The 115,343-nt window shown below is 40.8% G+C and carries 127 protein-coding genes (1 of these 127 running past the window's edge); 76 read left to right on the top strand and 51 right to left on the bottom strand.

The window, feature by feature from the left end; all coding sequences use genetic code 11:
• Positions 1 to 562 precede the first annotated feature (562 nt).
• The 17 genes from OQE68_RS29115 to ssb all read left to right on the top strand — a co-directional run bounded on the left by OQE68_RS29115 (position 563) and on the right by ssb (position 19,809).
• Complete coding sequence (locus OQE68_RS29115) at positions 563 to 730, top strand: hypothetical protein (RefSeq protein WP_180571386.1); 168 nt, start codon at positions 563 to 565, stop codon at positions 728 to 730.
• 82 nt (positions 731 to 812) lie between these two features.
• Complete coding sequence (locus OQE68_RS29120; RefSeq protein WP_180571385.1) at positions 813 to 1,055, top strand: hypothetical protein; 243 nt, start codon at positions 813 to 815, stop codon at positions 1,053 to 1,055.
• Positions 1,056 to 1,240: 185 nt separating this feature from the next.
• Positions 1,241 to 1,585: a hypothetical protein gene (locus OQE68_RS29125; protein WP_266195960.1), complete on the top strand. Its 345-nt coding sequence runs from the start codon at positions 1,241 to 1,243 to the stop codon at positions 1,583 to 1,585.
• A 35-nt stretch (positions 1,586 to 1,620) separates the two neighbouring features.
• The gene (locus tag OQE68_RS29130) at positions 1,621 to 3,381 is read left to right on the top strand and encodes a hypothetical protein (RefSeq protein ID WP_266195961.1); all 1,761 of its coding nucleotides are present in this window, start codon (positions 1,621 to 1,623) and stop codon (positions 3,379 to 3,381) included.
• A 50-nt stretch (positions 3,382 to 3,431) separates the two neighbouring features.
• Positions 3,432 to 10,724, top strand: a complete 7,293-nt coding sequence (locus OQE68_RS29135) for an RHS repeat-associated core domain-containing protein (protein WP_266195962.1) — start codon at positions 3,432 to 3,434, stop codon at positions 10,722 to 10,724.
• The gene (locus tag OQE68_RS29140) at positions 10,714 to 11,163 is read left to right on the top strand and encodes an ankyrin repeat domain-containing protein (RefSeq protein WP_180571826.1); all 450 of its coding nucleotides are present in this window, start codon (positions 10,714 to 10,716) and stop codon (positions 11,161 to 11,163) included. Before OQE68_RS29135 ends, OQE68_RS29140 begins: the two co-directional genes overlap by 11 nt.
• 325 nt (positions 11,164 to 11,488) lie before the next feature.
• Positions 11,489 to 12,091, top strand: coding sequence for a polymorphic toxin-type HINT domain-containing protein (locus OQE68_RS29145; RefSeq protein WP_266195963.1), 603 nt, complete (start codon positions 11,489 to 11,491; stop codon positions 12,089 to 12,091).
• The gene (locus tag OQE68_RS29150) at positions 12,088 to 12,462 is read left to right on the top strand and encodes a hypothetical protein (protein WP_180571984.1); all 375 of its coding nucleotides are present in this window, start codon (positions 12,088 to 12,090) and stop codon (positions 12,460 to 12,462) included. Before OQE68_RS29145 ends, OQE68_RS29150 begins: the two co-directional genes overlap by 4 nt.
• 106 nt (positions 12,463 to 12,568) lie before the next feature.
• Positions 12,569 to 12,886 (top strand): hypothetical protein, encoded by a 318-nt coding sequence (locus tag OQE68_RS29155; protein WP_180571983.1) that lies wholly within the window; start codon positions 12,569 to 12,571, stop codon positions 12,884 to 12,886.
• Between the two features lie 82 nt (positions 12,887 to 12,968).
• Positions 12,969 to 13,280: a DUF416 family protein gene (locus OQE68_RS31090; protein ID WP_353620500.1), complete on the top strand. Its 312-nt coding sequence runs from the start codon at positions 12,969 to 12,971 to the stop codon at positions 13,278 to 13,280.
• A complete protein-coding gene (locus tag OQE68_RS29160; RefSeq protein ID WP_266195964.1) occupies positions 13,196 to 13,537 on the top strand; it encodes a hypothetical protein in 342 nt (113 codons plus the stop codon). The genes OQE68_RS31090 and OQE68_RS29160 overlap by 85 nt, the downstream gene beginning before the upstream one ends.
• A gap of 196 nt (positions 13,538 to 13,733) precedes the next feature.
• On the top strand, positions 13,734 to 15,152 hold the full coding sequence (locus OQE68_RS29165) for a hypothetical protein (protein WP_266195965.1): 1,419 nt from the start codon (positions 13,734 to 13,736) through the stop codon (positions 15,150 to 15,152).
• Positions 15,153 to 16,572: 1,420 nt separating this feature from the next.
• The gene (locus OQE68_RS29170) at positions 16,573 to 17,712 is read left to right on the top strand and encodes a hypothetical protein (RefSeq protein ID WP_180571417.1); all 1,140 of its coding nucleotides are present in this window, start codon (positions 16,573 to 16,575) and stop codon (positions 17,710 to 17,712) included.
• Entirely contained in the window at positions 17,678 to 18,130 is a 453-nt protein-coding gene (locus OQE68_RS29175; RefSeq protein ID WP_266195966.1) for a hypothetical protein, read from the top strand. The genes OQE68_RS29170 and OQE68_RS29175 overlap by 35 nt, the downstream gene beginning before the upstream one ends.
• 57 nt (positions 18,131 to 18,187) lie before the next feature.
• The gene (locus tag OQE68_RS29180) at positions 18,188 to 18,868 is read left to right on the top strand and encodes a hypothetical protein (RefSeq protein ID WP_180571419.1); all 681 of its coding nucleotides are present in this window, start codon (positions 18,188 to 18,190) and stop codon (positions 18,866 to 18,868) included.
• A gap of 84 nt (positions 18,869 to 18,952) precedes the next feature.
• On the top strand, positions 18,953 to 19,351 hold the full coding sequence (locus tag OQE68_RS29185) for a putative endonuclease domain-containing protein (RefSeq protein ID WP_219340231.1): 399 nt from the start codon (positions 18,953 to 18,955) through the stop codon (positions 19,349 to 19,351).
• Positions 19,336 to 19,809 carry a single-stranded DNA-binding protein gene (ssb, locus tag OQE68_RS29190; RefSeq protein WP_180571420.1) on the top strand — a complete coding sequence of 158 codons (474 nt, stop codon included), beginning with the start codon at positions 19,336 to 19,338 and terminating at the stop codon, positions 19,807 to 19,809. Before OQE68_RS29185 ends, ssb begins: the two co-directional genes overlap by 16 nt.
• A gap of 697 nt (positions 19,810 to 20,506) precedes the next feature.
• Here ssb and OQE68_RS29195 read toward each other — a convergent pair.
• The 3 genes from OQE68_RS29195 to OQE68_RS29205 form a co-directional block, all read right to left on the bottom strand.
• Positions 20,507 to 20,632, bottom strand: coding sequence for a hypothetical protein (locus OQE68_RS29195; RefSeq protein ID WP_255491078.1), 126 nt, complete (start codon positions 20,630 to 20,632; stop codon positions 20,507 to 20,509).
• A 137-nt stretch (positions 20,633 to 20,769) separates the two neighbouring features.
• Positions 20,770 to 20,946 (bottom strand): hypothetical protein, encoded by a 177-nt coding sequence (locus tag OQE68_RS29200; RefSeq protein WP_180571421.1) that lies wholly within the window; start codon positions 20,944 to 20,946, stop codon positions 20,770 to 20,772.
• A gap of 83 nt (positions 20,947 to 21,029) precedes the next feature.
• A complete protein-coding gene (locus tag OQE68_RS29205) occupies positions 21,030 to 21,296 on the bottom strand; it encodes a hypothetical protein (RefSeq protein ID WP_180571422.1) in 267 nt (88 codons plus the stop codon).
• A 196-nt stretch (positions 21,297 to 21,492) separates the two neighbouring features.
• Between OQE68_RS29205 and OQE68_RS29210 the strand changes: the two genes are divergently transcribed.
• The 7 genes from OQE68_RS29210 to OQE68_RS29240 are packed head-to-tail and all read left to right on the top strand — an operon-like array spanning position 21,493 to position 25,805.
• The gene (locus tag OQE68_RS29210) at positions 21,493 to 21,741 is read left to right on the top strand and encodes a hypothetical protein (RefSeq protein WP_180571423.1); all 249 of its coding nucleotides are present in this window, start codon (positions 21,493 to 21,495) and stop codon (positions 21,739 to 21,741) included.
• Positions 21,704 to 22,225, top strand: coding sequence for a transglycosylase SLT domain-containing protein (locus OQE68_RS29215; RefSeq protein ID WP_255491079.1), 522 nt, complete (start codon positions 21,704 to 21,706; stop codon positions 22,223 to 22,225). Before OQE68_RS29210 ends, OQE68_RS29215 begins: the two co-directional genes overlap by 38 nt.
• Positions 22,225 to 22,563 (top strand): hypothetical protein, encoded by a 339-nt coding sequence (locus OQE68_RS29220; RefSeq protein ID WP_180571424.1) that lies wholly within the window; start codon positions 22,225 to 22,227, stop codon positions 22,561 to 22,563. Before OQE68_RS29215 ends, OQE68_RS29220 begins: the two co-directional genes overlap by 1 nt.
• On the top strand, positions 22,532 to 22,762 hold the full coding sequence (gene lysC, locus OQE68_RS29225; protein WP_180571425.1) for an Rz1-like lysis system protein LysC: 231 nt from the start codon (positions 22,532 to 22,534) through the stop codon (positions 22,760 to 22,762). Before OQE68_RS29220 ends, lysC begins: the two co-directional genes overlap by 32 nt.
• Positions 22,755 to 23,204 carry a hypothetical protein gene (locus OQE68_RS29230; RefSeq protein WP_180571426.1) on the top strand — a complete coding sequence of 150 codons (450 nt, stop codon included), beginning with the start codon at positions 22,755 to 22,757 and terminating at the stop codon, positions 23,202 to 23,204. Before lysC ends, OQE68_RS29230 begins: the two co-directional genes overlap by 8 nt.
• Positions 23,201 to 24,316, top strand: coding sequence for a hypothetical protein (locus OQE68_RS29235; RefSeq protein ID WP_266195968.1), 1,116 nt, complete (start codon positions 23,201 to 23,203; stop codon positions 24,314 to 24,316). Before OQE68_RS29230 ends, OQE68_RS29235 begins: the two co-directional genes overlap by 4 nt.
• Entirely contained in the window at positions 24,309 to 25,805 is a 1,497-nt protein-coding gene (locus OQE68_RS29240; protein ID WP_266195970.1) for a terminase, read from the top strand. Before OQE68_RS29235 ends, OQE68_RS29240 begins: the two co-directional genes overlap by 8 nt.
• Here the strand turns inward: OQE68_RS29240 and OQE68_RS29245 are convergent.
• Positions 25,802 to 27,388: an SNIPE associated domain-containing protein gene (locus OQE68_RS29245; protein WP_180571835.1), complete on the bottom strand. Its 1,587-nt coding sequence runs from the start codon at positions 27,386 to 27,388 to the stop codon at positions 25,802 to 25,804. The two genes, OQE68_RS29240 and OQE68_RS29245, sit on opposite strands and share 4 nt — an antisense overlap.
• A gap of 100 nt (positions 27,389 to 27,488) precedes the next feature.
• Entirely contained in the window at positions 27,489 to 27,761 is a 273-nt protein-coding gene (locus OQE68_RS29250) for a hypothetical protein (RefSeq protein WP_180571834.1), read from the bottom strand.
• A gap of 235 nt (positions 27,762 to 27,996) precedes the next feature.
• On the opposite strand from OQE68_RS29250, the gene OQE68_RS29255 reads away from it, so the two are divergent.
• A complete protein-coding gene (locus tag OQE68_RS29255) occupies positions 27,997 to 28,611 on the top strand; it encodes a recombinase family protein (RefSeq protein ID WP_266195972.1) in 615 nt (204 codons plus the stop codon).
• Between the two features lie 205 nt (positions 28,612 to 28,816).
• Here OQE68_RS29255 and OQE68_RS29260 read toward each other — a convergent pair whose 3' ends face one another.
• On the bottom strand, positions 28,817 to 29,092 hold the full coding sequence (locus OQE68_RS29260) for a hypothetical protein (RefSeq protein ID WP_180571862.1): 276 nt from the start codon (positions 29,090 to 29,092) through the stop codon (positions 28,817 to 28,819).
• 98 nt (positions 29,093 to 29,190) lie between these two features.
• The gene (locus OQE68_RS29265; protein ID WP_180571863.1) at positions 29,191 to 30,144 is read right to left on the bottom strand and encodes an Rpn family recombination-promoting nuclease/putative transposase; all 954 of its coding nucleotides are present in this window, start codon (positions 30,142 to 30,144) and stop codon (positions 29,191 to 29,193) included.
• Between the two features lie 229 nt (positions 30,145 to 30,373).
• On the opposite strand from OQE68_RS29265, the gene OQE68_RS29270 reads away from it, so the two are divergent.
• A complete protein-coding gene (locus OQE68_RS29270; protein WP_266195975.1) occupies positions 30,374 to 30,664 on the top strand; it encodes a MarR family winged helix-turn-helix transcriptional regulator in 291 nt (96 codons plus the stop codon).
• A gap of 7 nt (positions 30,665 to 30,671) precedes the next feature.
• Here the strand turns inward: OQE68_RS29270 and recD2 are convergent, their stop codons facing one another.
• Positions 30,672 to 32,825 carry an SF1B family DNA helicase RecD2 gene (gene recD2, locus OQE68_RS29275; protein WP_266195977.1) on the bottom strand — a complete coding sequence of 718 codons (2,154 nt, stop codon included), beginning with the start codon at positions 32,823 to 32,825 and terminating at the stop codon, positions 30,672 to 30,674.
• A gap of 191 nt (positions 32,826 to 33,016) precedes the next feature.
• Positions 33,017 to 33,280, bottom strand: coding sequence for a hypothetical protein (locus OQE68_RS29280; RefSeq protein WP_180572013.1), 264 nt, complete (start codon positions 33,278 to 33,280; stop codon positions 33,017 to 33,019).
• Positions 33,281 to 33,503: 223 nt separating this feature from the next.
• Between OQE68_RS29280 and OQE68_RS29285 the strand changes: the two genes are divergently transcribed.
• Positions 33,504 to 33,839, top strand: coding sequence for an HU family DNA-binding protein (locus OQE68_RS29285; RefSeq protein ID WP_266195980.1), 336 nt, complete (start codon positions 33,504 to 33,506; stop codon positions 33,837 to 33,839).
• A 58-nt stretch (positions 33,840 to 33,897) separates the two neighbouring features.
• On the opposite strand, the gene OQE68_RS29290 is transcribed toward OQE68_RS29285, so the two are convergent.
• Both OQE68_RS29290 and OQE68_RS29295 read right to left on the bottom strand, forming a co-directional pair.
• On the bottom strand, positions 33,898 to 34,602 hold the full coding sequence (locus OQE68_RS29290) for a phospholipase D family protein (RefSeq protein WP_180571626.1): 705 nt from the start codon (positions 34,600 to 34,602) through the stop codon (positions 33,898 to 33,900).
• Positions 34,603 to 34,697: 95 nt separating this feature from the next.
• On the bottom strand, positions 34,698 to 35,075 hold the full coding sequence (locus OQE68_RS29295) for a hypothetical protein (RefSeq protein WP_180571625.1): 378 nt from the start codon (positions 35,073 to 35,075) through the stop codon (positions 34,698 to 34,700).
• A gap of 296 nt (positions 35,076 to 35,371) precedes the next feature.
• Here OQE68_RS29295 and OQE68_RS29300 point away from each other — a divergent pair, with 296 nt between their 5' ends.
• A complete protein-coding gene (locus tag OQE68_RS29300; RefSeq protein ID WP_180571624.1) occupies positions 35,372 to 35,869 on the top strand; it encodes a hypothetical protein in 498 nt (165 codons plus the stop codon).
• Positions 35,870 to 36,050: 181 nt separating this feature from the next.
• Positions 36,051 to 36,296: a hypothetical protein gene (locus OQE68_RS29305; RefSeq protein ID WP_180571623.1), complete on the top strand. Its 246-nt coding sequence runs from the start codon at positions 36,051 to 36,053 to the stop codon at positions 36,294 to 36,296.
• 312 nt (positions 36,297 to 36,608) lie between these two features.
• Here OQE68_RS29305 and OQE68_RS29310 read toward each other — a convergent pair whose 3' ends face one another.
• The 5 genes from OQE68_RS29310 to OQE68_RS29330 form a co-directional block, all read right to left on the bottom strand.
• Positions 36,609 to 37,730 carry an RtcB family protein gene (locus OQE68_RS29310; RefSeq protein WP_180571622.1) on the bottom strand — a complete coding sequence of 374 codons (1,122 nt, stop codon included), beginning with the start codon at positions 37,728 to 37,730 and terminating at the stop codon, positions 36,609 to 36,611.
• On the bottom strand, positions 37,723 to 38,115 hold the full coding sequence (locus OQE68_RS29315) for a hypothetical protein (protein WP_180571621.1): 393 nt from the start codon (positions 38,113 to 38,115) through the stop codon (positions 37,723 to 37,725). The genes OQE68_RS29310 and OQE68_RS29315 overlap by 8 nt, the downstream gene beginning before the upstream one ends.
• Before the next feature lie 299 nt (positions 38,116 to 38,414).
• Positions 38,415 to 38,687 (bottom strand): hypothetical protein, encoded by a 273-nt coding sequence (locus OQE68_RS29320; RefSeq protein ID WP_180571620.1) that lies wholly within the window; start codon positions 38,685 to 38,687, stop codon positions 38,415 to 38,417.
• A 38-nt stretch (positions 38,688 to 38,725) separates the two neighbouring features.
• On the bottom strand, positions 38,726 to 38,932 hold the full coding sequence (locus tag OQE68_RS29325) for a hypothetical protein (protein ID WP_266195983.1): 207 nt from the start codon (positions 38,930 to 38,932) through the stop codon (positions 38,726 to 38,728).
• Positions 38,933 to 38,952: 20 nt separating this feature from the next.
• Positions 38,953 to 39,936 (bottom strand): DNA-binding protein, encoded by a 984-nt coding sequence (locus tag OQE68_RS29330; protein WP_180571999.1) that lies wholly within the window; start codon positions 39,934 to 39,936, stop codon positions 38,953 to 38,955.
• A 905-nt stretch (positions 39,937 to 40,841) separates the two neighbouring features.
• Here OQE68_RS29330 and OQE68_RS29335 point away from each other — a divergent pair.
• Together OQE68_RS29335 and OQE68_RS29340 are read left to right on the top strand one after the other, a co-directional pair.
• Positions 40,842 to 42,077, top strand: coding sequence for a glycosyltransferase family 4 protein (locus OQE68_RS29335; RefSeq protein ID WP_180571594.1), 1,236 nt, complete (start codon positions 40,842 to 40,844; stop codon positions 42,075 to 42,077).
• A complete protein-coding gene (locus tag OQE68_RS29340) occupies positions 42,074 to 42,940 on the top strand; it encodes a DMT family transporter (RefSeq protein WP_180571593.1) in 867 nt (288 codons plus the stop codon). Before OQE68_RS29335 ends, OQE68_RS29340 begins: the two co-directional genes overlap by 4 nt.
• A gap of 552 nt (positions 42,941 to 43,492) precedes the next feature.
• Here the strand turns inward: OQE68_RS29340 and OQE68_RS29345 are convergent.
• Positions 43,493 to 44,086, bottom strand: coding sequence for a tyrosine-type recombinase/integrase (locus OQE68_RS29345; protein ID WP_266195985.1), 594 nt, complete (start codon positions 44,084 to 44,086; stop codon positions 43,493 to 43,495).
• Between the two features lie 390 nt (positions 44,087 to 44,476).
• Between OQE68_RS29345 and OQE68_RS29350 the strand changes: the two genes are divergently transcribed.
• Entirely contained in the window at positions 44,477 to 44,926 is a 450-nt protein-coding gene (locus OQE68_RS29350) for a tail fiber domain-containing protein (RefSeq protein ID WP_180571591.1), read from the top strand.
• Between the two features lie 354 nt (positions 44,927 to 45,280).
• Complete coding sequence (locus OQE68_RS29355; RefSeq protein ID WP_180571590.1) at positions 45,281 to 45,508, top strand: WGR domain-containing protein; 228 nt, start codon at positions 45,281 to 45,283, stop codon at positions 45,506 to 45,508.
• A 6-nt stretch (positions 45,509 to 45,514) separates the two neighbouring features.
• On the opposite strand, the gene OQE68_RS29360 is transcribed toward OQE68_RS29355, so the two are convergent.
• The 6 genes from OQE68_RS29360 to OQE68_RS29385 all read right to left on the bottom strand — a co-directional run bounded on the left by OQE68_RS29360 (position 45,515) and on the right by OQE68_RS29385 (position 48,138).
• On the bottom strand, positions 45,515 to 45,889 hold the full coding sequence (locus tag OQE68_RS29360) for a hypothetical protein (protein ID WP_180571589.1): 375 nt from the start codon (positions 45,887 to 45,889) through the stop codon (positions 45,515 to 45,517).
• Between the two features lie 54 nt (positions 45,890 to 45,943).
• Positions 45,944 to 46,210, bottom strand: coding sequence for an imm11 family protein (locus tag OQE68_RS29365; protein ID WP_266195988.1), 267 nt, complete (start codon positions 46,208 to 46,210; stop codon positions 45,944 to 45,946).
• Positions 46,211 to 46,306: 96 nt separating this feature from the next.
• Entirely contained in the window at positions 46,307 to 46,501 is a 195-nt protein-coding gene (locus tag OQE68_RS29370; protein WP_266195989.1) for a hypothetical protein, read from the bottom strand.
• Between the two features lie 11 nt (positions 46,502 to 46,512).
• Positions 46,513 to 47,082, bottom strand: coding sequence for a hypothetical protein (locus tag OQE68_RS29375; protein WP_266195990.1), 570 nt, complete (start codon positions 47,080 to 47,082; stop codon positions 46,513 to 46,515).
• A gap of 86 nt (positions 47,083 to 47,168) precedes the next feature.
• Complete coding sequence (locus tag OQE68_RS29380) at positions 47,169 to 47,522, bottom strand: hypothetical protein (protein ID WP_180571263.1); 354 nt, start codon at positions 47,520 to 47,522, stop codon at positions 47,169 to 47,171.
• A complete protein-coding gene (locus tag OQE68_RS29385; protein WP_180571264.1) occupies positions 47,512 to 48,138 on the bottom strand; it encodes a hypothetical protein in 627 nt (208 codons plus the stop codon). The genes OQE68_RS29380 and OQE68_RS29385 overlap by 11 nt, the downstream gene beginning before the upstream one ends.
• A 392-nt stretch (positions 48,139 to 48,530) precedes the next feature.
• On the opposite strand from OQE68_RS29385, the gene OQE68_RS29390 reads away from it, so the two are divergent.
• On the top strand, positions 48,531 to 49,214 hold the full coding sequence (locus OQE68_RS29390; protein WP_180571265.1) for a hypothetical protein: 684 nt from the start codon (positions 48,531 to 48,533) through the stop codon (positions 49,212 to 49,214).
• Between the two features lie 441 nt (positions 49,215 to 49,655).
• Positions 49,656 to 49,982 (top strand): helix-turn-helix domain-containing protein, encoded by a 327-nt coding sequence (locus tag OQE68_RS29395; protein ID WP_180571266.1) that lies wholly within the window; start codon positions 49,656 to 49,658, stop codon positions 49,980 to 49,982.
• Positions 49,983 to 50,199: 217 nt separating this feature from the next.
• Here OQE68_RS29395 and OQE68_RS29400 read toward each other — a convergent pair whose 3' ends face one another.
• The 11 genes from OQE68_RS29400 to OQE68_RS31095 all read right to left on the bottom strand — a co-directional run bounded on the left by OQE68_RS29400 (position 50,200) and on the right by OQE68_RS31095 (position 62,447).
• Positions 50,200 to 51,246: a hypothetical protein gene (locus tag OQE68_RS29400; RefSeq protein WP_180571267.1), complete on the bottom strand. Its 1,047-nt coding sequence runs from the start codon at positions 51,244 to 51,246 to the stop codon at positions 50,200 to 50,202.
• Between the two features lie 6 nt (positions 51,247 to 51,252).
• Positions 51,253 to 54,798: a hypothetical protein gene (locus OQE68_RS29405; RefSeq protein ID WP_180571268.1), complete on the bottom strand. Its 3,546-nt coding sequence runs from the start codon at positions 54,796 to 54,798 to the stop codon at positions 51,253 to 51,255.
• A 17-nt stretch (positions 54,799 to 54,815) separates the two neighbouring features.
• Positions 54,816 to 55,700, bottom strand: coding sequence for a DUF4123 domain-containing protein (locus OQE68_RS29410; protein WP_180571269.1), 885 nt, complete (start codon positions 55,698 to 55,700; stop codon positions 54,816 to 54,818).
• Complete coding sequence (locus tag OQE68_RS29415; protein WP_180571270.1) at positions 55,697 to 57,820, bottom strand: type VI secretion system Vgr family protein; 2,124 nt, start codon at positions 57,818 to 57,820, stop codon at positions 55,697 to 55,699. The genes OQE68_RS29410 and OQE68_RS29415 overlap by 4 nt, the downstream gene beginning before the upstream one ends.
• Before the next feature lie 176 nt (positions 57,821 to 57,996).
• Entirely contained in the window at positions 57,997 to 58,290 is a 294-nt protein-coding gene (locus tag OQE68_RS29420) for a hypothetical protein (RefSeq protein ID WP_180571271.1), read from the bottom strand.
• A 21-nt stretch (positions 58,291 to 58,311) separates the two neighbouring features.
• A complete protein-coding gene (locus tag OQE68_RS29425; protein WP_180571272.1) occupies positions 58,312 to 58,677 on the bottom strand; it encodes a hypothetical protein in 366 nt (121 codons plus the stop codon).
• Between the two features lie 210 nt (positions 58,678 to 58,887).
• Positions 58,888 to 59,088: a hypothetical protein gene (locus tag OQE68_RS29430; RefSeq protein ID WP_180571273.1), complete on the bottom strand. Its 201-nt coding sequence runs from the start codon at positions 59,086 to 59,088 to the stop codon at positions 58,888 to 58,890.
• A gap of 100 nt (positions 59,089 to 59,188) precedes the next feature.
• The gene (locus OQE68_RS29435) at positions 59,189 to 60,325 is read right to left on the bottom strand and encodes a hypothetical protein (protein WP_180571274.1); all 1,137 of its coding nucleotides are present in this window, start codon (positions 60,323 to 60,325) and stop codon (positions 59,189 to 59,191) included.
• 108 nt (positions 60,326 to 60,433) lie between these two features.
• A complete protein-coding gene (locus OQE68_RS29440) occupies positions 60,434 to 61,138 on the bottom strand; it encodes an SOS response-associated peptidase family protein (protein WP_180571275.1) in 705 nt (234 codons plus the stop codon).
• 47 nt (positions 61,139 to 61,185) lie between these two features.
• On the bottom strand, positions 61,186 to 62,244 hold the full coding sequence (locus tag OQE68_RS29445; protein WP_353618588.1) for a DinB/UmuC family translesion DNA polymerase: 1,059 nt from the start codon (positions 62,242 to 62,244) through the stop codon (positions 61,186 to 61,188).
• Positions 62,196 to 62,447, bottom strand: a complete 252-nt coding sequence (locus tag OQE68_RS31095) for a Y-family DNA polymerase (protein ID WP_353618589.1) — start codon at positions 62,445 to 62,447, stop codon at positions 62,196 to 62,198. Before OQE68_RS31095 ends, OQE68_RS29445 begins: the two co-directional genes overlap by 49 nt.
• Positions 62,448 to 62,615: 168 nt before the next feature.
• On the opposite strand from OQE68_RS31095, the gene OQE68_RS29450 reads away from it, so the two are divergent.
• Together OQE68_RS29450 and OQE68_RS29455 are read left to right on the top strand one after the other, a co-directional pair.
• Positions 62,616 to 63,344: a hypothetical protein gene (locus OQE68_RS29450; protein ID WP_180571276.1), complete on the top strand. Its 729-nt coding sequence runs from the start codon at positions 62,616 to 62,618 to the stop codon at positions 63,342 to 63,344.
• A gap of 135 nt (positions 63,345 to 63,479) precedes the next feature.
• Positions 63,480 to 63,980 (top strand): hypothetical protein, encoded by a 501-nt coding sequence (locus OQE68_RS29455; protein ID WP_219340214.1) that lies wholly within the window; start codon positions 63,480 to 63,482, stop codon positions 63,978 to 63,980.
• Between the two features lie 505 nt (positions 63,981 to 64,485).
• On the opposite strand, the gene OQE68_RS29460 is transcribed toward OQE68_RS29455, so the two are convergent.
• The 5 genes from OQE68_RS29460 to OQE68_RS29480 all read right to left on the bottom strand — a co-directional run bounded on the left by OQE68_RS29460 (position 64,486) and on the right by OQE68_RS29480 (position 70,753).
• Positions 64,486 to 65,676, bottom strand: a complete 1,191-nt coding sequence (locus OQE68_RS29460; protein ID WP_266195991.1) for a transposase — start codon at positions 65,674 to 65,676, stop codon at positions 64,486 to 64,488.
• Positions 65,677 to 65,768: 92 nt separating this feature from the next.
• Positions 65,769 to 66,356: a substrate-binding periplasmic protein gene (locus tag OQE68_RS29465; RefSeq protein ID WP_266195992.1), complete on the bottom strand. Its 588-nt coding sequence runs from the start codon at positions 66,354 to 66,356 to the stop codon at positions 65,769 to 65,771.
• A gap of 913 nt (positions 66,357 to 67,269) precedes the next feature.
• Positions 67,270 to 68,409, bottom strand: a complete 1,140-nt coding sequence (locus OQE68_RS29470) for an HNH endonuclease (RefSeq protein ID WP_180571520.1) — start codon at positions 68,407 to 68,409, stop codon at positions 67,270 to 67,272.
• On the bottom strand, positions 68,406 to 69,113 hold the full coding sequence (locus OQE68_RS29475) for an OmpA/MotB family protein (RefSeq protein WP_180571519.1): 708 nt from the start codon (positions 69,111 to 69,113) through the stop codon (positions 68,406 to 68,408). The genes OQE68_RS29470 and OQE68_RS29475 overlap by 4 nt, the downstream gene beginning before the upstream one ends.
• A complete protein-coding gene (locus tag OQE68_RS29480; RefSeq protein WP_180571518.1) occupies positions 69,110 to 70,753 on the bottom strand; it encodes a MotA/TolQ/ExbB proton channel family protein in 1,644 nt (547 codons plus the stop codon). The genes OQE68_RS29475 and OQE68_RS29480 overlap by 4 nt, the downstream gene beginning before the upstream one ends.
• Before the next feature lie 741 nt (positions 70,754 to 71,494).
• On the opposite strand from OQE68_RS29480, the gene OQE68_RS29485 reads away from it, so the two are divergent.
• Together OQE68_RS29485 and OQE68_RS29490 are read left to right on the top strand one after the other, a co-directional pair.
• The gene (locus OQE68_RS29485) at positions 71,495 to 72,103 is read left to right on the top strand and encodes a type IV toxin-antitoxin system AbiEi family antitoxin domain-containing protein (protein WP_219340239.1); all 609 of its coding nucleotides are present in this window, start codon (positions 71,495 to 71,497) and stop codon (positions 72,101 to 72,103) included.
• A 23-nt stretch (positions 72,104 to 72,126) separates the two neighbouring features.
• The gene (locus OQE68_RS29490; RefSeq protein WP_266195993.1) at positions 72,127 to 72,990 is read left to right on the top strand and encodes a nucleotidyl transferase AbiEii/AbiGii toxin family protein; all 864 of its coding nucleotides are present in this window, start codon (positions 72,127 to 72,129) and stop codon (positions 72,988 to 72,990) included.
• 171 nt (positions 72,991 to 73,161) lie between these two features.
• Here OQE68_RS29490 and OQE68_RS29495 read toward each other — a convergent pair whose 3' ends face one another.
• The 8 genes from OQE68_RS29495 to OQE68_RS29530 all read right to left on the bottom strand — a co-directional run bounded on the left by OQE68_RS29495 (position 73,162) and on the right by OQE68_RS29530 (position 79,481).
• Positions 73,162 to 74,214 carry a M12 family metallopeptidase gene (locus OQE68_RS29495; protein WP_180571948.1) on the bottom strand — a complete coding sequence of 351 codons (1,053 nt, stop codon included), beginning with the start codon at positions 74,212 to 74,214 and terminating at the stop codon, positions 73,162 to 73,164.
• Positions 74,215 to 74,668: 454 nt separating this feature from the next.
• Entirely contained in the window at positions 74,669 to 75,625 is a 957-nt protein-coding gene (locus OQE68_RS29500) for a hypothetical protein (RefSeq protein ID WP_180571535.1), read from the bottom strand.
• Positions 75,626 to 76,253: 628 nt separating this feature from the next.
• The gene (locus OQE68_RS29505; RefSeq protein WP_180571534.1) at positions 76,254 to 76,658 is read right to left on the bottom strand and encodes a GFA family protein; all 405 of its coding nucleotides are present in this window, start codon (positions 76,656 to 76,658) and stop codon (positions 76,254 to 76,256) included.
• Between the two features lie 192 nt (positions 76,659 to 76,850).
• Positions 76,851 to 77,147: a DUF2310 family Zn-ribbon-containing protein gene (locus OQE68_RS29510; RefSeq protein WP_180571533.1), complete on the bottom strand. Its 297-nt coding sequence runs from the start codon at positions 77,145 to 77,147 to the stop codon at positions 76,851 to 76,853.
• A gap of 251 nt (positions 77,148 to 77,398) precedes the next feature.
• Complete coding sequence (locus tag OQE68_RS29515) at positions 77,399 to 77,695, bottom strand: DUF3658 domain-containing protein (protein ID WP_180571532.1); 297 nt, start codon at positions 77,693 to 77,695, stop codon at positions 77,399 to 77,401.
• Between the two features lie 374 nt (positions 77,696 to 78,069).
• A complete protein-coding gene (locus OQE68_RS29520) occupies positions 78,070 to 78,486 on the bottom strand; it encodes a hypothetical protein (protein WP_180571531.1) in 417 nt (138 codons plus the stop codon).
• 75 nt (positions 78,487 to 78,561) lie between these two features.
• Positions 78,562 to 79,038, bottom strand: a complete 477-nt coding sequence (locus OQE68_RS29525) for a hypothetical protein (protein ID WP_266195994.1) — start codon at positions 79,036 to 79,038, stop codon at positions 78,562 to 78,564.
• 62 nt (positions 79,039 to 79,100) lie between these two features.
• The gene (locus OQE68_RS29530; RefSeq protein ID WP_180571529.1) at positions 79,101 to 79,481 is read right to left on the bottom strand and encodes a hypothetical protein; all 381 of its coding nucleotides are present in this window, start codon (positions 79,479 to 79,481) and stop codon (positions 79,101 to 79,103) included.
• 414 nt (positions 79,482 to 79,895) lie between these two features.
• Here OQE68_RS29530 and OQE68_RS29535 point away from each other — a divergent pair, with 414 nt between their 5' ends.
• The 3 genes from OQE68_RS29535 (at position 79,896) to OQE68_RS29545 (ending at position 81,166) form a co-directional block, all read left to right on the top strand.
• Positions 79,896 to 80,153, top strand: a complete 258-nt coding sequence (locus OQE68_RS29535) for a WGR domain-containing protein (RefSeq protein WP_180571528.1) — start codon at positions 79,896 to 79,898, stop codon at positions 80,151 to 80,153.
• Between the two features lie 99 nt (positions 80,154 to 80,252).
• Positions 80,253 to 80,684, top strand: a complete 432-nt coding sequence (locus tag OQE68_RS29540; protein ID WP_180571527.1) for a LexA family protein — start codon at positions 80,253 to 80,255, stop codon at positions 80,682 to 80,684.
• A 38-nt stretch (positions 80,685 to 80,722) separates the two neighbouring features.
• A complete protein-coding gene (locus OQE68_RS29545) occupies positions 80,723 to 81,166 on the top strand; it encodes a hypothetical protein (protein WP_180571526.1) in 444 nt (147 codons plus the stop codon).
• Between the two features lie 32 nt (positions 81,167 to 81,198).
• Here the strand turns inward: OQE68_RS29545 and OQE68_RS29550 are convergent, their stop codons facing one another.
• Positions 81,199 to 81,399 carry a hypothetical protein gene (locus OQE68_RS29550; RefSeq protein WP_266195995.1) on the bottom strand — a complete coding sequence of 67 codons (201 nt, stop codon included), beginning with the start codon at positions 81,397 to 81,399 and terminating at the stop codon, positions 81,199 to 81,201.
• A 359-nt stretch (positions 81,400 to 81,758) separates the two neighbouring features.
• Between OQE68_RS29550 and OQE68_RS29555 the strand changes: the two genes are divergently transcribed.
• The 25 genes from OQE68_RS29555 (at position 81,759) to OQE68_RS29675 (ending at position 102,773) form a co-directional block, all read left to right on the top strand.
• Entirely contained in the window at positions 81,759 to 82,358 is a 600-nt protein-coding gene (locus tag OQE68_RS29555; RefSeq protein ID WP_180571568.1) for a hypothetical protein, read from the top strand.
• Position 82,359: 1 nt separating this feature from the next.
• Positions 82,360 to 82,668, top strand: a complete 309-nt coding sequence (locus OQE68_RS29560) for a hypothetical protein (RefSeq protein WP_180571569.1) — start codon at positions 82,360 to 82,362, stop codon at positions 82,666 to 82,668.
• Positions 82,665 to 83,735, top strand: a complete 1,071-nt coding sequence (locus tag OQE68_RS29565) for a hypothetical protein (RefSeq protein ID WP_180571570.1) — start codon at positions 82,665 to 82,667, stop codon at positions 83,733 to 83,735. The genes OQE68_RS29560 and OQE68_RS29565 overlap by 4 nt, the downstream gene beginning before the upstream one ends.
• Positions 83,732 to 84,232 carry a hypothetical protein gene (locus tag OQE68_RS29570; RefSeq protein WP_180571571.1) on the top strand — a complete coding sequence of 167 codons (501 nt, stop codon included), beginning with the start codon at positions 83,732 to 83,734 and terminating at the stop codon, positions 84,230 to 84,232. The genes OQE68_RS29565 and OQE68_RS29570 overlap by 4 nt, the downstream gene beginning before the upstream one ends.
• A complete protein-coding gene (locus tag OQE68_RS29575) occupies positions 84,225 to 85,754 on the top strand; it encodes a tail fiber domain-containing protein (protein WP_266195996.1) in 1,530 nt (509 codons plus the stop codon). Before OQE68_RS29570 ends, OQE68_RS29575 begins: the two co-directional genes overlap by 8 nt.
• Positions 85,744 to 86,610 carry a hypothetical protein gene (locus tag OQE68_RS29580; RefSeq protein WP_180571573.1) on the top strand — a complete coding sequence of 289 codons (867 nt, stop codon included), beginning with the start codon at positions 85,744 to 85,746 and terminating at the stop codon, positions 86,608 to 86,610. The genes OQE68_RS29575 and OQE68_RS29580 overlap by 11 nt, the downstream gene beginning before the upstream one ends.
• Positions 86,601 to 87,320: a hypothetical protein gene (locus OQE68_RS29585; RefSeq protein WP_266195997.1), complete on the top strand. Its 720-nt coding sequence runs from the start codon at positions 86,601 to 86,603 to the stop codon at positions 87,318 to 87,320. Before OQE68_RS29580 ends, OQE68_RS29585 begins: the two co-directional genes overlap by 10 nt.
• The gene (locus OQE68_RS29590) at positions 87,298 to 88,323 is read left to right on the top strand and encodes a hypothetical protein (protein ID WP_266195998.1); all 1,026 of its coding nucleotides are present in this window, start codon (positions 87,298 to 87,300) and stop codon (positions 88,321 to 88,323) included. Before OQE68_RS29585 ends, OQE68_RS29590 begins: the two co-directional genes overlap by 23 nt.
• The gene (locus OQE68_RS29595) at positions 88,307 to 89,041 is read left to right on the top strand and encodes a phage baseplate assembly protein V (protein WP_266195999.1); all 735 of its coding nucleotides are present in this window, start codon (positions 88,307 to 88,309) and stop codon (positions 89,039 to 89,041) included. The genes OQE68_RS29590 and OQE68_RS29595 overlap by 17 nt, the downstream gene beginning before the upstream one ends.
• On the top strand, positions 89,041 to 89,334 hold the full coding sequence (locus tag OQE68_RS29600; protein ID WP_266196000.1) for a PAAR domain-containing protein: 294 nt from the start codon (positions 89,041 to 89,043) through the stop codon (positions 89,332 to 89,334). The genes OQE68_RS29595 and OQE68_RS29600 overlap by 1 nt, the downstream gene beginning before the upstream one ends.
• A gap of 244 nt (positions 89,335 to 89,578) precedes the next feature.
• Complete coding sequence (locus tag OQE68_RS29605; RefSeq protein ID WP_180571894.1) at positions 89,579 to 90,193, top strand: DUF6915 family protein; 615 nt, start codon at positions 89,579 to 89,581, stop codon at positions 90,191 to 90,193.
• Positions 90,194 to 90,237: 44 nt separating this feature from the next.
• Entirely contained in the window at positions 90,238 to 91,017 is a 780-nt protein-coding gene (locus tag OQE68_RS29610) for a hypothetical protein (protein WP_180571893.1), read from the top strand.
• 246 nt (positions 91,018 to 91,263) lie between these two features.
• A complete protein-coding gene (locus OQE68_RS29615) occupies positions 91,264 to 92,823 on the top strand; it encodes a DUF8615 domain-containing protein (protein WP_266196001.1) in 1,560 nt (519 codons plus the stop codon).
• Between the two features lie 76 nt (positions 92,824 to 92,899).
• On the top strand, positions 92,900 to 93,157 hold the full coding sequence (locus OQE68_RS29620; RefSeq protein WP_180571909.1) for a hypothetical protein: 258 nt from the start codon (positions 92,900 to 92,902) through the stop codon (positions 93,155 to 93,157).
• Complete coding sequence (locus OQE68_RS29625; protein ID WP_266196002.1) at positions 93,154 to 94,974, top strand: hypothetical protein; 1,821 nt, start codon at positions 93,154 to 93,156, stop codon at positions 94,972 to 94,974. Before OQE68_RS29620 ends, OQE68_RS29625 begins: the two co-directional genes overlap by 4 nt.
• A gap of 19 nt (positions 94,975 to 94,993) precedes the next feature.
• Positions 94,994 to 95,635, top strand: coding sequence for a hypothetical protein (locus tag OQE68_RS29630; protein WP_180571415.1), 642 nt, complete (start codon positions 94,994 to 94,996; stop codon positions 95,633 to 95,635).
• A 4-nt stretch (positions 95,636 to 95,639) separates the two neighbouring features.
• Positions 95,640 to 96,242 (top strand): hypothetical protein, encoded by a 603-nt coding sequence (locus OQE68_RS29635; protein WP_180571414.1) that lies wholly within the window; start codon positions 95,640 to 95,642, stop codon positions 96,240 to 96,242.
• Positions 96,243 to 96,271: 29 nt separating this feature from the next.
• Positions 96,272 to 96,760 carry a hypothetical protein gene (locus OQE68_RS29640; RefSeq protein ID WP_180571413.1) on the top strand — a complete coding sequence of 163 codons (489 nt, stop codon included), beginning with the start codon at positions 96,272 to 96,274 and terminating at the stop codon, positions 96,758 to 96,760.
• The gene (locus OQE68_RS29645) at positions 96,757 to 97,317 is read left to right on the top strand and encodes a hypothetical protein (RefSeq protein ID WP_180571412.1); all 561 of its coding nucleotides are present in this window, start codon (positions 96,757 to 96,759) and stop codon (positions 97,315 to 97,317) included. Before OQE68_RS29640 ends, OQE68_RS29645 begins: the two co-directional genes overlap by 4 nt.
• A gap of 4 nt (positions 97,318 to 97,321) precedes the next feature.
• Positions 97,322 to 97,819, top strand: coding sequence for a hypothetical protein (locus OQE68_RS29650; protein ID WP_266196003.1), 498 nt, complete (start codon positions 97,322 to 97,324; stop codon positions 97,817 to 97,819).
• 1 nt (position 97,820) lies between these two features.
• A complete protein-coding gene (locus OQE68_RS29655; protein ID WP_180571410.1) occupies positions 97,821 to 98,600 on the top strand; it encodes a hypothetical protein in 780 nt (259 codons plus the stop codon).
• Positions 98,601 to 98,701: 101 nt separating this feature from the next.
• Positions 98,702 to 100,708: a hypothetical protein gene (locus OQE68_RS29660; protein WP_266196004.1), complete on the top strand. Its 2,007-nt coding sequence runs from the start codon at positions 98,702 to 98,704 to the stop codon at positions 100,706 to 100,708.
• Between the two features lie 2 nt (positions 100,709 to 100,710).
• Positions 100,711 to 101,058: a hypothetical protein gene (locus OQE68_RS29665; RefSeq protein ID WP_180571409.1), complete on the top strand. Its 348-nt coding sequence runs from the start codon at positions 100,711 to 100,713 to the stop codon at positions 101,056 to 101,058.
• A complete protein-coding gene (locus OQE68_RS29670; RefSeq protein ID WP_266196005.1) occupies positions 101,055 to 102,455 on the top strand; it encodes a baseplate J/gp47 family protein in 1,401 nt (466 codons plus the stop codon). The genes OQE68_RS29665 and OQE68_RS29670 overlap by 4 nt, the downstream gene beginning before the upstream one ends.
• A gap of 48 nt (positions 102,456 to 102,503) precedes the next feature.
• On the top strand, positions 102,504 to 102,773 hold the full coding sequence (locus OQE68_RS29675) for a hypothetical protein (protein ID WP_180571407.1): 270 nt from the start codon (positions 102,504 to 102,506) through the stop codon (positions 102,771 to 102,773).
• Between the two features lie 72 nt (positions 102,774 to 102,845).
• Here OQE68_RS29675 and OQE68_RS29680 read toward each other — a convergent pair whose 3' ends face one another.
• The 3 genes from OQE68_RS29680 to OQE68_RS29690 all read right to left on the bottom strand — a co-directional run bounded on the left by OQE68_RS29680 (position 102,846) and on the right by OQE68_RS29690 (position 105,177).
• Positions 102,846 to 103,439, bottom strand: coding sequence for a hypothetical protein (locus OQE68_RS29680; protein WP_266196006.1), 594 nt, complete (start codon positions 103,437 to 103,439; stop codon positions 102,846 to 102,848).
• A gap of 167 nt (positions 103,440 to 103,606) precedes the next feature.
• Positions 103,607 to 104,452, bottom strand: a complete 846-nt coding sequence (locus OQE68_RS29685; protein WP_180571763.1) for a DUF2207 domain-containing protein — start codon at positions 104,450 to 104,452, stop codon at positions 103,607 to 103,609.
• A gap of 173 nt (positions 104,453 to 104,625) precedes the next feature.
• Entirely contained in the window at positions 104,626 to 105,177 is a 552-nt protein-coding gene (locus OQE68_RS29690; protein ID WP_180571762.1) for a glycine-rich domain-containing protein, read from the bottom strand.
• Between the two features lie 493 nt (positions 105,178 to 105,670).
• Between OQE68_RS29690 and OQE68_RS29695 the strand changes: the two genes are divergently transcribed.
• From OQE68_RS29695 to OQE68_RS29735, 9 genes are all read left to right on the top strand, one after another.
• Positions 105,671 to 106,489, top strand: a complete 819-nt coding sequence (locus OQE68_RS29695) for a hypothetical protein (protein WP_180571761.1) — start codon at positions 105,671 to 105,673, stop codon at positions 106,487 to 106,489.
• Complete coding sequence (locus OQE68_RS29700) at positions 106,486 to 106,917, top strand: hypothetical protein (protein WP_266196007.1); 432 nt, start codon at positions 106,486 to 106,488, stop codon at positions 106,915 to 106,917. The genes OQE68_RS29695 and OQE68_RS29700 overlap by 4 nt, the downstream gene beginning before the upstream one ends.
• Before the next feature lie 18 nt (positions 106,918 to 106,935).
• Positions 106,936 to 107,559: a defense against restriction DarA-related protein gene (locus OQE68_RS29705; protein ID WP_266196008.1), complete on the top strand. Its 624-nt coding sequence runs from the start codon at positions 106,936 to 106,938 to the stop codon at positions 107,557 to 107,559.
• A gap of 3 nt (positions 107,560 to 107,562) precedes the next feature.
• Positions 107,563 to 108,669: a defense against restriction DarA-related protein gene (locus tag OQE68_RS29710; protein WP_266196009.1), complete on the top strand. Its 1,107-nt coding sequence runs from the start codon at positions 107,563 to 107,565 to the stop codon at positions 108,667 to 108,669.
• A gap of 16 nt (positions 108,670 to 108,685) precedes the next feature.
• Positions 108,686 to 109,009, top strand: coding sequence for a hypothetical protein (locus OQE68_RS29715; protein ID WP_180571447.1), 324 nt, complete (start codon positions 108,686 to 108,688; stop codon positions 109,007 to 109,009).
• Between the two features lie 2 nt (positions 109,010 to 109,011).
• Positions 109,012 to 110,763 carry a hypothetical protein gene (locus tag OQE68_RS29720; protein ID WP_180571448.1) on the top strand — a complete coding sequence of 584 codons (1,752 nt, stop codon included), beginning with the start codon at positions 109,012 to 109,014 and terminating at the stop codon, positions 110,761 to 110,763.
• Positions 110,764 to 110,795: 32 nt separating this feature from the next.
• Positions 110,796 to 111,512, top strand: a complete 717-nt coding sequence (locus tag OQE68_RS29725; RefSeq protein WP_180571449.1) for a hypothetical protein — start codon at positions 110,796 to 110,798, stop codon at positions 111,510 to 111,512.
• A gap of 185 nt (positions 111,513 to 111,697) precedes the next feature.
• On the top strand, positions 111,698 to 112,180 hold the full coding sequence (locus tag OQE68_RS29730) for a DNA N-6-adenine-methyltransferase (protein ID WP_180571450.1): 483 nt from the start codon (positions 111,698 to 111,700) through the stop codon (positions 112,178 to 112,180).
• 38 nt (positions 112,181 to 112,218) lie between these two features.
• On the top strand, positions 112,219 to 115,343 hold the 5' portion of the coding sequence (locus tag OQE68_RS29735) for an SNF2-related protein (RefSeq protein WP_266196010.1). It continues 3,001 nt past the right edge of the window; 3,125 of the gene's 6,126 nt are visible here — the first part of the coding sequence; it begins with the start codon at positions 112,219 to 112,221; the stop codon falls past the right edge of the window.

The raw sequence follows: 115,343 nt of genomic DNA on the forward strand, positions 1-115,343 counted from the left end.
AAAATTGGTATCTGTTTTGGTTCATCACAAAGTTGGATGATATCGAAAGACGAGTTAAGTAATAGTTTGACGGAAGTAAGTATTTCTTTATCGTCATCAACGATAAGAATACTGGATAAATTGTCTTTATTCATTGGTACTTTCAAAATCCTGTTACTCCATGTACTGGCTTTTCCAGGCTAAAGTATTCGGTATCGGACACTAACTGTTCATTTTCGAACACTAAGTATTTTTAGATTTTCTGCTACTAAGTAATTCCAAACCGCTAAATTACTGGACTCTAGCAATATTTATAAATTGGCACATTGTTTGCCTTATATATTTCTGCAGGAATAATAAGCTGTGCCTGCTTGCTGAGTCAATAATGAAGAAAGTAAAAATAGCAGTTAAACGCAGCCGTAGCAATACAACGAGTGTGGTGTGGTAGAGCTTATTAACTCTTGAAGTCACTGTTGTACTGTTCAGGTTAAAAAATAATAAAAGTAGAAACAAAAAACTATCGACTGTCTAGTCGTTGATAACTACTTAACTGTGTACCTATTAATGTAGAAGATTTAGAAAAATGAAATGGATGTTTGATGTGATAAGCGCTATTGGTGGCGTGCTGGCTATTTATTTAGCACTTAGCTTGATTAATGAGGGAAGCCTATGGAATCTAGTAATTACTGTCGTTTTCGTGCTGGTGGTGTCTATAAAAGGGTGGAAAGATGGAGGAAATTATCAACTATGAATGTGACAAATGAGTGTAAATTGAATTTAAAAATTTTATTTAAAGTGTATACAGGGTGTAGTAAATTGAGGGATAATAGCCAGTGGAATATGTAAGAACCAATAACAACGCTGAAAGTTGTTCTGCCACTTTATTAAAGTGGATCTTAGACGAATTAAAAGCAGAAGAGCAAAAACAACCGATCAAGCAAGGTAATAGCCTGACATTAGGTCTATTGTCATATCATGCAACCTGCAATAAACGGCATGAAGCATTAATGCATGCTTACTTTGCTTTAAAAAGAGAAAAAAATTTATCGAAAGCAGAAGCTATTCTTGATTTATAAAGAGTACTCTGTTTTCACTTAAACCTATAATAAAGTCAGGCAAGGAACCACTATATAAGTGATAATTGTCTTACATTTATGAAGGATTTCACCTGATATTGTCAGCTGCAGGTGAACTATAATAACCAGGTCTTTAAGTAGTAGACATTGGATCGTTTATTCAAGAATTAATTACTAGGTGTATTATGAAACGGAATTATATTTTAACTGCAGTTTTCCTGCTATCTACTCAGTTATCATCCACTACCTTAGCAGGGGAGTGTACCAACTATTCATGTCAAAAAGCTGCTATCCAATCAATTAATATTAGTCGCAGCGGTAATATTGATGTTGTTTTATCTGATTCATTATCCGCTTTAAAATGTAGTACTTCGGAGCAACAGGTACAACTTACCAAACAAGATAACCCTAATTTCAGGGAGCAATTTACTGCACTTTTATCTTCTCAAAAAACCAAACAGCCAGTGGATCTGATCTTCAATCAAACAGCAACAACATGTGTGATTGACCAGATTGCCGTCAAAAACTGATTTACATTTAATTCATTAAAAAATTAGGTAATGACATGAAGCCAATGTTTCGTTTGAAGCCGTTGGCGGCGCTCTGCTGTGCCTGTTTTTTTGCCAGTACTGGCTCACTGCAAGCAGAAGAACCCAATAACGAAGTGACAAGCCCTTATCAAACTCAAATTGAGCAGGGTTTGGGGTATTTATTATCTCAACAAAAACGTGATGGTAGTTGGGGAGAAGGAGCTGAAGCGATTCATTTGACAACAGCTGCTGTTGATGCGCTCTATCACCACCACATTAGAAGTATTGAGTATCAACGGGCGGTGACTTGGTTGGCCAATCACCCAGGAGAAGATGCAGCCACATTGGCTCGACAAATAGTCGTACTGAAAAAAACGGCTGCAATACCCTATTCCCTTATTAATAAGCTAAAAACATTAAAGCGAACTGTGTCCTTTCAAGTAGGAGATAAATGGCAGGATGCTTATACCTGGTCGGTTAAGCCTCGTTTTCAAACCACGTTAATTGATACAGCACTGAGTGGCTTAGCCATGATGGCTTCTGGTAATTATAATGATATGGCTATTTCCCGTTATTATGCGTATCCATTCCAGGCGCTTCAACACACTGACACCCCAGGTCATTTTACTGATCCTAAGGGTCATGGTTGGGGATATGCCGATATTTTTCATGGTAAAAAAACGCCAGAAAAAGTCTTACCAACGGCTTATGCTGCTCGTTTTATGCACTCGGTGATTGTGCGCTATAAAACAGCTGAAGAACGGGAAAAAGGTTATCTACCCAATTACGGTAATTACGCAAAAGCGGGTGCTTTGTGGCTAGCAAGCCATCAGCAAGCATCCGGGGCGATTACGGATACACCTAACCTGGCTATTTATGAAACCGCTGAAGCGTTATTAACACTGCAAATATTTAAGGTGTTTCACCCAGAGCCTTTGCTATTTACCGATACCTTGAAAAAAGGGCGGGATTATTTAATACAACAAATGCAGTCAAATGGTAGCTGGAAAAATGATGTATTAATCACTGCACTGGTGGTTAACGCATTGGATACAGACGGTATCATTCTAAAAAATACGGATGACGACTGGTTACCGGATAGTCTTGAAGCGGCAGTGGGCCGTGATGCTAATAAATATGATCCACCCGCTATTTATCAGCCAGAGAGTAATGGCGTGGTTCAAACCCGATTAAAAATGGTGAGTGTGTTAGCTGGCAGTAATTTACCAGCGCTTGACCCATTAGGTGGGAAGGTGGTTCAAGTCATTACTGAACTACCCACAACAAATGGGTTATTGTCACAACCAGGCTTATACATGCGGATCTACATTATTGAGCTGACGGACGGTTCACAACAGGTGGTGTCTGTTCCTGTGTATGTGTCTTCGCCAGAGGCAGACAATGATAATGATTATATGCTGGCACGCTTTGAAGCCAACCATCACTTAAATGATTTTAATCCCGCTGATGCATTGGATGATACTGATACAGATGGCTTAACCCATGTAGAGGAATACTGGTCAGCAACCCAGCCCTTTGTCAATGACAGTGATCATGATCAGATGCCAGATGGTTTTGAGGTGCGTTACCGGCTGAATCCCAATAACCCGGCAGATGCTAAACAAGACCCTGATCAAGATCAGCTGAATAACCTGCAGGAATATCAATGGCAGTCAAATCCCAGGTTAGCCGATACGGATAATGATGGTATTCAGGATGGAGAAGAAGTAAAACAAAAACGCCATCCAGCCGTACATGAACCTGCTTTACAGATTGTGTTGGATTACCTGTTGTAGCAAACCAAACACAAATAAAAAAATTAAAATTTAACACATGAGATATTGCAATGAAGCGCAGTAGCCGCACATTACTTCATAGCATGGCTTTCTCATTAAGCCTGCTTACGCTTAATTTATCAGCCATTGAAAATACAGTCCCCATTCCCAGTGAAGCGTATTTACCGGTATTAAACAGTTTTACTCGGGAAGATAATTTAGCTGAATTACAAGCCGCCATTGACCAACAGTTGGAAGCAACTACCAAAACGTTAGTGGAAACCAAAAATAATCTGGAAAATAACGGTGGTTTAACAGGCCGTATTCGTCGTTTATTTGATAGCTCACCCACTTCATCATTGGATAGTGAATTAACGCAGTGGCAATCATTACAGACTACTTGGCAGCAGCAATTTCAGCCAACAGTATCAGGAGCCCGGGGCAGTCATGCAGTGGCTGCAGACAATGAAGAACAAGTGACTTTTAATCAACAGGTGTCTGAGCGTTATCAACAATTAATAAAACAATTACAACAGATTCAATCGGCTGATAACCGAGAAGATCAACTTATTGCAATTAATGAAACTCATGCGTTAATTGCCAAGTGGCAGCAAGTACGCCAACAGCCGTTTGTTTATGATGTGACTGCAAATGGCTTTACCCATTCACCAGCCTATAGGGCAGAGGCAACGGCACCTGAACCGGTATCTGCTCGTGAAGAATTATTGGCTCAGTGTTATGCCGGTAATGACTCCCAACAGGCTCAGGATTTGGCTGCGACTAATGAGGTAGTGATAGATGAGCGTATCAAAGCCCTCGCAAAACAACTAAATCACTCACCTAAACAAATACTGGAATATGTCACTAACCAGGTTGAGTTTGAGCCACGCCCCGGCATCACCAAAGATGCACCCACCACCTTATTAGCAGAGAAGGGTAATGCAATGGAGCATGCTACTTTGCTCATTGCCTTATTGCGTGCATCGGGTTATCCCGCCCGCTATGTCAAAGGGGAAATCTTTTTAGAAGCCTCTAAAGCCCATACTGGCTGGTTGAAAATGGCGACCTTGCAGGGTGCTAAACAGCTATTGAATACCATGACCTTGTATACAGATGAAGGCGAAACATTTTATCTAACTCGCAGTATAGCCATGAGCCATGTGTGGGTTGAAACCTGCCTTCCTTATGGTAAAGACCGTGGCCAATCAGAAACAGCCGACAGTTACCGCTGGTTAGCGCTGGATAGTAGCTTTAAATACCGCAAGTATATTCCAGCGACTAAAAAACATGAGGTGAAGTTTGATTTTGAGCAATATGTCTCTAAACGCACTATAAAAACCCCGCTGGAATATTATCAAGAGGCGGTATTAACCCAGGTACGGGCAGAAGAGCCTAATATTACGCTGGATCAGGTGATGGATCGTTGGGAATTAATGCCTTTAAAACTGGAAGCGTTACCAACCACCTTGCCTTATAAAGTGAAACGTTTTACTCAATGGCAAGGCACTAACCAGTCAGCCATTGCAGCAATACCGGATGCCTATCGACTAAAGCTAAAAGTGTCGTTAAACGATACCCACCTTGCAACGGTTAATTTAATTGATATGGCTCGTAGCCGGCTTACCTTGAACTTTGCAGGTGTAGGTGCAGCAACACAACAACGGTTGGATAACTGGCGGGCGGGTAAAAGTGAGGCATTAGCATGCCCCACCCAGTTAACTGTCAAACCGGTGTTGAATGTATATGGCAAGCCCATCACCCTGATTAATCAGCCACAACTCAATTTATGTGAGGGTGACAATTTTACCTACGCCAAAATAACCCTGGAAAATCTATCGAAAGACGGGGTGTTTGCGTCGGATGAATTTGATGGTATTACCTTACTTGATGTGTATGCCCTGCAGGGATATGCCCGGCAAGCGTCTGATAAAATGCTGCAAGTGCGGGTTAAAAACCTGTTAAGCAATATTTTTCAATACCAGTCGGCACCTTGGAAACATACCGATGCGGTATTAGGTGACTTTTTGGATGTCGTGCTATTGAAGTACATGCACTATGTAGAAAAGGAAGGCGAAGCTATCGCTGCCCTGGCCAACGGCTTAAATAACGGCCAGTACCATATGGCACTGACTCGAACCAGAGCCGATATTAAGTACCTATTTGATCTGCCTTACGCCATTAATTCAGATAATTTTATTATTGACGCGCCAGGTATGGTATCAAGCCCCATTGATAACCAATTTGGCCAGTTCGATAAAAATATTTTTTATACAGTGGGTGCAGCCAGCTCATTTTATGAGAGTTATATCTGGCAGGAAACCATTTTAAGGGAAACCTTAAGTACGGTGAGTGCGTTGCAGTATTCAACTGATACAGGTAATCCAGTTGCTGTTGTGAGCAAAACTGAAGAGTTAGATAAACTTATTTTTTGTGAATATTGTGGGGTACAAAGTATTACATGTGACCCTTACCCTAATTGCCCAATTGTTATATGGTGGGATCCAAGTTCATGTAGGAATGTTATCAATAGTTCTAAAGTAGAGTGTAATGCTTGTGTAACAAAAACTAGTAAACCGTGTTATAAATACTATCATCAAAATTATTTTAAAGATCAATTAAATCGAGCAGGTAACACCTTTTATGCAACTGCAAAACCAGTTGATTACAAAGGTTTTTATGGTGCTGCATTTGCTAGGTTAAGTTCAAAAGAGGCTCAATTTGCCATTGGCCCATACGACGGGGGCTATACCCTAAGACCACCTTCACCACCACCGCGTCCACCCAGCTGGAATGTCAATGTTAACTGGAATATTAATCGTTATAACCCGGACTCTGGCTTTGGTTTAAATGCAGTCACGATTTTAGCCTCCAGTTTGAGTGTCAATAATAATTATGGGGTTGAGTCTGCGCTTAATACGTTTAATAAAGCCCTGGATATTTTGCATACAGTTAATTCTGTTGTGTCGCTAGGGGGTAATGTGTTATCCACCTGGGCGGGCGACCCAGTGAATATGGTGACAGGGAATATGTATCACCATGAAACTGATCTGAACTTACCTGCCCGTGGTATGCCGGTGGTGTTCAAGCGTTCTTATAATAGCCTGGCACGGGAAGATGGTCCCTTGGGCTATGGCTGGACCCACAGTTTTAATCACTATTTATTATTTTTAGATGATGATGCCAATGGCAAAGTTGATACCATTGTTTGGTCTGATGGTATGGACGGTAAGAAATTTATTAAAGTACCAACAACAGCGTTTAGGTCTGATGGAACCATTGAATTAGCATCCGGTGTAGCTGGTATACCTGATGGGTTTTATTTTACCTTCACTCGCCAGAAAAATAGGGAAAATGAGTATTTTGTTTTAACCGAGAAAAGCGGCCTGGCTTACCACTTTAGCAATGTACCGGGTAAAGCAGGTGAGGTAGCCCAACTGGTAGCGATTGTTGACCGTCATGGCAACAAACTCTCCTTACAATACAAGGATAATCGTTTAAGTACGGTGACTGACCCTGATGGACGACAGCTCACGTTTACTTATAACAATCAAAAACGTTTATCGGTATTGAAGGATTGGACAGGTAATGAATATCGCTACCAATACAATGATGAAACCGGGGAGTTAACCGCTTATTACAACCCGTTAAGTGGAGATGAGCCAGCCACAACTTATACCTATTATGGCAAAGAAGACGGCCCTTATTTGCACCATGCCATGAAGTCATTTGCTTATGCCAATGGCTATCAAATGACGTTTGAATATTATGCCAATGGTAAGGTTTCTCGCCATTATAATGCAGTAGGTAATACTGCCCATTTTGCCTATAACCCTTTCCGTCGTGAATCGGTATTTACCAATGAACGAGGGCACACAGAACATTATTTTTTCAATAAAGAGGGGATGCGAATAAAAACCATTGATCACAATGGTGGGGTGCATGAGTATAAATACGAAAACCCGAATAACCCGTATTTAATGACGCATTATTATAATCCAATGGGGTATTTAACGCGGTATGAATACGACGGGCAAGGCAATAACGCCAAAACGATATTGCCTTCTGAGGCTATTGTCGAAAACTTTGATCATAATGAGTTTGGTCAGCCAGGCTTAGTGAAAAACGCGGCAGGGCATTACCAACGGCATGTTTATGATCAACACGGTAATTTAACGGATTTAGTCACCTTTAAATCCTCCGCAGCCAGTTTAGTCCATAACACCCCATTTAGCCCAGAATCCCCAGGTGCCTATAGCAGTCATATTTTGAGTTGGAGCCGTAATGTTTATTATCCCAATGGCACCTTAAAAATCAGCCGACAGGTGCGTGATTTTACCCATCCTGATAGTGGTCCATACAGCGTGTACCAGTATGAAGACAAGGTAAATAAAGTCACAGGGGCTTACCCAGTCACTGTTCAGCACTTTGGGGACAAAAATGGTGATGGTGTCATTGCTGATGATGAATTTGATGGCCCCTTTACCCTGGAATACGACAAACGCGGCAAATTAATTAAAGGCTACGATGAGTCTTACTATCCGCTGCACAGTGAATACAACCAAATTGGCCAATTAGCCCGCAGTAAAGATCGTTTTGGTAACTGGTGGTATTACAGCTATGACAAAAGTGGCTTGCCACTGGGTAATAGCTTAATGCTGTTGGATGGGCAAAGTAGTCAGCCAAATGTTGCTGATCAAACGGTACACCAATACAACAAAGCTAACCGTTTATTAGCAACTTATAACCATGCCGGTGCCACAGTACACTATGAACATGATGCCACTGGCAACATTGTCAAAAGCACTAACCCAGACGGCTACAGTGTGCATTATGAATATGATGCCAGTAACCGCTTAATTAAAACCATAGACCCTAGTGGCCGTGTATCAGAAAGTCGTTATGATCTGCTTAACCGAGTGTTGTGGGAAAAACAAGCAGATGGAGTAACAACCCATTATGCCTATTACGGCGCTGAACAAAATGGTCTGTTAAAAACCATTACTCGCCCTAACTACGCACTAAAAGACAAGAGTAATAATGTACTACCTTTACGGGATACTCACTTTGAATACGACACATTAGGCCAGGTCATTAAAGTCACGGATAGTGCCGGGCGCACTACCCTGACCGATTATGATGAGCTGGGTAGGGTAGTCAGGGTTGTTCAACCAGTCTATGAAGATGATCTATTAAAACAGGTCAGACCAGTGACTCATCATCATTACGATAGTTTAGGCCGTTTGATTGCCGTTTATGCGGGGCATACGAACGCTGCTGCTGATCGTTCACAGGATAACGTCAAATTACAAATGACGTATACCTATGATGACTTTGGACGAATGTTGTCAAAAACCGATGCATTAAATAATACCTGGCGCTATAGCTACAACGAGCGAGGACAAATACAAACCAGTACTGATGCGAAAGGACAGCAAAGCACTTATAGCTATTATCCATCGGGCTTGCTCAAGTCAGAAGAACATCAGTCAGTGGAAGACGACAGTTTATCAACCGTTGCTAATTATCAATACGATAAGCAAGGGCAACTGCAATCTGTCTCTTCAAATAATGAGTCTTATGCTTTTGCATACGATGAGCAGCACCGTTTGAAGGTGAAGGTCAATAACCAAAGTGCGAAAAAAGGGATTCAGTACTTTTACTCCCCTGGCGGCAAGCTGTTAAAACACATCAATGTTGATAATGTGGCTGTTCACTACGCTTATGATGATGCGGGGCGTTTAACGGGTATTCAAGGCACACGGGCTGACTCCATCCAGTATGTTTATGAAACCTCAGGCCGCTTGAAATACGCGCTTTATCCCAATGGGATAAAAACACAATATGCCTATAACCGTGATGGCTCAATCAACCGTATTTACTTCAAGCGACAGCAGGCAGATAAACCTGAAAAAATAATAAGCCAGCTGATTTATGAATATGATGAACACGGTCAGTTAACCAGAAAAACCCATCAAATACCGAATAACAAAACTATTACTGACTTTTACAGTTATGACGGTTTGGGGCGTTTAGTTAAGGTAGAAGGCACTGATAATAAACTTAAAAATCAGTTGAGCTATGACCCGTTTGGTAATCGACGGTATTTTGCAACTGCGAAAGAAAAGCACGTCTATACCCATAATGTGTTACATCAAGTACTCAAGATGCATAAGGGCAGTACTGATGGAGAGCTTATACGGCAGTTTGCCTATGATAAAAATGGCAACCTCATCGAGAAAAAATACGGTGAAAAGCGCTTAACCTTTACTTACAACACATTGGATCAGCTGGTTAAGGCTTCATTTGAAGGACAGTGGCTTGCGCATTATTTATATGATTATGCAGGGCAACGGGTAACCCGAGTCGTCCCCACGACAAGTGAAAGAGGTTACGATGTCGACCGCTATTTTTATAGCGGTGGTCAAATCCATGGGGTTTATAATCAAGCCTGGCAGCCCAAAGGCTTTTATGCCTACGCCGGGCTGGATCAACCAGAAATGAGGATTTCAGCCAATAATACTCACTTCTTACATCAAGACGCTTTGGGATCAGTTGTTGCCTATACAGATGTAAAAGGGGAGTTAGACTCCTGGGCCGCGTATGAACCATGGGGAGATATACATAAGGAGTCTGACCCTGTTAACTCGATATTTGGATTTGCTGGCAGAGAACCTGAAAATACCGGGCTGATTTATTTTAGAAACCGTTATTACGACCCAGAAATAGGCCGCTTTACCCAAGCCGACCCTATGGGCTTTGTGGATGGTGCTAACCGTTATGCCTATGTAATGAATAATCCTGTCATGAATGTTGACCCTTGGGGGACATGGACCAAAGGGGCGGCAACGAATATGACGGGCTGGGATTACTACGGCTCTTCTGCAAAACTGATTAATCAAGCAAGAGCAAACATTTCGAAAAATGCGAGTACATACTTTTGGAGTGAGGAGTGGGCATACTCAAAAAGCAAAGGCCCATATCCAGAAAATACAAATAAGTGTAATTTATTTGTACATGATGTACTGAAGGAGTCTGGTGTGAATATGTCTAATGTAAATGGTGGTGTATTGTTCAACTGGTTTGGCATAGGTAGGCCGAAATACCCAATTTTAGCTGGTCAATGGGCTGATGAAAATTATAAGATAAAGAAATGGAAGGTTGTAACAAATGCTCAACCAGGAGATGTTGTGGCAATTGCAAAAGATTATTGGGATGCAACAGGGCATGTTGGAATTGTTTATAGAACTAAGGATGGTAAACTTGAAACTATGAGTGCTACAGCCAATAAAATTATTAGTTCTGAGTTTGGGTTTCGTAAAAAAGAGAATGCTGTTTTTAGGCGGTATATAGGTAATGAAAATTAAAAAATTAGCTATTATTTTATCACTTGTTTTTCTTGTGTCTGGTTGTAGTAAAGTGAGTTTAGAGAAAGCAGTAGTTGATGGACAATTTGATGAGTTGGTAAACTTATTGAAGAAAGGGGGAGACCCAAATACATTAGATGCTGATGGTATTCCTTTATTATCCTTAGCCTTTTATGAAGGAAGTATTGGAGGTGCTCAAGCAGCCAAGATACTTTTGAATTATGGAGCTGATGTAAATAAAGTAACTAATATAGGTAAGTTAACACCTTTAATGTACGCTATTTCTGTATATGATGTAGAAGGTGTTTCCGTGCTTATAAAACATGGTGCAGACCCTTTTATAAAAGACAGTGATGGTAAGGACTCTTTTAATTATTTAAAAAGGCTGAGGCATGATGAGACAAAGAATAAAATCAAAGAAATTATAAATGAAGGGTAAATAATGTTTTTGCTTCTTTAATTGGAAATGTTAATGCCGGCAGCTTGCTTCCAGAAATGAAAGTGAAGTAAGTAGGGTAAAAAGTCTATTCCAAAAAATTCAGAAACAGGAGAGGTTGCATTAAAGCCTGTTACTGATCGGATAATAACCCAAATATTCCATCAGACCACAGTAGTTATGTGGGTAGTTAAAGTTTCACTCATGTCTGTTTATCAAATTTCAGAACCTTCTGGCGTTACATTTTGATCCATTTTCCTCTAGCCTTGGAGCCACCAAGGCTTGTCGGTAAATAAAGCAAACTGTTTAGCCAGAATGCCCTGACTCTTTGATTTCTGATGAAATATTCGGGTTAACAGAAGGAAAACCACTTTATGCATTAGTGGTAAAAAATGCGAAAGGAATAGAAGAAACCATAGAAGTAACCGATAACCATCCATTTTGGGTGAAAGGCAAAGGCTGGGTAGACTCAGCCAAGCTTGAACCAGGCATGGTAGTAGAGGCTTATCAAAATAAGACACTGGAAGTTATCAGCCTAACACCGTTACATCGTATAGAAGACACTTACAACCTTACAGTTGCAGACTTCAATACCTATTTTGCTGGCGAACAGCAAGCTTTTGTGCACAATATGAAGTGTGATTGTGGTGTTGGAAATTTAAAAGGTATTCCTCTAACAGAAGCCAAGCAGTTGATGTCCAAGTGGGATAAAGCTACTTACCATACCCTTTCAGATAGTATACGAGACCATGCTAAAAGACATGGCTTTGGTAATGATATTGTAAAATATCTACGGAAAGCTGCTAACTTCAATAAAAAAGGTGCTAAACAAAAAGCTCTAGAAGATGGAGCTATACGTTGGAATAGAAAGAGTGGTGAATTTTTAATAGAACGTAATGGAAAAATTGTAACTTATGGTATAAATAAATGATCAATATGTATTGCAGGGTTTTAGAAATTCTCCTTATCTCATTAGAAGAAAGTTTTTCCAATAGTTCTTCAGATAGGAAACGTTTGCATGACCTTGAGTGGGGAGCAGAGGAAGATGTTCCTTCTATTCTAGGAGAGGTTGAAGTCAGGGCTGACTTAGTTATTGGTATTGTCAGAACTTTCTTGAAAAAGAAGCCTGATAATACTGTAGAACTTATAAAAATACTGCAGGAGAATTCTATTTATAATTCTGACTCAATCGTTAATTGGATAGCCGTAGATGGAAATAAGTTTCGAAAATTTCTGTGCTATGTGGAAACAGTAGAGAGTCTTAGGATGAGTATTATATCTTTCCTTAAAAAATGTAATTGAGATTATCAGTATAGGATATATAAAGCAAGTAGGGTTACCCATTAAACTTATTGTAGATAAGCTTATAGGAAATTTAAGTGAAGATATTGAGTATGAAAATTGTGATATGGAGAAAGCAGTTAGTTTGCTTAATACTCTTGATGGTCAAATGCATACTTTATTATGTGTAGAGAGAAACGATAACTGGCAATTACAAATAGGTGGTGGTCCAGATAGTTTTGTAGTAACGGCAATAGATCCAACAGAAAAAAACTTAACACTACTAAATTTTGATGGTGATGATGATGAATTTGTCGAGCTGTGTACAGGTGGACAATATGCAGAATTTACTACCTCTATAGTAGTTGATAAAAATACAGCAATCTTAGCAATCGAAAAATACTATAATGGAGATGAAGAGAACTTGGATTGGGAGTATGAGTAAAAATTAAGCATAAAATGGAATTTGATAGTATAGAGCATGTATCTCTTAGAAAATAAAATTGAACAAACTGCAAAGCTACTAGATCGGTTGGAAAACCCATCTAGTAGCTGTATATTTCTTATGTTGTTCAGAAAGGCTGTTTCCAATGTATAAAGCTTTTTTAAGAAAAAATAATTGGGGTAATGCACAGCATCTTCGTAAGGTCATGAACTTGTTATGGGAGAATGTTAATTCCGAGGCTATTTTATCATATGAGGAATTTGTAAATGATATAAATAAACAAATCCCGCATGTAGATGATTTGACGCTTTGGAGGCAACTATTGCACAAGATGTGTGTATTTGTGTTGATGCTGCTTTACAAGCCTTATGTAATAAGCCTAAAACAAGCTTGATAGAATATGCCTTTGAACCATTTCGTTTGTCTATTTGCTACCAAAAAACAGGGTATCTCGATGTTGGTTCTGATGGAGAAGAGGAGTTTGAACAACTATTAATAAAAGACCATCGCATTTTGTCTGAGTTTAAATATCAAGATGAAGATCTTTTATTTATACAGAAAAGTGATGGTGTGAGTTTGGATGATATAAAAAAACTGAAGTATAGAGCTGAACATAATAGTTGGTCATTAGAGCGTTTGTCAGTTAGTTAGTAAGCTAAACTGTATAATTTAATCTAAATGGAAATCAATAAGCAGATTATGCTGTTTATTGATTGTGCTTTTTTTGTATGGGCTTATTAGTTGAATTCATTTCTTAATGGCCCTATTTACAAATCACTGATATTTTTTATCAGCGGTTGATTTTTCCATTCTGTTGTAAGGTATGTCTTCTGTTTATTCCTAGCTAGTGTGTTGTTATCTAGGGGGCTTTATCGAAGACATAACCTACAAGACCACCTATCCATCAGCGTTTTTTAAGCTGTTAGGTGTTGGTCAAGAAAAATACTGTCGTGCGTTATGGGCACAAAATAACACTGCAAAAAAAGCACGTTGGGGCTTTATAGGCAATCGCCAAAATGGTCGGCCTGTTACTACATTGCTTGATTTCAAACTGCAGGCAGAGAAGTGGATTCCTGAAATCGGTGATAACCGTTGTTCAGTTGATGTGTATTTCTCTCCTGCAGAGTTCTTTAACTGGCGTCGAACACGGCAATTAGCAAGATTACATGCTACCTGGATTGAAATTGACCTAGTAGAAAAAGCGCAAGACTATTCTGCAGAAGTGGAAGACGAAGTGGTTAAAGAAGTCTTTGCTCAAATTGCTCAGTCTGGCCTTCCGATGCCGACAGGTTATGTATTATCAGGCTCTGGTGGTGTTCATTTATACTGGGCATATGAGGCAGTTGAAGCATATCGGTGGCGTGTCAGGCAGTGGCGATTAGTTAGTCGTGCAATTAGCCAATGCCTAACAGGTGGTCGTTATTGGCAAGTAGATAAAGCAGCGACTCATGGACCCGCTAGAGTATTAAGAGCACCTGGGACTATTCATGGTCGTACTGGACGAACTGTCCTTAGTAAACTGGGTGGACCTTTCTACACATTTGATTCGCTAGCCAATCAGTTAGGCATATCAACAGAGCCTCCAAAAAAGAAAGATGCTCAAAGCAAGGAGGATTATAAAAGAAACGCAAATTTAGCGAATAACGGTAACCCAAACCATAATGACCAATCTAAACAAACTCGAAAGCACACGATAGGTAAGTGGTGGGCCAAAACTTACTACCATGTCCTTAACAATATTCAGCAGGGAGTATCTGTTGGTAAGCGTAACAATACGGCTTTTATACTGTTTATCGCTTTAAAACACATGATGTCTGAAGAGAAGGCATTGGAACAAATCAAAACTATCAATAATCGATTGATCAAGTTACCTGAAGAAGAGCTACTACGTAACCTATCAACCGCACGCAAAGTACACTATAAGTTTAGAAAAGCCTCGTTAGCAGCGTGGTTGGACACATTGGGCATTAGCTCAAATTATTTGTTCGTTACTAGAAAGCCAGCTGCGCTGAATCGAGGTGAAATTAAACAGCGTCAGGTGTTAGCAGCACTTAAGGTTGCGCAGGTAAAGCAGCAGCGTACTTTGATGATAATAGGCCAGGCAATAGAAAATTTAGTGGAAGCAGGCATAAAGGCTACACAGAAATCTATTGCTCAAGTGGCGAGTGTATCAGTACGAACTGTTCAACGTTATTGGGGAGCATTGAAAGGCAAAGACGACATTAGCTCTACGCTCTATATATCCCCCCCTTACGCTAGTATCTAGTGCTAGCCTTATTATTCGTTTTAGTAGGTTAATTGTTAAGCTAATTTATTCTTGTTAGATAATGCTTATGATTAATTAATAAAGAATTAACTGAACAATAGTGTACAACCAAAATTTGCGTAAACCTGAAAATTATGGGCAGATGAATGAAGGGAAAACACGATAGGAAGCTGGCTGCTGAGCATGACAAGGCTAAAGTTGTTGGACACATGGCCAAATAGTGTAATTCAACTGATGTCTTTTTGATTAAGTAACTTCAGTTTCAATTAAGGCTAGATCTTTATCTTTCGTTCAAAAAAGCGTGAATGAAAATGAATTTGATGTATAACAGCAACCGAAAATGGCATCATTGGTTAAGTGAAAGCAAACTTTCACGAAAACTAACAAAAAAGCAGTACGATAGTTTGACTTGCATCACAAATGTTTGTAGTCTTCCTTGTATATACCTGCATTATTTTGAATGCCCACCAAAGGGTGAAACGGTGGGGCGTTGTCCTTCAAAATAAAGCCCAACAGTTGTGTTGTAATTAACTATATGCGAACAAGTAGTTCTGCTGAAAAAATGGAGAAATCGCATGTTAGACAGTAGTGAATACATTAATTAACACTGGGTTTTGTTTTAATCCCTTTTTTTCAATAACTATAATGATCGGTATTTGATCATTATTTATTCCAACTAACCGTTTGTGGCGTTGCATTGCTGCGTATTTTTTATGCGCTCAGTGGGTGCTATGTGCTGCAAATTAATTTTGCCTAAACCACTGTATGCAATTACAGTGGTTTGGTATACTCTACTGCTTTTGATGTACGTCTAATCGGCGTGAAATAGCCTGTAGCAGCGAATTGAGGCAAAACATGGCAATTATAGATTAATTGACATTAACCCCTTTACAGAGGCTCTAAGGCTGTTATAGTGGCATGGTGAAAATTATACGACACTTTAGTGTCACAAAGTATTGAAATAGACGGTTTATATAGATACTGATGCAAAAGTTGAAGGCTAAATACCAAAAAACCCCAGTGCGCCAACACTGAGGTCTAGTGGTTCAGCTTCGTAAAACGCTGCTGAGTTTAGCCTGTACACAATATATAAAAGTATACAAAAGCACACACATAGAAGTGCTTAATATACTGTACAGGCTGGATCAGTTACAACCTTTTGCCCCATAAAATGGTCCAAATATGAATAAATTGACAAAACCTGTATCAGTTTTGAGTAAAATATATCCATTTCTCCTACTTAACCTGAATAGTTATAGGGTTATTTTGTGTAAGTTTACAACAGGTATTATTACCCGAAATTTAATTGCACAAAAAAACGCCTAATGCTACTGAGCAACTAGCGAGGTTGCTGGTTGTTCAATTTCTAGCCGTTTAAAAACTAGTTACTTATTTTTTATACATGCTTGTAGGGTTAAGTATGGGATCTCGCACATCTAAAAATAGCTTATTAATTGGTAATATCCCTGTTGTTGTTTCGCAGGAGCTTGCAGTAAAGATTGGTTTGGATGAAGCGATATTTTTAAACAAGCTTCATTACTTGCTCACACCTAAAGAAAATTTCATTAATCATCGTCTGCATAAGTATGGTGGGAAATACTGGGTTTACCATACTATCGAAGAATTAATCGAAAAGGTTTTTCCTTATTGGTGTGCCAGTAAGGTCGAACGTTTATTAAATAAACTACGCAAATTGAAGCTAATCAAAACCGCTCATTTGCACTTTAGTGTGTTAGGTATCCGAGGTGTCAGGACGCTTTGGTACACCATTAATTATGAAGCGGTTTCGAGTTTAGAAAATACACAAGCAAGTGAGACAGAGCTTGATATAACTGAGAGAAATCAGTCTGTAGACCACGTAGTTTCTGGAATACCGCAAAATGAGGAAATCGAAACCCGCAAAATGCAGGATTGTACAACCCTGCAAAATGAGGAAATGGTCGAGGGTATATCAACACCGCTAGAGCCGGCAGAAAATAAGGCTTGTGACGTAGTTGGCACAGATCATGCAATTTCTTTAAAGAATAATTTAAAGAATATAAAAACTACTAACGTTTCTTGCTCAGAAACGAAACAAGAAACGGTTGATGATTTTGTAATCAATGAAATGCGAAAAAAACTGAGTGATGAGGAGTTCCAAGAGTTTGAATCTCAGATCAAAGCAAAGATTTTTGATTACAAGAGTTTTCAAATTAATAAAGGGCAGTATTTAATTAACCTTGGTGGAGCCCTGTTGTACGTACAGAACGGGATAAACTTTCTTCGTAATAGTTTGCGACGAACAGCTAAAATCACAGCTGCACTCGATAAGAAAAATACGGCGAATGCTAATTACCAGGAACAACTGACAAAGAAAATTCAACGCAAAACCGATGATCTCGCCTGGTCACAACGATCTACAGCTGAAGTAGTGTTAGACCAAAGTTGGGCTGATGGGATTAACTTTGATGATGACCTGGATAACCCTCATGCAAGGGATACGATGGTAACAGACGTGTATTCAGCACCAGCAGCTGATAGCAGTGATGTTGATTGGCTCATGGGGGATTGCTATGCCTAAGCCGAGTATTCAGGTTAATGAGCGTAATTTTCTTGATATTCTGGGTTATCTAAATAACCACATTGGCAATCATAACTGGTCACAGCGGTTTGAATTATCCAGTGAAATACACGACTCGCAACCAGTGTTACAAGCTATTGTACCAGTTGCTGAAGCTGAGCAAGTCAACAAACTACAGGCGTGGTGTGATGAGTGGCTGGATGCTAAAAACAACAGTCAGGCCTGGCAAAAGGTAAAACGAGCGGTGTACTTAAAATACAAGCAAGTTGATTGTAGAGAATCTGATCACCGGGTTATCAGTACACCACTGGAGGCTAGAGCCCATTTAATCCTCAGCTCTATTGCTGGTCATAAAACCATGTCGATGTCTGATGTGATTGAAAAATATTTAGGACCAGTGCAAAAACGCTTAGGTTAATTTTTTATTCAACAGTTTAATTAATTATATTTTCGTTTAATTTTCGAAAGGGTTTTCATGGCTAAAAAAATCAAAAGCACAGAGATTATTGGACCCATTGATGCTGAAGGCGGCATGATGCTGGATGTGGAATTGGGAATGGATCATTACACCTGCTGTTGGTTAGCAGGTAACGATGCATTAACCGCTAAAGGTGAGGAAGCGTTTCAGCAGTTCTGTGATTACATGAATGCCAATCAGCAAATATTATTATTCAACGGCAGCATTATTGTGGTGGGAACAAGAGCCTTTACTCAACAGGATATTATTTCAACGCTGCAACAGTTTGAAAATGGCGATATTGTTTGCTTTCAAGGTCATTACGAACCTTCTGACCACCTGTTGATTCGAGCAGGATTCAATGTGATAGATACCTTCGAAGTGGAAGAAATGAGCCAGTTAGAACGACAGCTGGTGGGTGAAGCCACTCACATTCAAGCAGATATTATTAGCATTGCTAAACGTTATCCTGCAGCACCAATGGAGGACACTCTATTTGGGCAGTTGGCAAATCATATCCAACAACACTGTATGCAACTGACATTGATTACCAACATTGCTGAAAAAAGAAATGGCGGGTTTTCAGGTGAAGGGGCAGAAGAGTTAAATAACCTGCTAATGGAGTTGGATTATGGGCTAAAAGACTCGTCACCCTGGGTTCACACCATTACTCAGCAGCATTTGCCAGCAAGTATTTAATCGTTAATGCGATATTTATTTATCGTCGTGGGTCGTTGAGTTATTCAGGTAAAATAGGAGGCTACTATATTTTTAGTGAATCAAATGGCTACCTCAAAATCAGCTGTATCTAATCAGTCCAGAATAGAAAACTTATTTCATCATCAAATTAATATTCCAGGTTTTGCCAAGTTTATGAGTGAATATCGATTTCATCCTAAGCGGTTATGGCGGTTTGACTTTGTATTCCTGGATTACAACCTGGCTGTGGAGCTGGAAGGGGGTACCTACAGTCATGGTCGACGTACTAAATCTGGCCAAACCCTTAAATCCAGGCACCTAACGCCTACTGGGTTTTATCAGGATTGTGAAAAATACGCTGAAGCAGCGATTCAAGGCTGGTCAGTATTACGCTTTGATAGCCGTATGGTTAGGGAAGGGAGTGCATTTGATTACACGGTCAGAGCATTAGAATCGCGAGGCTTTCGATGGAAAAAGGCGTAAATAAAGTAATTCTGGTAGGCAATCTTGGAGCAGATCCCGATGCGCGATATTTGCCAAATGGCACCGCTGTCACCCGGTTAAGTGTGGCAACCGGGGAAAAGTGGAAAGATAAACAAACTGGACAAGTTAAAACCCAAACTGAATGGCACCAAATAGTTCTGTTTGGAAAGCTGGCTGAAATAGCTGCCCAATATTTAAAAAAGGGTGGAAAAATCTATGTGGAGGGGAAATTAAAAACCCGCAAATGGCAGGCTAAAGATGGCTCAGACCGATATACCACTGAGATAGTTGCAGATCAGTGGCAAAGAATCGATAGCCAGGCTAAACAGAATCAACAACAACCAACAAACTATCAGGCACCACAAAATACGCCAGCAGCAGGACAACAGTCGATGTCTATGCCGGCGCAGCAAAATTATCAGCAACCGCCAGCTGACTGGGATGACATCCCTTTTTGAGCGGTCTGAAAGCTGCTCAGTATATACGGCGTTGTCGTTGCTCAAGACGACCAATTGCAACATAAGAAATTAAAAGCACTGTTCCAGCTATAAAGCTGAATATTCCAATATTGATGTCATGTAATAGTGAGTGGAGTAGGTGAGGTAGTCGGTCATGCAGGATACTAAAGTTAAAGCTGACCCAGCTATGTGCATCCAGGTAATGTAATAACTGTAAGAAGGCAGTTAGAGTGGCGAGTAACAGCAAGAAGCTGCCCAAGCAAAGTAGAAAATACCTGATTAAAGTGATCATTCCAGCTGAGACTAGTTTTGAGTAACGGCGTTGTTTGTAAGAATAAGCTAATAATTAAAAACATGTTGGGCGGTTGGCTCAGCTGTAGTATAAGTACCCTGTTACCAGAAATGGTAATATCTGGCATGTTCCTCTAACGAGGAGCTTGGTATAGGCCCGCAAAAGGGCCTTTGCTTAACTTCATAGATAGTATTCCACAAACTAACATTTCCAATATTGACTTTTATTCTCAAAAGTGAATGTATTTTAACCAGTTTTCCACAGTTATAGTGGATAACCTTGTGCATAACGTGTAGTAAGTTGGCTGCTTGTTTGATGTCATCGCACTGCAAAGCCGCTGGCCAAGAAAAGTGCTATACTTAGCAGCCATTAAACAAACAAATCAGCCTGAATCTTCATACTCTATCAGTCGTCTTCAGTAATTGGTTGTGTACTGTGTTCTTCCAGTAAGCGGTCTAAATCGGCTTTATTTTTTACTAGGCCTTGCTCAATTAAATATTTTTCTAAATGAGCCCATTTTGAGGTAGGCATATTTCTATATCTTCCTGTCCCTTTTTTTGATCGCCAGGTTGTAACTGTATTGCGACTAGAACAGAAACAAATTACAGCAACTTCATGGGCCTTCAATTTGAAGGCCTTTTGTACAATTTTTAGTTTTTCGTTGTTGGTCATGTAGGTACTAGTTGATTATTGCGCTCAATCTCATCAGCAATTCGTTTGATAATGGCCTTACCTACTATGGATTTACAGGTACAGGCATAACGTAAAACTTCTGGGATTAAGTCGGATGGTATAGGGCGGCTTACCTTTAAGTTGCGCACTGTGTTATATTCAGCCTCAGTCATTGGCAGACTCCTTTTTTAATTGGTGATGTTGGTGACTAGGGGGTTTTGGTTGTCCGTGCAAAGATTGACCAAAACTCCTGCCTTTACTTTTTTGCTGTTGGTTTATTCCTCACGACATCTATTCCTGCTTCATCTAGTGCACCCTCTAAAATAAAATCCATAGTAGCTGGCACAATTAAATTACCCATTTTTTTATACCAAAGCGCTGTTCCTGCTTCATAACCCAGGCCCATGACACAATTAGTGAGTACAACATTATTCACTGAATCGGTCAGTTCCATGGCTAAAATCGTGCGTTGATAGGCACTGATACAGCTTGGTATAACTGGATCCTTTCGTTTTCTAAACATATCCATACATTCCAATATTTTTTTATCATCCAGGTTAAAAAGTCATCTGTGATACATTCATTACTCGCTGATGACGGCAAGCAGTATATTATATAAATGCGCACATTGAACACATTTTTTTTGTAATACTTAAGTCGTAGATCAGCGTGAATTGAGTTAATTTTGATCGAATCAGCAACCATTCAGAGGTGTATTAATGGATGGAGTTTCTACTGACTTATACCAATCTCTTGGTATTTTCACGCTCAGCATTAAACTAGCGTATTTATTAATCGCAATATCCGCCTCATTAGCATTACTTCGAATTTACGATAAACGCGCAAAAATTTCTTTTTCTGAGTGGCTAAATAATGCAATTGAAAACCAATTTTTTACGGCGGTGGCTTTGTATTTTGGTATGCGTTTCTTTGCCGTGTGCTGGCTTATCAGCACCATTTTTTCCTGATCAATACGATGAAATGATTCGGTCAGCGAGTAAGTTATATTTACCTGAGATTGACTGGCGATTATTTAAAGCCCAGCTCTATCAAGAGTCTCGACTTAAGCCCAATGCTGTATCACCGGCTGGCGCACAAGGGCTTGGTCAAATTATGCCGGGTACCTGGTCTGATATCAGTCGACAGTTGAAGCTAGATAAACACCTGGTGTTTGACCCAGAAAGTAATATTCAAGCTTCCGCTTTTTACATGGCTAAGATGCGTAAGTTTTGGACGGCACCACGACCAGCAGCAGACAAACATTCATTGGCATTAGCCTCATACAATGCCGGTGCCGGTAATATTCTGAAAGCACAGAAACGCTGTAACAATGCACGACTGTATCAACTGATTATTAAGTGTCTTCCCAACGTGACTAGTCATCATGCTAAAGAAACGACAACTTACGTTAAACGTATTTGGCGCTATTGGGTATCCATGTTGGTAGGTTAATGCTGAATAAAGCAATATTTATTATTGGTACATTATTATTTTCAGGTTGCTTGCTGCAATTCTGGCAAGTCAAGGATCTGAAAAACACACAACAGTTACTGGTAAATAAAAATCAGCAATTAGTCAATCAGCTATCGGAATCACAAGCAGCGAATCATCAATTACTGCAATCACTGAATCAACAACGGCAAATCGCCAAAGAACGCGCCGCCAATCTAGATACAATTCAACAGCAACTAAACCGTGCGTTAGCCACTATCAAAGCTCATGACAAAACGACTTGGAATACTCAGCAGTTGCCTGATTATGTTGTCCGCCTGTTCACTGATCACCCCTAAACCCACCATTAAACCAGTGATTATCCGGCAGGTACCACCTGTCGAGTGGCTACAACCTTGCCCTAAGCCAGAGCTGACAGGTCATACCAATCAAGAATTATTAACGCTAACCACAACAGCATTAGCAGTGATTGATCAATGCAATGCGGATAAAGCAGCCATTAAGCAGTGGAGTGAAAGCGAGTCTAGCCATGAATGAGTTGTTAAATACCACCAATATTATATTAACCAGTAGTGCCGCTGTAGCCGGTGCCATTCTAGGTAACACTGGGTTTTGGAAGTTTATTCTCAAGAAAAAAGAAGAGAATTTAACCCATGCGAAAGAAAAAGAAGCACTGTTGAATGCCAGTAAAAGCCTGGTGGATATGCAGGCCAGCGTCATTGATTCGGTTAGAGAACATTTTGATATTACTGTCACTAACATCAAAAACGATTATGAAGAAAAGCTCACGGCTGAAAATCAGAAATTTGAGCAGGCTTTATCAACCATGCGGCTGAAGCTGGATAACCTGGACCGGGCTAACCGTGCCTTACATGAAGAAGTAAAGCAACTGAAATTACGTAACGAAGAACTTGAGCAAGCGAACAAACAATTAACCCAAATCCTACAATCATTTGAGCATTTGAAAGGTGAAGTGTGAGTAAAGGTAAAGACTATTGGGATAAATTAATTAAAGAATATGCGCAATCGTGGACAAAGACAAAAATTAGTCCGCGCAAGTGGTATGATGAGCATGTCGGTGACGATCGGTGGAACACTGCTAGACGCCATATTACAAAGGCTGCAGCAGAACTAGCATTGGAAAAAATAGCGACAGGAACTGCGCAAAAACACGCGCAATTAGAAATAGAAACGCGCAAAAAAACTGCGCAAAAGTCGACTAAAGTGCGCAAAAATACTGCGCAAATTTACCAAAATGCGCAAAATGATGGTGATGAAAGTGCGCAAATTGAAAAATGCGCAAATGTTATAAATAATGTGCAAGATAATTTTTCTGTTGGGGGGACAAATGGCACCATCGACTCCCCAAAAAATAAAATAGTTAAATGTGACACTCAATCAAACGGTCGCGGGGGCAAGCGTCCAGGCGCTGGGGCACCTCAAGGCAACCAAAATCGTTATGAGCATGGTTTATACAGTCGCTTTTATACCGATGAAGAGCGCCGATTTTGTAATAACAACCAACATTTACAGCGCTCGATTAAAGGTGAAATGGATTTAATTCGAATTCGCCTAGCTCGCACTGTTGCTTTAGAGCATGCCATCGATGAAGAAGAAGCCGAGTTGCCAGTCAGTGAGGTTGTTGATATGGAAGGTGATAACGGCACGGCCCCTACGAATAGCCGCACTGAAATCAGAAGGCGGCCCGACTTCGACAGCATTATTCAACGGCTAACGGGCCGGCTAAACCAGCTCACTAACTTACATGAAAAGCTGAAAAATGATGATGATCTGACGAAGCGTGATAAGCTCACGATTCAAACTAAAGTACTCCAGCAGCTCAAAGACGACAGTATTTCCCCAATACAAGCAGCTTATCAATTAGAAGGGCAAGGCATACCGCTACCTGACGTACTCAAACTGCAAGTAAAACAAATGCTCGATAATACCGAGCCCGAGACTGAGCCTGGTATTTCTGAAGAAGAACTAGACGCCTTGTGTGCTGAAAACAAAGCCAAGCAAGAAAAGGAAGCCGAGTGGTTACAAGAACGCCAGGCATGGTTAACGGAGTGGCGTAAGGAAAATGGCTAAGTGCAAAACTGCGCTATCTTCCCCAGAATACCCGGCTTATGTTGCCTGTTATCGACATGACTGGGAGCGCCTGGCTCTAGATGTTTGTGGGATGCACTTAACCCACCAGCAACGCCCATTAGCATTCTCAATACAACAAGAAGGGTGTCGTGTGTCGGTGTCATCTGGTCATGGTACCGGCAAATCCAGTTTGCTAGCGATGCTGATTATTGCGTTTATGACGACCTACCCAAAGGCGCGGGTAGTTATCACGGCAAACAAAGTCGAGCAGGTAAAAATAGGGATATTTAAATATTTAGCAGACTATTGGCAAAAAGCCGTCAACCGATTTCCGTGGCTGGATGAGGTCTTCACGCTGACGGCGGAGCAATTTTACGCGGTTGGTTTTCAAAAGTCATGGTCTGTTGGTATTAAAGGTTATCGATTAGGTAATGAGGAAGCATTGGCAGGCGAACATGCAGACCACCTGTTGTATATCGTTGATGAGGCTTCAGGTTTATCTGATAAGGCTTTTGATTACATTACCGGTGCACTCACACAGACTGACAACCGACTAGTGTTATTAAGCCAACCGACCCGAATCACGGGCTATTTTTATGAGTCTCATCATTCACTGGCTAAAACCAGCCCTGATGATCATGGCTTTACGGCATTTCAGCTTAACAGTGAAGAAAGCCCCCTGGTCACTCAGTCTTATATAGTTGAAAAAGTAAAACAATACGGTGGTCGTCAATCACCAGAATATTGCATTCGCGTATTGGGCGCTTTCACTAAACAAGCTGAGGGTATGCTGATAGGTCGTGATGATGTCGACCGAGGCTTTATAAATGAAGTCGAGCACCGATCGGAATGGGGTTATATTGCCATTGCAGATATAGCAGGTGGTGAAGGTCGCGACAGCTCAGTATTAAACATACTCAAGGTGTCGGGCTTTGATGATGAGCGGGTAGCTGAGTCCGTAAAATTATTGGAAATGAATACTGGTGTGGATGGGGTTGAGTTTGCGGAAATTGTTGAAAAAGAAACCCAGTCATACCCTAATATTACAATTGGAGTAGATGCTGACGGCTACGGATTAATTACGGCTCAAACCCTGGAAAAAAGGGGGATTGATGTTATTCGGATTCACTGGGGCACCCCGGTCCATAGTAAAACCCAGAAAATTCGGTTTAGAAGTAAGCGCGACTTTGCATCAGTGATGGTAAAAGAAGCCTTGCGCGATAACCGCTTGCGTTTAAATGACCACTATTCAGTAAAACAAAAAACGCTAAATCAGTTTGTGAAAATTCCCTATAAATTTAATGAGGTTGGCCAGTGGCGTATCGAATCAAAAGAAAAAATGCGAGCGGATGGCATTAAATCCCCGGATATTTTTGATACATACGCAATGGCCTGGTTAGTCGACTATATACCGGCTGGTATGGAGTTAGACCACACCAATAGTAGTGATGACCTATTAGCGTGGGCTACTCAAAGCTTATCTAATTAAGCTGCTTGAATAGATTCATTTTCTTTTTCAATAGCAAGTGACTCATAAAATTCTAAAGCTTCAGCCTTCATAGTCCAACGGGTTTCAACTTGCAATTCATCCGTGGCCTGTTTTATTTGGGCTAGGTTAACTTTAAAGAACTCTTTTCGAGGATTCACCTTGTTCAACTGCTGGCTTTCAAATCGTTTATGCAACTCTCTTTCTAGCGCAGGAGCATCTTCGCTAAACATCATAGCATGTACATCAAAGCTAAATGGTACGGATGCATCCCCTAGTTCTTTAACTCGGTCAAGAGGTTCCAGACGTCGAGTCATGCCTATTTTAAAAACATGCTCACCAAAGGATCCTATATTGGAAATAATATAAACATGGCCTGATCTAGTTTGTTGAGCCATGGATATTGCCCTTTGGTTTTTAGCTTCTGCTTCCTGTAGCTTTTGGGTTAATTCTGCAAGTTGCTGTTCTAGTTTTATACGTTCAGCTTCATTAGCTCCTTGTAGATGCTTACGAGCTTCAGCCATAGCTTTTTGGACTAATTTTTCTTCTTTTTCTGCTTCCTTCAATGCTTTTTCGTAATCACGTCTCGCTCGTTCTTCTTCTCTAATTTGCTCCTTAATCCGTTTTTGCTCTTCTTTTTCATCAATTAATAGCTGGTTAGCTGCGACAGCCCACTTCAGTTCATCTAATCGAGCATCTAGGTATGCTTTTGTAATTCGGGCATTTCTGAATGCTTCCCCATTTTTATTGACTAAAGTGTAGGCATCAAGGATCGCTTGCTGCAATTTACCGTAATTGTCATGTTTAACTTTAGATAATATGGTGTCTACTTTTCCATTGAATGCATCAAGAACAAAGTGTATTGCTGTTAAACGTCTAGTATTTTCAGCATAGTCACATGCAGCTGCTTGGTTTTTAACAACCATTGATTTTGTCAGTGCTCTACACCGCTTTAATGCGATACCAGCTTCTTTGTAGCCAAACTCTTCTGCTAAATCATCAAGGGTTGATCTGCAAGGTATCAGGTATTCTTCACCATAATCATTAATGGTGTTTTTCATTGCTTTGGCAATATTAGATAATTCATCTGCTTTATTTTTGATCTGGTAAGCTTCCCCAGCAATCTCTTTTGCTTTATTTTCAGCATTTTGCAATACCTCATTGGCCTTTTGGTTTGCCAAAGCCAGGATATGGGATGCTTCTGATTCATTTTTCTCAGTGGCTTCTTTTGCTTTTCTCCTGATATCCTGAGCTTCTGTTTTAGCATCTGAAATAATAGCCTCTACTTTTTCTGTAGACTCTCTAAGCACTTGCATTGCTTTATCATGAATTTTTTTTGCTTCAGCTTCTACATCAGTAATATGTTGGTACTGTTTTAAAGTATCGAGAAGTTCATTCTTGGTGAAAATTTCCCCATCTTTTTCTGAAACTTTGCGTATGTAGTCGGCAATTTCAGCATCTTTCTCAGATAGTAGAATGCTAGCTTCTTCCTGAAAAGCTAGAAGCTTTTTCTTATACCTGTACCTAACTATAAATAAAACTATAAATGGTGCTAACCAAATTATTAGGCCTATGACGACATCCATAATTATAACTCCATTCAAAAAGCCACAAGCTTAAATGAATTGGCACACTTTTTCGATACAAGTGTACCAAAATAGCTATAAATAAGTGGGTAGTTACAAACTATTTAAGCTTTAATATTTTAAGGTAAGCGGGAGTATCTGTAGATTCGCTGGGAATAAAACCATTTAAATCTTCAATAGTCAGCGGGTAATTATGAACGACATTAAACGCTTTTTTTACCCCCACTGATAGGGCTTTGACAACGCGATTCGTTGAATGATATGGCACTTTGACAGGTGTTTTTAGCCATTTGGGCTCAGTCACTTCTATTTCTCCAATAAAAAATTTATAGGTGCTATCGGGCTCCTCAACCCAATGTAATTTCGGAGTCATACAACCCCCTTTTGTTAACCATTAAAAATAAGGATAGAGATGATTAAGTTTTGATCGCTTAATTGCCTAATTTACAAGTTAATTAATAATTGTTTTTATTGGTTTGGTTTACTTTGATTAATTAACAAGTTAATTTACCACATGTTATCACATTTTCAGGTCTTATTTTAGTGTTAAGCAAACGAGCGATTACTTAACTCATAATTTAGATCAAAAACTATACAAAGGATGTTTTATGTTGATTGGCTATGCCCGAGTTTCTAAATCAGATGGCTCTCAAGTACTGGACCTGCAAAATGATGCATTAGCTGCCTATGGCGTATCGTCTGACAAAATCTATATAGACCAGGCATCAGGGAAAAAAGATGACAGGCCTGGCTTAGAAAACTGCTTAAAAGCCCTACGAGAGGGAGATGTATTAGTTGTTTGGAAACTAGACCGTTTAGGGCGAGACTTACAACATTTGGTAAATATTGTACAAGATTTAGAAAAGAAAGGCATTAGTTTTAAAGTGTTGACCGGTCAAGGGGCTGATATCGATACCACCACGGCCAGTGGTAAATTAGTATTTGGCATTTTTGCAGCATTGGCTGAATATGAGCGAGAGCTAATCCGAGAACGTACTATAGCTGGTGTTAAAGCAGCAAGAGCCAGAGGTCGAGTTGGGGGCCGTAAATTCAAATTAACCAAAGCACAAGTCAGACTAGCCCAAGCTGCTATGCAAAACCGGGATACTTCAGTCAGCGAACTATGCAGAGAGCTGAACATCACGAAACCTGCTTTATATAGCTATGTAGGGCCAAGTGGTGAATTAAGAGAAAATGGACGACGGGTATTAGAAGCAAAATAATATTTAAATAAAAGCATGTATTAATTTACGTTTACATAAATCAGAGTATATTTTTTATTAGTAACAAAGGATGAAAATTGTGGCAGGAAAGTTAAGAAGGTGGCCAAGATTGAAATATATTCAAAATAGCACGGCTTAGATAGATTGTTGACTGGCTTATTTGTACATCAAAACACGAGTAGGGTTAGCAACTGACCCTATCAATTTATAATTGAAAAACGCTTTCAAGCTTGTCGACTTTGTGAACATTTAAAATCCAGCGTCTTAATGTTGCAGAATTTACATTGAGAATTTTCTCATCTACCCAGCCTGGTAGCTTGCCAAAACGATCTTCCAAAATTAGTAGAAGAGTGTTGATGTGAGTAGATCTATAACTTTCAAGATAGCCTTCCAAATAGCCTAGAAAAAAAGCAACCAGATAATCTTTACTTACTCCTTGTTGTGATAATTGATCTAAACGAATTGATAAATTTGGCAACATCTTATGTATTTTCTAGTTGGTAGTAGGAGGTATTATTACTACAGGAAAAGAGTTTTTGGCAGTAGTGGGTAATGAACTGTAAATATTTTTACAGTTCATTACTTAAATAGGCTTTCCAAGTTATCTACATGGGAAGCCCTTAATAGCCAACGATTTAGTGAAGATTGGTCTGCGTGTATTAACTTTTCGTCAACCCAACTTGGTAAGTCGCCAAAACGACTTTGTAGCACTAAACGAAGGGCGTTGACTTCACCTTTTGCTACGCCTTCTTGATAGCCTTCAGACTTCCATTGCTTCACCCACTGGTCTACACGTTTTGATAGCATTTGTTGTACCTCATGCAAGTCATTTAATGTTTCTAACGGTTCACTATGGTGGCTTAGTTTCTGCAGTGGACCTTGCTTCAGCCATTCCACAAAAGCCTGTCGTAAACTGTCTTGTTGGGGCTTCTTTAACCATTTTACCAGGGAGCCAATCACTTGCGCCAGTTGTTCTACGTTGTCACTATTTTCTAGTCTGAAGAGTGCGGCAGCTAGGTTCTTTAAGGGCTTCAACTCTTCATCAGAGAACTGGTGCTCTTCAATCAGCATATAACGTTGTTCTGGTTGCCACTGTGCAAGGTCTGGTGGAACGGACTGTATCAAGTCACTGAGCTGCGTTGAGGCTTTCCATCGACGCTCACCGTTATACAACACTATCGGAAAAACGGGAGGTAGTTTGCCTGGAGTTGGCAGCTGTTTCGACTTGATGAGATCCTGGTATAGAAGCCCTACATAAGTCATCAATCTGACCGCCATGAATCGGTCAATACTCGATTGAAATTCAAGCAACAAGTAAAGGTAAAGCCACTCCTCTTTATTTTTAAACTTTACCCGCCAGATTAGATCATTGGCTCGTTCTCGAAGGTCATCAGCAATGTAACTGCCGTTTACCCGTTCAAGGGTTGAGAAGTCAATATCTACAATCCAGTGCTCATGGACAAACCCTTGTAGAAGGTCTTTTACCATGTCAGGGTGAGAGAAAAACTGCTTATATGCGTGATCGTGAGACATGCAAATAGCCTGGGCATCTAAACAACGATGTGACACCATAAAGGGGCTAGAGCCTAATTTCAAGGAGGTTATAGTCTCAACCTGTGGTGCTTTAACAATTAAGGATTGCTGTATCTGCCTCAGAAGCAGTTTGCTGTTGCCTAAGCACAATGTTAGACCCCTTGATATTTCTGGGCTTCCTGCCATCCTTATTGATACTTCAAGTTGAAATAAAAAAGAAGTACCTATAATGAACACTAAAAAGCTTACCAAACTGTCGATGCAACACCCTCGTATAACGGTTCGAACACTGGCCACTTTAATGGCAATCAAGGATAACGAAGGCTGCTCAGTTTCCGAGTTATCCCAGTTTATGGGTGTTAATGAAAAAAACGTAGCGACCACTATCCGCCGCCTAGAAGAAGGTAGGGAAGGAAGTGGTGATGTGAAGCTAATTAAGGTCAAACAAAGCAAGGAAGATCAGCGCTTTAAGCTGATATGGCTAACGGCAAAAGGCAAATCCTTGTTACAAAGGTTGTAGCGAAGGGTCAGCCAACTTTAGCTAGCTGTAATTGATTGACCAAATTAGTAAGGCGTTTTGCTGAGGTTAGCCGCTTACTGGCCATGGCTACTGCTTTAGCTTCGCCAATCAACACAACCATTTGTTTGCCACGAGTAACACCGGTATACAACAAGTTTCGCTCTAATAACATAAAGTGCTGCATAGTCATGGGAATGACAACGCAAGGATATTCGGAGCCCTGTGACTTATGGATTGTAGTGGCATAGGCCAGTGATAATTCATCCAGCTCATTAAACGCATACTCCACTTGTCGCCCTTCAAAATCTACCCATAATTGATTTTCTTCCAGGTCAACTTGTTGAACACGGCCAATATCGCCGTTAAAGGCTTCTTTGTCGTAATTATTAATGGTCTGAATGACTTTATCACTGGGTGCATAAGTCCAACCAAACCGGGTCACCTGTGGGTGCTGGTCACCATTTAATTGACTTTGTAAGGCGATATTTAAACTACGGGCACCGAGCCCCCCACGGTTCATTGGACATAGCACCTGAATATCATCAATAGGATGAAAATCATACCGCTTGGGTAACCGTTCAGTGACTACTTTCATGAGCATTGCCTGAGCAGCTTCTGCAGAGTTCACGGTGATATAAAAAAAATCCGTATCCTCCCCTTTTTTCGAAGGATAAGGTGGTTGGCCCCGGTTAATCGCATGGGCAGAGGTAATAATTTTGGAAGTCGCTGCTTGCCGAAAAATTTCGGTGAGGCGTGCCACGGGTATTTGTCCTGATTCAATAAAATCCGCTAAAACTGAGCCTGGCCCTACGGATGGCAGCTGGTCAACATCCCCCACTAAAAGGACGGCAGCGTGATCAGGCACTGCGCGTAATAGCTGATTCATCAGCACTACATCGACCATTGACGTTTCGTCAATGATTAAGCAGTCCGTTTCTAGCGGATTATCTTGATTACGTTTGAAATCAAAAACTGAGGGATCAAATTCTAAGAGCCTGTGAATAGTGAGAGCTTCTAACCCCGTTGACTCACTTAGCCGTTTTGCCGCCCTTCCTGTCGGCGCACATAATAAAACAGAAGCCTTTTTGGCTTTAATAATTTTAAGAATGCTGTTGACCGTCGTGGTTTTACCGACACCTGGGCCGCCTGTAATGACACAACACTTGTGGTTAGCAGCGGTTTCAATGGCTGAGCGTTGCGAGGTGGATAACGTTATTTCGTTTTTTTGCTCAACCCACTGAATAGCGGCATCAATATCAATGCTACCCCAGGGTGTTTGCCCCTGTAGAAGTCGTTGTGCATGATTGGCCACCCCTTGCTCTGCTCGGTACAAAGGAGTAAGAAATACCACTTCTTGTTCGTTAATTTGATCAGGCTTTAAACGCTCTTCGGTAATTTCTTTAGCCAATGCTTCGCTTAAAATTGGCTGGGGGATTTCCAGCAAAGACTCTGCTGCTTTGAGTAAATTCTGAATAGGCTGGGCACAATGACCTTGAGAAGAAAACTCCTGCAACGTATGGCGTAACCCCGCCTGAGCTCGGATTAATGAAGTAGGCGCAATACCGATATTCTGGGCAATCTGGTCGGCTGTTTTAAAGCCGATTCCATGAATATCCAGTGCCAACTGATACGGATTTTCCTGCACTTTTTGGATGGCTTGATCACCGTAAGTCTTATATATGCGTACGGCTCTTGAAGTACCTACCCCATGGGATTGTAAAAACACCATAATATCCCGCACTACTTTTTGTTCAGCCCAGGCGGAGGTGATTTTCACTTGCCGTTTTTTGCCAATACCCTCTAACTCCAGTAAGCGCTCTGGCGTTTGTTCAATCACATCAAACACTGCTTCCCCAAAGGCTTTGACTAACCGTTTGGCAAAGTGAGGCCCAATCCCTTTCACCATCCCAGAGCCTAAATACTTTTCGATGCCTTCTAACGTTGTTGGCACAATCGTCTTGATGGTTTTGGCTTGAAATTGCACACCGTGTTTAGGGTCATTAATCCATATCCCCGTGGCTTCAATATATTCACCTGCTGTAATCGAAGGGGTATTGCCGGTGACGGTTACCAGGTCTCGCTGGCCTTTGACTTTAACTCGAATGACAAAAAAACCAGATGCTTCACTGTGAAAGGTGACCCGTTCAACGGGGCCTGACAAATGAATTAATGGCTGGTGTTGGTGAATAGGCTGGGAGTGATTAATAACTGGTTCTCTTATTTTATTACTACACTGATGCAGCCCATTTTAGCGGATAAGGATATTAATAAAAAAGAGTGCAGTTAATTATCTATGCAGCATACAATGAGTTAGTCAGAAAGTGTTGATATTCTCGCTATCTATTGAAAACACTATGTGAAAATCGCTTCAAGCCGATCTGCCCTACAGAAATTGATTAGCCAATGTTTCAAGGTGATAGAGTCTGCATTGTTTATTTTTTCACTCACCCAAGCGGGTAGTTCACCAAACCGCCCTTGTAGCACTAAATGAAGGGCGTTAGCATGTCCATCTCGATAACCTTTTTGATAGCTTTCCAAATAACCTTGGTTATAGGCTTCCTGATAACCTTCTAATTTCCATTGCTCTATCCATTGATCGATACGCTCTGTCAGCATGTATAGAATCTCGCTGGTTAAGGGAATAGGGTGATTGTAGCGGTGTTTTGCTGCTGAATCATTAGCTATTCAAAATAGCAGCGGCTCAAGTCATAGATAACTACAAGACGTGGTATTTATAGATTAAATCTTCTCTAATTGACTTTAAAACGTGTTTACCAACTGCTAGGTATCTGCTATCAATATTCATTGGCCATCCAATAACCAGCACTGGACGCTCAACATGACAATAAAAAAACTCCCAGCGATAAAAGAACGGTACACAAAAACACAAATATTAGCTGAGTTAGCAGCAAACACCGGGCTGACAAAAAAAGAAGTCACAGCTGTTCTTGATGAACTGACTGATTTGATGGAACGACACATTAAGAAACGGGGCTGTGGTGAATTCACCCTGCCTGGCTTGATGAAAATAGTGACTAAGAAAAAGCCTGCGACCAAAGCCCGTAAAGGAGTGAACCCTTTTACAGGAGAAGAGATGATGTTTAAGGCTAAGCCAGCCTCAGTGCAGGTTAAAGTAACACCGTTAAAGCGCTTAAAAGACTATGCTCTATCATAATTAAGTCAGATCAATAAAGGCCTTTGTAGTAAAGCCTTTATTGATGATTAAACAGGTATTACTTAATGCTGAATGAGCTAGGCCAAATAAAGTAAGGGCCAAACTGTTTACTCATACGAAACTCTCCACCAGCATCTTTACCTTTTTGGGTAAGATAATTTTTACCTTCTTTTTCTTCCAAGTAGCCCGCTTGCAATAATTGACTAATTAGCTCGTTAGTTTTCAAGCCAGAGCTCTTTGCTATTTTAGATGTAGAAAGCTTGTCAGACTTGGGTTTGCTTGTTGCTGGGGAACTGTCCGTCTCAAGTGCTTTATCAACTTTTTCCATCGTGATTCTGACTTCATCACTGATGCGAATGATTCGTTGTGCTTCTTCATAGGCATCATTGTATAAGTCAGGCTCATCAGCGCGCTGTACTAAAATGCCCATTTCATTGTTATTGACCTGGCTAAATTCGTACAAGTTTAAACTGGTAATGATAGCCAGCTCTTCATTGAGGTAACACTTGGCATGCAGGTTTTTACAAAAACTGGTACGAACGAAGTCCAAGCTTTTTAACCAATCAATTTCGTCAGGCTGCAGCTCGTTTTTGCCATAAATTAATCGAATATCAATTTTTAACCGGTTTTTGTCTTCCAGTAGCTCTTTAATGCGTTCATTAACTTTTAAGTAGGGGCTAATTAACACCAACCTATCTCTAGCATTTTTAATCAGTTCTTCTAAAAAATAGTTCGTAGCGCTAGTGTTTAGAAACTTCGCCATTCTATTCCCTTAAATCCCGCTTGTTGGTTAACCAAAATAATTAATTATACGTCAGAAGGATCATTATTATTACAGCTAATGGGGTTAAAATAATGCTACCAATTATAGACCTCACCATCATCGTCGATTATTTGTGCTTGTAAGGCATGAGCTAGGGCAGCAGCGATGGTTCTAACAGGGTGACTTATATCATGAGTATCCCAGGTAACTTTAAATGAAGCAGTGCCTTGAAAGTAACTAAAGCAGTGTACCCATTCTGACTTATGGATATCTCCTCTGTCTTCAGCAGGCTTTAGCAGTACATGAGTATCTCCAGGGTGGCCCGCAATTGAAATTGTTTCCCCTGTATGAGGGTTAATAATAGAGATAGCAGACTCATTAATTTTGGCCCCTTCAGTAGCTTCTACTGCATGTATCCACTCTTTAAGCGTTATGGGTGTTTCTTGGCGTTTGATTTGAAGCGTATAGGCCACGGTAAGCAGGTTATCTTTTTTGGCTAATAAACGATTAAGTTACTTGGTAAAAAATACGGGATTATCTATTTTATTGGCAATAGTAATGAGCTGCTGTAGAGTAATTTCATTGCTATCATCTGCAATCTTAAAATAAAAGTCATACATGGTGAAGTCCTTTACCTATTAATTTTATTTCGTCAAAAACTATCTTAAGTGGATAAAACAAATACTCAATACTTTAATCTTTCATTTTTAAATTCCGAATTCTTTGGTGGATTGTAGGTCGATTTGTAAGATGTCACAGGTTAGCTGCAATGAAAAAGGCAAAGCAAAATGAACCGTTCAGAATTAAGAAAAGCAACTATAGGACTGCTTATGATTACCTAAACAAAAAGCTTGAAGAGGGTGGTAAATACAAACATGGTAGCTTACGCAGTGAAATAAAAGACCATGGCATTGCTGATGATCCTGTACTGAATTTTAGACTGTGTTTATATGATGGTTTTAGTGATGATAAGCATGAGAAGGTAGAGGCGTTACATCAATGGTGTGAACGTTATCTGTTGCCTAAGCACTGGAAAAGGATGAGAGATGCTATTCGGCAACATGATAAGCGACAGAAATCGAAAAAGAGCTCAATAGTAGAGAAAAAACACAGCGTTGATTTAAAAAGCAAAGGTTATCATGCATTAAAGCGGCTAAGCGAGGCTTTTGGGAAGCTGGGTAAGCCATTAGACTTATCTGAGACCATTAGTGTTTGTGAAGATAAGTTGTATGAAGCAGGGGTGTTAAAAAGTGATTGGGACATATAACTTGTGACCCTGTCACAGGCTATAGCCCTTTATTTGCAAAGCGTCCATCGAAACAGCCTAAAAGTGCAAGGTGTTACTTGTTCACCTTTACCCAAACACCATATAAAATACGGTGGCTTAAGTATATCTGATTGCTTAGCAGCCTGTAGGCTCCATTACTACAACGGTGATATCAACGACTATGCAAGATACACAACCCGCCAAAAAAGTCAGTAATTGCGTTGGTAATCACAATCGACGAGTATCTGATTTCTGGTCGCAAATCAGCGGTATTGAAGATGCAGCCAGGCTGCTAAATATTCGCATTACAGAGCTTAAGCAGTGTTTAAAAGAAGGTAAACCCGTCAGGAGCTGCCCTACACCTGAAGTACACTCTGTTTCAGATAAGGGAAAGATTTTTTTGAAGCCAGAGAGATTAAAAAATTAATTGATCAACTGTCAGCTAAGTAGTGACAAAGTGCATTGCGAATTCAAGAAGGAGAAGTGGCTTAATTCAAATCCAAGTCAAAGCAGTTTATTGATCTTCCCCCCATTTAGCTGTTAAGCCCATTGATTTTCGTAAAGGCATGAATAGTTTAGTCGCACTGTGTCAATTAAAATTAAATAGTGTTCCCTCTGTGAGTATGCAAAAATCGAGAAATCTCATGCACCTCACAGAGGGGACGCAGAGAATTATATTCCGGAATAAAACCTGAAGAGGATAGCCCTGTAAACAGGGCTATTCGAGGTTGGTGTTATTTCATGTGGTACCTTTGTAGCTTAATATCGGCTCAAGTTGTCGTTTTACTTTAAACAGATTTTTCTGGCTCTTGATCACCTGGCCAATCCGCTTATAACTCTCTGGCGCCTCTTCTGTGAGGCCAGTTAGCTTTTCTGCTTGATAAAAGACACCACTCAATTGCTTCTTTAATCTTTCTGGTGTGATCGAGCGCCTTGCCTGGGATCGGCTCATCGTACGACCTGCGCCATGAGAGCAAGAAAACAGTGAATCAGCGCTACCTGCTCCAACCACATGAAAACTATCACTTCCCATACTGCCAGGGATAAGCGCTTGTTCATTGGCTCTGACTGAACAGGCGCCTTTTCGATGTAACCATAGTGACTGCCCGTTAATATCTTCTTGCTCACAGTGATTATGATCGCAGTGGATGAGCTGAGATTTATCGATACCTGCTTGAAAAATTTCATGGAACAGTGCTTCGCATTGCGCCAGGATCGTCAATCGGTTCACTGAAGCATAACGCCTTACCCATTGCATATCCTGCAAAAAAGCTTCGCCACCTTCAGTTCCTGAGTCGAGATAGGTCAAGCCATGGGATCGCCCATGACCGTGATTTAAGTGAAAGTCTCTGATCGCAGGACCCATACATCGAGATCCTGTGTGGATCATTAACCATAATTGCCCCGATAATTTACAGCGTTGCAATTCTAGAAAATGATTGCCTTGGCCTAATGTGCCTATTTGCCGGGAACCATTTCTAATGAATTCTTTTTGGAGTAACTCAGAAGAAAGTTCACCGAATATTGATAAGTCAGAATGGTTTTTATGCTGAATGATAGGCACAGACTGCGACAGCCTCTTAAAGATAGCCGCCGCTTCTTTTTCTTGAATATCATCAGCACACATAGCTATTGGCGCTGCTAACATGCCACAGCCAATATCACCACCAATTGCAGTTGGGTAAATCAATTTTGTCGTTGCAAGGACACAGCCGACACACACATTTTCAGCTAAGTGCGCATCTGCCATAAGCCGAACGTGTTTTACGTCTTTCATCAGGCGGAGTCTTTTGACTTGCGTGGTTAGCTTCTCACCAAGTTTTTCACTCAGCCAATGGCGATAACTGGCTTGATCATGCATAGTTTTCATCCTCCATCAATATTTGAAAATTGAATGAAGGAACTGATTTCCGGTGCAGTCCCTCTGCAACCACTGCCCGGATCTGACCTTGATTGCTTTGCAACCAGCCATGCACCTGCTGGACTTCCGACAAATTCACTGGTTGAAGTGGAGCCAACTCAATGATAAGAGCAGCGCGGTTATCAGACATGTTTACACGTTGTACAGTCCAATGATGTAAACCAAGCTCCTGAATCGCATAATGAATCCATTTTTGCGCCTGACGACATAAGCGTTGGTTGTTTTGCTTAGAAAATTGCTGTGCTGTTTTCTCTAAACGTGGAGAAACACCGTCACCTTCACAGATAGATGCGCAGTATTTCAAGATCTCTTTTGATGATTTCATCGATCTCTCCGCAACATAAGTTGCATCTGGCTAAAAGGATCAGCCTCAAAATCGATTGATGAGTAGCAAGAAGATTAACCGATAAAGAGGCTGGTGATCTGAGTCGATGATGTTGCAATAGGATACATGTCAGCCTCCTTCGTGAATTGAATGAATCGAGTGCGCATCTTAACCAAGCAATTTCACTTGTCAACCTTTCATAGAATTATTACTTTTCATCGTTCAAAATAGGTGTGAGTGTGTGGCAATAAATTTTTTGCAATTTGAACGCTAGCTGAGGGGATACAATAAAAGCCATATCACTCCTCCAAAGTACCAAGCAGGGCACTGGCTTGCTCCTCGATTTCCAGCAATTGCTGGCTGGTTTCAGGGGATAAACCATGGTCTGCCAGGCGGGTGATGTCGGTGAATGCCTGAATTTTGGTATAGCTTTTAATGGCGTTAAAACGCACGGTTTCTTCTTCTGATAACTCATAGAGTTCAGCCATAGTTTTCGGGTTGGCTTTAATCCGCCGAAAATCATCTAAATGGGCTTGGGCGAGTTGGACGATTAATTGTTCTAAGGATTGCATACATCATTTCCTTGCTTTATCGCAGTTTAAGTTGTCTATTAGTGAATCTCTGGCACCATACTGCTACTGGTGCCAAAGGGCACCGGATGAATGTGTAAAGGTTGATCCCCCATAATGTCGGTAAGAGCCTGTTGTAGTTCCTCTTGTTGCTGGTCGGTCAGGCTAACGGCATGCAATTGGCCATTATCCATTTCGACTACCAGCCGAAACCACAGGGGTTTTTCTTCATACTGGTCTGACATCATTGGTTTCCTTATGGGTAGCGTTATTTTTTGGTTGATTTGTCAGTGGGCTTAGCAGGTTGACTGCTTTGGGCTTCCAATACCGCCAGCCGAGCGGTTGTCGCAGATTCCAACCGAGTACAGGCTTCATATTTTGCTAGCAGGTCTTCATAACGGCGTTGATGGTTGAGAATGTCTGATTCTAGCCGGCTAATTTGTTTATCTTGCTCTTGCACTTTAGTTTCCATTTTGGCGGCTTCTTCATAGCGGCCGAGCAAATTGTCATAACGGGATTGCAAGGCAGTTAAAGCCTGTTTGTCCTCAGCCAATTCCGTATCGAGTCGGTCAATCGCTTTGCTCTGTTCTTTTGCGACGGCTTCGGCGGTGGCGGCGGCTTTTTCTGCGGTGGTTAAAGCAGATTTGAGCTGTTCTAACTCCTGGCGCAGTTCATCGCCACGCTGTTCGGCTTTCTCGACGGCGATGTCAGCCCGCTCTACCTGCATTTGGGCTTTAGCCGATTCGGTACGAGCGATTTCCTGGGCCCGTAAGGCCTCATCCAGCTTACTGTTTAGGGCTTTATTTTGGGTTTCTAGGTCATCGGCCCGGCGCTGAGTGGCGGCTAATTGCTTTTCCAGTTCCAGGGTTTTGGCTTCGGACTGTGCTAACAGGGTATTTTTTTCGTGTTTTAACACCTTGATCTTATCTTCATAGGCATTCAACCCCCGAAAGGCTTCTTGGAGCTGTTCTTTGGCATCAACCAGGGCAGCCTCCTGTTTTTGGGTCGCATTATCCACGGCTTCCAGCATGGCTTTTTTAATTGTGCCGATGACCGACTGAGGCAGGTCAAGCTCGGTATTGGCGGCGGCTTGTTGGCGCTCTTTCCAAGTATTGATATGGCGGAGTAGCGTTGAGGTGCTGCCGGTGCCCAGTATCTCTCGTACATTACGCTGGTTCGGCTTTAGACCTTCCCGATAAAGCTGCTCGCACACTTGGGCCACTTCATCGTAGCTCACCCCTTCTCTTGCCATGATTGCCCCTTAATCATATCGATTCATATCATATTAATCGTATCATATCGTATCGAATTAAAATAACAAGCCAAATGAAGCGCGAAAACGCTGAGTCGTTGAAAAAACGGACAAAAAATGAGGGGTGGGGTGGGTGACTATCATAAGATAGATAATAATGTCCGATAACTAAGCTTATCGGTCATATTTAGATAAAAATGTAATAAAAATCAAATTTTGATAATAAAAAATACCAAAATCCGTATTATGATACTGTTGTATATAAAAAAATCCGAATCTTGAAGTTATCGGCGGGTTTTGGAAAGGCAGCAGGAGAAGTTGGTTGGGAGTGGAGCACTGAGCAACTTTGATAACCTTTCGGTTGATTTTTATACATGTTAGTTTCAGTCAAAACACTGCACCTTAAGTACGTCATAGTGACGTTTGTTAGTAGTTATACTTGCTTGATGATGATTTAAGTGTCAGAGAAAGGGCAAAATATAGAAGAAGAGGTGTTGGAAGCGATAATGAGTGCATGGGGAATGCATCCAAAAATGAGGCTCACCCAACTCCATAAATGCTGTCGCACCGAACAAGCCTTACCCAGAGGTGTACTATGTCAAGGATAGCAAACTAATCAAACTTCAAAACCAGTTTGCGAATCGATGATTTCCTGTAAGTTCAAGTATATAATAAGGCAATCAGACTAATTGTCTTCCACTGGACTCGGTAGGTAGAGAAAATACTTTATTCTATATAAAAGCTATTGATATTTTTTTTAATCATATTATAAATTGGTACTTCAAACTAATAGTTGTGATTTACTGTTAATTATCCATTAATAGCCTCTTAAGACTACTAACACTAATTGAGAAAAAAAGTTAAAGTAATTTTCTCCAGAACATATTTATATAACCAATGCCCATATGCTAACAAAGTTAACTTTTATCTGTCTTTATCCACCTGCTTTAGATGGCTCTGCATTTTCTAATGCAGAGTTAATTCATGGCCTTGCTCAAAAAGGGTACAAAATAGATGTTATTGCTCAACCATGTGAAGGTGACCATGCATATGATATATGGACAAAGCAAAAATATAACGTTAATGTTTATAGGGTTCCCATTGAATTAGTTTACGAGGGAACCCCTCCATCTGAGCACCAATATCAGGTAGTTCATAAATTTATAAAAAATATTCTGGAAAAAGATATAGAGAAAAATATGCAGTCTGACCTGCTTATTATTGGTCATGATTCTTGGGCTTGGTACCAACCATTAGCGCATCAATATGGACTTACTGTTGTACAACATCTTAGAGGAACACCAACTAGGTCTATTTTGAATGGAATTTATCCAGACTCAGCAAAAAATGCTTTTTTAAGATGTATCTTAGCCGCTGACTATATCGTAGCACATAGCAAACATTTTGAGCATCTTGTTTCTAAACTAGGCTATTCAAAGCATAAAACTTACACACTATACCAAGGTATTGATACAAACTTATTTTGTCCTGAAGTAGCAAAGCAAGGGGCAATACCAATAAAAAACAATTTAGGCCTTCCATCAAAAAGCAAGATTATCTTACATGTTTCAAACCATTGTCCAGTCAAGAGAATACAAGACATTATCCATTCTGCTGAGATAGTTATTGCTAAACAGCCAGATACTTACTATGTCATTGTTGGTGAAGGGCCTGAGACTAATAAAGTGAAGGCAGCTATTGAACAGTCTGCTTTTCCTAATCATTTTAGGTTAACAGGAAGGGTTTCACGTCAAGATATACCAAGCTACCTAGGTCTTGGAGAAATATTTATACTTAGCTCAGAAACAGAAGGATTTCCAAGAGCAACCCTTGAAGCTCAGGCATGTGGGTTATATTTAATCATTTCTGATATGCCAGCAGGAAGGGAACGAACTTTAAATGGACTGATAGGGACAAATTATCAAGTAGGCGACCCAAAAGCACTAGCTGCTGCAACCCTTGAAGTACTATCAATGAGTGCAAATAAATTTTATGAAGTTACATCACGAGCAAAAAATTATGTAAAACAAGAGTGTTCGTTTTATGCTCAATTAGATAAGTATGAGCTATTCCTTAACAAGGTCTATGCAGAAAAACAAAATAAAAAACAAATTGCTGTACAAGAGTGTAATTTTCAATGATATGGTTCAGTTTAGCTTTGGCTGGCGCATTTTTTAATTCAAGCTACTCCTTGCTTGCAAAGTTGTATCGTTCTGATACGCCCTCTTCTGTGTGGGCAGGTGGTGCTTTTTTATTCAGTTCATTACTCTTCTTTATTGGAAGTGGTATTAGTGGTATACCAACCATTGGAGACAACTTTTTCCCTGCAGCTATTGGGTCTGCTTTCATCAACGTATGTGCAGCTTTGCTTTATCTTAAGGCTGTAGAAAAAGCTGATTTATCATTAGTAACTCCTTTATTATCATTTTCGCTCGTTTTTGTAGTTCTAAATTCATTTCTACTACTTGGTGAGCTGCCAACCTACTTAGGCATAACTGGACTAGTTTTAATTTTTCTGGGTGTTTATATAATAAGTGGAGAACAAGGCACAATTTTAGGTCCAGTTCGTGCTTTAGCTAAAAACTCCGGCGTAAAAAGCATGCTGGTTGTGGCGCTTCTTTTTTCAATTAGCTTTGTGTTAGACAAAGTGGCAGTGGTTAATTCTAGTCCTTTATTTGCTTCTGCGATCATTACTTTTCTTAGTGGAGTTACATTATTACTAATAGCAAAATTTCAAGGCCACTCAGTTCTAAATATTATTAAAAACAAACTCCTGTTAATTGGCTTAGCTAGCTTAACAATTTTCTTGCAGATTTTTTTTATTGCTTATGCAATGCCAATGACTCTTGCTTCCTATGTTATGGCTGTAAAACGCTCAACTATTTTATTTAGCGTTTTATGGGGAGGATTGTTACTCAAAGAACCCTTTTTTAAGCAAAGATTGATAGGTGCTAGTTTTATGCTTATAGGCCTTATTATCTTACTTTTATTTGAACGAACTTAAGTATCACAATTTTTAATAATATTGTGTTAATCAACCATAATAGGTTATGCCATATTATGGCCAGCTCTCATACTTACAGAAATTCTCGGTTGAAAGCTTCAACTAACGCTCAATTTGAGCAATAAAACTGGTTAACTTTTGTATAAAAGTTAGTCGGTTTACCCTAAGCAAATCAATCACTTAGGGTTTTGCTACACAGCAACGCTTAATGTGGTACCACAGGCTCACAGGAGCAAGAGAGGTGAGAATCCAGCTCAGTGCTACTAGTAATCTATACTAGTCTTATAGCTATAGTAGTAAGCTTTAACGTTATGACTATCAGTATAAAGCCATTTAAAGTATTGGGTAAAAGAGGAAGAATCGCGCTTGTAACTTCATTTTTACTAATGGTTTTAGGGTTGTATATTTTCTCTACTCAAGCACAATCATCGTTTTTATATCCAATAGGGGCGCTGTCTTTCTTGGTAGGAATAGTACTTTCTGTTTTTATGCTGTCTTATGTATATTTTTTAAAGGGCATAATTGATTTTTTCAAAAACAGGAAAAAATAGTTTAAATTTCATACAAATACAGCTCGTGAATCTCTTTCTCTTCAATGCCCAAGTAGTCTAGCGTCTGCTTCTGGGTCGCATGGCCGAAGGCTTCCATTAACACCGGCACCGGGGCGTTATTGCCTTTACGCTGCCAGTAGCCCCACGTTTTGCGTAGGGTGTGGCTGCCGTAGTTGCCCTTAAGCCCAACGTTCTTACACCACTCTTTAACCATGCGGTTAACGTAGGGTACGGTGATAGGTCCGCGCTGGCCTTGGAACAGCAAGTCATCTGGCGCATAGTCTCGGCTAGCGAGTAGTTGTTGTATAGCGCCGGTGGCAGCTTGGTTAAGTACCACCTTGCGATATTTATTATTTTTTTTCTGCTTTACATCTAAATAGGAACCGTGTTCGATCATGTGCACTTGCTCAGCACGAATGGATAATAATTCATTGGCACGAAATGCCGTATTAATTCCAAGAATAAAAATACAATTCTCTCGTGGTGTATCTTCGAGTAATTTTTTTATTCGAGTAATGGCGCGTTTGTCGCGGATGGGTTCGACTTTGATTTCTGACCCTGGGCGGGGGTAGTTCGTATTTTGACCTTTTTGCACTATATAGTCACTCGTCGTATTTTCATCAAAAGTTGATGTAAGTTCACCAGTTTTTCGTTTGTGTGCAAGGTCAAAAGTCGTCCAAATGGGCTGTAGGCTTTGTGGTGTATTGCCTGTAGCGATTTTGCAACTCGTTAACTTTTACCTAATAGTTAACGAGTTTTGAGGTGGGTGAGATTTAGCCAAAAAGCAGCTGCGTTACATGTAATACCTATCAGCTCATGCACTCACAAAGGCGCCAAAAATTTCAATTAACCATTTTTAAATAATTAATACATGTACTGTCGTACTTTTAATAAATTAACAACACTCAATAAGTACTGACTTATATCAATTTAAATAATTTATGTTAAATTGATAATTAAATTAAATTATGACTGGATGATTGGTATGAAAAAGGTTGTTAGTTGTTTTCTCATTTCCCTATCCTTACTCAACGTTAACGCTTATTCTTCAGACTCTGATGATGAAACAGGTCAAACGGGAGTAGAATGCAAAACTTTTGATTCGTTAGGTGGATGCGCACTAAGCGACAGGAGGATCAAAACAGACCTAGTTGCTTTGCAAGAACCGTTAAAAAAGCTAGCAAAAATAGAAGCGTATCAATATAAAATACCATACATTGATTACAACACTTTAACCTTGAATTTAAAGGATGAAATTGGTGTTGTGGCTCAAGATGTCAAAGCCGTTTATCCTTTGGCTGTCTATCGAGATCAAGAAAAAGCGTTGCTAGGCGTTAATTATTCCAGGCTAGTAGTACCGCTGGTTGCTGCAGTTAATGAATTAAACAAAAAAGTAGAAAGGCTAGAAAAACAGTTAGAAGAGCAAAAAAAATAGCTATAGGTATTTATTCTTAAAGCGAAATAATCATGAAATGTCTAGTTGCTCCTTTACTTGCAGTCACATTAGGCTTGTCTCTAGCTGAATATATGGCTTGTTTTTCCAGCTGCTACGATGAGCCAGTCAAGTTTCATTTTTTGGAAGACATTTTTGACTAATCGCTTTTCTTTACTTTAAAAAAATAAACCCCGACTGGCAGGTGCGGGGTAAAAATTTGACGTACACCCTTAGCTTACCGAGCTTTCCTTGCTCTGTATATATTTCAACCTGTTTAATGTAGCGCGATACCTTGATTGACCTCTAAGCCCCGCCCTGCTTTACTTTCAGCTGGTAATTAAACAGGTAATCAGGATGATTCAACTCAAGTACAGTGATGAAAAATCACACAAATTCTATACATTGCTGATACAGCAAGACCTGTTCGGAAAGTGGTCGCTACTTCGGCAGTGGGGCAAGATCGGTACTAAAGGCCAGGTGCAAATTGATACATTTGATAGTTATGAAGAGGCCCGCGCCGTTCAGGAAAAACTAGTTAAGGAGAAGCGGCGCAAGGGGTATATGGGACCTGTGGCCATCTAAGATAAGCTACTCATAATCCAAAGGCCTAACCTTTGCGTCTATTCCACGATAACGAAGCATAGCAATAAGATTCCCATCGAAGTTTAAATCATCAGCATCAAACTCATCATAATCAAAGCTATCCTGACTTGTCATAACTAAAATATGGTAAGTATTTAAAGTATTTAAAGGAGGATCATCAGCAGAAAGATAGATACTAAAGCCTAAACAGAAGGAGACATACACATCAGCACCCTCCCAATCCTCAGACTTATCAAGAACAAACTCAGGAATTTTCAACGCACTAGAAACCAGCTTCAAAACTTCATCAATTCCAGAGTCAGACTCAATAGTTGCATCACCACTCATCATATATATTTTAAGCTCAGTATTAGTTGACAATAATTTTTTTCCTTTTCTAACTGTCGGTTGATTGGAGTTCGGACTTTATATGGGTTACAGAGAGTAGTCTTCAGGCTTATAAAATACAATCCCTGTAAATTTATGCTTTTCTAACTTTTTCTTAATTTTATCACTAACTATAACAATTGGTAGAAACTTGGCAAGTCTGAATATTTCCAAGCTATCTTTGTTATCAAAGTACTGAAAAATAAGCTTATCTATGAATTTGATACTTCCATCATCGCGCATAACTAGTTCAGACTTATCATAGTCCAAGCAGTTTATCCTGCCAACAATATTAGCTAATTTATAGTTAGCCATTTTCTTCTTTACTGTCTTTATTTATTAGTCTGGTTTGATAATATTGGATGTTATTGACTTCCAAGTCATCTAACACAGACTTTACTCTATTGTGGATTAGTAGGCCATTGCAGCCAGGCGCAAAAAGTTATCTGTAAAAATTTCATTTGGTTGCATATCATAAAAAATATCAATCATTGGAAGTGTTGCAGCACAAAACAATCCTTCCTCAAAATTCAAGTCATATTGCTCAATAAGTGGGGGGCATCCATCTATTTCAAGATTATCTTCACTTGTATATTCCGTTGCCATTATCCAGTACATTAAGAGCTAAACTCTTCAGGCTTACAAAAAACTAATCCTGTAAACCCTTTAGCTTCAAAAGCTTGCTTTATTCTGTCACTTGTAACTATAAGAGGTAAATACTCAGCTAGTCGGAATATTTCTGGTAGTTTACTCTCATCTAGCTCTTTAAAGACCATTTTTTCAATAAACATAATTCTTCCTGAACTAGTAGTTTCAAATACGCATTTATCTATATCAAGACAGTTAAAAGCACCAACAATGTTGGCTATTTTATAGCCTGAATTTTCCTCTTTAGTCGTTGTTTCAATAAGTCTTAAATCAAAGTATTGTATGTTGTTAATTTTTAAGGAATGCAATTCTTGAATAACTTTATTATTTAAAACCAGCCCATTACAGCCAAAAGCAGCAAGGCTATCAGTAAATATGTCGCCAGGCTCTTTTGCATAACTTAATGATATTTCAGGGTATGTGCTAGTGATTTTTTCACCTTCTTCAAAGCTAAGGTCGTACGCTTCAATATAGGGAGGTGTACTATAAATAATAATCTCATCATCATCTTGAGGCTCCGTTGCCATTATCCAGTACATTAAAACACCCATTACTCTTTAGAACTTGACGAGGAACCTTTATGTGAGAGGCTATGGGGGAAATTCCCGCAGTCTATTCACCCAAACTAGTCTTCAAACCTAGCTTTTACATTCAAGCCATGATGGCTAAGAATCGAAACAAGGTTATTATCAAACTTTATCTGAATAGTATTTTGATCCAAGTCGACAACCTCACCATCAGTAACCAAAGATAAATGAAAGGAGTTCAATGGAGAATCGTCGGCAGATAATAAAAAGTCAAAACCAAAACAGGACGAAGCATAGACTTCATCACCTTCCCAATCGCCAGAATCATCAAGGATAAAGGGGGGCATATTCAAAATAGTAGAAATTAACTTTGCTAAACTAACGACATCTAAATCCGAATCAATAGTTACATCAGCATTAACCCAATAGATATCTTTTTTATTAACTAACAATGATCAACCCTCCTTTTCTAACTGGTTTATGAGCATCTTCGTGACGGTAAACAACTATACTAAAGCCTTTTTTTCCCTTTTCCATATACCTAAGAGCAGGCTTAAGTCTCAAAGTTTTTCTTACTAATAATTCTAATTCTTTAGAATCAGGGTGATTTTTTCCCCATCTCTTACCTTTGTAAGGCCTAATATCCTTAGCAATTTCACTAATCAAAAAACCATCTATATCATACCTTTTACCACACTCACCGCGTATATCTGGCTCCATCCCTTTATGAATTTTCTTAGGATTTCCTACCTTTCCTGTGGCAACACTTCCCGAATATCCTAACTGTGAATCTTGCGATATACTTTTAACGTCCTCGGTATGCTCCAGTAAAGACTCTTTCACAGCACTTCGAACCTGACTAAGTGTAGGTGTCTTTTTCTTCCATATGGCATTACATTTTGGGCAGCGTCGCTCTTTTTCCTTATTTTCATCAACCTTTTGTTTATTCTCTCCTTCATTGAAAGACTTATTTTCTTCAATATGCTTAATTTGGTTTTTCTGCTGGTATTTTCTAGTTCCACCCCATTGGTGAGCAGATAGTTTTTTTATTTTTTCTGCTATTTCCATTAATGAGGGTTGGCCGGGAAACGTGCCAAATCCGCCAAAATATCATCTAAGTAATTGTTTTTATTGATGGTCTCGTCCTGAAAGGCTGTTTTCTGTACTGTATTACGTAACATCCAATATTACGTAATTTTGGATTCGAAATAAGGCAAGCAACAGTCATATGCTAACCCTCGATAATTACTGTTATCGTAGGTTATACAGCCAATATCACCCGTTAATACCTGTACTTTTATTACACTATGGGGTGCTTTAATGTGGTTAAGCAAAGTAGGTTGTTGGAAGCCCATTACATACCAGCAGCACTGACTCAAAATTAAGCTACTGTCTTATAAAGGCTACCAAGTAAGTGTTATCTGTCGTTTATTGAAAAGCGAGCAATATCATAAAGTTAAGTGCACTTTTGGCGGATTTGGCACGTTTCCCGGCCAACCCTCTTTATGACAGACAGTAATGGTCTTCGACTTGTTACAGGCATATCTGAAGACCGTTGCTATGCCCGGGCTCGTCTTCTCGGTGACTTTCTCGCAAGAATTCAGGGGGTTGATGTCATAGGGTATCTTCGCGCTCGTTCACGCCCTGGAAGTGGATGGTCGTATCATGTGGCTACAGTCATCAGAGACTCAGCAGGTCATTTGATGATCGCCGATTCACTAGGTGGCTTCGGTACCGTAGAAGAATGGGCTGGGCTCTATGGCGATACAGCGGGACGGCATTTCCAATTTGTGTCCAGACAATTTGAAGCAGGGTGTCTGGCATCAGAAATTCACAACACATTAGAGGAAGTCATTTCTGCCATGCGTTTTCATAACCCAGTAAACGATATGGATGTCAGCTCCAATAGTCAGTCATTGAATGACCTACATAATATAGTCAGGATGAGAAATGCGCTTAGAGATGGTCAGGATCTTCCAGATCCCAACTGTTCTTATACCGGAGATGTTGATCACTTAAGGTCTCAGCTCCAGATTATTGCTCCAGATGCCCTAAATTTCTTTGATACTTTCCTATTAAACACTGTTACTGTTGGACATGCTATGGAGCTTAACTGTTCAAACTGGAGGGCAAGCAGCAGTTAATAAATAGTCTCCTCAATTTTTGAGAGTAGGCGTACAATGTAAAATAGCCCCTTCAATTGCAAGTTGAACGGGGCAAAACCTAAAGGATATGGATAGTTAATTTCGGTGGTTGTGTCGCAAACTTTTTTCAGATTCAAAAGTGCCTGCTTTCAAGACACACTTAACCTGCTAATGCACAGAATTTTTCAAATATTGTCTTATGTTTAGGGGGCCAGGGTGAGTAGAAGTACCCAACCAGCTCTATTTAGCATTATCCTAAGCATATCACGCTTAAGAGTATGGGTAGACTCCCTACTCTTTTATGTTGAACAACCATAAGTACTGTTTTCTGATAGCGGAACTTCTGAGGTGTATAACAATGCTGTCCACGCCTTTATTAATTGCATTTGTTAACTAAATCAGCCAGTATACAACAGTTGTTAACTTTGGAAGTCATGATAAATGTCAGAAGTAAAAGCAGCATCATTGATAAATGCATTGCAAGTTTTCCGAGAAATTGACTCAAGCCTGACTATTAACCAGTTAATTGTACTATTAACACTAAGTAAGGAAGGCCCATTAAGATCAGTTGACCTAAAGCAAAAGCTCAATATCTCTCATCATGAGTATGCGGATATCGTTGAGCCACTTTATAATGGGCACACTATCCGAAAGCAATCTAATGCCAACTTTATTGAATCTGGACCTTATGCAGATGATCCACGTCAACGTGTGGTTTTTGTCAATGATGATGGAAAGAAGGTTGTAGAAACTGCTTTAGAAGGATAGCAGATATACTGTTTTATCCTCTGCACGAATCCTAGCCACTCCTGAGCTGAGGTTTAGAGAACTTTTATGATGTTCCATATCCTCGGCATATTGTTAATATTTACCTAGAATATGGAACATTTCAGTTGGGGCTAATAGGCCTCTTTACTATTAATGCTGAAGAGTGATGTAGCTATAGTTTTTCCAGTTCCTTTTTCCCAGGCACATTTTTAGAACCTTACCCTTTCCATTTCATCGAGCACCAACGACTTCTGGCAATTTGGTCTTCTTCTTCTCGGCCAGGTACTTTGCCAGCCATATAGTCTTTTAGACCTTGCCAATAAAAACTGGTAATGGCCTTTCGTAACTCAGGTTCGTGATTTTTAAACCAGTCATCATGGCTTAAGTTAGCCCAATAGTCGTCTGGTCGGCCTCGTTTACCTGCTTTGTCATATTCAGCTGTTACTGGGTCTAAAGCTCTGAAAGGTTCCAACTGTGGGATATCAGGTAACGGCAGAGAAATATCCATAAAACGTTGTAAGGTATCCCAGTCAGCCAACCGGAAACGGCCATCCAATACTCCTTCTAAACCAATGGGCACATTAAAGGAAATGGGTTGGTAACGGTGGACTAAGGTAAGCTGATAGCGGGGCAGGCCATTAATATCCGGCATGTTGATTAAAGTTGCATCAAACTCAGTAAAAGGCGCCTCGAAATACTGTTTACCAGTGACATGCTTGCGAACCATACCAGTTTTTCTAAAAAGTCCACACCCTCGATCAACTACAAAAAATTGTTCTATTTTTTCTAAAAATATAGGCATTACATAATGAGATATTAAGTGAATAAGTAGCAAACAAAATAGTATAGTTATAATGAAGTCACTGATTCTATCTTTAGTTATGTATGTTTCTACACCAACCAAAAAAACTACTATAAGCGTAATACCAATAACAAATCTTGACCCAAATACAGCTGTCAGAAACGCTAATCCTTCAAGTAGCCAGTGACTATTATCTATTTTTAAACATTCATGATTCCAACTAACTTTCTTAGCGAAAGATTCAGGATTTTTTCGCTCTGGGTCATTGGCTATTTCGAAGCCACTATCAATAATTTGGGCGCTATCGATATTAGCATAGTTTCCCCAGGGTAAGCGTAAGGCCATTTTTGTATGCATATCTTGCATTTTATACAATATGCCATTTTTTTTACTATAGGGTCTTTGCCGAGGGATTCGATGACCACGGTAAGCTGTTTCAGAATAATACGAATTATTTAGCATAATTTATTAAAAAACTTCCCGATCATAATCAAGCACTATTTGTTGTTTATTATCAAATGGTAGGGTAACGGAATGTACTTCGTATTTTTTTAATTTACGGTTATACACCTGTAAGTTGCACTTTAATTCTCCACCATGTACTACCAATGCGAGTTGTTCAACAGTTATACTGGTAGTACTGATAGTTGGTTGTTGCATTTTTGTGGTACCGTTTTGCCCTAATCGTGGTGAATAGTAAAATACATAACAGCGAAGTGTTTGTTGGCTATAGGCAAACCCCAAATATTGTGGCTTTGCTGTCGCTCTTTGTACTTCTCTTGGATTCGAGTGGTAATCAATGGATGATTTAGTCCAGACCTCACTGACATCTAGGCTAAACTGGGGTTTATCAACCGCCATATCAAAGGCTGGAGTGGTAAGTTCCAATATTATATTTGGTGAGTTTTTACCTGTTAGCTTTTTAATTTGATTTAAAATATCTGCAGGCACATCAGTTTCAAAAAAGTGTTTTACCAGTAATATCTTAACGGGCATGACAGATTCAAGCAGGCTTTTATAAGCCTTTATTTCATGGAAAAGGACTGGATCCTGTAAATTACGTTCACTCCCAAAAGGGCCGTTTCTAAGCCATTTTGTTAAAGAGTCGTCTTCAGTTTGACTGGCTATTACTTGAGACACAATAGCTAACCCCAAGCCAGCAACTACTATCCCAACTGACAGAGGAGTTGAAGCCACAACACTTATCCCAAGTACCTTGGATGCAGCAGGCACTACAATATATCTTGCGATCACGTTAGGGTGGGATACGATAAACAAGCCACTTGCAACTCCAATTTGGGCATACCCCGAGTCATAATCACCCTCTTTAATACTATCAACAGCATCCCATATCACCGTTGCAATGGTAACCTGTGCAGCAAACCAGCCAAACAAAGATAAATTACTAATACCACCCGCTTGGGGACCAAACCATCGAGTCCTGAACCCTTTAATTACCTTTGATTGATAGTTAGCATAATATGAATATCGAGAGTGTTTTAAGTTATCCAACTTTGTTAGTAATGCTAAACTTGTTACCATTAAATCAAGGCCAGCACTAATTTTCCCCAACTCTTGTCGATTAACTTTATCTCCATAATTTTTGTGGAGCTCTTCAGATAAGTTCCAAAAATCAAAGGCTACTAAAATTGAAGGCAAAGCCCTGGCATCATTTAATAAATAATCCGAAATACGCGCCATACGTTGCTTATTACTCAGTCGCGTCAACTCTTTAGGGTTTTTATGCGCTAATTTTAAAAGTTCATTGTTCGATGAGCGTTGGGGATTTTTAACAGAGCCAGCATAACGAGCTTCATCAGAGGCAGCCAATAGTTGGTTCTCATGAATAACTTCCAGCTGATGGTGAGTATTACTTATACGTGGCAAATTATAATTAGACTGTTCTTCTAGTATATCGACCACAACAAAGTAAGTATTTTTATTATTTTTAAGACGCAATTTAACTTCAGTCACAAAAGGGATTACATGCTTAACAAAGTCTTCAAAAGGAGTGAATAGGTGTTTAGTTGATATCAGACCCGTATTTTTTAACTGTCCTTGGATATATTGCAACCACACCATGGTTATCCCTGATATTATAGGGTCTAATGTATTAGACAGGCGTCGTGCATTAGTCATACCCGAGGCTTCTTCCTGGCCTTTTAAATAGAGTTGGATGGATTTATATGCTTCAAGCTCAATAATGTGAGAGTCGTGTATTTCTCCCGGTTGCATTTCAGCAAGCATTTTTAAGTCTGCTAACCGGCATTGGCCACTGCCGTCATTAGTATCACTGGGGCTATAGGGAAGCATCATTTTCCCTAGCGGATGTTCACCTGAAACAATTTGATCCACAATAGCTGGCTTCTGCCATTTAACTGCCGGTAAATCTTTTGCTAATACACGGGAGTCTACCAACATCAAGTTGGTATACAAACTGTCGACTATTCCTGCTGCATGGATATAGCCACAGATGTAATTGGCACCCTCAAGTGTAAATAAATCACGCAATGTTTCGGTTAAATTGCCATTAGACTGATCTTCAAGCAGGGCTAGTAGCTCTTCTTGCAAAATAGCAACATTTTCTCTTGCCATCTTGCGCTCTTCTTCTTTGATCGTGCGGTATAGCCGTCCACTATCTGATAAGTCGAGCGCTGTATCAAACCAGCCTCCACTATAAAGTGGGTTTGGTGAGCCATCCTGTAGTGCTTGGTTGAGTAAATTCAAATAAACAATATCAGCACAGGGTGCATAAGGGTGATAGCGAATGACTTCATTAAGTGTTTGCAGGAGCATGATGCTATCCTGTAACTGTTTTCTTGCATGGCGCGCTATTCCTAAAGGATCTGACAACACCAAGCAGAACCACTGTTTGTCCCGATAAGGTTTTAAAATATCCCCTGAAGCGGATAAAGACATTTCCCAGTTAGCCAGTTCGGGTTTTATTGGGGTAGTTCTGGCATGATTCCACTTTTCATGCAGGGTATTAAGTCGTAAATCGGGGTGTAAGAAATCAAGCCGACTGTCTTTGGTTAAGGCTTGATAAGGTTCATCACTTTCAGCATCAATGGCATTACGTTCTGTTCGCGCTTTTTGCAATAGCTGGTTAAAGTAGTCTCCACTGACATCATGAATGACTTTCCAGGGCTCGGATACAGCTAACTCAATAGCAAAACTCCGGCTACGGCATTCTGGTAATTCTTTGATAGGCCGTGCATTACTGCCTGATACAACAGGTGAAACACCCGTTAGTAAATCCATCAGAGACTTAAGCGATTGGCAACGTTTGTCGACTCGACTAGCAGATGCTTCTAGCCACTGAATATAGGGCCAGCTCCACTGATTTTCAGAAAAAGCTATTGCATATCCCGCTGTACGCAGGCTAACACCATTTTGTAATTTAAAGGGGACATGTAAGTTTTTTAGTGAAATACCCGTTGCTTGACGTAGATCAGCTGGCTGACCACCTGTGGCTTTTTGTCGATATTCCTTTACATTGACATCTTTAAATTCAGGCGCTTTGTCTTTTTTCTCATCAATTAGTACTTCACGCCATAACTTTCCTTGTTTAAAAATATAAATATAACCACTGCGCACTGGACCAATGTGTTGTTTTTGACGATCCATATACAGCATGGGTAGCAACAATGCCATGACATTATGTTGTAGTGGTTTAGTATACGGCGTTGGTTGTACTTCTCCCTCGTCTAGTAAGGGTAAATAAATAGGACTGACTGTTTCTGTCGGTATTTTAATAGCCAGCTGATGTTTACTGGTATCACCTGGAGCAGGCACGTCAGTTTCATAAACGTCACTTTGAGGTATAGTCATCCCTGCTGACTGTTGCTCAGGCAAGCGTTCTAGCTTAGAAAGAGTGACTACTTCTTGCTCGCCTTGGATGATCGCATATTGATGTTGTGGAGTATCTTCTATACCCAATGTTTGTACATAAAGCTTTTTTTGACTGCATGGGTGACTGATAACGCACTGGTCTATCCGTTTAATACCACTCATAACGACTTCATCCCTACCTATAAGGCAACTGCTGCTTGTTTCAGTTGATTTATTGTCTGCTCAACAAGCTTAACCAGCTCTAATTCACTATGACCATGATGTTTAGCCAGACTAGCGAAAAATAGCTCCAACTGTGTTGGTTTAAGGCTGTAGCAGGCTTTTAGTGCTGCCATCAAATGGACTGGCGTACAAAGTCCTTTTTGGTCAAATTGATTAATAAAGCTGTCTACAATTTGGTATTGAAAGTCGGGAGCCAGTGCTTTTAAAAGGGGCGTTTGTTGATGGCTTGCCAACTGATCATCGATAAATACCCAACGCATAGCTTGTGAAAAAGCAGCCAACTGATTGTCACTCAATTCAAAAGAAGGCATTTGTTCCGTTAAATTGAGTAATGGCTTATGGTCAATAGACTCCCAATGATGCAGCTGCCCTGCTTGTAAACAAGGCCAATACCAGCTGACTGTCGGTCCTAGCAAGCAATCGACTTGTTGTGGTGTTAGGGTGGGTACTAAAAACTTCAAGCAGTGTGGTTCATAATAACGGAAATAACAGGAGCCCATGTGGCTTGCTTTAACGCTGATTAATTGCTGTAAATGATGTATTAAACGGTGGCTATCAACTTCACTGGTGATAATAATAAAAGCGATTTTTCCAACTAATTCTTGGGTTAGATGAAAAAAATAAGGGTCATCTTGATTGGTTTTTACCAATACCGGGCTAATCTCTTGCAATGAATGATATTCTGTTCCCTGATATAGCTTGAGGTATTCAGGTTGCTCAGCATAATCAAATAACGTATCAATAATCGTTTGACTGCCTGTAACTGCGCCATCCACTAATACAGAAGTTTGTTCCGCAGGTAGCTTTGATATGAGCTGATTATTTTCAATGGTATTAATCATGCTTGACTCCTTTCACAGGGGCAGTCTGCCCGTGGGCATGAGCCATTAGGTTGTTTCTGGCACTGCTGAACTAATGGGGTTTTACTTTGAGCAGCCAGTTTTAAACTATCTAACTGCCAACCAAGTGGAACAGGTGCTTTGGCTGCTTGTGGTGGAATAGGTTCAAATGGTTGTCCAGGTTGATTTTTATCAGATTCTGCGGCCTGAGAAGGCTCTTTAACACTCACCCCACTACCCGAACCAGCGCTACCACCTTCGTTAATTTTAAGGGTTGCGCCTTGAAAGGCGACACCTGATGGGTCTAGTTTGGCAAAGCTACCACCGCCTTTTAAGGTGAGTTCCACCCCTGCATCAATGACGACTTTATCACCGGCTTTTATATGAATTTCATTACCGGCCTGGATCATGTACTGACGGCCGGTTTTGCCGTGTAAACTGTCGCCTATTGTTGTATGACTATCCCGGTCGATACTGATGTATTGGTTGCCATCAATTTGTTGGTGGTGGTTGCCTTTAGTGTGCTCATAGCTATTGTTGCCCACCACTAAATGACGTTCGTTGCCGATGGTTTCCCGTTTGTCGTTTTTAATCCGAACTTCCAGGTCTTTTTCGGCATGAATAAAAACTTGTTCACTGCCTTTTTTATCCTCAAAACGAATTTCGTTAAAGCCTTCACCACCAGGTGTACTGTTGGTTTTAAAGGTGGTGCGAGTTTTATGATCCGGTAATTTATAAGGTGGCTTATCCCGACCATTATATAAACAGCCCATCACAATCGGTTGGTCAGGGTCGCCGTTAATAAATTTCACTAACACTTCAGTGCCGATCCGAGGGACTTGTAAATCCCCCCATTGTTTACCCGCCCAGTTTTGTTTGACCCGTACCCAACAGGAGCTGTTTTCATTGTATTGTCCATCCCGGTCCCAGTGGAATTGAACTTTGATTCTGCCGTATTTATCGCAGTAGATTTCTTCCCCTTTGGGACCAGTCACAAACGCTGTTTGGCTACCCCGAATTTTGGGTTTAGGGGCTAACGGTAGGGTTTTAAACTGATGATCTCGTGGAGTAGCAATGATGCGGTTGCTGTAGCTGCTGCCTCTACCGGTGTCGTGTTCTTCCAGTACCTGGGTTTGAATACCATCATGAATTACCCCAGTAAGTAACCAATAGTGTTCATAACGGCTGTCATCGTAGTTTTGTAATTGGAAAAAGTGTCCGGCTGATATATGAGGGCTGTTACTGAAACCATCCCCGGTTAATTTAACGGACTTGTAGGCTTTAATGAGGTTTGCAGCTTTTTGTTTACCGGCGGTTGGGTTTTGATACGACACATTATGTTGATAAACCTCCAAGCCGTTTAACCCAGATTTATCATCACTGGCAGATTCTTTAACTTCCAAGTTCTGGCGTGGGTGCTCGAAATTGTAATCACGAAACACGACAGTATTGGGTTGGGCTTCTGCTGTTACATAAAACTGTCTGATAAAGTAATGGGTGGTTTCCATACCGGCCTGGTATTTATATTCCAGCTCTGGGGTAACGGGGACAGGCTTAAAACTGTAGTGGCTATCACTGATCACCATGACACAGTTATTGTTAGTTTGCTTAATAAAGTAGTGCAGGCCATCTTCAGCCATCAGCCGATGAATAAAGTCTAAATCGGACTCTTGATATTGAGTGCAATACACGCGGGTGGGTAATACGCCAGTAATTTGAAACGTAAAGTCGTCGGTGGTTAGACCTGCATTCAGCAACACTTGCCGGATAATGGCATCAGCGGTGAGATTTTGGAAAATCTTTAAATTAACCCGGTAGTGCAGCAAGGACACTTTAGGTGTCAGTTCAAATCGATAACGACAGAAGCGACCTATAGGATCACTGATCTGGTTGGCGTGAATAATACCGTTGATGTATCGAGGCTCGTCAGGATCATGAATCACTAATTGCGAGGGTTGCTGCAAAATCACATCAAGATCCAGGTCAAAATTTTCACAAACCGTATCAATTGTAAACACATAAGGGCGGGAAATGCCTTCTTGTCCATCAAACCGAACCACCCGAAGTGTATCCTCAACCCCTTTGATACTAAAGGTAAACCGGCTACTACTACCTACATCCATGATTACACCTTCAATGGTCAACTTTGAAACAGAAGCTGTACATTAAAAGGGGAGGGTTAAAAGCGCAAGGGCAGAAATAGTAAACCCTTAGCAGAATGGCTTTAAGGTAACTGATTGATTAATGTCTAGTGCTACGATTTGCTTTAATAGTGAGGCTAGTCATATTAATTAAGTGATCAATATTTGTTATTAGTTGAGGATGTTTGCTTGGCTTTATATTGCTTGACCATTTCATTTGAGACATCTGAAGGGTAACAGTAGGGGGAATAACCTCCCGCTCTACTCCATGCACTACGTTTTCCACAGCGACTTCCATTACTGGCTCGATTATAAGGACAAGGGCAATTCCCAGGGTATGATTGAATAGATTGTTGAATTATTTGTGATTTAATTTGTTGATCACTTAGCGTATCAGCAGCAGTATAGTTGCTCATTGAAACTAAGAGAAAATAAAAGAGTGTCCTTTTCATTAGCGTCCCTAACTAAATAACTTAATTGTTTTGATAAATCGATTTAAATGTATTTTTAGCATTTATTTTGTGGTTAACACACTCAACCATATGACTGTCAGACTTCCAGTTGTCACAGCCATCTGGTTCAGTATACCACGCATAAAAGGCCTCATTAAAAGCATGCTCTTCCTGAGCTTTCTTATAGTCATGTTCTGCTTGTCGTTGTTTTGCCTGTAGGTTTGATCTTTGTTGTTCAAGTACTTGTTTTGAATATTCTTGACTTTTGGTTATAAAGTGTTCTGCTGATTTCTCGATCATTTTCAAACGTATATAGTAACTAAGACTACCAATCAAAACCGTAGCTAGAATACCTAGAAAAAAATTCCTTAATACTTTAGTAATCATTGCTTCCGTGTGCCTACTCAGTAACTAATAAAACGAACAACTTTTTCTATTATAATAGAATGAACTTAAATTTCTATTTATTTTGTGCGTATTGAGGTCAACAGTAGCTGTTTTTTCGCAAGAAAACAGGTTGATCCTTAATCAAAAATTAACCTGTTTTTAGAGAATCTATCATGAATATGTTGTGGTGAAACTAGAGTGATATAAGAACTAACGATTACCTTGGCTCGACTGAATAATTGCATCGATAATAGGTTCCAATTGTTGTTCTGTTAACTTCATTTGCTCGGTAACAAGATCATAGTATTTGGAACCAAAACCACTATAATGCTCTCGCATTTTTTTAGTATCGATTGCTTTTGCATCTTCTAAGGCACTTAATGCTCGATTAAAACTTTGTTGCATAGCCATATTTACTACGCTTAAAATTTGTTGCTTTAGCTCAATATTATTCATAGGATTGTTAGTACTTCATCTTTGTATAGTCGATCGATTTTTGATCATTGAAGTTTTATTTAGAGGACTGTATCAATTCAGGTAACCCATTTTTAAACCAGTCTTCATCAGCGCTCAGCACAATTTCTAAATCAGGTATATCACTCATAAACTTGTCAATTACTGCGGAAAATAGCTCCATTTTTCCTTTTTTCTCAAGATGGGGTTTGTCTTTTTGTAGGAAACTAGGATGAACCTGTATTTTAGGTTCCTTTTTAATAAAAATATTCACTACCTTTGATTTGAGCTTTTCAATGAAATTTTCTTCATCATGAACATGCTTTACTATTGTTTGCAATACTTCTTCAGGATCAAAGCTTGAATCTTGGAGCAATAGGTGGCGGATCTCCTTTATATATTCTTCTCTGGTACGACTATGCTCAAAATAGTGGATTCCAGCCACCTGACAAAACTCATAGAACCCACCAGGATGTGAGTGAACCTGCCAGCCTGTCCATAGTTTACTTAGTAAGTCTGTTCTATCAGGCAGTTCTTCATATTCTTCCCAAATATGAATTGTCTTGCAGGTTGTGTCTATAAATAACTGTGAGACAGGAAAATCATCGTCCCCCTCTCGAATGATACTTCTAGGAAGTATCTCTGATAGCTGATCCAACAAGCCTGGCCCTATTGATAAAACACCTTGAGCAGAGTCTTTTGAGGTTGTGATCAAGTCTTTCTCTGAGCGAATTAAAACTAAACACTCATGCCACTCACCATCAAAAGTATCAGCTTCAGGTTGTGTCAGGTCATCACTGTCTTCATCTGTATTACTATTTGAGGTGACGCTTTCTGGAGAAATTGAGGATAGCTGAATAACATCTATAATTCCTTTTTTTGCCCATTTAATACGCCACTCAGCCCAGGAGATAGACATCATTGATAAAAAGACATTGCGCAATGATTTATCATAATAAAGATCCTCACCACCAAATAGTATCAGCTCTCGGCTATCAGGCTTAATGCAAATTGCTCCTTCACACCATACATCATCAAGCAACTTTTCTTCCCCTGACTCTAACGTTGCTAAATAGCTAAGACTGGCATCAAAACCCCAGAAGAAGTCCTCTGGCAACGATTTTGCTCCCCAATGATGATAAAATATGGATGTTTTATTTTCTTCAACAAGAAAATAGTTAGCTCTATGGCCCATGCAGACTACTCAAAGCATTAATAAGTTGAGGGTTCTTTTATCGAGTTGTGGTAAGGGAATTTTTTCAAACCTTACCTACACCATAGGCTTATTAAATCAATTATTCGACTACCCGTCAGCTTTAATACTAAACTGGTCACCATTAGGTGTGGGATGACCAGTCCTTTCTATTGGCTGGGCCTGTAATGACTCATGCAACCTTGGCTGTAGAAGTGATTCAAAATACTGTGGGTCTTGTATTGTTGGGTTTAACCAATCATGTGCTATTTCAGGCTGGTCGAGAGGTAACATTAACGGCAGTGAGTTTTTATGAATACTCTTAAGTTTTGGGTGTCCTGGCAAAGTGATGATTGAAGCTGAATAGCAGTGTTCACCTGTCTTAGAGTGTGTCCATTCACGGTATAGCCCCCCGAACGCAATCATACCGCTAGCAGATTTGAGTAAATGATAATAGCGTTTGTCCTGTGGTCCATCACCTTCAACAAAGTGAGTAGCTGGGATTATACAGCGACTTTGCTTAAATGCTTTTTTAGTGACAGGGCTTGTAATTAGCCTGCTAGATTTTGAGTTGAATGTTGCATATTTTGCATTTGCTTTAAAGTGGGTTTCAGCCTCTTCTAACAATAACCACCAAATGGCTTCGTTTACTTTATAACCGTCCTGGTGAGTAATAATGGATACAGTGTTGGTAGGTACGAATGCTTCTTTATACCGTAGGTTTATCGATGCTGGGTTGTTAATATCCTGTAAATTCAGTCGCTTTGTAAACTTGCCCCAGTTAAAACTATCTGCCAACCCAAATTGCCCGCACATTATTTATTTCACTCCTTCCTTGGTCATATAGTGAAGTATAACGGCTGTTATAATCTGGCTTTAGGTAGATCAGACCAGCTGGTAAGGTAGTCTGGAGACAAGTGATGTCTGGCCATCTGCCAGCCTCGTTGGGTACCATTACTCGCGAGAAATAAGGCTTTTGGAAAACGACGGTTGATCTGATCAATTGTTTTCATCAAGTGTTGTGATTTTTGTGTATCAATCTCAGGAGTGAAAAGGTCTGCTTGATTAAAGCTAGACACACTGATATCAGAGAGCATAACTCCAGCCTTCGCGTAAGCAAACCCTGGTTGATAAATTGCTTCTAGCCCCATTTTAGCCGCTTTGACCAGAACCCGGGTATCACTCGTAGGGTGGGGTAAGGGCAGGGAAGCACCGCAACTGTATTGTGGAGTATCAGCAAAAGGGCTGGTCCGAATAAACACGTTGATTAACTGGGCTCTGGATTGTTGTTGCCTGAGTTTTTCCGCCGCTCGGGTCATATAACAACTGATAGATTCGGCTAACTCTTCCAACTTGTGTACCCGTTTGGAAAATGATCGACTACACACAATTTGTTGCTTTGCTGGAGGGTGCTCTTCTAACGCGATACAAGACTCGCCGTTTAATTCTCTGGCTGTACGTTCTAACATCACGCCGAAATGCTGTCGAAGTAGCTTTTCAGGATAGTTTGCCAGGTCATGGGCTGTATTAATCCCCATTGCTCGTAGCTTTTGATTTAAGCGTCGACCAACCCCCCAGACTTCATCAACTGGCATACACTGTAGTAAGCGGGTTTGAACCTTTTTTGAGCAGACATCAATCACACCACCTGTCTTTGGATACTGCTTAGCCGCATGATTGGCTAACTTTGCTAGGGTTTTAGTTGGAGCAATTCCAACACACGCGGGTATACCACAGTATTGGGCAATGGCTTGTTTCACCTTAAACCCATAGCCTTTTAAGGACGCCTCACAAGCCATATCTGTTAGGTCAAGGAATGCTTCATCAATGGAATAAACCTCAACCGTAGGGCATAGCTGCTCAAGGACAGCCATTACCCGATTGGAGATATTGGCATATGACGCATAGTTTGATGAGAACACCGTATGCCATGACGTTTGATCAAACCTTGCAGTTTAAACACAGGCTCACCCATCTTGATCCCTAGGGCTTTGGCTTCTGGGGATCGAGCGACGCAACACCCATCATTATTACTGAGCACTACCACGGGTTTGCCTGCCAGATCTGGCCTGAAAAGCCGCTCGCAGCTTACATAAAAGCAGTTCATATCCGTGAGCGCATACATGCTAATTCAACAACCGACAAAATACTGTATATATAAACAGTATACAGGTATCTAATTGGTGTCAAATCTAGTTGATATTGATCGCGCAGTGATCAGTCTGATTTACTCATTGGGTCAACATGTATATTATTCACCCTCTTAAAATCTGCTTATTATGGTTGAAGACAATTGACTGAAGTAAATAAACCCCTGCCTTTAAAAGAAATTTTTTTAAAAGGATTAAAAACTCCCTTTCAGAATATAACGGCTTTATTGCGGTTAGGGATTCCATTTATTTTTTTAATGATTTTAATGGATTATTTGATCCCTCACCCTCCGGAAATTAGTTTTATACTGTATTTTTTTATTTATATAGTTTACTACCTGGCATTTGTGTTGAGTACCATTGGCTGTCATCGAGTTTTCCTGCTCAGCGATGAGGCGATTAAATCAACGCCCGTTTTAAGATGGACCAAAAGAGAAACCAGGTTCTTATTAATATTTTTTGGGTTTTCAGTGATATATAGCGCTGCGGCGGCAATTAGCTACAATTTATTTACGTTGTTACCGGAAAATCATTTATCGTTCAGCTCCATAATGGCTATCTTGATGCTACCGGCTACTTATTGTATTTCTAGATGGAGCCTGATTCTGCCTGCAACGGCGACAGACCAGCAAAAGTCGTTGCGATGGGCATGGAGTATATCATCTAACCATCAATTACGGTTATTTGTGTTAATTGGTTTGCTGCCGATTTTGACAAGTCAAATAATAAGCTATCTACCATTTCTACCTTATTATTTGAACTTTGTTTACGATCTTATTTGGCTAATCGTTGGGGTTATTGAGATTTGTATATTATCACTGGCTTATGAGTGGGTAGCTCAATGTAATGAAACAACTGCTGAATCCGGCTAATAGCAATTTTTTAGCTGATTTTAGCGAGCTTGAGTGTATGCCAATTAATCTCAACATGACTTCCAATGGAACATTAATCACTAAGTGACCGATATGAAAAAAACACCCACAATATTTAAAAGAAACCCTGATAACATGAGCGAAGTAATACAGGAAGCCCACCCTGAGTGCGACTGGGTTTTTGCTGGCGAAGGGGTTGCAACACGAAAATACGACGGCACCTGCTGTTTAATAGAAAGTGGCAAATTATATAAACGGCGAGAGGTCAAAAAAGGCAAACCCAAGCCCGATAATTTTGTACTAGCCGACTACGATGAGGTGACCGGTAAAACGGTTGGTTGGGTTCCTGTCGATTTCGCTGTAAATGAGAATAAATGGTATCAAGAGGCTTTTAAAGAAGGCATGCCTGACGGTACCTATGAGCTGTTGGGACCCAAAATACAGGGAAACCCTGAAGGCTTTGAACGTCATGTATTGTTCAAGCATTCTGATGCAGAACAGTATGCCGATGCCCCTCGCACCTTTAACGAGTTAAAAGCGTGGTTACAACATCAAAATATTGAAGGATTAGTCTTTCATCATCCTGATGGCAGAATGGCCAAAATTAAAAAGCGGGACTTTGGGCAAACCAGGTAAAAGCCAGGAGGCTCAGCACTCCCAGCAGATGCCTTGTCCCAGTTATGGCCTGGTGCAAGGTGTGTGAAAGGTATTATCAAACCAAGGATCAGACAATGAATCAAAGACCAATTATAACCTGTAAACACTTACAGGTAAGTTTCGCATAAACTATCTTATGTTAAATTATATGCTAAAGAGAGTTAATTAGAACTAGTGTTTATGAACTACTGAACATAGTGTGAATCATGGCCATACCTCTTGGGGTTTCGGGGGAGTGGAACAGCCAGAACAATCCGACCGAACCCTCCTTCTAGCCCACTACCCTTTATTAATTATTTTAATCTAAATAAAATATTTTTTATAGATTTTTTCGTATGACCCGTTTTTCTTTACTGTATCAAAAGCATTTCTAAGCTTCTCTACGATTTCATTAGAAAGCTTTAAACTACCTGCAAGGTATAAATCCTCATTTTGGAACGAAATACTATATGATGGTTGTCTTGTAACAATACTGTAGACACTTTTAAGCAGCAATAGCCCCATAGTCGCTCATCCGTTCATATACCTGAGCGACTTTTTGTGTACTTATGCTCAGACCTAACTCATCAAAAAGTTTTTTCATTAAATGTTGATTAAATTTTTTACGTTTCCAGGAGGCAATTGAAATAACCGTTTCATTATTGTTTCCTTTTAACTGCTGATCTTCTAGTTTCAATAAATTTAGTGCTGACAATGAAGCATTTAAATGTGTATGGATGGCTTCTTTTTTACGTGATTGACAATGGGTTAATCCTGTGTGCTGCTTAGCATCTCGGAATAGAAATTCAATTTGAAAGCGTGCTTTATAATAGTTAATGATTGTCATTGCATCCAGTTCTGTATCAGTCGAATAAAGTAATACTCTACTGGCTTGAGTATCTTGGACTTGCCTCAACATCACGACTTTAATAGCCCGCTTGAATTTCTTTGAATAAACCTTTTTTGTGTAGACTTCTACGCCATCTTGTAAGCAGCCCTCTTGATCAAAACGATGCAGTTCTTGTTCAAAATAAACCTTTCCATCATATTTTTTGGGACGTCCAAACCCGCTGTATGCACCTTCATAAAACCACTGTAAATCAGCGTCAATTCTGAGTTTGCCAACAAGTTTTAATTTCGCTTTAACCACAGGAGTGATAAATTTTTCTTTACTATAGTAAGCATCGGCGACTAAATACTGAATGCCTTGTTCTAGAAGCTGGGGAGCCAACTCCACTACTTGTTCTGCATAGACTTCAACACGTGTTTTATTTTGTTGATCGATGGTTTGACGCACATCGTAAGTAAAAGCTGTATTCAATTTAAGATCAACCAACGCGAGAAGTGAAGCTTCTAAGCCCTGCTGGGATTGACTCGTTGAACCATTATAAAAGTAGCCTAAGCCCTCAGTCTTCTTTCCTGACTTACTAATAAAGCTAGCATCGATAGCAGCTATACGTTCATTATCAGGGAGAGTAAGAGTTAATGCACCCCTATTAAACTGGGTAAAATCAAACTGACGCTTATACCAGCGGCTAAAACGCTTTTCATTCATTTGGCTATAACGACTCATGTTTCTATAGGTCGCTTTACCTTGAAATACCACTAGCGTCGTCAATAAAGCGGCGATAAATGTCCGTTGAGGTTTATTAATATTGGACATTGAGCGTAAAACCGTTTTTACTATGCTTTCCAAAGATAGATTCCTGTGACAATTCGACTTTGACAACCGCATTCTCGCAGTTTCTATCTTTGGTTCAATCCTACCATTTTAAGACCAAAAACTGTCTACAGTATTGTTGTAATATCTTCTTTTTTAAGTAAATAAAATGCTCTTACGGTTGGAACATACCATGCGTCAACACGGTTATAAATTAACATCCTAGCATTTTGAATTTCTTTGGTAACTAACTGTATTCTTTTAAAATTGTTCTTATTCAAGAAACGACTCCAAGGGGTTTCTCTAGCCACACTGATAGAAAGTCGCTTTGCTTCTACAAGCGTCTTAGGAGGAGAACCTGTTATCATGACAAAGCTGACTTCTATAGACAAAAGATTCACAATCCATAAATAGTTAGGTTCTCTGTTTTTAGTACGAGTTAGCCCAAAAATTAAATAATTATTTTTTTCTCTTGCTGTCTTTTGAGCTCTTGGCCAGGGTGAAAATCTTGGTTTATAGGGAAGATTTGCATGCTGGTGCATCAAACCTACTATTTCGTATAAAAAACCACGTTGTTCCTTACTATCTTCTACTGTAAATGGAGGAAGGTCAGCTGTTATCTGCATTATCGAATTAGAACTTCCAAACGCATGTGAATAAAATAATAAAAGTGATATTATCATATATTTATTTGCTTTATAAAAAAAACCATACATACTATCAACCTCATTGGTGGGTAGACAAATAAAGTCTTTAGTAAGATCGCCTCCCAACTTTCGTCATATTTTGGGCACCTAAATGCTCCAGGCCTTGGATGTGTGCGGGAAAATAAAGCCACCCCTTAGAACAACCATTATTGGGTGGGTAATAGAACATATAATCATATAATAACGAAACAACTCTTCAGACTAAGATAGTTACCAAATACTAATGTAAAAATTAAAAAGTATCGAGTAACTTAAATTTATATTAATGAGATTAATTGTGAAAAAATATTATTTATAATTTGTTTTCCTTACTCGATCTCGAATAATATAAGTTGATATCTTACCATTATGCTTTTATATAATACCATATAAGTTGATTTTCGGTAGCTAACTATCATAGGGACTCAAACTTATACCTAATTATCACTATACCTAAGCCACTACTCTCCTCAATGCTCCATCCCCTACCCGCCTCTCCTGTCGTCTTCTCAAAAACAGCCGATAAGACCATGATTAGGATGGTATTTTATGTGGCAGTATTATTTATTATCAAAACTGTTTTCTTATTACGTTTCTTCTAAGGCTCACTCTTTTTAGCTTTTTATAGTCATAGTAAAAGTATATTACTGGGATAAAATACGAAATTATTATTCCACCTATTTTCGCTAAAGGTAACGGCATAGTTAAAAATATTAACTCTATTCCCCAAAATATGAACCATATTACACTTGCTACAATATATAAAATAGAAATTATATGTTTAACTAGTGCAGCTTTTACTAATGAATTTATTCTCACATACTTTATAAACTTTCTTCGTAGGATATGTTTCACTTATCTTTCTATATTATTACTAATGAATTATTTGCCAGACTCTCCTGAAAGAGGCCTAGGCTACCCTCACTTGGTTTAGCAAATTGTATTAGCGCATATAAGACTTAAATTTACTAAACCTTTCTTTTTTATTCAAAACATTGTGTGCGTCTTTAAATTCTAAAATATACCACTTGTCTACTTTTACAGCTTTCCCACTAAGCAGTGCTACTCTTTTGCTCGGCCAAGCAATGTCTAAGTAAATAGTTTCATTAGTCTGCTGATTAGTGACAGGATACTGTACATGCGGTAACTCTAAACCAAGCGACTGACACATTTCAATAAAACCAAATAAGGCAGGATCAACAAACTTTCTAACACTTTGCCAATTTGTTGGATTTGTTAACCCTTGCTCTCGTCTCAATCTAGTTATGGTGCTCATTTGATGAAAAGAGACTGGCATATGTTGATGAAATGGCTCTTTCCGGTGGCAGTCTTTACAGAGTGCTATTAAGTCCTGTATAGACGAGTTTGACTTGATTCTTTCAGGGTGATGAGCATCTAATAAGTGCTTTTTCGTTCGAAGATTAACGTTGCAGTTTTGACATGTGTAATTAACCCTTTTCCTACATGCCTTTGAGCGTTCATAAAAGTCATCATCATAGCCACGGTGCCGGTGAGCAAACTGTTCTCTGGGTAGATGCTGAAACATTGAGCTATAAGTAGAAAAAAACTCTTTCAGATCGAATTTGCTAACAATTTCTTCTTTTGCTTCTAAGGGGGCGTTTGCGTAACCGTTGTAATTCAGATATCTCAAACACAGTTTGCATACCCGAAGTTTCACTTCTCCAGATATCTCTTTTTTATTACTTCGCCGTTCACCATATATTTTAAACTTGCCCGAAGTTCCTGTGGTGACAATATAGCGATCACCTGAATCCTTTTCCCTCATTTCAATGATTTTTTTACATTCAGCGACATGAAACTTATTTCCTTCACTGCCATCTTTAAGTGCAGCCTCTATGTTTTTGTGGTCAGGGATGTATAGTAAAGTCTGCCTCCCATTCGTACTTATTAGGCCTGTATTAGTCTGAACGTGATCTATCTTGAGTTGAATACCTTCAATTAGTTCTTGGTCAAAAGCAAATTCAGCTTCTGGCATCGCTGGTTCAATCTCGAAATCACATGACTCAGCTTCCATCATCACCAAACTTCTTTCTAACTTGGAAAAATCAACATTTAGCTTCATGATCTATCCTTGTATATCTCTCTCAATTTCGCATCTGCATTGGTTATCACTGTAAAATTCACTCTACGAGACGCTTCTTTATTTTCAGAATTATTTTTGTGTCGTTCTAACCTAGATGAAGAATATCCGATGGCAACGAGTTTACTTCTTATAAACAGGTCATCACTGATTTGAGGTAAGGCATAAAGATGTGTGAGAACAGATTTAGTGCGCTCCTGAGATAATTCCATATTCTGGTAGTATGCCTCTTTAGGGGGAGTATTGCCTTCCCATTCGGAGCTTGTATGACCTTCTATTCGTACTTCCTGTATTACATCAAAAAATGGTGTTAACGCACTAAAATAACGAGGTGCAAACTCGTTTAGCAGCTGTCTGTACTGCTCATTAATTTCAGACTTTCCTCCCTTAAACAGAATATCTGGAGAGCGAAATGTTAATGTAAGGGTCTTTTTACTTAGATCAGCATCCCATCTTTTAAGGTCCTCGCCAAACTCTAGCAAGAGAGCTCTATATATCGCCAATTGAGTATCCCTGTACTCAAGAGCAATTCCTTCAATCCGGTTTTTATCCTTTTGCACATTCAGCATAAAAGCAATGGCAATGAACATGAATACGACCATTAGACCTGCCATTAAATCCGATATAGATAACCAATGTGACTCCTCCTGATTATTTTTTCCCTGAGCAGTCATGAGTTCCTTCATTGAGCAACCCTGCTGATCGGTTGTTGAGTCAAGACGTTTTCCATAACTTTAATTAACCTGGTGTAGTCAGACGCAAATTTTTCTGTAACAGCACCAAGATTGCTACCCAGTTGTTGAATCACTCGCTCTAGCTCTTCTCCCATGGATTGATCGATCATTTTCATTGACGTTGAAATAGTATCATTGTTTTTCAGTAACGTTTGCTCCATGGACTGCTCGATACCACCAAATAGTTTCTCGACTTCTTGCCTGTGGAGTTTAGTGAGCTCTTCTACTGTGATCGCAAGTTGATCACGGATTTGGTTTAGTTCTTTGTTATAGTATTGCGAAAACTCCGTTGTATCTTGAAGTAGGTTGTTACCAGCATTTTTGAGTGATGCGCCAACTTCCAAGCTTCCTGATTTAAGTTCTTCGATCAATACACGCATTTGTCCGTTGATGTCCTCTAGCACGATTGAAAATTGTTCCTTAATTTCGTCACTGGCATTTGCTGTAGTTTGTGCTGACTCAGTTAATGCAGCTCTTGTCTGATCTACAGATTCTATATATTGGTCAGCACTCTGAGATATGACGTTTTCAATTTTTTCTGCGCTAGTAGTAATGCCTTCTGCTAACAAGTCATTTGCTTGTTTTACGCCTTCAATTGCAGAGTCAATTTTTTCTTTTATCTCTGGAACAGATGCAACTGCTGCATCTCTGACTTGAACGAATGCATCGAGGTGTTTATCAAGTTCTTTAATTTGATGTTGGTTGACCTCTATAACTGTTTTCAAACTATTCATGTTTTCAGGGATGGAGCTGGTGTGCTCGGTAATTTTAGATACTGAGGCTTCAGTTTCAGATATGACCTGAACACCTAGCGCATATTTTTCCTGCATATCTGCCAATTGGATCTTATAATTTTCTTGCCATTCTACAAGCTTAAATACAGCCTCGTTTAGATCTGAAAAATTTTTTCCAAATTGTTCTTTAAGCTGATTATTAAAGTCTTTGATTACACTATTTAGTGCTACGATGACCTGTTCTGTTGCTGACTCAGACATTAGCTCTGCGAAATTATCAAGCTTGTTCCACAGCCGCTCTTGGAACTCCGCAAAATTGCTCTCCCTCTCTTTACCTGTGTTAATAAACTCCTCCATTTTCTCCTTCAACTGAGTAATTGAACTGGTGTTATTACCATCACCCTTTTCTATGGCAACTTTGACTTCACTGGATATAGCTAATTGTTGAGACATAACCTCATAAATATCTGAAGCGTCCACGTTATCTTTACGATATTCGCCCTCAGAAGAGTTTTTTTGTTCAATATAGGAGTCAACTAGCTTGTAAAGAATGGAAAGTAGAATACCGAAAATAGACGTTACAAAAGCAGTTTTTAATCCTTCAAGTAAAGGCCCAATGCTGCCTTCAATATCACTAGTGTTAAAATGCAAGAGGCCAGCCACTATACCTATGAATGTGCCAAATATACCAAATGATGTCAGTAGTGTCGGAGCATAGTTGGTAAATCCTGTATGCTCATTTTTACGTTTGTAATAAATGGCGCTAATAAGCACCAGGAAAAGAAGTACAAGGATAACATCTGTAAGGAATTCCGGTTTAACCGCTTTCAACCCCTCTTCAATGACACCTGACAACATTGGCTAATTCCTTTTTTAACATTGTGACAGAAAAATTTAGCCAGAGAGGTTACTAAAATTAGTCAGATTGCGTCCATGATTATTCGAGGTATAGTTATCCTAATGAGAGTCTGCAATGGTTCCTGCATTAATTAAGCAGCTAAATGGTTAATAGTTGGCCAAAAGTCCTTATTACAGAGGCTGATAGGCCGCCCTCTGGTTCAATTCCTCAACCCCAGATAACTACCGAAAGAGGTCTCCATATCCCCAAATATATAGCCAAAGCAGCAGCGAGATACTTAAGCATTTTGAGTAAATAGTTGTATTTGGTTGTTAGAGCATCACCTTTTTTAACTTGAATTCGGAGTAAAAAATAACCAAAAATTGAGGGTTTTATGAGCTTATAAGGTTTGCAAGTAGTTGCAAAGCATAGAAGATTTTATTAGTGACTTGTTATGTAGGCTTACTCTCTATTGTTTCAGAGCCAAAAAGGTATTAATTAGAGCAACAAGCAATCAAACTGTTCAAACAATTTACTAATTGTGTATTTTTTACTCCGAATTCACGTTTTTTTAAGGTCATCCCAGCTTTTGCCACTTTTGCTGATGGGACTTATGAGGCCACCCAAGGTAAATAATTTAAACTTCACCCATACGGCGAACAAAACCATCATAGAGGGTTGGCCTATTAGCCCCTACCCGAAATGTTCCATATTCTAGGTAAATATTGACAAATACCGAGAATATGGAACATCATAAGAATATGAAAACGGAAACACATTTTCAGCAAGTTCTGAAGCTGGTGGGCTCTCATGGGTTGATTAGGAGCCATGATCTGGACGCTGTCAACGTGCCGAGAGTGACTCTCACGCGAATGGTTCGACGTGGCCTACTTGTTAGAGTTGATCGGGGGCTCTATTCTATCCCCGATCGCTCAGTTTCAGAACATACCAGCCTAGCCGAGGTATCCCGAAAGAACCCTCAAGCACTGGTTTGTCTACTATCAGCACTTCAGTTTCATGGACTAACTACCCAGGCACCATTTGAAGTTTGGATAGCCATACCAAATAAAGCTCATGCTCCCGCAATAGAATATCCGCCGCTTCGTGTCGTACGATTCTCCGGGAAGTCGCTAATTGAAGGGGTTGAAGATCATCTAGTGGAAGGCGTAACTGTTCACATAACTTGTGTTGCTAAGACTGTGGCTGACTGTTTTAAATTCCGAAATAAAATAGGCCTAGATGTGGCTCTTGAGGCACTGAATGAGTCATGGCAAAACAGGCGAGTGCAAATTGATGAACTATGGCGTTATGCCAGTATTTGCCGTGTCACTAATGTTATCCGTCCTTACCTTGAGAGCCTGACTTCATGAGTAAACGAAATATAGCTGCATCTGTGCGAGCCCGTCTACTAAATCATGCCAGAGCGACTAAGCAAGATTTCAATCTGGTACTTACCCGTTATGCACTTGAAAGGCTCCTATACCGGATCAGCGTATCACCGCATTCCAATACTTTTTTATTGAAGGGAGCCTTACTTTTTGATCTTTGGTTTGATATTCCACACCGGCCTACCCGAGATGTAGATTTTCTTGGTTTTGGCTCAGCTGAATTGCCCCACCTACAGGAAATTTTCAAGAATATTTGCACCGTTGAAGTAGATGATGGAATCCTTTTTCAAAAAGATACTGTCAACGCGGCGGAAATCCGCAAAGATTCACACTATGCTGGAGTACGTATTACATTGTTGTGTATTCTTGATAGTGCTCGATGCCAAGTACAGGTCGATATTGGTTTTGGTGACGCAGTAACACCTTCTCCAGAATCGGTCGATTATCCTGTAATATTCCCTGAGTTTGATGCTCCAAAACTGCTGGTATATCCAAAGTACACTGTTATTGCGGAGAAATTTCAAGCGCTCACATCCTTAGGCATTGCAAATAGTCGAATGAAGGACTATTTCGACCTATGGGTACTTTCCCAACATTCAAACTTTGAAGGGGAAACTCTTAAACAGGCCATACAGGCAACTTTCGAGAGGAGAAAAACTTCGCTACCAGATCAAACACCATTTGGCCTCACCGAGGCTTTCACACAAGATGCTCAAAAACAAACCCAGTGGAAGGCGTTCATTCGCAAAAATAATTTAGAAGCCGTATCCTTACCTGATATTGCCCTAACATTAATTGATTTTCTAATGCCTCCTATCATGAATACAACATTCAGGCTTGAGTGGAGTCCAGGCGGCCCATGGAATTAGTGACTGTGTAGCAAAACCCTAAGTGATTGATTTATAACATGAAAACTGGTTAACTATTATACAAAAGTTAACCAGTTTTCAGTGCCAGTAAGTCAGATTATGTACTTAAATTTGTAGTAAGCAAGCTAACCTCCTGTAGAAGTTAGCTGTACACATGCTAATCAGTGCTCGTTACTTCCACTTACACAATGATTGACCGTCTCTGACATCGCTTTCACAACTCGTTTTATCATTAAAACCTTCACACCATTGCTGGTGTTTAAAACCTTCTGCTTTATACTGAAAATTATTATTTTTTATACAACTTTGTGGCTTCACTTCAACGTAGCCTGGATACAAATAAGCAAGGCCTTCTAAATCCCCTCTGCTTAATTCTGGTTTTTTACTACAATAATTCATAATTGAATCTTTATCATATTGCCCAATATAGTAGTTGATACCACTAAAATCAGACTTAGATTCATTGACAATAACTTTGTGAGCGTTCGCAGCGCGGTTATTACATAAAACTCTATCTGATCGCTGATGCTCATGCAGAAGACCTAGCGCATGACCAAGTTCATGTACTACAGTATGGTGAAGTTTGGCAAAGTCTCTTTTATTAGTTAACTTTGGTGGTACTTTAAAATCTAATGCAGGTTGTCCTAGAGGTAATGCTACTTCATTAGGAACACCAGTTCCAGGGTAGCCTGCATTTATTCCATATCGATATTTTCCATCAGGAAATTTAAGAAATGGAGCACTACTAATGCTAAGCCTAATATTATTATTATTTGATAAATCTTCTATTGTACAGTTACTCCAACCAGTAAAGCGAATTTTTGTTAATTTATGGTATGATATATCAACAAAATATTCTATAAGTGTCTGATAAAATGGTATATTTTTTACGACTGAAGCATAGGATTTAGTTAGATTAAATTGAAGAACTAAACCTTCTCGAATCTGTTCAATATTTTTATTTCCACGAAATACGCTATCTGAATATTTATCAATTATTTTTTGAAGTTTTTCTTCGCTAATGTTATTAATCTGTTCCATATTTTTTATATATGTTAGCTCAGGTATAAAGTCAGATATTTTTTCAGGCCCTTTTATTTGCCAGCAAACTTTAATATTTCCTGGTTCAGGCCACTTGTTATCAGATGTATCAACTATTGAAGCAAAAGCAGGACTAATACTAAATAATAAACTCAAGGAAAGAATATTCTTATTAAACTTCATGAGAAAAGCCTTTTATAAAATCAAAATGTTAAATATTTAAAACATCGAGTTTCAATATATTAAAAATACTTATTGTATAAGTACTTAGCAACTTTTTATTAGGTGAGTGATAAGGCTTACTGTACTCGTTTCTGCCTTATTTCAAAATATATACGATATAAGCAGTAATACTTAAATATATTTTATTGATTCCTCTTTAGGCATACATCTTCCTTACAATTTACAGGCATGACTTCATTTCTTCGCCTAGCAAAGAACGATCAACACGACACCTGCAGACCAGTGATGGTGTAGTATATCGCTCGTTTCCCAGCCAACCATCATATAGTCAGTTATGAGTAAAACTTAACCATATGATTCTTTGGGCTACTGAGTGTTCCATCCCGCCTATAGCCCTTTACAATACATTTAAAATCAATCCCCAAATAGGTAGACCAGTCCAAGACTGGCCTACCTATTTAACTATGTCATGAAGCCAAGGTGCATCTAAAGTCCAGAAAATAATATTTACTCCGAGATAATGATCAGCAAATTCAATAAATTCTTCTTTGGTGAACTTATTTTTTGTTTGTGGATTGGTATATGTGAGCGTTGGTTGTTGAACAGCCATTGCAATAATGTCCAGCTTCCCTTGGTATTTATGGAAAAATGGATAGGAATTTTTCATGTGTCCATTTTTATAAGGAACAATATCAGGACCACCCAGTCCTATGCTGTTCTTATAAGCAATTTCAAATAGTTTAGACATATAGCCTTGATTATTATTCCATTCACAAGGCCAAAAATTAACGTACTGGATAACATGTGATTTTTTAAAAGATTTTTTGGCAAATAATATATTGTCTACTGTTGCTGAAAAATATCGGTCACATGTAAAACCTAGTTTAGTCGCTTTTTTTCTATCAATACCAATTGCTGTCTCTGGAAGGTTAATGCCCGCTATTTTTCCATCAAAGGACTCCGAAAGAGCTTTAAGAAGCTTTTGATATCTTTCCCTCAATTGAGAGTTCCATTGCATAGCAACCCAACCAGATCCTGCTGGTTTCCCTTCGCCAGGGTTGTCAGACTGTTGAATTAAACCTCCGAGATATTGTGGCTCATTCTGTAAATACAGAGGGATATTTCTGTGTTCAGGTTCAAAAAAGCGGTCTTGGATTTGAACAAATAACTTTTTATTCATTTTTTTTAAGATAGACATATCTCTTTCAATTGCAGAAAAATCATAGTTGTCTTTTGACTTTTCTAATTGTTTCCATGAATAAACAATCTGCGCACCTTTAATATCTTCTCGCAAAAAAATCGGACTCGTAAGTGAATCAGAATCAGTGAAAATATAGTTTTGGGGAGAATCAGCTTGGACCCTCTGCCAAAAAAGTAAAAAATACAACAGTAATGTAGTGATATTTCGCATAGCCTGAAACCTTACTTTTTTGCTGAAATCAGAATGATAATTCTTTAGTTAAGTTGGGTGTAACAGATCAGTAGCTTAGAATGCCATGGTGTGTGGATGTGCTAGTAGTGAAAAATAATACATAATTAACCATTATTGTATAATCGGATCATTTAAACCTTATAAAATAGTGTTTTTACAGCGGAATAAAAATATTGGCAGCTGAAAATAAAGACACCAAAAACATAAGCACAACTTTTTAGAATTATGAATTTTAATATCCAAAACCTTTTAATTGTCATTTGAATGTAAAATTTTATTCAGCCTTCTGATGTGTATAAAACACAACCAGATGACTCTCAGGGCCGCTTAGTGCTCTGTTTTCCTTCTCCCTCGCCTCAAGCCTTTCCAATAATAGCCGATAACGATCAGATTCGGATGTTTTTATATACGACAGTATCATAATACTGTTTTTGGTATTTTTTATTATCAAACTCTTGTTTTTATTACATTTTTTCCTAAAACCCTCCGATAATCCCAATTGTCGGAGTTATGAGGCTATTTTTTGAAGGTTTGATTACGAGCTGATCTGCTTTAGAAAGGAATGGCAGGCATGTGGAGAGCTGGCTAGATACGTGCAAATACCCGATTAATCATTTTGCGGAGGACCTTCTATATAAGCTTTAACACCTTCAGGAATTACTTCCCATGATGCCTTTGACCCAACATAAATATGGTAGCCAACTTCAATTTCAGGATTACCATTTAAACAGCCAAGTGTAATACCATGAACAGAGCCTTTATAGGTACCACACAATGTTGACCCGCACCGACTACAAAAGCGCAAACCATAACCAGGCTGTGATTCATAGCTGGTTAAAAGCTCCTCTCCTTTCATCCACACAAAGTCGCTTGGTTTTACAAGCGCATAGGATGATGCTTGCGAGCTAAATGCCTTACGGCAGCGCGAACAATGGCACGATCTCGCATCCCTTATAGTTCCTTCGACTTTGTACTTTATACTTCCACAAAAGCATTCACCCGTAATTGGCATTTATTCTCCTGATGCTTAACTATTAATGAGCATTACTCTGACGATGCTGGTATGAGCTTGCTATAGGCTTCCAGAAAAATAAGTTGGCAGTACACAATCATAAGCCCTATAAACTCAAGGGTTGTAGGAGGTAGTTCGCCAAGTTATTTATCTGGAAAGCTATAGATACCAGCTCTTAGCCTATTATTAGTTTCACACTATAACACGACAGTTATCACATTTACCTGTACCCCAAAACACTTCTTCATTCAATTGATCACCACAACAGGGGCAGTGGGTAGGTTTACCATCGTCTGTGTCATGAAACCACCAATAGTACGTAGGCCACTGTAATGAAAGCTCTTTGGCAAGCTTCATGCCCAAGACGTTAACCTCCCCTTTTGAGTCAAGTAATTTCTTCTTCGCATACTCCTCGTACTCACCTGAGTCGATCCATAGACGATATAAAGAACCATAGACGCTAAAGCAGCGTGCAATGCTGTCACACATTACACCTGTTATACCAAGCCTTTCCGGATCAATCTCTTTACGACATCTAAAACAATTAATGGGATTATTTGTAAACATGTAGACAAGTAGAAGACGATCAACAACTTCGCACTCACATACCTCAATATCTGTAAACGGCCTTAGTCTTACGTATTTATCCATTCTGAATCATAACTGATTAATAAACTTCACTCTGACTTTGGCTTGGGGGCTGGCTAGATTTCAGCTTTTACCCGATTAAATGCTGCATGCTACGGTAACCTCACTTCACAATACCGCATATATTTTAAATCACCCTCAGCTACCAGATAACCCTGAGCTACTAGGTGAGCAACCCTTTGTGAATAGAAAACATCAGGTATACCTTTTACCCGATTAGGTAAATCGCACATTGTTGCTCCTACAAGATAAGCCACCTTACGATTGTATTTCGGGTGCACATGGCTAAGTAACATCTGATCTATTTCAGCTAGTTGCTCATCGGAAAGTGCTGCTACAAGATCCATTTCCTCTGTGGTTAGCTCTCTGTCGGGAGTCTCATCATGCACTTTGGGCCTCCTAATAAGATTTAACTGTATCGATTTATAAAAATAATATCGTGACAAACATACTATTAACTAGAAAAATAATTCGGTGTATTTATTAAATTTTAAACTATTTAATAATTATGTTTGTGAGAAAAGCCTATCGATTGAAGGTGACTACAGTTTAACCATAAGGCTCTTGGGTCTGCTCAGTGCTCCATCCCCACCCACCTCCCCTGTCTCTATTTTAAAACCAGCCGATAAACCCTCTTTTAGCGGCAGTTACCAGGAAATATATGACAGTTTGGTTGTAGTTTGATCAGTTTAGGTAGACAGTTTAGCTGAGTGGTGTGGGGAGAGCTTGAGTAGATACTAGCTCTTACCCTATTAGGCACTCGTCAGTCAAACTGATAATAGAACTTAAACAAGTACCAACCATTTCCTGACGATGACAACAAATCAATGTAGCCACAGTCATCATCAAAACCTTTGCAAACCAAATAAACTTCACCATCTACTGAGCGCAAAAAAATATCCACGATATCTAAAGCATCATTGCTAGAATATCCTAGTTTTGGTTTGCTATAGAATTCATCAAACAGCTCAACCAATTCTTCTTTATTGGTGATACTGACTTCAATGCCATCTAATTCCTCATCATTTAATCCATCTAATCTATATCGATGCTTGATTTCGCCAACAGTGGGCTTTGACTCCAAAGATTCGAATTCTATAGACATGCCGCCATCTGAGAAAGCCTTTGAAAATCTCTCTCCTAACCTAGTAAATTTGCTTTCCAATTCACCAAACGCCATTCCTATGCCTAACTATTAATGAACGTCACTCTGACGCTGATGGGTTGAACTTACTAGATACAAGCTCTTACCCTATTATGGTAGCTTCGAGTTTGCAAGCTGGTTAAAAGTACCCAAAACGTATTTGTCATAAATTACTTTCAAGATATTGCTGTATGTAGAAAAATTAAAATTGGTTTCATTGCTTTCCAATAATTTAAATATTTCAGCAGTTTCAGGGATAGCAGTTAAGCGACCATCCTTGAATGCCTCAATCGTCTTCTTAGTAATTTCTGCTGAATGAAATGAATCATCATGTTCAGTAATCATATCGTTCAAATCACATAGAACATATATAACCGCGGCTATTCTCAGAAAGTTTTCGTTAATTTCTGGATTGTGAGCCTCTTCTACAACTACGTCTAAGTATCGAAAACCTTCAAATAATTCAGGTTCAATATAAACTGTTTCATCACCGCAGAAACAGCCTTCGGTAGCTAGATGATAAAAAAGCAATAAACCTGAAGCAACTGCTTTGTTACCCTCCATATAATTAGTGTCGTCGATCTTCATTTGTTTAGTAGCCATAACTATTAATGAACGTCACACTAACGCAGACGGTATTGGAGATCAGGCTAGCCGGATAAGTGCCAGTCTGTCTCAATTTCAATATAATCTGCTGCCTCTTCTGCAACCCACCATTGGTCAAAGCATTTTTGCAGATCTGATGTTTGCCCAAGAACTTTTTCCAAGTCCACTATTTCATCCAATAATCCATACTCTAACTCATCCTTTAAAAATGACTCTTTGCATTTTTCTAGTATTTTTCTTCTCCAGCCTTCTAGGTGCTTTTCGAAATATAATTCTTCAGTCATTACAACTTGTGGTCTTGATATTTCATTTAAATCATCTGTATTAAAATGTGAAGAAAGCCTTTCTATCAGTTCTTCTTTGGCTCGTACTATATAAACCCTCCTAGTTAAAATATCTTGGATTGCAGGGTCGTAAGTTGTCATTTGATTTCCATCTTTAAAGATTACTATTAAGGCATAATTTAAGTCTTTATTGGCCTTGTATTTTGACTGAATCTTCCTTATAGGTCTAATCCTTCTAATGTGTATAAAACTCAACCAAAATGATCATCAATTTACTTACTGCGCCAATCCCAGCCAACCTCACCTACAGCCATTTCAAAAACAGCCGACAAAGCCCAAGAACCGGATAGCTTTCTACTACGCTGGTAGTATGTTATTAAAAGGCGTAATACGTAATATGGTACATCTGTTATTAATCACTAGCACTACTAAACTGGCAACAAACGGATGTAAGTGATTACTCTTGATTGATAAGGAACAGTCACAAAAAAGTAAATTGATCTACTTGCTTTACCCTGCTTAACTCAAGGCCAGCCTATAGCCAGGTGGCCATGGATGATTTACTTAAAACTCAGTGATCCAGAGACCAATACTCACAAGTTCTACACGCTTTTGATTCAGAAAGACCTGTTTGGTCATTGGGCACTATTACGCCAGTGGGGAAGAATTGGCACCAAAGGGACAATCAAAGTAGACACCTTTGATTGCTACGAAAAAGCACACGCAGCCCTAGAAAGAATCCAAAAACAAAAACTGCGCAAGGGTTACTTTCTCAAGCACTCTGAGTCTGTAACAGAACGGCAGGTTGACTAGTTTCCTATCAACTTTACCTAGCCGATAGAAATTTATGATTGTGAGGAACTGGCTTTAAGTTAAAATACTGTAAATATATACAGTATTTAATGGTAGGCAATGCAGGTCATTCAACGCTATACAGCCAAGCAACATTCATCTCAGGTAGCAGTACCACTGCTATCTAGCCATGTGGCGGCAGGATTTCCGTCGCCTGCAGATGATTATGTCGAGGCAGACTTAAACCTTCACGACTTTGCTGTGAAGCATCCGGCGGCAACTTTCTTTGTCCGTGCCACAGGTGAATCCATGGTGGAAGTGGGAATTCAATCGGGTGATATTCTGGTGGTAGATCGGGCTTTGACACCACAAAACGGTGATATTGTCATTGCGGCACTCGAAGGTGAGTTAACTGTAAAACAGTTGCGACTCTCAAAAAACAAAGCTTGGCTAATACCACGTAATCCTCAATTTAAGCCGATTGAAATCACGGAGCACTTTGATTGTGTGATTTGGGGTGTGGTTGCCCATAGTCTGCACAGTTTTCGTTGAATGTTTCCTTTGTTGCTGAATAGATTAGGGGAATAATTATGTTGCGGTATTGCCATTACCATGCCCAGGTGTTTATTCACCAAGCACAATTTATCTCAATATTAGAAACCTTGTGTTATCACCACAGTGATATTAATGAGCAGAATCAACAATCCTTTATCAGTGAAGAATTTAAGCAACTGGGTTTTTCGGTTGGTTTTGATGGGCAAGGTAATATTAATCGGTTGCTGTTAACTCACTCACCTGATGCGGATATTGATGATTTATTGGTACCGATTGCTCCTTATGTTGAATCGGGGAGTTTTATTGAACTATCCGTATGTCCTGATTCGCCTGGTTTAAGTGATTCTTTTACGGTTCATCGTTGGCAATTTACTGGCCATGGGGTGAGTAAACAACATTTTATGGTTATGCAAACACCTTGCTCAATTGTCAGTCGTTGTCATCAAAAAAATAAAGGAAATTTATCTGTAGCAGCGTAATAAAAAAATGTTGTAAATAAATACTAGCCGTATTAACCGGCTAGTTTCCAATGCGTGACTAATTTACTGATATTATGACCGACAGTCGTTAAGTAAAATTCGCCACCATTGTCGTGGTATGCGCGTATTTTTTCAGTTATTAATTTATCTCGATCATGGTATCGACAAATTACGTCAACACGGCTATTTATAGGTGGTAAAGAGGTATTGATATCTTGGTAGTCGTTCGTCATAGAGGCTTTCTGTTGTATTTAATTAATCCCATCATAACCCATTTTAAAAAAATGACATACGATATTTTTTTATCATAGACAGCATGAAAATTTTATGAATAATAACAATTCATGCAGGCGGGTTACCCGTAAGTTGAAACTGTTCATTCCCTCCTTTACCCCCTTACCCGCCTGCTTTCTCCTTATGACCCTTTGAGTTTGCAGGCTTAGTGCCTGCTTTTTTTTTTGCCCATTATTTTTATAAGGTGCAATATTTTTTTATCATGGACGCTCCTGTTTTTTTCTGAATAATAGATCTTGTTCTACATGTAAAAGCCAGCCTTAGGGCCTGCGCTTTATTAAATTGAGGGGGCTGTTGGATGATTAAAAAACTCTGTGCCGTCTCATTGGTAAGTCACCCGAAAGTGCTGGCACAAGGGGCTTTCAACGGTGAATACTTGATTGTTGACCAGTTAACTCCTTTAAGTGGGCGGCTTGAGCAGTGGCAGCCAGGATTATTAGAGACACTCAATCATACATTGAATAAACAGTTTCTGATTTTAGTAGAAGACGCTAGTCGTTTATTTAATATGGGTTATACCTTGACCTTGGATCAATCCGCACCGGCAGAAAACCGCAGTTATCAAAATATTGCTCTGGATTATTATTTTGCTTTAAGTGGTTTAGGGGAAATCCAAGGTAATCAATTAGGTAATATTATTTTTCAACATGGCTTGCAACGTCATCAAATTCACCGAAATTCGATTAATATTGATAAAGACGACAAAGGCCGCAATCGTTATGACATTGATTACCAGAGATTTACCGGTTATCAACGAGCGGTTTTATTATTAGTACTGGGAGCCTTACACTTTAATCCCGCGTCTCATGACTATTTAACCCTATTATTAGGCAGTAAACCCCCTGATAAGCTAGCCCACTTACCGCCAGGATTAGCGGCGATTATCCGAGGGCGCTAGCATGCAACATGCGCGGCTATCCCCGTTAACGATCCAGGATCCCTTATTACGTACTCAGTTTTATAAGGCATTGCGTAATCCACTGCCTGAATGGCAAATCCATGAAGTGGCCCTGGATGAAGTGTTGATGCCAGAGTTAATTTCGCTTCGCTTTTATGGCACTCCCCAGCTCAAAAAAATTGTGGTGATTATTGCTCAGCTAGACGACATGCGCGGGGCATTAAAAGCAGGCACAACCCTACAGTTGCCGCCCATTAAATGGATTCGCCAACAAATCAAAGCCTATGCTGATTCTGAGGGGCGCGCATGAACCCTTTTAAAGGCGTAAATTTTCGGCATCAGGACCGTGAGTTTGCGGAGCTACGCCGCCAACTACGTCAGAGCCGAGGCAGTGCCCGACGCACCTTATCACCGAATCAAATCCGCATGGCCATTCGCACGGGGGAAATGCCCCCCAATGCGGAAGTATTAATCGGTACCCGAGAAGACGGCACCCCATTTACTATCGAGGATTTAACCGGGTTTGCTCAAGCCCAAAAACGCCTGGCTAAGCAGTTTGGTTCGGCTAAGGGCGTGCCTACAGATCAGCTAATTGCTTCATCTCGGGCGATTGATGTGGAACGGGCTAACCTGGAGATTCGCTCCGCTCGACTTTATAAAATACACGGCTCTACCCTTACCTTTAGCGTCACAGCCAGCGGTAAATACCAAGCCCAGTTTCACCAGGTCAAAGTCAGGTTAGAAGACTGGTGGCGACATTTAACTGATGCAGGCAACGTTAACCGAGCCATGACCCAAACCCTGGCCGGCCCGGTATCGTTTGATTGTGATTGTGGGCGTCATCAATTCTGGTATCGCTATGTCGCGACGGTGGGTGGATTTGCGATTCAGCCGTATGAAAAAGACTTCCCCAAAGTACGTAACCCACAGTTACGCGGCTGCTGTTGTAAACATGTATTGAAGGTGTTTCGGGCTTTAAAAAGCCCTACCGTGAAAACTCAGTTAACCCAACAAATGATTCGCCAGGCTGAACAGGCGGGTTTTGCTGGCGATACCCGTCATCAGTTCATGACTCGGCAAGATCATCAGCAACTCAGCCGGGCGCGGGTGGGTGAGTTAAACCAGGAAAAAATTCGTGCTGAACTGGCCAGGCAAGCGAATTTAGGGTTACGCCGTCACGTAAATACACCCGCTAACCGTAAAAAAATTAATCGTGTGAGAACGAAAATGACTCAACAGCTAACCGCACAACAAAGAGCCCAAATCCAACAAGAATTAGCGTTTGCTCAGCGTTACAACATACCGGCAAATACCGTGTACCAAAAATTTGCGGATGAATTAGGGATGTCTGCAGAGGCCATTCAACAGCAATTATGATTCAACCCCAGGACTTTTTAGCATTAACTGAACGGCTGGCGAGTGATACGAAACAATTTTTATTTCAGTCGCGGGATACTCGGCAAGTGATGTTATTTAAGGCTCTGCAAGACCAGGCGTCAGATCCTTTGGACTTGGTAGGTACTCTGGAACAACGCGAAACCACTGTCAATTATGCAGCACCGATTATTGTGAAAGCGCGTTTTTTCCCCAATGACAATCCACAAAATTTATTAGCATCAGGGTTTCAGTCAGCGCCTGATTTTGAAAGCCCTAAAACGGTCTTGCTCGATTCAGAGCCCGTGCCTGAGCAAAGCATTCTCTGGTGTGAAGATCGTTTACCCAATGACAAGAAAACCGTGGAATTATTTTATGTATTGGCTGCTACCCCAATTGGCAAACACGGTTTGGTGGGCGCTAAACACCAGGTATTGCCCATGAGTCATGCCGACACACAAGCATTACTGGCTTTAATTGATGAGGTAACCCATGATTAATGCGAATAGCTGGCCACAACAGCCGGCTAATGATTTACGCATAGATACTGCATGGCGTGAGAATTACTCTGGTGCCACGATAAACCGCAAACTAGCTGGCGTGTTACCCACCGGGATTTATAGCGGTTTTCATGTCACGGTTGATACAGAAACCCCTTTTCAAATTTTGGTGGGTGATGCGATTGAAGAGTCGATAGCCGTGGTTGAAACCCAAGGTTATTCACTGACTGCACGGATGCCTGCTGGAATGCAAAAACCATTAACGATACAACCAGGTGACACCCAACATATTGTGATTACTGTGGATTACCAGCAGCACCAAGTGAGTACGGTTGAGCTGGTGGTGACCCCTACCCTCACCCCACATAGTGTGGTGTTAGCTACCCTGCAAGTGCCGTCAGATGCTGAAATGTTAACTGCAAGTATGCTGGATATCAGTCGACGTATCGAGCGAATCCCGGTCTTAATGCATGAGCAAAAGGAAAATCCCCATCCCCAATATCAGCTGGTAGCTAACATGCCACGCATTATTGATCAGTTAAATGCCGATCAAGCCGATGCGTGTTTATCGGCACGGCAAGGTAAAAAACTGCATGAACTCATTAAAAACCTTCCACCAACTATTGATCATTTACGCTCGCAATCAACGACTGATACCTTATCCGCCAACCAGGGGCGTATTTTAAAAGAAATGATTGATACCATTAATGCCTTTTTATCGTCAGACAGCGATGAAATTGAGTCATTAAAAAATATTGTTGAGTATATTAAACAAAATAAAGAAAACCTACAGAACTTAGGTATCGATAATATTGCAGGGTTACGAGATGCTTTAAATACCAAACTGGATAAGGCCCGATTTGACCAACTGGCTATCCCAGATGTAGCTCAATTACCCGCCGTATTAGCCAGTAAAGCCAATGACGAGTCGGTTTATAAAAAAACGGGCGGCACACTATCAGGCTCCGTGCATTTTGATATTGTTCAAGGCGCATGGAGCCATGGCATTAACTGGACTGGTTTAACGGATATATTTTCAATTCATGTGCGTGAAACCGCAGGTGGTGAAACTTGTGGGCTGTATTTTCAAGCTCAAGATAACACGAATGATTTATTTGTATTTGAGCACTACAACGATACTCAACCTAAACAGATTTTAGTAATGGATCATAATGCTGCGACCATGGATGTTAATTTTACCTGCAATGGGGCGATTTACGCGAAAGGGGATGTCACGGCATTTTCAGATCGACGATTAAAACAACATATTAACCCTATTTCCTCGCCACTAAATAAATTGCACCAACTTGGCGGTTACCACTATCAGCGCTCTGATACGGGTGATTATCAAGTGGGGGTAATTGCTCAAGAAGTACAACAAGTATTACCTGACGCAGTAAGAACAACAGAGGACGGCTATCTATCCGTTAACAGTACTGGCGTGGTCGCTTTATTAGTGGAAGCGGTGAAAGTCCTTTCTCACAAAGTCTCTGTTTTAGAGGAGCAATTGCATGGCGGTTAGGTGTGAAGGGCCAATCACATTTACGGATATTGCCACTGAATTTAAAGGCAATAAACCGTTCAGCTTATCGCAGTATTACCGGGGTAAAAGCCTGGTTCCTGATGCCCCTTCCAATGCCAAAATTGCCACAACAGGGGTTATTGCCTTTAGTCAGTTTTACTGTAGTGCTAATCAGGTAATTAAACGTATCAGTAGCGCGGTAGTGAATGGGACCAATGCCGATGCTTGGTTTACACCAGGCGAACGACAGGCCTCGTGTATTTTAATTGTCAATCCAGGGGTGTATGTCACCGGGCATGGTGGGGCTGATCGACATGGTGGCGGTCATGGTAATGCTGGGGGTACTGGCATGAATGTCAATATGGCGCATTTTCCTGGTGGGTTAACGTTAGAAGTCTACGGCCATATTTGGGGAGGCGGTGGCGGCGGCGCGGGTGCAAACTATCGGCACAGTTATACCGGTGGGCATGGAGGAACAGGTATTGTCGTGAATCATGGCACCTTAAGACTAAAAGTCCATCCGGGGGGCAGTGTTGTTGGCGGCGGTGGTGGAGGTGGTAGTTCAAGAGAAAATAAAAATGATGGAGGTGGTGGCGGACAGCCCTACGGTGGAAGAGGGAGAGGCGAGTATCATAGCGGCGCAGGTCGAGGCAGCTTATATGGTCCAGGTCATGGTACTGATTATCGATGGGAGTCTTGTCGTACTCATGGTCGTGGTGAAGAGCGCACTTGTAGTAATAAACGAAATTATTCCGGTGCGGGTGGAGCTGTTGGCCATCATGGCGCGGGAGGTAACCGCGGTTCATCGGGTGGGCGTGCTGGTGCGGCTACTGCTGGGAGTGTTCAATGGCTATAACCTCGCCCCCCACACTGACTAACCTATCAAGAGTAGATAAAGCGTTTGGATGTCACCTGGTAAAAGCCTATGAAAACATTGGATCTGATGACTCTAATTTACAATCTTTTTTTATTAGACCATCCCATCATAAAATATTTAGAGGTGAATTAGACAGTCCTTTAGTATTCATGAAGCAATTGGGCAAACAGGGTTATTTTCAACAACAAAACCAAACGGCTGCCGTTACCCTACCCTTAATTTATTATTTTCGGGATATCAGTTTAGCCAGTGCCGATCCCGAACATTATGGTGGGATCTATCAAGATATACTCTGGTTAAAGGATCTAGAAACACCTTATCAACTACAGGTGATGTATTTTGATATTACCTATCGATTGGTTTTTGTCGGTCATGAGCGCAATCACCCGGAACAATTAGCCCTTGCCTGGTATTTTTTTATTAACCAGAAACAACATAATCACCACAAAATTCCATTGATCTATCTGATTGCTGATGAAAAATTCACCGCTGAAGCTTATATCCGAGAACCGGAAACCCTACTGGCAACAGATATTAGTTTGGACCCACATCAAGAAACCCGGTTATTTGCCCTGGAAGTACAGCACACCTTATTAACACCCATTCTGGTAGGAAATGAGAGCCAGTTAATCGAACCTATTCAGTTTAATTTACGGGTATTTCCGTTTGGCAGCCAACCCCGCATTTGAACATGTTTTAATTCAGGAAGTTCGTTATCAGGATAAACCCTTAGATTTAAGCTGGTTAATCGAAGCGGTTTATATTGAAACATTGGATTTATCCGGGCCTAAATTAATCTTAAAATTGAATGATCGTGAAGCGATTTTTCGAGATGATTTAGGCATTAAGCCTTTTGAGACATTAACAGTTACCCTTGCCGATCCCTACCGACGGGATGAATTAGACACGATAGAGCGCTTTGCGATTCTTACTATGCCCATGGATGCTGAATCCGTTTTAACCCTGAATTGTTTGAGTGAGGTGATTTTTCAACTAAAAACCCCGGCTGTGATGGCCCGTTTTTTTGTGGGAGAAGCCCCTGAAAGCGTGGTTAAATCCCTGGTAAATCACACAACCATACAATCCAATGCCTTTCCTGCCATCGAGGATTATCATCTATTGCCGGGTATGCGGCCCAGTCGCTTACTTAAGCAAATTGCCCGTGAAACAGCAGCGGTGATTCATTATCAACGCCAGCAGTTTACGTTTAAGCCCATTTCAACACTACTTGAAAAAACGGCTCTCATTTCCTACCACTATGACGATGCACGCCAGCAAAATCAGATTGTTTCACTCAAAAAAACCAATGCGGATCCACTCATCCAGAGTTTTACGCAACGCCAGTTTACGGGTTGGCACTTAGCTCAAGGCATTCTTAATTCGAGTAATGCAAATACTACTGATTCGTCCACTGTACCGCGTGAATTGGTAGGATTTAAGAGCCCAATTACGTTAGCCAATTTAAATACCCTGTTAACGCCAGCACTGGAATTTACTTGCTTAGGCAATGGAGCGCTGCAAGCGGGTATTACTCTTCAGCTGGTGTTTAATCGTAACCATACGGAACTACCGATTGATGAAAGTTTACCCGACAAAGTGATTATTCAGTCAGTGGCACATCGCTATTCCGCCCAAAAATACCAATGCCGGGTTAAAACCTGTTTGCCTTTAAACAATGAACAATACCACTGAGTTAAATCCTCCCCTCTCACCAAGTCATTATCACGGCCAGGTTATTAATACCGATGACCCGAAAAAATGCCAGCGGGTACAGGTACAGATTTTAGGATTAACCGAAGGGGTGCCAACAGACAAATTACCCTGGGCCGAATATTTATTACCCATTGGTGCTCGTTATAACGCTGGCAGTTTTACTCCAGTACAGGTAGGTGACTGGGTTTGGGTGGATTTTCCGTATATCAGCCATGGTCAACCCGATACACGACGCCCGCGGATTATTGGCAGCGCGCACTTTTGTCCAGAAGGGCAGCCCAATACCCCACATGAGTCGTGGGCGGGGCCTGAATCCTTTAATCATCAACGTACTGATGAAGAGCCCAAGCCAACTGCAGCACAATATCACCAATCATCCGTGATTACACAGCATGGGATTACTGTCGAGTATGAACCGCCAGGTTGTTACCGTGTCACACATCGCGCAACCGGCACCGCTTTTGAGTTAAACGAGCAAGGTGTCGTATTACACAGTGAACAAAAAGCCTTGTTTTCCAGCAAAACCAACACCAAACTGATTGCGGGTAATCAATTAACCATTAATGTCTTAGCCGGCGATACCATCTTGAATGTGCAAAGCGGCAATCTATCCATTAAATCGGCAAAAAACATTATTTTTGAAGCAGGACAAAATTTTATTGTGAAGGCGAAAAAATTTATTGAGGAGTTGGGGTAATGCCGGCTATTGCAATATTAGGCTCCATCTGTAGTGGTCATGGCTGTTGGCCACCTCGTGCAAACAGTGAAGGCGACCCCCTGCATACCATCAACGGAAAACCAGTGCATTGTAAGGGGCATCGCTGGCTACCCCACACCTGTCCTACCATACCTGAAACGCATGCTGGCGTGACTTCAAGTGGCAGTCCCAACCATATTATTAATGGCAAACCTTTAGCGCGGGTTGGTGATAGTATCAGTTGTGGACCGACAATTGCGACAGGAGAGTCGCTTCACCAAGTCAAAGAGTAATCAATTGTAAGAAGCCGATAAATTAGACAATAACTGTACTCTATTAAACAGATTAATACTGATACAAAAAATAATTACTACAAGTGTAAATATTCATGCCTGTTGTGCCGTATATAGGATACAATTGGTATTCTTTTTTGTGTTGTTGCCAGTAAGGAATACAGTATGCGATTTATCCATTGGCATATAAAAATGGAATCAATTCATTTTGCTTTCCCCCAATTAAACTCCCCTCATTTTTAATATGAATACTTATAAGCACGCCTTAATATCGGTTAAACACTGGGGAGGATGTATTGATGACTACTATCCAATCCATGATTTTATCGATAGCACAAAGGCTCTATGCAGTGATAGTCGACACCGTATACTCCATACTTTATGGGGAATAAGGGAAATTGTTGTACCTGTATTTGGCAATACCATTACCAATAGTGATAGCAAGACAGTTGATGTCAAAGACTTATGTGAAAAAGACCATTTATTAATCGATTATCACTACCGATTTATTCCTACTCTATCAGACTTTGTTGAATTAATTGATACTTCAGCCATCCCCAACTGGACAACAACCATTAATACAATGCATGGCTTGTATGCTGAAAACCCAGCCGTGAGCAAACTATTAATGTCTCCCTTAGCCAATACAGGCAAGCTTGCATCGTTGTTGTTCACACATAATAGCTGGTTTATCAATGAGATTTTACCGCTAGTGATGGGAACGCAGCCACTACTCACTGAATTTGCTATCTCGCCAAATGATATTTTTAATAACATGGATTTTGAGTTATGGCTGAATAATGGCTCTGCTCCGCCGCCCAGTGCTGTCAAACTTCAAAAAACTAAAGTCGCTGTATAATCCCGTTAAATTTACGCTTTTGAAATTCAAATGGTGCCACATTTATGAGCCAAAAAAGTTATGTCATTCGCAAACTTGCCTTTCACTACAATGACGAATGTTCCTATGTACATTGTTCAGGGGGAATAGAAGCTTATTTTCAAGATAAAGAAGAAGCCACCCAACGTTACAAAGCATTAGAGTGCAAAGCATTTAGAAATGAAGATTTATTTGATTTAGAGCAACTGCACCCATGTGGTGATGGTGACGAAGAAACTTGGCTGGCATTAAATAACTATTTTGTTGAGTCTTTTGGTGAACCCTTCCTGGAACCTGATGATGAAGGCAATTATGACTTTTATCATGATGTAGAAATCTATATACCAGATCATGCAACTGATGATCAAATATGGACTATCAGGGAGATGACAGGTATTCGTTTTCATGAGCTAGCAGAATTCGATCGCCCTGAACCAGTATTTTATACCATATGGTTACCAACACAAAATGAATACTACGGTTACGATGAAGAAGCACCTCGTCTCTTCAATAGCTATGACTATGCACTTCGTGTTGTTAAGAACAGTAGTTACCTGTTTAATGAAGATATTGTATTGAAAGGGGAATTAGAAGATCTCAGTAACCAGCCGATACTGCTTGAAGCACTCATAAGTAAACACTCTGGTTTATCGAGAACAAAACGATCTAAAAATTTAAAGATAAAAAAGGATGGAGAAACGCTCGTTGTTGTGAATGACTTGCTAAAACAACCTTTATTTGAAATCAAAGAATATTCGATAGAAGATGCCAAAAAAATTGACCATAGTATGTATGAAGAAATGTAACTGGTTTTTCTAGGTAATAAATACAAACAAGCCTCGGTGATGGGGCTTGTTTATATCATTTATTATATAACTGAGCCAGCTCACTATAGCGTTGTTCCTTAATCTTTGCCAATAGCAAATGTCTCAAATCCTGTAAGCAATTTACGATATTTAAATAACTGCAATATTTTTCAGTCAGCGGGTGGTTTTAATCTTCTATGTTAGGGTGGTGCTCTATCAGTCTGATACCCGGAGTATTCACCTGCTATGGTCGCAACGATCACCCAATACCACAACCGAATTAATACCATTAATGAAAAAGCCGCCCTATTCCGCCAGGCGGTAATCAATCCCCAAGTTGAATCCGCTAACACCAACCGATTTATTACTGACAACGCCGAACGTAACAGCCAGTTAAAAGCCGTTGTTAAAGATACGATTTTTGATGCGGCAGGCGAGCAAGGCCCTTTATTGTTAGGGGTTACTGCGAATGCCGTGCGTGCTTATTATGATCAGCGCGGCTGTTTACCCTCTGCGGAAATGATGGCCAGTGCCTATCACACCATCGAAAATATGCTGGTGAATACTGCTAACCATAAAATTATGGATGCGGCGACATCGACCAGTGAAGGCATTATAAAGCGTAATCACCAGGTCGCGTTAATAGTGCCTACCATGTTGACCAGTATTACCAATGATATGGTCACGCATATTCCACCCAATTACGATAAATCGGAAATTTTTGCGATTACCCGACGGGCAGGGTCTACCTTTGGTGACCTGAAAAAAGGTGATCTCATTGACTATTCGTTCCATGGTCAGTATTCCTCCATGAATCAGCGACAGCCCGTGGCGACTGGGGATGGTACTACTAAGGAGTTCACCAAAAGTATTGGTATGCCTGTGCGTAAAGAGCTGGTACGGGTTTACCATGATCGTAACCTGGTAGCCGAAGATTTAAATGGTCGTGGATTATTGTCTGGGCATTTCGTTGATGCTGATGGCCAGGCCGTGACGGTGACAGGTTCTGTCGACCATGATAATGGTGGGATTACCATTAATTTTTCAGTACCGCCTAAAAATGGCATTGAAATTCATGTGGCGTATGATGTCTCTATCGAAAAAGACCCATCATTAATTCCTAAAATTGATCATGAAATGGAGTCCTGGATCGTCTATCCGCACGAATCCGCAATTGCGGCCAGCGCGACCATTCAAGCAGTATTCAGCGCCCGTCGTGAGTTCAGTATTGACCTGAATGCATTAAATTTCAGTTCGGCTAAAAACATTCTCGCCGCTGAAAAAGACCGCCGCCGTTTAATCGATATGTATTTCTTTGCCATGGGTAATCGTCAATGGAAATACACGGTCCCCAGTGCCCTTAAATTCACTGATCATTATGAAACTCTACGCCAGACCTTTTATGAAATCAGCCAGGATTTAATGTACCGCACTAAAAAAAGTGGTTTGGTGGGGATTATTGCTGGCCCCAAAGCCTCCGCGTTATTGAAGTCGATTGGTGCTCCCCATGTAAAAATGGCCCCCGGTTATCGTCATACCCCTCAACCCCATTATGTGGGCAAGGTGTTTGAATTTGATTTTAAAGAAGATCCGTTTGCCCCTGACTGGCAAATCTTCTGTTATGCCAAGGGTCGCGATCATGGTGATTCGGGTTATGTGGCAGCCGATGCGATCAGTGCCATTAATTACCAGCACCCGATTGATGAAAAATTACGCCATAGTAATACCCTGTATGAATTAGCCTACCGGGATTTGCACCCTAAAAATGGCCGAACCTATTACACCCTACTCACCTTAGTGCCTTAAGCGGCACTGAGTTAATGAGTTATTTTTTGATTCTTTTTTTTTCGATTGTTTTTAATTATTTTTTGGAGTGTAGGCTATGGCAACTCGCCGCAAAAATACGTCAACTGACACCGCTACTGAAGATAAACCCGAGTCAGCCGAACGCTTTTTTGAAGTGGTTTTTAAAAATGCCAGTGTGTCACCGTTGGAATGCACCTTGAGTAAACGTCGAATCTGGATTGCTGGGCATGCGAATACTGCCCCGGATATTTTTACAGAATCAGAAGTCGTGCATTTAAAAGAAGTGTTAAAAGGTTTTCCAGCGATTACCATGCGTATTGATGAGGTGGCATGATTAGTCAAACCATAACGGAGAGTGCGGGAATTACCGTACTCAAACCCATTGATAACAATATTTCGCTCACGGGCAGCAGTCAGACCATTGGTGCAACAGTCGTAGCAGCCTCGCAAGGCCCGGTCGGTAAGCCGGTCACGGTTACGGCGGATAATTGGCAATCGATTTTTGGCAAGCCTTTACCCATGTCCGCCGGTACCAAAGCCGAGGGCTTACGGCATCTGAAGGATGCATTAACTGAGTGTGCTGCCTGTCAGGTCGTTCGTGTGGTTGGCACTGGGGCACAATTTCCAAGCCTGGCATTTCCGGTAAAACCCGAAGCCCCCGCCGCTAAAGATTATAAAGTCACCATACAATCCACACCGATAGTTGAAAGCGACACCATTAAAATACTGCTATCGTCGTCTGCTTTAGATTTTACTGTGAGTGCTACTGAAGCAGATGGCTGGACCGTAGACATTAACAGTCAGCTGTATAACCTGCACCATTTTCAGCATGGCGCTACCCCGGTATTGTGGATTGCTAAAGACGACAGTCTCAATCTGGAAGCCATGACCAGTGGCACCAAGCTGGTGATTCATGGCAAGGCCCAGCAAACGTCACCTGACGTATTAACCGCGAGCCACCCTTATGGCACTGAGATGGCAGTGGCTCAGGATTACTGGTTAGTGGTGTGGCCGGTGGATGGTCATCCCAGTGATCACCGCCGAGTGGAAATTACCGCCCTGGATGATGTTGACCAGCGTTTTACCCTGGCTTTTTATGAAGATCACTATGGCCAATCGCAGTTAGTAGAATCCTACCAGGTAGGCATTGATACTGATGATATTGATGATCAGGGCTTAAGTGCTTATGCGCCGACTGTTTTAGAAGAACGTTCTTCCCGGTTTCGGTGTCAGGTGGCGTACAACGCCCGCTGGGCTGATGTAATGCCATTGCGTGGCGCTTTTACAGGTGGCAGTAATGGTGAATCACCCACCACTGAGCAATGGATCGAAGCATGGTCACGCCTTAAATCCGATGATGTCAGCTTTGATTTATTGTTTGCCGCTGGTCAATACGATACCGCAGTATTAGCTCATGCGATTGAGATTGCTGAAGGCCGATTAACTCAATTGAAACTGGATGTTCCCCCTTACTTAACGGAAAGTGCCGCACTTAAATGGCTGGAAGATGCCAATTTGGAAAGCTATCAGGCGCAGGCGATACATTACCCCTATAAAGCGAATGATGAATGGTACGGTGGTAAAAGTTTGTGGGGCGCATCTGGTGCATTGGTGGCAGCCAAGGCCCGTTGTTATGCGACACCGACCGGCCATGGCGCTGTTTCGGGTGCTCATTATACGGCAGCGGGTGAAAGCCGCGGCCTCATTAATCGGCGTGGGATCGAGCCCTTACACAGCACCGGTTTTGTATTACCGGATGAGCGCGTAGAGGCTCGGATGAATCCGGTTGATAAAGGAAAATTTATTAATGACTGTTTAAATCTCTGGCCCAAAAATAATTATTTACGGTTTGAACATGTGGTGGCGGTTTTAAATGCCATTTCCCATGAATTTATTCAGGCGGCGAGTGTCGCCAAGTTTGAACCCGATGGGCTAACCCTCTCGTTATTAACCACCTTAGCCAATGACATTTGTCAGCGCCGGGTAGATGCCGGCGCGTTTGTGAATCCCCGAAACCCCGAGCGTGATGGGGAAAACCCGTTTCGTATTGATATTAAACAACTGGAAATTGATCTTTGGCAAGTCGAGGTGAGTTTTGCACCCACCGGTGTGGCTCGTCGCATTGCCCTGCAACCCAAATTAATGCGCTAATTTTTTGAGGAATTTATTTATGTTTGATACCGGCTCCCCTGGTGATTTACAAACGACAGATATCGACTATTGGTGTCTGGATAATAGCAACCCATTAATTATGGATAGCATTATTGACCAATTTGGGGATCAACAATTACGGGCAAGTGCCATGGCTAGCGCGTTAGCCTGGGTAGAAAATGATGAAGTGACCCCGGATGCACTGACCGAAATTGTCTCCGGGATGGCGGACGTTGCTATTGAGGATGATATCACCCAACCGGAAGAAGATTATTATGAAGATTTAACCCGTGAAACGGCTATTGCCCTTACAGCATTAGGGGCTGAAAATCGGGATGTGAAAACCCTCTTTGAACGCCAGGATGAAGCCAGTGCGTTAACCGTCGCTCAGCAAATTGAAGATAAACTCAGCACCGAGCCTAAAGACGACGGTACCTTAGTCGCTGAATACGCCATTATCCGTCCAGAGCCGGTGATGGATAAAGCCGAACGACGTGTCATTGATGGCAAGATTGTCCTGAAAAAAATCCCTGTTCGTAAACGCCGGATGACGGCTGCGCAAAAAGCCGCCTTGAAAAAAGCACGACGCAAGGCACACAGTGCCGCCGCCAAACGGGCACGGGCCAAAGCCATGAAGTTGCGGTCACAGCGAGGCTTGTAATTAAATGGCTGGGCTCTGGCAACAAGGGGAGCTGACGCAAGTGGGGCTGAATGACAATCGGATCAGCCCTTACTTAAAATGTTGGATTCATCAACATACCACATTGGTAGTAGGTGCCATTGGTGAGGGTACCACCAAAGACATCAGTGCCACCTGGTCCAGCCCTTTTGAAACTGATTCGCTCGGCGCACAAGAGCCGGTCCAGAAATCCGCTGGGTTAACTCAATCGTTAACCGGGCTAACATCGGTCACCACCTTGAATAGCCAGCAGGTATGGGAAGGTAATCAGCCTCATCAGTTTACGTTGAGCTTGCAATTGTATGCCTTAGTTGACCCTAAAAATGAAGTCGAAGCGGCCATTAAAGCGCTGGAGTTAATGGCCACACCTGACGTTAATGATTTAGTGCCACTGGGCCGCAAACCCGAATCTGTCTGGATTAATATTGGTCGCAATGTGATGTGTGGGCCTTGCGTGATTGAAAGCTTGCAAGTGCCGCTCGATGGGCCACGGGATAAAAACGGTTACTTATTAGAGGCACTGGTACAGCTATCTATAAAAACCGAAAAAATGCTGGCCCGTCGTGATATCCCTGCCACCTATGGTTAATGGTTTTATTTTCTGGAGTAACAGTGATTATGTCACGTATACCCAATGTTAAAGGCGATATTCCCTTATTAAAACGTGCTTACTCAAAAAACGTGGCCATGGGTGAGCGTGCGGTGGCGTCTGATTTTGAGATGACCATCAAAGGCTATGAGGATTTAACCGTATTAGTCCGTACCGCCCAATTACCCGAGATTTCCCGCGGCGAGCCGGTGGAGGACTTTGGTTTATACGGCCAGGGTTTTCAGCAATACGGTGCCGTGAAACGGGACGGTGATATTACCGTGAATATGGTGGAGTTAAAAACCGGCCTGGTCCAAGACACTTTATTTGAAATTATTGAGCAGAAAAAATACGTCACTATTGAAATGGTGTTAGTCGGGGAAGGTCAACAGCGCCGAGGCTGGCAACTGGAAGACTGTATTGTAAAAGCCGATCCTGGGGAATTAGATACGTCTAACCGGGTGGGTACCGTCCAAATTCCAATCACCATTCACTACAACTGGTGTGAACGCCTATGACACCATTGGATTTATTAGCCGATATTAAAGCGGAGTTTTCCTTATTATTGTTGGATGATGAAGTGACGTTTTTAACCTTATTAAAACGCAGTTGTCGCACCTATCATGACAGTATTGGTTTTCAGAAAACAATGGTATTAACCCCTGAACAATTGACCGAGGGTGTTGAAGCCCCTGACGATTACGAAGGATTATTAACGGCTTATGATGAACGCCAGCAACCGGCACCGATTATTTTGCATGGCAATACATTAATTTATAAATTTGGTAAAAAGTCAGCCGGTGATGTCACGGTTATTTATTTTTCGGACCTTACTCGCTGGGATTTCAATAAAGACCATTTTCCACCCCATACCAAAGTCAGTTTTATTCATAGCCATTTACACGGGTTGATTAGCCTGGCGAATAATGAGCGGCTACGGGGGATGCACCAGGCTGCGGAATTATCCGCTGACCATTTACCGGTAGAGGCGGATATTCGAGGGCAATTAACTGAACTGGAAGCAATCATGAAAGAGCATCCGCCCTTTTTAACCGCAGCCCAGCTGAGTCATTAAGTAAATGGCTATCGATTTTACTCAGCAACGGTTAGCGGTTAAACGCAGTGTCCAGCAGGCTTTTCAACAAAACTGGCAATTTAAACTTGAGATTGAAGGCCAACCCACTGACTTTGCGCTGTTTGTGAAAGACGTGACCTATGGGCTGTTTACGATTAATACTAACCCCATTTTAACTGGAGCGAGTTTTGTTAATTTACCCCATCAAGCGGAACCGGGATTACTAACAGTCACCCTACGCGATCACCAAGACCGGCGCATTCACCGTTGGTTACTCGATTGGATGGCCAGGATTCAGAATCCAGATGGTACCTTAAATCCACCCTTACACCCAACACTGGGTTATGTACGACAGTTGCAACTATTGCAGCTTACTGAACAGAATAATGAGCAATTAATTAACACCTTTTTAGTGTATCCCAGTCAGGCTGGCGAGATTACCGAGTCTTATACTGAGCCTGGATTTTTAGAGTTTTCCGTGACCTTTACGAGGTTTCGATAATATGCATTATTTAGCCCCCCTACCCCGCCCCAGCCAACCGGAATTAACGATCCGATTACGAGAAGCGACAGTAAAAGATATGCTGGCAATTGCCGATACGCAGCCAGAACTAGAAGAACACATCACCACGGAGTATTTAAATCAATTACAGGCCCCTGAAACCTACAGTGATGCACGCCAATGGACCGGGGATGACAGACGCCTGGCGGTGTATTGGTATGCCCTGCACACCTTGCCAGATACTCAGATGACCCTGGATTATACCTGCCCCAGCTGTGATAAAGCGCTGAGCTACCGCTTGGATTTAAGGGATTTGGCTGATAGCAGTACAACACTTAAAGCTAAGCCTTATCGAGAAGTTGTTTTTAAGGGAGAAGTATTGAATATTAAACCACTGACAGGTGAGGCGTTAGAGCAACTTGAACAATTTAAACTCATTCTCAATCAGTTAGAGAATCACAGCGCCGAATACCGACAAAAAAAAGCGGAATTACCATTATCAGAAATAACCTATTGTCTGGATTTTGCTGAGCAAAATGTAGAGGATGAAGCCAAAAAACAATGGTTATTTAAATTAACGGCCAGTGAGTTTATCCAATTAAAACAACTGATCAGTGAAAAACTCACTGAATTACAACACGGCTTGCCGTCGGTCATGCATGATGGCCAACTGCAATTAACCACTCAAGTACCGACTTGTGATTGTGAGGTGCAAAAAAATAATGACGGGTTAACTTTATTTTTTCCCTTTCGGGATTACTTCCAGTTGCCAGATATATAACCTAAAAGGCTGGCATATTTTATTAGCCAATTTATGTTTACAGGGCCAACAAAACTTAGGGGATTTACTCGCTTGTGATGTGTCGACGGTAATTAAATTACATGACCAGCTCCAACAACGAAACCAACGTCGCCGCTAATAGGACACTGATAGCGGCTACACCCGTAGTGGATACCGAATCACCAAATACTGTTTTATCCCCATGGGACAGTGAAATTGTCGATTTATTGGAAACGGTCGCAGACAATACTGAGGGGCTGAATGCTGGTGTAACGGTGCAGGTAGAGCCAACAGCGATTACTGCTAGCGCAGCAGAGTCAATTCCTGCCAACACACCATTTGTCGTTGAAAATACCCTGGTAGAACACACCGTCATTGCCGAACAAAACCAGCCACAACCCGAGGTTGTAGCCGCAACACCTGCCGAAGCAGATCAACAACATAGTCTGGCAGGACTACAGGCCGCTCATTCTACGTCAGATGGAGACCAAACAACACCAATCACTACAAATGAAAATACAACCGCTGCCGCCAATACGACTCATCAAAGTGCGCCAATTCGGTTAGCTAACGGTCAGTTTGCCAGTCGTGCTCAACTCAGCACGCAGTTTGGTAAATTGCAGGCTTCAATGGGAACCCATCAAGGGGATTTAGCGGGCTATGCATTAGGCGGAGGGTTATGGTCAGTCGCTAAAGAAACCATGGGGTTAATGCACCACGCCCAGGGGTTATTTAATCGTGTCCGCGGGGATCGTGCTAATACCAATAGCACTCAAAATAGAACAACTAACCGCGCAAACCGACCTAACCGCCAAGCAGAAAACAGGTCAGCCAATACAACACAGGCGATCACCAACAATAGAGAAAATACGACACATTCCAATACGACTCGTGCAGAAAACACCGCAAGCGCCGCCAATGTCAGTCAGTCAGCAACACCTCAGTATCGTGCAACAAATGACCAACGCCCTAATCAACCCGACAGCGCTCAGGCAGCGCCTGTCATGCCCCAGGCTTCTGAAACACCACAGTTGTCGGCGGGACAGCAACAACACGCAGCAGTGCAAGCGCAGGTACACCAAAGCCAGCAACAGCAACTCGTCAGTGATCAATTAGAGCGCCAAACGTTTTCACTAATTTCTGAGGAAAGAAATACCCAGCAGCTGCTACAGAATATTTCCAATCAACTCGCCCAACAAGCCAGCTGCTGTTGTGGCAGTGGTAGGCCAGATATAGGCCTTGATGAATTAGACAGACAACAGCGGTCGGATGATCAAGACAACAATCGTCGTCGTAATAATCGTAGCCGTCGTTGGTTATCCAAGCTTGGTAAGTTCGCTAAATTCGGAGGACCCGTGGCAGGTGTCGTCACTGCCGCAACGACTTATGAAGCCTTACAAGATCGTGAGGATTTATCAGTACCCCAAAAGGTAGTGCAGATGGGCGCTGCAACTACAGGGACAATGGGAGGTGCCGCTGCGGGGGCAATGGCGGGTGCCTCGTTAGGTAGTGTAGTGCCATTGTTAGGGACAGCCGTAGGCGGATTGATTGGTGGCATTATTGGTGGAGTGGCTGGTAACTGGGTAGGTGATCTGGCTGGTCAGACTGCCAGTGATTATTTAGCTGAAAAGCCTTCTACAGAAGCCGTATTTGAGTTGGACAACGAAAAAGCAGCTCCCCAAGTTATCGAGGTAGATCACTCTAAATTACAGTTTACGAATACAGACAAGCTGGTGGTGAATACTGCAACCACCAGCCAACATCAGGGTAGGATTAGCTCTACTACTATAGCAGAACCTGTCGCGGCCGATGTGAATCGGCATTCTCCCCCCGTTGATCCAGCGCCACTTAATATTAACGACAGGCCAAGTACGACAGTTGAAGACCACGATTATGTTAATTCATCAGTGGCTAACTCGCCTTCGCCTACCGTAACACTGGATGAACAAAAACTCGGGCAAGCCTTAGCGAAATCGCTGCAACAATTACTCACTGTGCGACCGGTGCAGCCAACTTCTATGCCTAATTCAGCCCCGTCGGAGTTTTCGTCGATACCCACGGAATTTGATGACGTGGTGTTAACCCTGATGAGTCACGACCGGATTTAACTGTGCAAGCACTGGATCATTTACTGTCAGTTTCCGCCGATGGATTAACCATTCATCATGATAGCCAAGCCATTCATAACAACGTGCAAGAATGGTTTGCTAATGCGCAATTTACGATTGCTGACAACCCTGCATGGGGACATAACCTGTCGCCGTTTCGGTTTGCACCACAAAATGAAGATACAGCCGTTGCCCTGGAAATCAGTATCGTGAAAAAACTCAGTCAGGATGTAGAGGGCTTATCGATTCAAGGGATCCGAGTCAGCTGGCCCGCGATTGATGTTATGCAGGTGGTGATACGCCACCAGATGGGTGCAACCAATCTACAACTGTCGAATAAGGAATTATGATGTCGCTGGATAATCACCAAGCCGCTTTAAATGAATTTATTCGAATTATTGAACAGCAACCGGCATTGCAACCTTTAGCCCGTTCACAAGTCATGCAGGGGCTGAATATTTTTCAGAATTTAGCCTTGTCGTATGCCTTGCATCGAGTCGAACGCGCTCACCAGGAAAGTTATTTATCAACCGCCCTTAACCGGTCAAGTATTTTAGCCCTGGCAGAAGACCGGCAATATTTACCGACTCGTCCGGCACCGTCTCAAGGAACAGCTACCATTATCAATAACAGCGCTGAAACAGTTGGGCTACCGGCAGGCCTGGCGCTGTTATCAGAACAACAACTGCATTATCAATTGGTTGAAGGTATCAAAATACCCGCCAATAGCCGTGCAACCGTTGCCATTACCCAGCTAAAACAACAGCAACTGACGTTTACGATTGAAGAAGAAAAGCCATTTATTGAGTTACTACTGGAAACTGCCTTAAGTACCACCATCCATCAATTACAGGTCTGGGTGGATGAAGGCGAAGGACCACAGGAGTGGCAACAGGCTCGATTATTTAGAAATACCGATGGGGATAGCCTGGCATACGACGAGTTTTACACCCATACCGATCAAGTCGGCATCCGGTTGGGTAATGGAATTTTTGGGAAAATTCCGGCACGGAATGCAACGGTGACGATTGCACTACAACTGACCGAAGGACAGACCACTTTAATGCCCAATCAACCGTTATTTCCGCTGCAATCCGGGATTGCCAGCGACATCGAAATAACGACCGCAAATGTCATTGAGGGGGGCCGCCCAGGTGAAAGCATAGAAGCCATTAGACGTAATGCGTTGTATTACCCACTCTATAACGAGAATAAAGTGTGGGATGATGATTATGTATTTTTTATCAAGCGTAATCATCCCAATGTGCTTTGGTGCAATGTGTGGGGCGAGCAAGAAGCAGAAGCCATGCATGGTACACCTAATGTGAACTTTATTAATAAAATTTTTATTTGTGTGTATGCCCCTGATGACGAGGCCATTGGTGAAAAAATACTGCAATCCCTTCAAACCGTACCCCAGCTTAACCGCCGTTATGAGTTAGTGAAACGGAACGATGTGGGCTTTGCAGTCAACATTAAAGGCACCCTACATCGATCTGTTGTACTTAGTGAAGCCAGGCAACAAATACAACAGTTACTCATCCAGCATTATGATAAGGACTCGCCACAAAAGCGGGAAAAAGCCCAGGTAAGGGACTTCTATCGGTTAATGAATAACCTGGGGATTTTTGATCAACATGCCGATATTGCAATTAGTATTGATGGTCCAGCAGAGCCAAAAAACCTGTCAGAAATGTTATTTATTGATATAGAAAAAACTATGGCACAATTAACCCTAACCTATTAGAAAAGGCTTTAAGTCAACAACCCAAATCAAAGGATAAGGACTGAAAAAGTGCCCTGTTATCATTTAAATGAAGGTGGCATTATTTGTGGTGAGTTAGGCCCACATTGCAGTGACTGTTTAGATGTTTGCGAATATTTATGTGACTTTCCGGTGGGTAAAGGTAAAACCTGCGATAGGCGACTGTGTACAACCCATGCTCACGAAGTTGGAATAGACCTTCATTATTGCTCTAATCATTTAAGCGAGTGGCAACACTTTGTTGAAAGTGGAGGAGTTATTAAAGCGGTGTTGGAAAATATAAAACCCTTTAAAAAATAATTATTTTAATTTTCCAGTCCATTAAACAAAACAAATTTTTTGAACCAATGGTTCAAGCAGAGTAATTACTGCTCAAAATATTCTTATCGGATAAAGTTTGAGAAGGCTGTTCACAGGCTCTACTTCATCAATGACGGCTGATACATCCATACAATTTGGTTGCAGGTAGCAAATTAAGACTACTTCTACAATCCATTGACCTAAAAAGGTGACATAACTGGTTTCATAGCGCGTCCCTACCTGCCATTTTTCTTTAAGCGCTAACACAGTAAAACGCTGTCCTCCCATATCCGTTTCATAAACAGGCTTGATTAGCTGAGCCCCCTCACTCATAACCAGGCTTTTTTGATATTCAAGTGGGGTTCCGCTTATACCCTCTTTAGGCATAGTGCTAATGATCAGGGTATTTTTTGGATTTTTATGCTGATAATAAATTTCGACTACTCTTGACTTGTCAAATGTGAAAACATATCGCTTAGTGGGTGAGTTTGGTTTGTGAATATAAAAGACATTGGTTTTTTTAATCCACCAGTCTTTGGGTAACTCAATAGTGACATTCACATCCACTAACTCTATTGAGTGAGTTCCAATACTCATTAATGATGTAACAATGAATAGCATCCAGATCATTCTATACAACATAACACTATCAATAGTATCCAACATTAATCTTTTACTTCTTTATTTATCATAGCAAAATAAATTGAGATCGTTTGTTTTCAGTTTACAATAAAGTCTTGGTAAGAAAGAAGAACTGAATAATAAATAGAGTAGTTATAGATTTCGATTTTATGCTAATAACTCTAGTCATAAGTAAAAGTGTAGGAGATATTTCAACCGCACCCACCACATCCTCCGCAACCACTACAACCACCACCACAACCATCTTCTACTTTATTTTTATTAATTGGACGAAACAAGTCCTCAATATCAGCATAAGACGTGTTCGATAGTGAAGACATACCATGGATAGCTGCTATAAGTGTATAAGATGTATTTCGAATAGAAACAGTCTGTCTTAATTCTCTCAAATAAGCTTTCCCTAATAAACTCATTCGTTCAGGGCTACAAATAAACAAGACTAGGTAGATACCAATAACCAATAATATAATGTGAATAAAAATTCCTTCTGAAGTACCCAACAAAACTAATCTTACAAAGAAAACCCCAATAATTAGTGTCATTCCAATAAGTATATTTTTTCTGGCAAGGGTTTTATTGACACCTGTATTTAGAAGCCTGTCTTGTTGCAAAGATTCTTCATAAGCTAAACAAAAACCTGATACTTTTTGATATAAACTCTCAAGCACTCCTTCTTCTGACTGGACACCACATAAACCATCATAAACAACTCGTTCTATAGGAGTTAATTGTTTTATATCTGGTCCATTACTGAGCTGACGATAGTCTATAACAATTTTATCATCAATTAAGTTACCAAAAGTCTCTGCATAACCTCGCTCGACAAGACTTACTGCTATTACATATGTAAGCTCATTTATTGCACCATGTAAATAAGCTATTTTATAAGGATTAATAGGGCTCTCAAGTAATGGAACTTTCATTTTTCTAGTGGAATCTTTTAAGTCTTGAATTCCTTGTAAACACGCAGGTAAAAGAAAAATAACTAACGTAAAAAATACAATAAAATAAATATCGCCTGAAAGTTCTGTACTCATTGTGTTACTCCGATAGATTATTGGATTAAAACAATCTACTCCAAACTTAGCATATTTAATTTTTCAGCCGTAGCTTCAAATACTATACTCACCTTCTACTTATTTCTTTGTAGATTTAATTAAATAGCTCATCTCATTTTGTTTGAATGACTCATAAAAATTTTCCATAATAGTTAATTTGTTAATTTCTTGGCTATTAGGTTCTTTAAGCTGACGGTAATCCCAAACATAGGAATAATCAAATTTTGCTTAGTATTTACTCTCTGGTAATGAATATCAGTGCCAAAACGAATATTAGCCTCTGGCCATATATCAGCAGGTGGTTCTTTATCAAAAAAGAGCCTGTAACTCTCTAACGTTTTGTTATACCAATTATCAAACTTATTACGCTCACAGGAGCCCCCTTTAGTTGGGTTATGATGCAATGGTCTACCAAGTGTTTCACCACAGAGCTTATCCCAATAAGACTTTGTGTAGAGCAAGTGTAGATGCCATGCCTGGTCAACCTGATCTGAGGGGGTCACAGGGTGACCTGCTTCCATAGCTAAAAATAAAAATCTTCTGTATTCAGTAATCACCCGCACTGCAAATCCCAATGACCAACCATTGTCCCTTGCTAAGCGGGCCTCAAAAGGAAACTCAGTGACTCCTTCATTAAAGGGATATGCCATGATTCGCTCGTACAGATCGTGAGCACCAGAACCTGTCGCCAGTTTAATAGACATAAGAATAACCTCACCTCTAGCAGGCAATAATTAGCATAATGAAAGCACGCCTGGAGATTTTACAAAGCCAGATTTAAAAAGTAGACAATCATTGGGTTTAAAACCAATTGTTAGAATATTAAGAGTTAATACTACAAGCCCCTTTCAGAAAAATAAAAAGAAATTAAATATAATTTTAAAGTAATAACTTTTGTTTTTATCTATTAAAGGGACTAAAGAATAAGCTTAAAATTAAAGTGAATATTTAACTATAGCTTTCCAGATAAGTAATTTGGCGACTCTCTACTTAAAACATTAACTTTATAGAACAAATTATATCGTGCTGCCAACTTTGTTTTCTGGAAGCCTATATTAGATCTCATAAAATCAATGAACTATTATCACCTAAAGAAATAGGCAGCAATATATAATATTGCTGACATTTTTTTATCGTCGTCCTTTTCCTCGAATTTACAGTATCCTAGCCAAATGATTATTCAGTTAGTGGTATAACGTGCAACACTGGTTAGTTAATCGGCTCACAGCCAGTAAACAGACTTCTGAACGTTGGGTACAGCTGGCCATGTCCCTGGAATTATTTTGGGATCAGCAATTTACCCCGGCTATTGAACGGGTCGAAAACAGTCGTTCGATTTTTACCGCCAGTCCGAAAGACCTGGAAAAAGCGTTAGCGGATATGGGCAGTTTTTTTGATGTCTTCATGCCCATTGCGGAAACCAATAAGCCTCTGGCGATTGCCTGGCGTCGTGATGAATTGCATTACAAAGACACTTCGCTACCCGTGCAATCGATTCTGGCGCGTAATTTCAGTGGGCTAAATACTCGCTGGGAACCCTTGTATGCCAAAGACGCAGAGTCTTATCAACAAGGCACTTTTTATTCAACAGATGAAGTACATGACTTGGGGCATGCGCTGGATGATTATTTTTTAACATCTCGGGGCCGGTTATGGGTTGATCTAGGGCACTTACGGTTATTGCAAATCAGTCGCAGCGAATTCGAAACCATTGTCCGTCAAGAAATAGAGAAGATCCGCCCCACCCACATTGTTTATGAAGGTGAACTATTCCAGCTAAGTATTCATTTCAAAGCAAAACCTGATCGGTTGCTAATTGAAACCCAGAAGACAGAAAGGCCGGCTCATTTACCTTATCAAGATCAATTTGAAACACCTCGCCTCGATTGGCAAACCATCCGACAGCGAGAGTTAACACCACTCTTACAATATAACGAGAGTCCTTACTTTTATTTTGATGATGTACCCGCTGACTATGCCCCGCTTGATACATACGTTGAGAATGTTAATGCATGATAACCAATAACAACACCTGGCAACGCGCCCTGTTGTTGCCCCGTTACTATGAAAAAAATGCCCATTCAATTGCTGGTTTAAGCTCCCAGTTTCAGATCAAAAAATTTCAGTTAGGCCATGATCCTGACTTAATCGATGAAACAACCAGTCCACCTGGCTTGAGAACCTTTGATACCTCATTAAACCAGTTAGCTAATGTGTTTTATGAAGCCCCTTTTAAACCTGGTGACATTGTGTTTGCCAATGGCCGGTTACTGTTTAAATGCGTGATGCCAGAGGGGGCTATTGCCGCACCCGCTAAGTACTCGTTGACGGGGTTAATAGATCAGGAAGATGATTTAATCGCCATCTCACTGGATTTGCCCGATTGGGTTACACCAACCGAAGGGGTACGCATTCACCCATATATTAATTTCCCAATAGGTTAATTATTTAAAAGGCGTTCTATGGTTGACAGTAATAAACAACACCTACAGTTTGATTTTGATAATTTCAATGCCACTGGCTTAAAGCCTCTCGTTAAAGCGTTAAAAAAGCGGGATGTGACAGTAAATGATATAGAAGGCAGTAAGCGTGCTGTCCGTAAGTCCGGTGTCCTGACCAAAAAAGCCACGTTATTTTTAGCAGATGGGCAAAAACTGATTATTGAGGCTACCGCTCAGGGGGCTATTTTTCAAGTGAAATTAAATAATCAGGTATTGGCCATTAAAAACGTTGATAATCTGAATAAAGCCGTGAAAGAAATTTCAGATTTTGTCCATAAAAACTCGAAAAGTTTTCAGGCAAAGCTTAGAAAAATGGCTGAGCGTAAACAGGGTCAGTCCAATAGTGGATCCCGCCAGGCCAAACTGAGCACCCAACAGCAGCTAGCCGAAAAACAACAATTAATTGATGACTACCGGCTAACGGTCGAGCAACTTACAGCAGAATTAAATGAATTATTGCAAGCCATTACTAAATTGGAAAACAGCAATGCGGCATTAACGACGGAAATTGCCGAGCTACAAAGCCAGATCAATTCTCAACAAGAAACCCTGGATCAATTAATTCAACCACCGATTGCAGCCTAAACCATGAATAAGCTACAGGTTCACCTGGATTATGACCCACTTGCAAAGGGTTTTGATAGCATTACCTTGGAAGAGTGGTTTGACCAGCTTTCAACTGCAGACAGCCTCGACTTACTAACAGAGCCGCTACCCTTACAGGTGCTGGATGATGCGTTTTATCCAGAGGATGAGCCTGCTTTAATTCTGGATATGGTATCCGCCAAATACCAGCGACTCCCGAGAACCCTGGCCGCTTTGCGTCGTGTCATTCAAAAAAAGCTGGCGACACTAGACGGCAACCTGGTGATTGGTGATGCCACAATCAGCAAACCCCGTAAAAATAAATTATTTGCCACGGTCACCGCCCAATTTATTTGCAGTGACGGCCAAACGTTATCAGCGCAATTTCATGCCCCCGATAAAGACCCGCTGATTGTTAATCAAAACGACACCCTGATCGCTTATCGCTGGTTATTAAATAAGCGGGACATTACCCACATAGTGTCAGCTAAACAGAACGGAAATACATTAACTGATATTAGCCTGGATGAACTCGCCTTTAAACTGGCACAGTTAATCAGTGGTAATTCCGCAAAATTCATTGAGCGCCAACAACAGCTAAAACAAGCCCAAGCCGAACTACAGGCCGCAGATGACGAGCTAACCGCCCTGGAAAATCAGGCCACGGAATTAACGACACAAATTGCAGAACAACAGCAAAAACACCAGGACTTGGAAGAGGAGAACCAAACGTTGACGGCCCAACGAGACGAGTTAAAAAAACTACTGGAAGAAATGCTTTCGGAAATTGAAGCCGCCAAAGCAGAAGCCGATGAGAAACGTCAGCAAGAACAGCAACAACCCCAAACTACCACAAGTGAGATCACTGCCGCCAATGATGGAGACAATACCTCAGCAGATGAAAACGACGAAGAGCAGCGCCTAGTTAAAATCCTTGAGGATATTTTGGAGGGTAAATACGACCATTTAGGCTCATTTGGGATTTTCGATACGTTAGAACCACCTGCAGATCGATTAATCGAAATGGGGTTGGGTGAAAAATACGACGAGTTAATTGGCAACGTCGCGGAATATTACGCACGCAAAGATGCTGAAGAACACCCGTTGTAATAGGAGTAATTAATGCATGGCCCAAGGTATTGAAAAATTACGTTTTGCCAAACAACTGAAAAAACTGCAAGAACAAGCGTTTAGTGAAAACACCAAAGGGATTGAAAAGCTCAAGCTGGTAAAAGAAATTAAAGTGGTGCGAGAAGCATTAGCGGTGAATAGCAAATCCACCATTAGTCGTTTTCAGCAGTTATTGGCAGGTGAATTTAATAAACTAGACCCCAAAGCCTTTATCAAAATGGTTAAATCCATCGTGGTGGATGAAGAAGCCAACGTTGATGAAATTAAACAACCGGTCGTCGACTATTTAATTAATCACCTCAACCTAAAAGCGGCTTAACTATGAATGCTGTTTTTAAGCCGATTACACAAGCGGTTAGCTGGTCAGGCATTGAGGAGGCATTTTTTCTGTTGCTGGAGACACCACCGACAGAAAGTGCTTTTCAGGTAATGGGAGCGATTGATACCCTCAAACAAACACCGCTAGGCGAGTTTAATTCGCAAGTTCAAGCTGCCTGGTTACAACTGAATCACTGGCAGCGTAGACTACAAATTCACCCTGATGCCTCATTGGCTGAGCTGATCCACCGGAATACTCCTTTTTGGGACTTGAAAGGCCTACTGAATCAATGGGGTCCGCCAGATAATATTGGCCAAGCCCAACTGGAAAAAAACAGAGCCCAGGGTCAACAGCTTCGCGAGCAGCTGATTGAATCAGAAAATGCTCAGTTAGCCAGTGAAATACAACAATTACAACAGTCACTGGATGACATTAAAGCGCCTTATCAAAAGTCCCATAAGGAAATCAGCCGCATATTATCGGATATACGAGAACAGCATGGCTTAACTGAAATGAGACTGAATTTAGAAGTTGAAATCAGTTTATTCAACAACAAGGCCAAGCATCGAAATAGAGATTATGAAGCGCTGGTAAAAGAAGAGCAGGCCATTCGTGCTAAAGCGGATCACTATCAACAATTAGTCAATCAATATATAAAGCCGGTTCAAGACGAGTGGAATCAAACAGCGCTCTACAAACCCGATGAAGCCACCAAACAACAAGTCGTTGAAACACAACAGGCAATTAACCAAAAAGCTGAACAGCTCATGTCGGGTGTTTATGATCAACTAATTAATCAATCGACTATCTCTGCGCAGGTAGCTCAGCAATGGGCAAAAGAGCAGTCTATTTCAACAACTGTTATAAACCGACTCAAAAAAGTGGGTTACAGTAAAACCCAGCTATTAAAAGACATGGCTGAATTTTATCGGCTCACCCATGGTCGATTATCTCAGGTATCCGTTGTCAGTGATGGAAGAAAACGAGCAGCAGCTTCTGTTACAGAGGGGATCGTCTATGTTGATGGGGATTTTGATAAAACGACCTTGTTTCATGAAATGGCCCATCTATTAGAAAACGATCCAGTCACCAAAGCCACAGCACAACAGTTTGTGGAATCACGAAAAGAAGGGCCACTTCAACCATTACAAGAATTGGCAGGTAACACCAACTACCGATCAGATGAAAAGGCCTACCCAGATTCGTTTATTAACCCTTATGTAGGTAAATATTATGCTGATGGCAGTACAGAAGTCATGTCGATGGGGTTAGAGCACTTTGCTTCTTCAGTTAAATTATACGAGCTATTCAATAACGACCCGGATATGTTTGATTGTTTATTGGGTTTTTTAAACAATACATCGACTGCAGAGCAAGACCTTTTTAAACAAATCCGCCAGCAAAAGAGTGCTGACCATGATTTTTATCAACAACTGTTTAAACGAGTCAAACCAATTAAAATCACTAAGGAATTTATTACCGCAGGGCCTTTGATGGGGTATCAGTTTTTAAACTCAAGTACCAGAGACCGCCATACAGGACGCAAAAAAACTGGTCGATTGGTGGTGGCGCCAGATGGCTCAAATGATTTTATGGCATCAGAGTTAGATGCTAAAGCCTGGGCTTATTTACACCAGATGAATCAGCAAGGCATTCAATCTCATCCAATAGAAAACTTAAAAAAACTGATTACCCATCGCCAGGCACCTGATTGGTTTCAGCCTGGAATGGTCATTCCTGAACTAAAAAGTTAACGGCTTTATACTACATAAGGCATAGCCAATTTATGTATCGATTTAAAATTCAACATTATTTAGGCGATCCTATTACCATTACATTGGATGCCGAATGGGAACAAAAAGCGACAGCAACCATAGAAGGCCCCGACTTTGATAGTTTCTTAGTCACTGACTATATGCGGCACCATGGTTATACGCCTTTTGGCAAAACCGCTGAATTTCCACGCCTGGCACCCATGGATATTCATTGCACCTATTCAACCTCACCGGAATTTGAGTTTGAATTACTGGAAGGGGATTTACTGCCCTATCCACCTTCACCCGGTTTATCAAAAGACAGCTTGCCGCCAGCGGAATACTATGACCATTTATTCCCCGCCTATAAACAGAAAATACAATTTAAGTCATTTGAGGTGTATATCACTCAGCAACCTGGCGATATCTTGCAAGGATATACTGACAGTGGTGAGCCCTGGCAACGTAAAGTCACACATTCTCTAGGTTATATGCGTGATACCAGTCAGTCCGTTTCACTCGATATTATTGTGGGGCATCAAATGGAATCTGAGCGAGTCTTTATGGCAAAACCGCCTGGTGAATACCCAGTGTATTTGTTAGGGTTTAGTGACAAAGCAGAAGCAACCCGCATCTTTCATCATCATTACCCGAGTGATGACCAAACGCCCCTGTATAAATTAAGTGAAGACAGTTTCGCCACAATGTTGGATTTTATTGGTAGTGATAACGATGAAGTAATTGACTAACTAATATTAAAGGGCAGCTATTTAGCCTGCCTTACGCTTTTATTTTTATTCACTTTTAAAAAACAACAATTATTTTTCCCAATATTTTTATATCAGCGGTCGATTTTCACATTTCAATTTACAATGGTTCCAATTGTTGAATAGGAGATTTTTTCAATCTCCTAAGCTGTTATTGGAGCCAGTATTTGAGCCTTTCTTCTCACCAGTCTGCACGCATGAAAAACGATGAGTGGCTTACACCACCTAGTATTTTGACGACTCTTGGCTCATTTGATTTAGACCCATGCTCTCCTATCAATCGCCCCTGGCCTACAGCGACAACTCACTATACCAAACAAGATAATGGCTTAACAAAGCCCTGGTTTGGCCGGGTTTGGTTAAATCCCCCTTTTGGCCAAGAAGCCAAAAAATGGTTTAAAAAAATGGCTGAGCATAATAACGGTATTGCACTCATTCCTGCTCGAACTGAAACACATCTCTTTTTTGAGTTTATCTGGGATAAAGCCAGTGCCATTTTATTTTTAAAAGGTCGACCGCGTTTCTATACCGTTGATGGAAAAGCCGCCCCGTTTAATTCAGGTGCGCCTATCTGTTTAGTGGCCTACGGGCAACAAAATGCAGTCCTGCTCAAGCAATCGTCTCTCGGTTTTTGTGTTTGTTGTAAATAGTCGTTTATTAATCACTTTCATGGTTAATGTAAAGGTTTATGCAAAATACGTCAGATACTTCCTTTCAAGCTATCCACGCCGCCCACTCCCTTTCTGATTTAATTAATGCCTTCTGGGGCTACCTTAAGCCGGCAGATCCAATCGAGCCTGAGCCTACACCGGATGATTCCACGACAGAAGCAACTGATACCCTGTTTGGCTTACAAAAAGGTGGCAAGGTTTATCGTGAAAAAATCAATGCCCAAACCCGTGAGATTCTAGAACGAGTGAAAGGCGATCCTGAAGCCTTAACCGCGACAGATCGAGCTATCTTACGACAGTACAGTGGCCGCGGTGGTTTAAAAAATGAAGCCAGTTTATTTGAGTACTATACCCCTACCCCAGTCGCTGAAGGCATTTGGGATGCCTTGTCTGTCAATGGCTTTGCTAACGGTAATGTCTTAGAACCCTCAACGGGTGCCGGTGTATTTAGTGCCACTAAACCTGAAGGGGTGATTATTTCCGGGGCCGAAATTGACGAAACCGCCGCCCAAGTGAATCAGCTGTTACACCCCACCGATAGTATTAAAAACCAGTCCTTTGAAGAATTATGCGCCAATACCCCGGATAACAGTTTTGATTCTGTCGTCGGTAATGTGCCATTTGGGGAAGGACGGCAGTTTGCCCTGCATGACCCCGCTTACCGACAAACGAAATCCATTGAACAGTATTTTGTACTCAGGGCAATTGATAAAGCCAAGCCTGGGGCACTGATTGCGTTAATCGTGCCACCCCGGATAGTCGACAATACCCGACTGCATGCTTTCCGCGCCAAAGTCAGTAAAAAAGCCGAGTTTTTAGGGGCGCATAAATTACCCTCAAAAACATTCAGTCAACAAGGGACCGATACGGTTACCGATTTAATTGTGTTAAAAAAACACCCCGCCGACTTAGCGGAAAAAATCGATGCTTTATCTAAAGAGGTATTAGAGGAAGCCAATGTCCTATGGACGCCGTTTATTAAAGGGCAATATTTTAAAGATGAAGGCAAACGTTTTATACATAAACGCCCGGACAGTACTACCAAAGCCGCCCAACAATCATTAAATAACACTGCGATTAAACGGGCTTTAGCCCACAAGTTCACCAGTCGTATTGACTGGGATTTATTGGAAATTACTGAGGCTACCGTTCCCCTTTATCAAGACGGCGATACCCGAGTCATCAATGGTCTGATGCATACCCTCAAAGACAGTGAGTGGATAGCAGATGTCAAAGGCCAACCCAATGTGATTGATAAAGCTACTTATGGGGTTGGCTCCATTGAAGAGTTAACTGCATTATTAGAGAGCCCCACTGGTTTACTACAATTGTCGTTTGAGCAAGTTGAATCGGCTTTTACCACCTGGCCAGCATTATTTAAGCCCCACCAACGGGATGTGATCACCCATGCCCGACAACAGCCGGACGCCTTGAGAGAACAGGTATTACGGGGCGGTTTGCTAGGGTGTCAGGTGATTCGGCTAAAAAGCCAGTTGCAACAAGGCGAAGCGGCAGATGATTTAGGGGGTTTACAAGCCTTAATTAAAGCCGAGTTTGAACGGTATGGACCACCGTCTCGCAGTAAAAAACTGATTATTAAAGACAGCACTGCTAAAGCCTGGGGTGCATTTTCCAACGCTACTGACAAAGACGGCGAATTATCACCCTTATTACAGGGCCAGGTCACCGAACAGGCCCAAGGTTATGACCCCACTCATGCCTTATCCATCGTTGAATATTTATTGAATGTTGAGAAACAACCTTATGTGGAATTAGCCGACATTCAGCGCTTATATAACGGCTCCCCACCCATCGAAAACTTAGGGGATATTACCCGGTTTGATGCACTGGCCATTACTCCTGATGGCCATATTTTACCAACCAATGATTATTACAGTGGCGATGTTGTAGACAAAAGCCAACAGTTGTTATCGGTAATGGCTGATGAAAAAGACCAGCGGCTTATTGATAAATGGCAGGCACAAATTGATGAGATGCAACGCCGCCGGAGTCACACCGCTTTAAAAGATGTGCAATTCAGTTTGCGCCATAAAACCCTGGACCGACACTATTTGCTGGATTTTTTAAAGGAACAACAAGGGTTTCAATTTTCATATAAAGTCGAAAAGTCAGTAGCCACTCGACTCCCCAACGGTTCAATAGAAGTCAGTCAAACCCGTGTGGTCGATACTAAAGATCCCAGCGGGCAATTTTCAGCGATTGCTCGTTGGGGTGAAAAACCCAAAGGGTTTGAGCTGCAATTACTCAATTATTTAAACGGCAAACCTACCCGCGTTAAAGAAGAAGACCAGGCGTATTTTCGGGAGCGAATGAAACGCTTGGAGTCGCAGTTTAATTTATACCTGCAAACCCATGTGAATGCCGAACAGATAGAGCAGGATTATAACGACCAAGTTAACCGCTATATTACCCCTGAACTGTCTGGCGAGAATTTAAATCTATCGGACACCTCCGGTGCAGTAAACCTCCATGATTACCAGAATAAAGCCATTCGCCAATTAAGCGAACAAGGCGCAGGTTTTTTATGTTTTGGTACAGGGTTAGGTAAAACATTTTCTGGTTTAGGCCTTGCGCAATATAATCTGGACATGGGGCGTGCTAAACGTACCTTGATTGTGACACCCGATAGTGTGCTGGAAAACTGGGGCCGTAATGCCCAACAATTCTTTACTAAAGGCAAACCCTTTTTATTGGTGGGCTATCACACCAAAAAAGACAACGATGATTTAGTCGTCACAGAAGTCGTTGTTGATGATCAAGGTAACCCTAAGCTAGATAATAACGGTAAGCCTATTAAGCGAGAGGTGATGGTTAAAGATGATCCCCAAGCTATTTTTAAAAAATGCTGGGAAATTCCTCACGGTAAATACAGCCTGATTATTATGTCCCACCAGGTGTATGAGCGCCTGCCATTAAAACCAGAAACCAAATTACGCTACCAAGAAAAATGGTTTAACAATAATTTAATCAGCAATACCGAGCTGAACAAAGCAACCGAGAGTTATAAAAAGGAAAAAGAAAAAGCCCGTATACAAGGGGAATATGGCGATGAAGGTACCACTAAAAAAGACCAGCTCCCCTACTTTGAAGATTTAGGGGTTGATAGTGTCATTGTCGACGA

The sequence above is a fragment of the Spartinivicinus marinus genome (genome assembly GCF_026309355.1).
Classification (GTDB): domain Bacteria; phylum Pseudomonadota; class Gammaproteobacteria; order Pseudomonadales; family Zooshikellaceae; genus Spartinivicinus; species Spartinivicinus marinus.

Excerpts from the sequence above, each read along its gene's own strand:
- OQE68_RS29575 (WP_266195996.1), top strand. The coding sequence starts at position 84,225 with ATGATTAATGCGAATAGCTGGCCACAACAGCCGGCTAATGATTTACGC.
- OQE68_RS29315 (WP_180571621.1), bottom strand. The coding sequence starts at position 38,115 with ATGAAATCATCAAAAGAGATCTTGAAATACTGCGCATCTATCTGTGAA.
- OQE68_RS29395 (WP_180571266.1), top strand. The coding sequence starts at position 49,656 with ATGTCAGAAGTAAAAGCAGCATCATTGATAAATGCATTGCAAGTTTTC.
- OQE68_RS29150 (WP_180571984.1), top strand. The coding sequence starts at position 12,088 with ATGATCAATATGTATTGCAGGGTTTTAGAAATTCTCCTTATCTCATTA.
- OQE68_RS29680 (WP_266196006.1), bottom strand. The coding sequence starts at position 103,439 with ATGTTGGATACTATTGATAGTGTTATGTTGTATAGAATGATCTGGATG.
- OQE68_RS29685 (WP_180571763.1), bottom strand. The coding sequence starts at position 104,452 with ATGAGTACAGAACTTTCAGGCGATATTTATTTTATTGTATTTTTTACG.
- OQE68_RS29625 (WP_266196002.1), top strand. The coding sequence starts at position 93,154 with ATGATTAGTCAAACCATAACGGAGAGTGCGGGAATTACCGTACTCAAA.
- OQE68_RS29530 (WP_180571529.1), bottom strand. The coding sequence starts at position 79,481 with ATGACAACTTACGACCCTGCAATCCAAGATATTTTAACTAGGAGGGTT.
- OQE68_RS29510 (WP_180571533.1), bottom strand. The coding sequence starts at position 77,147 with ATGTGTGACAGCATTGCACGCTGCTTTAGCGTCTATGGTTCTTTATAT.
- OQE68_RS29640 (WP_180571413.1), top strand. The coding sequence starts at position 96,272 with ATGTCACGTATACCCAATGTTAAAGGCGATATTCCCTTATTAAAACGT.
- OQE68_RS29600 (WP_266196000.1), top strand. The coding sequence starts at position 89,041 with ATGCCGGCTATTGCAATATTAGGCTCCATCTGTAGTGGTCATGGCTGT.
- OQE68_RS29255 (WP_266195972.1), top strand. The coding sequence starts at position 27,997 with ATGTTGATTGGCTATGCCCGAGTTTCTAAATCAGATGGCTCTCAAGTA.
- OQE68_RS29615 (WP_266196001.1), top strand. The coding sequence starts at position 91,264 with ATGGTCGCAACGATCACCCAATACCACAACCGAATTAATACCATTAAT.
- OQE68_RS29585 (WP_266195997.1), top strand. The coding sequence starts at position 86,601 with ATGGCTATAACCTCGCCCCCCACACTGACTAACCTATCAAGAGTAGAT.
- OQE68_RS29350 (WP_180571591.1), top strand. The coding sequence starts at position 44,477 with ATGAAAAAGGTTGTTAGTTGTTTTCTCATTTCCCTATCCTTACTCAAC.
- OQE68_RS29595 (WP_266195999.1), top strand. The coding sequence starts at position 88,307 with ATGAACAATACCACTGAGTTAAATCCTCCCCTCTCACCAAGTCATTAT.
- OQE68_RS29200 (WP_180571421.1), bottom strand. The coding sequence starts at position 20,946 with ATGACTGAGGCTGAATATAACACAGTGCGCAACTTAAAGGTAAGCCGC.
- OQE68_RS29130 (WP_266195961.1), top strand. The coding sequence starts at position 1,621 with ATGAAGCCAATGTTTCGTTTGAAGCCGTTGGCGGCGCTCTGCTGTGCC.
- OQE68_RS29355 (WP_180571590.1), top strand. The coding sequence starts at position 45,281 with ATGATTCAACTCAAGTACAGTGATGAAAAATCACACAAATTCTATACA.
- OQE68_RS29115 (WP_180571386.1), top strand. The coding sequence starts at position 563 with ATGAAATGGATGTTTGATGTGATAAGCGCTATTGGTGGCGTGCTGGCT.
- OQE68_RS29330 (WP_180571999.1), bottom strand. The coding sequence starts at position 39,936 with ATGGCAAGAGAAGGGGTGAGCTACGATGAAGTGGCCCAAGTGTGCGAG.
- OQE68_RS29655 (WP_180571410.1), top strand. The coding sequence starts at position 97,821 with ATGCATTATTTAGCCCCCCTACCCCGCCCCAGCCAACCGGAATTAACG.
- OQE68_RS29535 (WP_180571528.1), top strand. The coding sequence starts at position 79,896 with ATGATTTACTTAAAACTCAGTGATCCAGAGACCAATACTCACAAGTTC.
- OQE68_RS29525 (WP_266195994.1), bottom strand. The coding sequence starts at position 79,038 with ATGAAGATCGACGACACTAATTATATGGAGGGTAACAAAGCAGTTGCT.
- OQE68_RS29540 (WP_180571527.1), top strand. The coding sequence starts at position 80,253 with ATGCAGGTCATTCAACGCTATACAGCCAAGCAACATTCATCTCAGGTA.
- OQE68_RS29455 (WP_219340214.1), top strand. The coding sequence starts at position 63,480 with ATGAGCGAAGTAATACAGGAAGCCCACCCTGAGTGCGACTGGGTTTTT.
- OQE68_RS29465 (WP_266195992.1), bottom strand. The coding sequence starts at position 66,356 with ATGTATGGTTTTTTTTATAAAGCAAATAAATATATGATAATATCACTT.
- OQE68_RS29710 (WP_266196009.1), top strand. The coding sequence starts at position 107,563 with ATGAATAAGCTACAGGTTCACCTGGATTATGACCCACTTGCAAAGGGT.
- OQE68_RS29185 (WP_219340231.1), top strand. The coding sequence starts at position 18,953 with ATGGCTACCTCAAAATCAGCTGTATCTAATCAGTCCAGAATAGAAAAC.
- OQE68_RS29505 (WP_180571534.1), bottom strand. The coding sequence starts at position 76,658 with ATGCCAATTACGGGTGAATGCTTTTGTGGAAGTATAAAGTACAAAGTC.
- OQE68_RS29135 (WP_266195962.1), top strand. The coding sequence starts at position 3,432 with ATGAAGCGCAGTAGCCGCACATTACTTCATAGCATGGCTTTCTCATTA.
- OQE68_RS29250 (WP_180571834.1), bottom strand. The coding sequence starts at position 27,761 with ATGACTCCGAAATTACATTGGGTTGAGGAGCCCGATAGCACCTATAAA.
- OQE68_RS29725 (WP_180571449.1), top strand. The coding sequence starts at position 110,796 with ATGTATCGATTTAAAATTCAACATTATTTAGGCGATCCTATTACCATT.
- OQE68_RS29305 (WP_180571623.1), top strand. The coding sequence starts at position 36,051 with ATGCAAGATACACAACCCGCCAAAAAAGTCAGTAATTGCGTTGGTAAT.
- OQE68_RS29325 (WP_266195983.1), bottom strand. The coding sequence starts at position 38,932 with ATGATGTCAGACCAGTATGAAGAAAAACCCCTGTGGTTTCGGCTGGTA.
- OQE68_RS29220 (WP_180571424.1), top strand. The coding sequence starts at position 22,225 with ATGCTGAATAAAGCAATATTTATTATTGGTACATTATTATTTTCAGGT.
- OQE68_RS31095 (WP_353618589.1), bottom strand. The coding sequence starts at position 62,447 with ATGTATGCGCTCACGGATATGAACTGCTTTTATGTAAGCTGCGAGCGG.
- OQE68_RS29425 (WP_180571272.1), bottom strand. The coding sequence starts at position 58,677 with ATGATTACTAAAGTATTAAGGAATTTTTTTCTAGGTATTCTAGCTACG.
- OQE68_RS29170 (WP_180571417.1), top strand. The coding sequence starts at position 16,573 with ATGGGATCTCGCACATCTAAAAATAGCTTATTAATTGGTAATATCCCT.
- OQE68_RS29205 (WP_180571422.1), bottom strand. The coding sequence starts at position 21,296 with ATGTTTAGAAAACGAAAGGATCCAGTTATACCAAGCTGTATCAGTGCC.
- OQE68_RS29720 (WP_180571448.1), top strand. The coding sequence starts at position 109,012 with ATGAATGCTGTTTTTAAGCCGATTACACAAGCGGTTAGCTGGTCAGGC.
- OQE68_RS29300 (WP_180571624.1), top strand. The coding sequence starts at position 35,372 with ATGAAAAAGGCAAAGCAAAATGAACCGTTCAGAATTAAGAAAAGCAAC.
- OQE68_RS29410 (WP_180571269.1), bottom strand. The coding sequence starts at position 55,700 with ATGATTAATACCATTGAAAATAATCAGCTCATATCAAAGCTACCTGCG.
- OQE68_RS29180 (WP_180571419.1), top strand. The coding sequence starts at position 18,188 with ATGGCTAAAAAAATCAAAAGCACAGAGATTATTGGACCCATTGATGCT.
- OQE68_RS29480 (WP_180571518.1), bottom strand. The coding sequence starts at position 70,753 with ATGTTGTCAGGTGTCATTGAAGAGGGGTTGAAAGCGGTTAAACCGGAA.
- OQE68_RS29245 (WP_180571835.1), bottom strand. The coding sequence starts at position 27,388 with ATGGATGTCGTCATAGGCCTAATAATTTGGTTAGCACCATTTATAGTT.
- OQE68_RS29715 (WP_180571447.1), top strand. The coding sequence starts at position 108,686 with ATGGCCCAAGGTATTGAAAAATTACGTTTTGCCAAACAACTGAAAAAA.
- OQE68_RS29210 (WP_180571423.1), top strand. The coding sequence starts at position 21,493 with ATGGATGGAGTTTCTACTGACTTATACCAATCTCTTGGTATTTTCACG.
- OQE68_RS29230 (WP_180571426.1), top strand. The coding sequence starts at position 22,755 with ATGAATGAGTTGTTAAATACCACCAATATTATATTAACCAGTAGTGCC.
- OQE68_RS29260 (WP_180571862.1), bottom strand. The coding sequence starts at position 29,092 with ATGTTGCCAAATTTATCAATTCGTTTAGATCAATTATCACAACAAGGA.
- OQE68_RS29660 (WP_266196004.1), top strand. The coding sequence starts at position 98,702 with ATGACCAGCTCCAACAACGAAACCAACGTCGCCGCTAATAGGACACTG.
- OQE68_RS29310 (WP_180571622.1), bottom strand. The coding sequence starts at position 37,730 with ATGCATGATCAAGCCAGTTATCGCCATTGGCTGAGTGAAAAACTTGGT.
- OQE68_RS29630 (WP_180571415.1), top strand. The coding sequence starts at position 94,994 with ATGTTTGATACCGGCTCCCCTGGTGATTTACAAACGACAGATATCGAC.
- OQE68_RS29635 (WP_180571414.1), top strand. The coding sequence starts at position 95,640 with ATGGCTGGGCTCTGGCAACAAGGGGAGCTGACGCAAGTGGGGCTGAAT.
- OQE68_RS29290 (WP_180571626.1), bottom strand. The coding sequence starts at position 34,602 with ATGGCGAAGTTTCTAAACACTAGCGCTACGAACTATTTTTTAGAAGAA.
- OQE68_RS29435 (WP_180571274.1), bottom strand. The coding sequence starts at position 60,325 with ATGGGCCATAGAGCTAACTATTTTCTTGTTGAAGAAAATAAAACATCC.
- OQE68_RS29700 (WP_266196007.1), top strand. The coding sequence starts at position 106,486 with ATGATAACCAATAACAACACCTGGCAACGCGCCCTGTTGTTGCCCCGT.
- OQE68_RS29495 (WP_180571948.1), bottom strand. The coding sequence starts at position 74,214 with ATGAAGTTTAATAAGAATATTCTTTCCTTGAGTTTATTATTTAGTATT.
- OQE68_RS29475 (WP_180571519.1), bottom strand. The coding sequence starts at position 69,113 with ATGAAGGAACTCATGACTGCTCAGGGAAAAAATAATCAGGAGGAGTCA.
- OQE68_RS29550 (WP_266195995.1), bottom strand. The coding sequence starts at position 81,399 with ATGACGAACGACTACCAAGATATCAATACCTCTTTACCACCTATAAAT.
- OQE68_RS29645 (WP_180571412.1), top strand. The coding sequence starts at position 96,757 with ATGACACCATTGGATTTATTAGCCGATATTAAAGCGGAGTTTTCCTTA.
- OQE68_RS29340 (WP_180571593.1), top strand. The coding sequence starts at position 42,074 with ATGATATGGTTCAGTTTAGCTTTGGCTGGCGCATTTTTTAATTCAAGC.
- OQE68_RS29690 (WP_180571762.1), bottom strand. The coding sequence starts at position 105,177 with ATGTCTATTAAACTGGCGACAGGTTCTGGTGCTCACGATCTGTACGAG.
- OQE68_RS29650 (WP_266196003.1), top strand. The coding sequence starts at position 97,322 with ATGGCTATCGATTTTACTCAGCAACGGTTAGCGGTTAAACGCAGTGTC.
- OQE68_RS29140 (WP_180571826.1), top strand. The coding sequence starts at position 10,714 with ATGAAAATTAAAAAATTAGCTATTATTTTATCACTTGTTTTTCTTGTG.
- OQE68_RS29440 (WP_180571275.1), bottom strand. The coding sequence starts at position 61,138 with ATGTGCGGGCAATTTGGGTTGGCAGATAGTTTTAACTGGGGCAAGTTT.
- OQE68_RS29365 (WP_266195988.1), bottom strand. The coding sequence starts at position 46,210 with ATGGCTAACTATAAATTAGCTAATATTGTTGGCAGGATAAACTGCTTG.
- OQE68_RS29335 (WP_180571594.1), top strand. The coding sequence starts at position 40,842 with ATGCTAACAAAGTTAACTTTTATCTGTCTTTATCCACCTGCTTTAGAT.
- OQE68_RS29605 (WP_180571894.1), top strand. The coding sequence starts at position 89,579 with ATGAATACTTATAAGCACGCCTTAATATCGGTTAAACACTGGGGAGGA.
- OQE68_RS29670 (WP_266196005.1), top strand. The coding sequence starts at position 101,055 with ATGATGTCGCTGGATAATCACCAAGCCGCTTTAAATGAATTTATTCGA.
- OQE68_RS29705 (WP_266196008.1), top strand. The coding sequence starts at position 106,936 with ATGGTTGACAGTAATAAACAACACCTACAGTTTGATTTTGATAATTTC.
- OQE68_RS29285 (WP_266195980.1), top strand. The coding sequence starts at position 33,504 with ATGACAATAAAAAAACTCCCAGCGATAAAAGAACGGTACACAAAAACA.
- lysC (WP_180571425.1), top strand. The coding sequence starts at position 22,532 with ATGTTGTCCGCCTGTTCACTGATCACCCCTAAACCCACCATTAAACCA.
- OQE68_RS29175 (WP_266195966.1), top strand. The coding sequence starts at position 17,678 with ATGTTGATTGGCTCATGGGGGATTGCTATGCCTAAGCCGAGTATTCAG.
- OQE68_RS29155 (WP_180571983.1), top strand. The coding sequence starts at position 12,569 with ATGGAGAAAGCAGTTAGTTTGCTTAATACTCTTGATGGTCAAATGCAT.
- OQE68_RS29555 (WP_180571568.1), top strand. The coding sequence starts at position 81,759 with ATGATTAAAAAACTCTGTGCCGTCTCATTGGTAAGTCACCCGAAAGTG.
- OQE68_RS29620 (WP_180571909.1), top strand. The coding sequence starts at position 92,900 with ATGGCAACTCGCCGCAAAAATACGTCAACTGACACCGCTACTGAAGAT.
- OQE68_RS29370 (WP_266195989.1), bottom strand. The coding sequence starts at position 46,501 with ATGGCAACGGAATATACAAGTGAAGATAATCTTGAAATAGATGGATGC.
- OQE68_RS29485 (WP_219340239.1), top strand. The coding sequence starts at position 71,495 with ATGAAAACGGAAACACATTTTCAGCAAGTTCTGAAGCTGGTGGGCTCT.
- OQE68_RS29375 (WP_266195990.1), bottom strand. The coding sequence starts at position 47,082 with ATGTACTGGATAATGGCAACGGAGCCTCAAGATGATGATGAGATTATT.
- OQE68_RS29385 (WP_180571264.1), bottom strand. The coding sequence starts at position 48,138 with ATGGAAATAGCAGAAAAAATAAAAAAACTATCTGCTCACCAATGGGGT.
- OQE68_RS29545 (WP_180571526.1), top strand. The coding sequence starts at position 80,723 with ATGTTGCGGTATTGCCATTACCATGCCCAGGTGTTTATTCACCAAGCA.
- OQE68_RS29520 (WP_180571531.1), bottom strand. The coding sequence starts at position 78,486 with ATGGCGTTTGGTGAATTGGAAAGCAAATTTACTAGGTTAGGAGAGAGA.
- OQE68_RS29580 (WP_180571573.1), top strand. The coding sequence starts at position 85,744 with ATGGCGGTTAGGTGTGAAGGGCCAATCACATTTACGGATATTGCCACT.
- OQE68_RS29415 (WP_180571270.1), bottom strand. The coding sequence starts at position 57,820 with ATGGATGTAGGTAGTAGTAGCCGGTTTACCTTTAGTATCAAAGGGGTT.
- OQE68_RS29400 (WP_180571267.1), bottom strand. The coding sequence starts at position 51,246 with ATGCTAAATAATTCGTATTATTCTGAAACAGCTTACCGTGGTCATCGA.
- OQE68_RS29195 (WP_255491078.1), bottom strand. The coding sequence starts at position 20,632 with ATGCCTACCTCAAAATGGGCTCATTTAGAAAAATATTTAATTGAGCAA.
- OQE68_RS29320 (WP_180571620.1), bottom strand. The coding sequence starts at position 38,687 with ATGCAATCCTTAGAACAATTAATCGTCCAACTCGCCCAAGCCCATTTA.
- OQE68_RS29610 (WP_180571893.1), top strand. The coding sequence starts at position 90,238 with ATGAGCCAAAAAAGTTATGTCATTCGCAAACTTGCCTTTCACTACAAT.
- OQE68_RS29405 (WP_180571268.1), bottom strand. The coding sequence starts at position 54,798 with ATGAGTGGTATTAAACGGATAGACCAGTGCGTTATCAGTCACCCATGC.
- OQE68_RS29280 (WP_180572013.1), bottom strand. The coding sequence starts at position 33,280 with ATGCTGACAGAGCGTATCGATCAATGGATAGAGCAATGGAAATTAGAA.
- OQE68_RS29265 (WP_180571863.1), bottom strand. The coding sequence starts at position 30,144 with ATGTCTCACGATCACGCATATAAGCAGTTTTTCTCTCACCCTGACATG.
- OQE68_RS29560 (WP_180571569.1), top strand. The coding sequence starts at position 82,360 with ATGCAACATGCGCGGCTATCCCCGTTAACGATCCAGGATCCCTTATTA.
- OQE68_RS29565 (WP_180571570.1), top strand. The coding sequence starts at position 82,665 with ATGAACCCTTTTAAAGGCGTAAATTTTCGGCATCAGGACCGTGAGTTT.
- OQE68_RS29570 (WP_180571571.1), top strand. The coding sequence starts at position 83,732 with ATGATTCAACCCCAGGACTTTTTAGCATTAACTGAACGGCTGGCGAGT.
- OQE68_RS29470 (WP_180571520.1), bottom strand. The coding sequence starts at position 68,409 with ATGAAGCTAAATGTTGATTTTTCCAAGTTAGAAAGAAGTTTGGTGATG.
- OQE68_RS29430 (WP_180571273.1), bottom strand. The coding sequence starts at position 59,088 with ATGGCTATGCAACAAAGTTTTAATCGAGCATTAAGTGCCTTAGAAGAT.
- OQE68_RS29240 (WP_266195970.1), top strand. The coding sequence starts at position 24,309 with ATGGCTAAGTGCAAAACTGCGCTATCTTCCCCAGAATACCCGGCTTAT.
- OQE68_RS29125 (WP_266195960.1), top strand. The coding sequence starts at position 1,241 with ATGAAACGGAATTATATTTTAACTGCAGTTTTCCTGCTATCTACTCAG.
- OQE68_RS29500 (WP_180571535.1), bottom strand. The coding sequence starts at position 75,625 with ATGCGAAATATCACTACATTACTGTTGTATTTTTTACTTTTTTGGCAG.
- OQE68_RS29270 (WP_266195975.1), top strand. The coding sequence starts at position 30,374 with ATGAACACTAAAAAGCTTACCAAACTGTCGATGCAACACCCTCGTATA.
- OQE68_RS29420 (WP_180571271.1), bottom strand. The coding sequence starts at position 58,290 with ATGAAAAGGACACTCTTTTATTTTCTCTTAGTTTCAATGAGCAACTAT.
- ssb (WP_180571420.1), top strand. The coding sequence starts at position 19,336 with ATGGAAAAAGGCGTAAATAAAGTAATTCTGGTAGGCAATCTTGGAGCA.